This window comes from Paenibacillus sp. 32352, from assembly GCF_002042965.1.
GTDB classification, from domain to species: Bacteria; Bacillota; Bacilli; order Paenibacillales; family NBRC-103111; genus Paenibacillus_S; species Paenibacillus_S vulneris.
Genome location: NZ_MZNT01000015.1, coordinates 1 through 115,343 on the forward strand (window position 1 = coordinate 1; position 115,343 = coordinate 115,343).

The 115,343-nt window shown below is 46.0% G+C and carries 84 protein-coding genes, 11 tRNA genes, 1 riboswitch and 2 other annotated features; of the genes, 71 read left to right on the forward strand and 24 right to left on the reverse strand.

Translation table 11 applies throughout. The annotated features are described in order from the left end of the window. The 11 genes from B1728_RS28290 (at position 1) to B1728_RS28340 (ending at position 5,630) form a co-directional block, all read left to right on the forward strand. A tRNA-Gly gene (locus tag B1728_RS28290) sits at positions 1–75 on the forward strand. A 68-nt stretch (positions 76–143) separates the two neighbouring features. Then, positions 144–218: transfer RNA gene (locus B1728_RS28295), tRNA-Gly, on the forward strand. A gap of 5 nt (positions 219–223) precedes the next feature. Further along, positions 224–306, forward strand: a tRNA-Leu gene (locus tag B1728_RS28300). Positions 307–313: 7 nt separating this feature from the next. Next, a tRNA-Pro gene (locus tag B1728_RS28305) sits at positions 314–390 on the forward strand. Positions 391–411: 21 nt separating this feature from the next. After that, positions 412–485, forward strand: a tRNA-Gly gene (locus B1728_RS28310). Between the two features lie 7 nt (positions 486–492). Beyond that, positions 493–566 (forward strand) — tRNA-Arg (locus B1728_RS28315). A 672-nt stretch (positions 567–1,238) separates the two neighbouring features. After that, positions 1,239–2,231 carry a biotin synthase BioB gene (gene bioB, locus B1728_RS28320; RefSeq protein ID WP_079913794.1) on the forward strand — a complete coding sequence of 331 codons (993 nt, stop codon included), beginning with the start codon at positions 1,239–1,241 and terminating at the stop codon, positions 2,229–2,231. A 178-nt stretch (positions 2,232–2,409) separates the two neighbouring features. Further along, positions 2,410–3,165: a 2-dehydro-3-deoxy-D-gluconate 5-dehydrogenase KduD gene (gene kduD / locus B1728_RS28325; protein ID WP_079913795.1), complete on the forward strand. Its 756-nt coding sequence runs from the start codon at positions 2,410–2,412 to the stop codon at positions 3,163–3,165. Beyond that, complete coding sequence (locus B1728_RS28330; RefSeq protein WP_079913796.1) at positions 3,165–4,142, forward strand: sugar kinase; 978 nt, start codon at positions 3,165–3,167, stop codon at positions 4,140–4,142. The genes kduD and B1728_RS28330 overlap by 1 nt, the downstream gene beginning before the upstream one ends. A 95-nt stretch (positions 4,143–4,237) precedes the next feature. Further along, complete coding sequence (locus B1728_RS28335; RefSeq protein WP_079913797.1) at positions 4,238–4,903, forward strand: bifunctional 2-keto-4-hydroxyglutarate aldolase/2-keto-3-deoxy-6-phosphogluconate aldolase; 666 nt, start codon at positions 4,238–4,240, stop codon at positions 4,901–4,903. 247 nt (positions 4,904–5,150) lie between these two features. Next, complete coding sequence (locus B1728_RS28340) at positions 5,151–5,630, forward strand: hypothetical protein (protein ID WP_144028040.1); 480 nt, start codon at positions 5,151–5,153, stop codon at positions 5,628–5,630. 850 nt (positions 5,631–6,480) lie between these two features. Here the strand turns inward: B1728_RS28340 and B1728_RS28350 are convergent. The 4 genes from B1728_RS28350 to B1728_RS28365 form a co-directional block, all read right to left on the reverse strand. Then, entirely contained in the window at positions 6,481–11,019 is a 4,539-nt protein-coding gene (locus B1728_RS28350; protein WP_079913979.1) for a glutamate synthase-related protein, read from the reverse strand. Positions 11,020–11,749: 730 nt separating this feature from the next. Continuing rightward, positions 11,750–13,102: a glutamate-1-semialdehyde 2,1-aminomutase gene (locus B1728_RS28355; protein WP_079913800.1), complete on the reverse strand. Its 1,353-nt coding sequence runs from the start codon at positions 13,100–13,102 to the stop codon at positions 11,750–11,752. A gap of 49 nt (positions 13,103–13,151) precedes the next feature. Continuing rightward, positions 13,152–13,949: a PhzF family phenazine biosynthesis protein gene (locus B1728_RS28360; protein ID WP_079913801.1), complete on the reverse strand. Its 798-nt coding sequence runs from the start codon at positions 13,947–13,949 to the stop codon at positions 13,152–13,154. 327 nt (positions 13,950–14,276) lie between these two features. Next, the gene (locus B1728_RS28365) at positions 14,277–15,368 is read right to left on the reverse strand and encodes an LCP family protein (RefSeq protein ID WP_079913802.1); all 1,092 of its coding nucleotides are present in this window, start codon (positions 15,366–15,368) and stop codon (positions 14,277–14,279) included. Positions 15,369–15,807: 439 nt separating this feature from the next. Between B1728_RS28365 and B1728_RS28375 the strand changes: the two genes are divergently transcribed. Genes B1728_RS28375 through B1728_RS28385 form a run of 3 tightly spaced genes read left to right on the forward strand, consistent with a single transcriptional unit; the run spans position 15,808 to position 18,437 of the window. Beyond that, positions 15,808–16,860 carry an ABC transporter ATP-binding protein gene (locus B1728_RS28375; RefSeq protein ID WP_079913804.1) on the forward strand — a complete coding sequence of 351 codons (1,053 nt, stop codon included), beginning with the start codon at positions 15,808–15,810 and terminating at the stop codon, positions 16,858–16,860. Then, positions 16,853–17,647, forward strand: coding sequence for an ABC transporter permease (locus tag B1728_RS28380; RefSeq protein ID WP_079913805.1), 795 nt, complete (start codon positions 16,853–16,855; stop codon positions 17,645–17,647). Before B1728_RS28375 ends, B1728_RS28380 begins: the two co-directional genes overlap by 8 nt. Before the next feature lie 4 nt (positions 17,648–17,651). Beyond that, positions 17,652–18,437 (forward strand): ABC transporter permease, encoded by a 786-nt coding sequence (locus B1728_RS28385; protein WP_079913806.1) that lies wholly within the window; start codon positions 17,652–17,654, stop codon positions 18,435–18,437. Positions 18,438–18,551: 114 nt separating this feature from the next. On the opposite strand, the gene metG is transcribed toward B1728_RS28385, so the two are convergent. Then, a complete protein-coding gene (gene metG / locus B1728_RS28390; RefSeq protein ID WP_079913807.1) occupies positions 18,552–20,189 on the reverse strand; it encodes a methionine--tRNA ligase in 1,638 nt (545 codons plus the stop codon). A gap of 51 nt (positions 20,190–20,240) precedes the next feature. Further along, positions 20,241–20,531 (reverse strand) — a binding site (T-box leader). 231 nt (positions 20,532–20,762) lie between these two features. Here metG and B1728_RS28395 point away from each other — a divergent pair. From B1728_RS28395 to B1728_RS28490, 21 genes are all read left to right on the forward strand, one after another. Continuing rightward, positions 20,763–21,443: a hypothetical protein gene (locus B1728_RS28395; RefSeq protein ID WP_079913808.1), complete on the forward strand. Its 681-nt coding sequence runs from the start codon at positions 20,763–20,765 to the stop codon at positions 21,441–21,443. A gap of 152 nt (positions 21,444–21,595) precedes the next feature. Then, positions 21,596–22,891, forward strand: coding sequence for a serine hydrolase domain-containing protein (locus tag B1728_RS28400; protein WP_079913809.1), 1,296 nt, complete (start codon positions 21,596–21,598; stop codon positions 22,889–22,891). Between the two features lie 66 nt (positions 22,892–22,957). Then, entirely contained in the window at positions 22,958–23,428 is a 471-nt protein-coding gene (bcp, locus tag B1728_RS28405) for a thioredoxin-dependent thiol peroxidase (RefSeq protein ID WP_079913810.1), read from the forward strand. A 207-nt stretch (positions 23,429–23,635) separates the two neighbouring features. Beyond that, the gene (locus B1728_RS28410; RefSeq protein WP_079913811.1) at positions 23,636–24,967 is read left to right on the forward strand and encodes a polysaccharide deacetylase family protein; all 1,332 of its coding nucleotides are present in this window, start codon (positions 23,636–23,638) and stop codon (positions 24,965–24,967) included. Positions 24,968–25,054: 87 nt separating this feature from the next. Beyond that, positions 25,055–27,268, forward strand: coding sequence for a helix-turn-helix domain-containing protein (locus tag B1728_RS28415; RefSeq protein WP_179136244.1), 2,214 nt, complete (start codon positions 25,055–25,057; stop codon positions 27,266–27,268). Between the two features lie 239 nt (positions 27,269–27,507). Then, positions 27,508–28,464, forward strand: coding sequence for an ABC transporter permease (locus B1728_RS28420; RefSeq protein ID WP_079913813.1), 957 nt, complete (start codon positions 27,508–27,510; stop codon positions 28,462–28,464). A gap of 32 nt (positions 28,465–28,496) precedes the next feature. Next, positions 28,497–29,363 (forward strand): carbohydrate ABC transporter permease, encoded by an 867-nt coding sequence (locus B1728_RS28425; protein ID WP_079913814.1) that lies wholly within the window; start codon positions 28,497–28,499, stop codon positions 29,361–29,363. A 53-nt stretch (positions 29,364–29,416) separates the two neighbouring features. Next, positions 29,417–31,030 (forward strand): extracellular solute-binding protein, encoded by a 1,614-nt coding sequence (locus B1728_RS28430; RefSeq protein WP_079913815.1) that lies wholly within the window; start codon positions 29,417–29,419, stop codon positions 31,028–31,030. 78 nt (positions 31,031–31,108) lie between these two features. Further along, positions 31,109–32,419, forward strand: a complete 1,311-nt coding sequence (locus B1728_RS28435; protein WP_079913816.1) for an ABC transporter substrate-binding protein — start codon at positions 31,109–31,111, stop codon at positions 32,417–32,419. Positions 32,420–32,459: 40 nt separating this feature from the next. Further along, positions 32,460–34,841 carry a glycosyl hydrolase family 95 catalytic domain-containing protein gene (locus tag B1728_RS28440; RefSeq protein ID WP_256865548.1) on the forward strand — a complete coding sequence of 794 codons (2,382 nt, stop codon included), beginning with the start codon at positions 32,460–32,462 and terminating at the stop codon, positions 34,839–34,841. 146 nt (positions 34,842–34,987) lie between these two features. After that, positions 34,988–36,160 (forward strand): alpha/beta hydrolase family protein, encoded by a 1,173-nt coding sequence (locus B1728_RS28445; protein WP_079913817.1) that lies wholly within the window; start codon positions 34,988–34,990, stop codon positions 36,158–36,160. 306 nt (positions 36,161–36,466) lie between these two features. Beyond that, positions 36,467–37,444, forward strand: coding sequence for an AAA family ATPase (locus tag B1728_RS28450; RefSeq protein WP_079913818.1), 978 nt, complete (start codon positions 36,467–36,469; stop codon positions 37,442–37,444). 12 nt (positions 37,445–37,456) lie between these two features. After that, entirely contained in the window at positions 37,457–38,692 is a 1,236-nt protein-coding gene (locus tag B1728_RS28455; RefSeq protein ID WP_079913819.1) for a DUF58 domain-containing protein, read from the forward strand. Continuing rightward, the gene (locus tag B1728_RS28460; RefSeq protein WP_079913820.1) at positions 38,655–41,102 is read left to right on the forward strand and encodes a transglutaminase TgpA family protein; all 2,448 of its coding nucleotides are present in this window, start codon (positions 38,655–38,657) and stop codon (positions 41,100–41,102) included. Before B1728_RS28455 ends, B1728_RS28460 begins: the two co-directional genes overlap by 38 nt. 388 nt (positions 41,103–41,490) lie before the next feature. Continuing rightward, positions 41,491–43,029, forward strand: coding sequence for a glutamine-hydrolyzing GMP synthase (guaA, locus tag B1728_RS28465; RefSeq protein WP_079913821.1), 1,539 nt, complete (start codon positions 41,491–41,493; stop codon positions 43,027–43,029). A 208-nt stretch (positions 43,030–43,237) separates the two neighbouring features. After that, a complete protein-coding gene (locus B1728_RS28470) occupies positions 43,238–44,458 on the forward strand; it encodes a flagellin N-terminal helical domain-containing protein (protein ID WP_079913822.1) in 1,221 nt (406 codons plus the stop codon). A 190-nt stretch (positions 44,459–44,648) separates the two neighbouring features. Then, positions 44,649–44,749: riboswitch (purine riboswitch) on the forward strand. Positions 44,750–44,921: 172 nt separating this feature from the next. Then, positions 44,922–46,319 carry an NCS2 family permease gene (locus B1728_RS28475; protein ID WP_079913823.1) on the forward strand — a complete coding sequence of 466 codons (1,398 nt, stop codon included), beginning with the start codon at positions 44,922–44,924 and terminating at the stop codon, positions 46,317–46,319. A gap of 193 nt (positions 46,320–46,512) precedes the next feature. Then, positions 46,513–46,779, forward strand: a binding site (T-box leader). A 560-nt stretch (positions 46,780–47,339) separates the two neighbouring features. Next, positions 47,340–48,896 (forward strand): 2-isopropylmalate synthase, encoded by a 1,557-nt coding sequence (locus tag B1728_RS28480; protein WP_079913981.1) that lies wholly within the window; start codon positions 47,340–47,342, stop codon positions 48,894–48,896. A gap of 103 nt (positions 48,897–48,999) precedes the next feature. Continuing rightward, complete coding sequence (locus tag B1728_RS37280; RefSeq protein WP_306293557.1) at positions 49,000–49,317, forward strand: class I SAM-dependent methyltransferase; 318 nt, start codon at positions 49,000–49,002, stop codon at positions 49,315–49,317. Continuing rightward, on the forward strand, positions 49,298–49,819 hold the full coding sequence (locus B1728_RS37285; RefSeq protein ID WP_306293558.1) for a class I SAM-dependent methyltransferase: 522 nt from the start codon (positions 49,298–49,300) through the stop codon (positions 49,817–49,819). Before B1728_RS37280 ends, B1728_RS37285 begins: the two co-directional genes overlap by 20 nt. A gap of 413 nt (positions 49,820–50,232) precedes the next feature. Continuing rightward, entirely contained in the window at positions 50,233–52,797 is a 2,565-nt protein-coding gene (locus B1728_RS28490) for a hypothetical protein (protein WP_079913824.1), read from the forward strand. 22 nt (positions 52,798–52,819) lie between these two features. Here B1728_RS28490 and B1728_RS28495 read toward each other — a convergent pair whose 3' ends face one another. Beyond that, on the reverse strand, positions 52,820–54,766 hold the full coding sequence (locus tag B1728_RS28495) for an ABC transporter ATP-binding protein (protein WP_079913825.1): 1,947 nt from the start codon (positions 54,764–54,766) through the stop codon (positions 52,820–52,822). A 661-nt stretch (positions 54,767–55,427) separates the two neighbouring features. Between B1728_RS28495 and B1728_RS28500 the strand changes: the two genes are divergently transcribed. Next, positions 55,428–58,040 carry an Ig-like domain-containing protein gene (locus B1728_RS28500; RefSeq protein WP_079913826.1) on the forward strand — a complete coding sequence of 871 codons (2,613 nt, stop codon included), beginning with the start codon at positions 55,428–55,430 and terminating at the stop codon, positions 58,038–58,040. Positions 58,041–58,140: 100 nt separating this feature from the next. On the opposite strand, the gene B1728_RS28505 is transcribed toward B1728_RS28500, so the two are convergent. Both B1728_RS28505 and B1728_RS28510 read right to left on the reverse strand, forming a co-directional pair. Beyond that, entirely contained in the window at positions 58,141–58,599 is a 459-nt protein-coding gene (locus tag B1728_RS28505; protein ID WP_079913827.1) for a hypothetical protein, read from the reverse strand. A gap of 323 nt (positions 58,600–58,922) precedes the next feature. Further along, entirely contained in the window at positions 58,923–60,005 is a 1,083-nt protein-coding gene (locus B1728_RS28510; RefSeq protein WP_079913828.1) for a hypothetical protein, read from the reverse strand. Positions 60,006–60,272: 267 nt separating this feature from the next. On the opposite strand from B1728_RS28510, the gene B1728_RS28515 reads away from it, so the two are divergent. The 9 genes from B1728_RS28515 to groL all read left to right on the forward strand — a co-directional run bounded on the left by B1728_RS28515 (position 60,273) and on the right by groL (position 67,737). After that, positions 60,273–61,151: an endonuclease/exonuclease/phosphatase family protein gene (locus B1728_RS28515; protein WP_079913829.1), complete on the forward strand. Its 879-nt coding sequence runs from the start codon at positions 60,273–60,275 to the stop codon at positions 61,149–61,151. Positions 61,152–61,514: 363 nt separating this feature from the next. Continuing rightward, complete coding sequence (locus B1728_RS28520; protein WP_079913830.1) at positions 61,515–62,153, forward strand: 5-formyltetrahydrofolate cyclo-ligase; 639 nt, start codon at positions 61,515–61,517, stop codon at positions 62,151–62,153. Continuing rightward, on the forward strand, positions 62,150–62,644 hold the full coding sequence (moaC, locus tag B1728_RS28525; protein ID WP_079913831.1) for a cyclic pyranopterin monophosphate synthase MoaC: 495 nt from the start codon (positions 62,150–62,152) through the stop codon (positions 62,642–62,644). The genes B1728_RS28520 and moaC overlap by 4 nt, the downstream gene beginning before the upstream one ends. Before the next feature lie 41 nt (positions 62,645–62,685). Next, positions 62,686–63,186 (forward strand): molybdopterin adenylyltransferase, encoded by a 501-nt coding sequence (gene mog, locus B1728_RS28530; protein WP_079913832.1) that lies wholly within the window; start codon positions 62,686–62,688, stop codon positions 63,184–63,186. Continuing rightward, on the forward strand, positions 63,176–64,171 hold the full coding sequence (locus B1728_RS28535; RefSeq protein ID WP_079913833.1) for a molybdopterin-binding protein: 996 nt from the start codon (positions 63,176–63,178) through the stop codon (positions 64,169–64,171). Before mog ends, B1728_RS28535 begins: the two co-directional genes overlap by 11 nt. A gap of 42 nt (positions 64,172–64,213) precedes the next feature. Beyond that, positions 64,214–64,504, forward strand: coding sequence for a Sec-independent protein translocase subunit TatA/TatB (locus B1728_RS28540; RefSeq protein WP_079913834.1), 291 nt, complete (start codon positions 64,214–64,216; stop codon positions 64,502–64,504). Between the two features lie 35 nt (positions 64,505–64,539). Further along, positions 64,540–65,301: a twin-arginine translocase subunit TatC gene (tatC, locus tag B1728_RS28545; RefSeq protein WP_079913835.1), complete on the forward strand. Its 762-nt coding sequence runs from the start codon at positions 64,540–64,542 to the stop codon at positions 65,299–65,301. Positions 65,302–65,702: 401 nt separating this feature from the next. Next, a complete protein-coding gene (gene groES / locus B1728_RS28550) occupies positions 65,703–65,984 on the forward strand; it encodes a co-chaperone GroES (RefSeq protein ID WP_079913836.1) in 282 nt (93 codons plus the stop codon). 124 nt (positions 65,985–66,108) lie between these two features. Continuing rightward, positions 66,109–67,737: a chaperonin GroEL gene (gene groL / locus B1728_RS28555; RefSeq protein WP_079913837.1), complete on the forward strand. Its 1,629-nt coding sequence runs from the start codon at positions 66,109–66,111 to the stop codon at positions 67,735–67,737. Positions 67,738–67,924: 187 nt separating this feature from the next. On the opposite strand, the gene B1728_RS37020 is transcribed toward groL, so the two are convergent. From B1728_RS37020 to B1728_RS28590, 7 genes are all read right to left on the reverse strand, one after another. Next, on the reverse strand, positions 67,925–68,155 hold the full coding sequence (locus B1728_RS37020) for a tyrosine-type recombinase/integrase (protein WP_256865549.1): 231 nt from the start codon (positions 68,153–68,155) through the stop codon (positions 67,925–67,927). Between the two features lie 280 nt (positions 68,156–68,435). Further along, entirely contained in the window at positions 68,436–69,545 is a 1,110-nt protein-coding gene (locus B1728_RS28565; protein ID WP_179136246.1) for an acyltransferase family protein, read from the reverse strand. A gap of 744 nt (positions 69,546–70,289) precedes the next feature. After that, positions 70,290–71,972, reverse strand: coding sequence for an S-layer homology domain-containing protein (locus B1728_RS28570; protein WP_079913839.1), 1,683 nt, complete (start codon positions 71,970–71,972; stop codon positions 70,290–70,292). A 151-nt stretch (positions 71,973–72,123) separates the two neighbouring features. Then, the gene (locus B1728_RS28575) at positions 72,124–74,577 is read right to left on the reverse strand and encodes an O-antigen ligase family protein (RefSeq protein WP_179136247.1); all 2,454 of its coding nucleotides are present in this window, start codon (positions 74,575–74,577) and stop codon (positions 72,124–72,126) included. Next, complete coding sequence (locus B1728_RS28580) at positions 74,570–75,673, reverse strand: glycosyltransferase (protein ID WP_079913841.1); 1,104 nt, start codon at positions 75,671–75,673, stop codon at positions 74,570–74,572. The genes B1728_RS28575 and B1728_RS28580 overlap by 8 nt, the downstream gene beginning before the upstream one ends. Continuing rightward, entirely contained in the window at positions 75,651–76,838 is a 1,188-nt protein-coding gene (locus B1728_RS28585; protein WP_079913842.1) for a glycosyltransferase family 4 protein, read from the reverse strand. The genes B1728_RS28580 and B1728_RS28585 overlap by 23 nt, the downstream gene beginning before the upstream one ends. A gap of 2 nt (positions 76,839–76,840) precedes the next feature. Further along, the gene (locus B1728_RS28590) at positions 76,841–78,340 is read right to left on the reverse strand and encodes a sugar transferase (protein WP_079913843.1); all 1,500 of its coding nucleotides are present in this window, start codon (positions 78,338–78,340) and stop codon (positions 76,841–76,843) included. 257 nt (positions 78,341–78,597) lie between these two features. Here B1728_RS28590 and B1728_RS28595 point away from each other — a divergent pair, with 257 nt between their 5' ends. The 15 genes from B1728_RS28595 to B1728_RS28665 all read left to right on the forward strand — a co-directional run bounded on the left by B1728_RS28595 (position 78,598) and on the right by B1728_RS28665 (position 95,733). After that, positions 78,598–79,677 carry a mannose-1-phosphate guanylyltransferase gene (locus B1728_RS28595; RefSeq protein WP_079913844.1) on the forward strand — a complete coding sequence of 360 codons (1,080 nt, stop codon included), beginning with the start codon at positions 78,598–78,600 and terminating at the stop codon, positions 79,675–79,677. Between the two features lie 29 nt (positions 79,678–79,706). Continuing rightward, complete coding sequence (gene gmd / locus B1728_RS28600) at positions 79,707–80,678, forward strand: GDP-mannose 4,6-dehydratase (protein WP_079913845.1); 972 nt, start codon at positions 79,707–79,709, stop codon at positions 80,676–80,678. After that, positions 80,675–81,604, forward strand: a complete 930-nt coding sequence (locus tag B1728_RS28605; protein ID WP_079913846.1) for a GDP-mannose 4,6-dehydratase — start codon at positions 80,675–80,677, stop codon at positions 81,602–81,604. Before gmd ends, B1728_RS28605 begins: the two co-directional genes overlap by 4 nt. 2 nt (positions 81,605–81,606) lie before the next feature. After that, entirely contained in the window at positions 81,607–82,401 is a 795-nt protein-coding gene (locus B1728_RS28610; protein WP_144028041.1) for an ABC transporter permease, read from the forward strand. Continuing rightward, positions 82,401–83,642: an ABC transporter ATP-binding protein gene (locus B1728_RS28615; protein ID WP_079913847.1), complete on the forward strand. Its 1,242-nt coding sequence runs from the start codon at positions 82,401–82,403 to the stop codon at positions 83,640–83,642. Before B1728_RS28610 ends, B1728_RS28615 begins: the two co-directional genes overlap by 1 nt. Further along, a complete protein-coding gene (locus B1728_RS28620; RefSeq protein WP_079913848.1) occupies positions 83,624–85,198 on the forward strand; it encodes a methyltransferase domain-containing protein in 1,575 nt (524 codons plus the stop codon). Before B1728_RS28615 ends, B1728_RS28620 begins: the two co-directional genes overlap by 19 nt. A gap of 21 nt (positions 85,199–85,219) precedes the next feature. Further along, the gene (locus tag B1728_RS28625; RefSeq protein ID WP_144028042.1) at positions 85,220–86,326 is read left to right on the forward strand and encodes a glycosyltransferase; all 1,107 of its coding nucleotides are present in this window, start codon (positions 85,220–85,222) and stop codon (positions 86,324–86,326) included. Continuing rightward, entirely contained in the window at positions 86,323–87,366 is a 1,044-nt protein-coding gene (locus B1728_RS28630; RefSeq protein WP_079913850.1) for a glycosyltransferase family 4 protein, read from the forward strand. Before B1728_RS28625 ends, B1728_RS28630 begins: the two co-directional genes overlap by 4 nt. Then, positions 87,363–88,712: a glycosyltransferase family 4 protein gene (locus B1728_RS28635; protein ID WP_079913851.1), complete on the forward strand. Its 1,350-nt coding sequence runs from the start codon at positions 87,363–87,365 to the stop codon at positions 88,710–88,712. Before B1728_RS28630 ends, B1728_RS28635 begins: the two co-directional genes overlap by 4 nt. A 75-nt stretch (positions 88,713–88,787) precedes the next feature. Continuing rightward, positions 88,788–89,780, forward strand: a complete 993-nt coding sequence (locus B1728_RS28640; protein WP_079913852.1) for a glycosyltransferase family 2 protein — start codon at positions 88,788–88,790, stop codon at positions 89,778–89,780. Further along, on the forward strand, positions 89,740–90,150 hold the full coding sequence (locus tag B1728_RS37385; protein WP_079913853.1) for a GtrA family protein: 411 nt from the start codon (positions 89,740–89,742) through the stop codon (positions 90,148–90,150). Before B1728_RS28640 ends, B1728_RS37385 begins: the two co-directional genes overlap by 41 nt. A 134-nt stretch (positions 90,151–90,284) precedes the next feature. Then, entirely contained in the window at positions 90,285–91,760 is a 1,476-nt protein-coding gene (locus tag B1728_RS28650) for a hypothetical protein (protein WP_079913854.1), read from the forward strand. Positions 91,761–91,929: 169 nt separating this feature from the next. Continuing rightward, positions 91,930–94,191, forward strand: coding sequence for a DUF6311 domain-containing protein (locus tag B1728_RS28655; protein WP_079913855.1), 2,262 nt, complete (start codon positions 91,930–91,932; stop codon positions 94,189–94,191). 22 nt (positions 94,192–94,213) lie between these two features. Beyond that, positions 94,214–95,104, forward strand: coding sequence for a UTP--glucose-1-phosphate uridylyltransferase GalU (galU, locus tag B1728_RS28660; protein WP_079913856.1), 891 nt, complete (start codon positions 94,214–94,216; stop codon positions 95,102–95,104). 407 nt (positions 95,105–95,511) lie between these two features. Continuing rightward, on the forward strand, positions 95,512–95,733 hold the full coding sequence (locus B1728_RS28665) for a hypothetical protein (RefSeq protein ID WP_079913857.1): 222 nt from the start codon (positions 95,512–95,514) through the stop codon (positions 95,731–95,733). Positions 95,734–96,134: 401 nt separating this feature from the next. Here the strand turns inward: B1728_RS28665 and B1728_RS28670 are convergent, their stop codons facing one another. The 5 genes from B1728_RS28670 to B1728_RS28690 all read right to left on the reverse strand — a co-directional run bounded on the left by B1728_RS28670 (position 96,135) and on the right by B1728_RS28690 (position 103,585). Beyond that, entirely contained in the window at positions 96,135–97,424 is a 1,290-nt protein-coding gene (locus tag B1728_RS28670; protein ID WP_079913858.1) for a UDP-glucose dehydrogenase family protein, read from the reverse strand. Positions 97,425–97,639: 215 nt separating this feature from the next. Continuing rightward, entirely contained in the window at positions 97,640–98,644 is a 1,005-nt protein-coding gene (locus B1728_RS28675) for a glycosyltransferase family 2 protein (RefSeq protein ID WP_079913983.1), read from the reverse strand. A 5-nt stretch (positions 98,645–98,649) separates the two neighbouring features. Further along, complete coding sequence (locus B1728_RS28680) at positions 98,650–99,543, reverse strand: lysylphosphatidylglycerol synthase domain-containing protein (protein ID WP_079913859.1); 894 nt, start codon at positions 99,541–99,543, stop codon at positions 98,650–98,652. Further along, positions 99,533–100,693 (reverse strand): glycosyltransferase, encoded by a 1,161-nt coding sequence (locus tag B1728_RS28685; RefSeq protein WP_079913860.1) that lies wholly within the window; start codon positions 100,691–100,693, stop codon positions 99,533–99,535. The genes B1728_RS28680 and B1728_RS28685 overlap by 11 nt, the downstream gene beginning before the upstream one ends. Before the next feature lie 48 nt (positions 100,694–100,741). Beyond that, positions 100,742–103,585: a hypothetical protein gene (locus B1728_RS28690; protein ID WP_079913861.1), complete on the reverse strand. Its 2,844-nt coding sequence runs from the start codon at positions 103,583–103,585 to the stop codon at positions 100,742–100,744. 1,316 nt (positions 103,586–104,901) lie between these two features. On the opposite strand from B1728_RS28690, the gene B1728_RS28695 reads away from it, so the two are divergent. From B1728_RS28695 to B1728_RS28715, 5 genes are all read left to right on the forward strand, one after another. Further along, a complete protein-coding gene (locus tag B1728_RS28695; protein WP_079913862.1) occupies positions 104,902–106,371 on the forward strand; it encodes a LolA family protein in 1,470 nt (489 codons plus the stop codon). A 325-nt stretch (positions 106,372–106,696) separates the two neighbouring features. Next, the gene (gene alr, locus B1728_RS28700; RefSeq protein ID WP_079913863.1) at positions 106,697–107,884 is read left to right on the forward strand and encodes an alanine racemase; all 1,188 of its coding nucleotides are present in this window, start codon (positions 106,697–106,699) and stop codon (positions 107,882–107,884) included. A gap of 243 nt (positions 107,885–108,127) precedes the next feature. Then, positions 108,128–108,409: a CopG family ribbon-helix-helix protein gene (locus tag B1728_RS28705; protein WP_079913984.1), complete on the forward strand. Its 282-nt coding sequence runs from the start codon at positions 108,128–108,130 to the stop codon at positions 108,407–108,409. Positions 108,410–108,412: 3 nt separating this feature from the next. Continuing rightward, the gene (locus tag B1728_RS28710; protein WP_028553083.1) at positions 108,413–108,763 is read left to right on the forward strand and encodes a type II toxin-antitoxin system PemK/MazF family toxin; all 351 of its coding nucleotides are present in this window, start codon (positions 108,413–108,415) and stop codon (positions 108,761–108,763) included. A 237-nt stretch (positions 108,764–109,000) separates the two neighbouring features. Next, positions 109,001–111,223: a Tex family protein gene (locus tag B1728_RS28715; RefSeq protein WP_079913985.1), complete on the forward strand. Its 2,223-nt coding sequence runs from the start codon at positions 109,001–109,003 to the stop codon at positions 111,221–111,223. Between the two features lie 261 nt (positions 111,224–111,484). On the opposite strand, the gene cmpA is transcribed toward B1728_RS28715, so the two are convergent. Both cmpA and B1728_RS28720 read right to left on the reverse strand, forming a co-directional pair. Further along, on the reverse strand, positions 111,485–111,625 hold the full coding sequence (gene cmpA, locus B1728_RS35925; protein WP_144028043.1) for a cortex morphogenetic protein CmpA: 141 nt from the start codon (positions 111,623–111,625) through the stop codon (positions 111,485–111,487). Positions 111,626–111,711: 86 nt separating this feature from the next. Further along, a complete protein-coding gene (locus B1728_RS28720) occupies positions 111,712–112,071 on the reverse strand; it encodes a hydrolase/acyltransferase (protein WP_079913864.1) in 360 nt (119 codons plus the stop codon). 128 nt (positions 112,072–112,199) lie between these two features. Here B1728_RS28720 and B1728_RS28725 point away from each other — a divergent pair, with 128 nt between their 5' ends. The 3 genes from B1728_RS28725 to B1728_RS28735 all read left to right on the forward strand — a co-directional run bounded on the left by B1728_RS28725 (position 112,200) and on the right by B1728_RS28735 (position 112,862). Next, on the forward strand, positions 112,200–112,664 hold the full coding sequence (locus B1728_RS28725; RefSeq protein ID WP_079913865.1) for a SprT family protein: 465 nt from the start codon (positions 112,200–112,202) through the stop codon (positions 112,662–112,664). Positions 112,665–112,690: 26 nt separating this feature from the next. Continuing rightward, positions 112,691–112,766, forward strand: a tRNA-Asn gene (locus B1728_RS28730). A 7-nt stretch (positions 112,767–112,773) separates the two neighbouring features. Further along, a tRNA-Ser gene (locus B1728_RS28735) sits at positions 112,774–112,862 on the forward strand. 200 nt (positions 112,863–113,062) lie between these two features. Here B1728_RS28735 and B1728_RS28740 read toward each other — a convergent pair. After that, positions 113,063–113,734: a hypothetical protein gene (locus B1728_RS28740; protein WP_079913866.1), complete on the reverse strand. Its 672-nt coding sequence runs from the start codon at positions 113,732–113,734 to the stop codon at positions 113,063–113,065. Positions 113,735–113,773: 39 nt separating this feature from the next. Beyond that, on the reverse strand, positions 113,774–114,709 hold the full coding sequence (corA, locus tag B1728_RS28745; RefSeq protein ID WP_256865550.1) for a magnesium/cobalt transporter CorA: 936 nt from the start codon (positions 114,707–114,709) through the stop codon (positions 113,774–113,776). 146 nt (positions 114,710–114,855) lie between these two features. Here corA and B1728_RS28750 point away from each other — a divergent pair. The 3 genes from B1728_RS28750 to B1728_RS28760 all read left to right on the forward strand — a co-directional run bounded on the left by B1728_RS28750 (position 114,856) and on the right by B1728_RS28760 (position 115,154). After that, a tRNA-Glu gene (locus B1728_RS28750) sits at positions 114,856–114,930 on the forward strand. A gap of 42 nt (positions 114,931–114,972) precedes the next feature. Then, positions 114,973–115,045 (forward strand) — tRNA-Lys (locus tag B1728_RS28755). Positions 115,046–115,071: 26 nt separating this feature from the next. Beyond that, a tRNA-Leu gene (locus tag B1728_RS28760) sits at positions 115,072–115,154 on the forward strand. Positions 115,155–115,343 lie beyond the last annotated feature (189 nt).

Below are 115,343 nucleotides of genomic sequence, written 5' to 3' on the forward strand. Positions count from 1 at the left end.
GCGGAAGTGGCTCAGCGGTAGAGCATCGCCTTGCCAAGGCGAGGGTCGCGGGTTCGATTCCCGTCTTCCGCTCCAATCTCTCAAAAAACACTTGCTTTTTAGAAAACATTATCTTATAATTATTCTTGTTCTTTCTGAAATGTGCGGAAGTGGCTCAGCGGTAGAGCATCGCCTTGCCAAGGCGAGGGTCGCGGGTTCGATTCCCGTCTTCCGCTCCAGAAATGCCGGTATGGCGGAATTGGCAGACGCGCGCGACTCAAAATCGTGAGGGAAACCGTGGGGGTTCAAGTCCCTCTACCGGCACCATAATTAACGGGATGTAGCTCAGCTTGGTAGAGCACCTGGTTTGGGACCAGGGGGTCGCATGTTCGAATCGTGTCATCCCGACCATAATGTTTTCTATAGTATTGAGCGGGTGTAGTTCAATGGTAGAACTCCAGCCTTCCAAGCTGGTAGCGTGGGTTCGATTCCCATCACCCGCTCCATATTTATGTTCCAGTAGCTCAGCTGGATAGAGCAACGGCCTTCTAAGCCGTTGGTCGGGGGTTCGAATCCCTCCTGGGACGCTTCTTATAAAACCACAGCCATCCATCGCGGATGGTTTTTTATTTTGTTTGCAGCTCTTAATAAACCTCTAGCTTAACATTTAGCAGCCTTAAATTCTTTTCCTTTCATTTAGGGAGACGAGATTTAAGTGCTGTTTTTTTATATTGTATAGGTAATCTGGAGTTATGGGGCCGGATGCTGTTAAATCAAACGGGGAACATCATGAGGTTATGAATGATCTATAATCAGTTATAAACTTACCAGCCTATACAGGATCGGATAAGGTTTCGAAAGCCAGTATCCACCGACGCATTCAGCCTTCATTAGTGTATAGAATGGGGTAATATGGATAGTTTGGTTGGATGGTTTACAATCTGATAACCATTGTGACTTTTATGTACTGACTAAGAGGCGTTAAAGCGCTCATAAGGGTGAGTATAGTAAGCCAATATAAAGGGGTTATTCACCGCATTTAAAAGGACCTTCTAGGGTCCTCTCAGTAGGTTTAGAGCGATTCAGAACGGGGGCTTGAATAGAGCTTTTGGGGATTGGAGTATACTTACAAATTAATTGTAAACCTAAAATATAATAATATGGTTGACAATTTACCTGGACTATTTAAAAATAAATAGAGTATGAGGCAAACCGTATTGGACCTATATAAAAAAAGAATTCGATAAAAGGAGAACCCTATGAAAACAATACATACAGATTGGAACGAACTGGCGGAGAAAGCACTGAGGGGACAGCCGTTAACGATGGAGGAAGGACTGTCCGTGTTGGAGGCTGAAGATAAGGAACTACTGGCCATCATGAACAGCGCGTACAAAGTAAGACATCATCATTACGGAAACAAAGTAAAGCTGAACCTGATTATTAACGCGAAGAGCGGGCTATGTCCGGAGGACTGCGGGTACTGTTCGCAATCGATCGTATCGAAGGCGCCCATATCCAAGTACCCGCTGCTTGAAAAGGAAACGCTGATAGAAGGCGCACGCAAAGCGTTGGAGATGAAGGTTGGAACATACTGCATTGTAGCCAGCGGAAAGGGCCCGACAAGCAAAGAGCTGGATCAGGTCATCGAAGCTGTTCGTGAGATAAAAGCAGCGATGCCTTTGAAAATATGCGCATGTCTTGGGATTTTGGCGGAAGATCAGGCTGTACGGCTTAAGGAGGCAGGAGTAGACCGATACAATCATAATTTGAATACAAGCCGCCGCCACTTTCCCAGCATTACTACGACACATACCTATGAGGACCGGCAGGAGACGGTACAGAAGGCAAAAGCGGCAGGAATGTCGCCTTGCTCAGGGTGTATCATCGGGATGGGAGAGACGAACGAGGAGATCGTAGAAATGGCGTATGCATTACGTGAATTGGAGGCGGACTCGATTCCGGTGAACTTTTTGAATCCGATTCCCGGAACGCCGTTGGAGGGGCAGAAGGGGCTGAATCCTCGCCAATGCTTGAAGGTGCTGGCTCTGATGCGATTTATGAATCCATCCAAGGAGATTCGAATTGCTGGGGGGCGTGAGCTGAACCTCCGCTCATTGCAAGCACTCGGGTTGTATGCGGCGAATTCCGTATTTGTTGGAGATTACTTAACGACCGCTGGTCAGGAGACTTCAGAAGATCATCGAATGATTGAAGATCTTGGGTTTGAAATCGAGATATGCGCGTTGTAATTAGGGGTATCTTATTAGTGAACAAATTATTGCAAAATTGCCAATTATGAAAGAATGAGTCTGAAATTTTCATAGGCGCTATGGCACATTAGGGGTACTTCACTTATAATAAGAAGTGTGGACAACCCTAGGAACTGGGGTTTTGTTATTATATAAAACGTTTAAACGAGGTGTAGAGATGAATTTATTTGATTTGACCGGCAAAGTTGCTATTGTAACGGGTGGAGCCGTAGGTCTTGGTGGCGGAATCTCTTTGGGATTAGCGCAAGCGGGCGCCGATATCGTGATTGTTACAAGCAATGACCGCAATAGAGAGACTCAACAAAAAATCGAGGCTATGGGCCGCAAAGTACACACTATCGTTGCGAACCTGTCCGATGAAAAAGAATATCCGCGCGTTGTCAGCGAAGCGCTGAACGCATTCGGTAAAATCGATATTTTGGTTAATAATGCAGGGATTATTCGTCGTACTCCTGCTGCAGATCATTCCGCTCAAGATTGGCACGATGTGATTAACCTGAACCTGAATGCATCGTTCTTCTTGTGTCAATTGGTAGGCCGCGAGATGATCAAGCAAGGCTCCGGTAAAATCATTAACATCGCTTCCATGCTGAGCTTCCAAGGCGGTATCAACGTTCCTGGATATACAGCTTCCAAGCATGCGATCGCAGGTGTTACGAAAGCATTGGCAAACGAATGGGCAAGCAAAGGCGTTCAAGTAAACGCGATTGCACCTGGATATATGTCTACAGACAACACGGCTGCATTGCGTGCAGACGAAGAGCGCAGCTCGCAAATTTTGGTTCGTATTCCTGCTGGTCGTTGGGGCACTACAGAAGATTTGCAAGGTCCTGCTGTATTCCTGGCTTCCGCAGCTTCGGACTATATGAACGGTCACGTGCTTTGCGTTGACGGCGGATGGATGAACCGATAATGACGGCACAACAAGGATCTACTCAAATGTTTCAACCGGAGATCATTACCTTTGGGGAAACAATGGCGCTTATGATGCCTGCAGGTACCAAAGGAATTGAATATTCGTCGCAATTTCAAGGTCTGTTCGGCGGTGCGGAGAGCAATGTGGCTATCGGTGTCGCCCGTCTAGGTCATCGCGTAGGCTGGTTCAGCCGCCTGGGTAAAGATCCGTTCGGACGGATGATCCTGAAAAAAATCCGCGGCGAAGGCGTTGACGTTTCGCGTGTTGAGCTTACGACAGAGGCTCCTACAGGGCTGATGCTTCGCGAAGTCGTATCCGGTAAAACATCGGTGTACTACTACCGCAAAAACTCGGCAGCCAGCACACTGAAGCCGGAGCATCTGGACGAGGAATATATTAAACAGGCTAAATACCTGCATGTAACCGGCATTACACCGGCACTCAGCGAGTCCTGCCGCGAGGCGGCCAAAGAGGCTATGCGTCTTGCACGCAAGCACGGTGTGAAGGTATGCTTCGATCCGAACCTACGCCTCAAGCTATGGTCGATTGAAGAGGCACGCGGAGTACTGCTCGATATGGCGAAGGAAGCCGATTACTTCCTTCCGGGATTGGATGAGCTAAAGCTGCTGTATCAAACGGAGAGCTTTGACGAGATCATTCAACGTCTGGGAGAACTGGATGCGGTGAGCATCGTCAAAGGCGGAGACGACGAAACCTACGTGGTGGAGAAGGGCAGCATTACTGCTGTGCCTTACTTCAAGGCGGAGCAAGTCGTAGATACGGTGGGAGCCGGAGACGGCTTCTGCGCCGGATTTATCGTCGGTCTATTGAAGGGCTACAGCCATGTGGAAGCCGTTCGTCTCGGGAATTTGATCGGAAGCATGGTTGTACAAATGGAAGGCGACTGGGAAGGTATCCCGACTTGGGAGCAGGTTGAGGCTGTTCTGAATAACGTGAAGCACGTAGAGCGCTAAGAACAGAATCGATCCGGGCGTCCGGCTATATTGCAACAGCTTATTGTTTCATTGATCAGCTCCAAACTAGATGCTAAGGAACGGAGAAACCCAATATGAAAAAAATAAAGCTGCTTCAACAAATTACTACGGAAGGTGTCGTTGCCGTACTACGCGGCGAGACGCCGGAGGAAGTCGTAGAGATGGCCGAACAAGCCATCGAGGGCGGCATTAAGGTCATCGAAGTAACGATGACCGTGCCTTTCGCTCTGCAAGCGATTGAGACGCTTGCCAAAAAATATTCCAGCACGACGCAGGATCCGTCCAAATACGCGATCATCGGCGTAGGTACCGTGCTGGATCCGGAAACGGCACGCGCCGCGATCCTCAGCGGCTCCGAGTTCGTCGTAGGCCCTTCTTTGAATCCTGCGACGGTGACTCTGTGCAACCGGTACCGTGTGCCTGTTATGCCGGGCGTTATGACGGTTCACGAGATCCAGCAAGCTCTGGAGCTTGGCGTAGACATCGTGAAGCTGTTCCCGGGCAATTTGTACTCGCCTTCGACGATCAAGGCGATCAAAGGACCTATGCCGCAGGCTAACATCATGCCTACAGGCGGTGTATCTCTCAGCAATCTGGCTGATTGGATTAAAGCCGGTGCTGTAGCGGTAGGTATTGGTTCCGACTTGACCACGGAAGCGGTAAAAGAACGCAATTACAGCCTCGTAGCGAAAAAAGCGGCTCAATACATTGAGGCTTACCGCGCGGCTAAACAAGGCTAAATTATAAGATTCTTTCATTAAAAAGGAAGCTGTCTTCTCTGACAAGAGAAACCGGCTTCCTTTTTTTTGTAATAAGGTCCTAGGGGGAGAATTTTTTTAAAACTGCATTTTTCCGGTCCTATGTTGATCTATGTAGGATTAATATGCTGTTCGAAAAATTGATCTGCAACATAACCCGCACTTTCACCGTTATAATGGCATCAGGAAAAGAATTGAATAAATGTATTGAGGAAGGGGGATTCAAAAGATGAAGAAATGGGCAGGGCTATGCTTAGCGATAATACTATTATGGGGGATTGCCATACCTTCAGTCTCCGCACTATCCTGCGCGCCGCCTCGGCCTCCCAAGGAGGAGATGGACTATTCCGAGCTCGTGTTCAAAGGAAGGCTTTTGTCGGAAACAAAGGAGAAGCTAACATTTCAGGTGCTTGCCGTATGGAAGGGAGACCTCCATGAGACGGTGACATTAAATCAGAACCACTGGACCGAGTTTGAAGCAGGGGAGGAATATATCATTTTCGCAGGCAGAGATGAGGGGAAGCTGCGTCCGAAGCTGTGCGGCAATACCGGGTTAGCGAGCTCGTTCGATGAAACGACTCTGGGAGAAACGACAGTTGTTATTTCCAAGAGCAACGTTGGATTACAAATAGCCCTCGCTGTGATAGCGGGGGTGGCCGTTGTAGCTGGTGCAGGGATTATCTTTGTCAAGCATAGGGGCAGGCAATGAAATGCGATAGAATGGGAGGGAACAACCAATTATGAGTTGTTTAGAGAACCCCTTATTGAGCATCCGGCATGCATCCATTAAAATAGAAACCTTATTGACGGAATGCAAAAGATTTTTAAGATATTCAACAAGCAGGCTTCAGGATGTGTTTTCTATGGTGTCAGACTTCCCGCATGGGTGAGCTTTTCGTTAAGCATGTCGAAACAGCAAATGCGGTAGCTTATTTGCAGCAATCGGAGACGTTCCATTCGGAAGCAAAGCTTCCAGCTATTCCTAAGCCGCTTCATTCCTTTCCGACATTAAACAGATATGCCCACGTAAATGATTGGATAGAGAGGAGGTACCAGGTTCGCCTGATTCCCCAGGCATGGAGGGGCGGGATCACCAGGCTGCCGCAAAAGCTGCCATACTTGTTTGTGAGGAAAGTTATAATAGCGTTAGAAGCTTATACAAGGCTAGGAGGCAGGCCTGGCCTATCATGATTAGTAAATGCTCCGCTAATTAAGATATAGGCTCTAAACTCGTCAGTTACTCCGCGCACCTGCGATCCGCCAATGGATCGTCCTTATCTTCTTGGTCTCCTCCTGATTTCCGCACATAGCACACACTCTTTAATAATTAAAAAGCGACAGATTCGATCTATGACAAATAACCCTATAAAGCCATCCAAGCCGCTAACGCGGCGCTATAGGTGATAAAAGTGGGATATCAGAGAAACATCCGGGGTAATGGAGGGATGACTGCGAAGGTGATTTGGATAAATCGCGGGGGACCCGAAAGTTTAAGACATAAAAAAATCCCACCAGAACAAAGGTTCTGATGGGATCGTATGAGTCCTATGATCGCAGGATTACTCTGTAGCCACCGATTGGTCGGCTTGCAGGTTCACTGGAGCGATACGCACAAAGCTGGTTTCGAGATTAGCGAGAAGGTGATCGACTTTCGCGGCTGCTTCAGTTTGACCGGAAGCGGCAAGCTCTTGGCGGTAAGCGCCGAGCAGCTCGTTCAGATCCTTGATGCTTTGCGAACCGACTTTCTCGATTTTCACTTTCGCGCCTTTCGCGATACGGCGTTGAATAGCCGCTTCGTCCATACCCATTTCTGGGTTCAGGCGCTGATAGATGACACCGCCGGTCATCCCTGCACAAATCCATGGACCTGGGTCGCCAAGTACAACGGCACGACCATTGGTCATGTATTCGAAGGCGAAGCCTTTCAGGTTCGCGCGGCTTGCAAGTCCGCCCAGCTCATCTTCAAGCGGAGAAGTAATCTCGCCGCCGAATACGACGTCTGCACCGGAGAAGCGGATGCAGGCACGAGTATCTGCGTTGCCTTGGATCAGGAACAGACCTTTTTGAGCGCCGTAGCCGAACGATTTACCAACGGAACCGTTGATGAATTGACCATGGCTGCCTTGCGATTTCAGGATCGCTACTTTACCGCCGAACGACATTTTACCTACGCCGTCCTCAGCACCGCCGTGAACCGTAATGTCAACGCCGCGTGCGTTGAATGCACCCAAGCCGTTACCCGGTACGGAACCGTCAGTCAAAGTAAGCGATACTGGCGGCAATTGATCATAGCTGCCGTCAAAACGGTCTCTTACGCGATGGCTGGAGTAGCGGCTTCCGAGAATACGGGATTCCGCATCCACCTTGGACCATCTGCGGGAAATTGGAGCGTCGAAGGATAAGGAATCCGGGAAGAATTCTTGACCTTCAGCGCCTGCTGCAATACGGATATCGGAGGATACCGCTGCTGCAGCTTCCAGCTGAGCTTCATGCGCTGCTGCGAAGGAAAGCGGAGCCGGACGCAAAATGTCGGACAAATCGATTTTATCCAGGCAGCTGATTTGCTGCAGCAGGTCGGAACGGCCGACAAGCTCTTGGGCGCTGGAGAAGCCTAATTGAGCGACAATTTCGCGAATTTCTTGGCCCATTCCGCCGAACAGACGAACGAGCGAATCTACTGCTGTATCAAATACACGAGGTACGAAACGGCGAAGACCTTTTTCTTCCGCTTCCTCCATCGAGTCAATTTGTGTTGCAATACCTACGTGGCAAGTATCCAGGTGACAGCCGCGGCATGTTGTGCAGCCGATAGCCTGCATGGAGATACTGCCGAAGCCGCAGCGGTTTGCACCGAGCATCATCATTTTCACTACATCGGCACCGGATTTCAAGCCGCCGTCAGACCAGAGCTCGACTTTGTGACGCAAGCCGGCTTCGATCAAGGCTACGTGAGCCAATTTCGTACCGATTTCTGTAGGCAAGCCTACATGAGTCAAGGAGTGGATACGTGCAGCACCTGTACCGCCGTCGAAGCCGGAAAGGGTGATAACATCTGCGCCTGCTTTGGCAACGCCGACTGCAATTGTACCGATACCTGGTACGACAGGAACCTTGACGTTGATTTTCGCCTTACGGCCGCTTGCTTCTTTCAGCTCGGAAATGATTTGCGCCAAGTCCTCGATAGAGTAAATATCGTGGTTGTTGGATGGCGAGATCAAATCGGAACCGATGGTCGCATTACGTGCGGCAGCGATCTTCGCGGTAACCTTGGAGCCCGGCAGGTGACCGCCTTCGCCCGGCTTCGCGCCTTGACCGATTTTAATTTCAAGGAAAGCTACGGCGTTAGCCAGCTCTACGTTGATACCAAAACGACCGGATGCAACTTGGGCACCGCGTGTTCTTTTGTAACGGCCGAGCATATCTTTAATTTCTCCGCCCTCGCCGTTCATGGTTACCATGTTCAGACGCTCACCGGCTTCTGCATAAGCGCGGAACGCCGTTTCGTTCTGGGAACCGAACGACATGGAGGAGATCAGCATAGGCAAATCATGACCGCCGATACCGATGTCAACCTGAGATGGATCCAATGGCTTGCGGCCTTCCTTATGAGCCAGCTCATAGTTGAAGTCGGCAACGTGACGAATGGAGATCGGGTTGCGCTTCTCTTCTTCACGAAGCTTGTCGCGGTAGTCGGAATAAGGAGCTGTTCCGGCAGCTGCCTCTCCGAGCGCTTTCCACATCCGTTGGAAGAAGTGGAAGTTACGAGCCGCTTTGGCTTTAGGATTCATAAAGTCGTTGTAGCGGGCTTCCGCGTCTTTTTCCAGCTCGGCAAAGCCGGTACCGGCATTCTCGCTGCCCAGGTAGTTCACGATATCTAACACATCGGATACTTCCGGCTTCAAGCCGATCGACGAGAAGAAGCGGGTATAGCCGCGAAGCTCGTGAGTACCGATAGTGGAAATGACTTTTTCCAAGCCTTTAGTTAATGCAGTGTAGACTTTACGTGCTGCAGACGCGCCGTTCTTCACAGCGGAGGTTGCAAACAGCAGGTAAGGAGATACGATATCCACGCCCAAGCCGCATGCAACAGCAATATCATGCAGGTTGCGGATAGCAGCGGAGCGAAGCACAACGGTCGTATGACGGCGCAGGTTATCGCCGAACTGCAATTTTTCCGCGCGCAGAGCGATATCGACCTTGGATACGGACAGATGCGGATCCATGAACAAACGATCGTTCTGATGAGCAGCAGCGTCATCAAGAATCAGTAATACGGCACCGTTCTTAACAGCAGTTACGGCATCCGCAGCCAGCTGATCCAGCGCATCCTTCAGGGATGTGCCGCGAGCGAAGGTAAGAGATAAGGTCGCTACTGCCTGATCTCCTTGTGCCTTGAACATCGCACGAAGCTGCTCGAAGCTCGGTTGGCCAAGCTCAGCCAAGGAATCGATACCGTTGCTGCCTTCAAGTACAAGCGGCGTCAGCAATTCAACGCGAAGGCTTTGATCCGGCTGGCCGTACACGGTTGGACGAGGGCCAACCACAACGCGTGTGGAGAAGTGCTCCATCTCGCGGTCACGGTCAATGGCAGGGTTCGTTACGACTGCAACGCTTTCTTTAATGAAATCCGGAATGTTCTGACGCTCCCAGTTGATGCATGCATGCGGGCCGTCGTGACCAAGTGAACGGATCGGCTCCGCGCCGGTTTCGGACATGGTCTCGATCATCTGAATGCCTTCACGGTCCCAACCGAATGCGCTGTACAGAGCGTCGGTAACGACGGCATCCTCTTGAGAAGCAGCTTCTACCGCCGGCAGCGTATCCTTCAAATGCTTACGCATGCCCGTAAAGTCAATACGTTTGCTTGCGCGCTCGTATACCAAGGATTGAACGCCGGAGTAAGGAATCACTTGAACATGCTCGCCTGGTGTCAGAACGACACCGACTTTTTCGCCTGGAGCGATCGGTTTTGGATCAGCCACCATTTCATCTACCGTGATAACCCCTTGCTCGGAGGAGAAGTACAGCGATGTTTCGCTCTCTACCATCCATACTGGACGAAGGCCGAGCGCATCTACGCTGAAAATACATTCATTATCGTAACGGGATACGATACCGGCAGGGCCTTGAGCAAAGTGACCCCAGATTTGGCGATAGTAAACATACAAGTCTTGCAATTCAGGACGGAATTGCTTCATTTCATTAATAATAGGAGGGAATACGATTTCCATCGCCTCAAACAAGCTGATGCCGAAGCGGTGGATAAAGGTCTCGATCGTACGGTTCATGTCCTGGGAGTCGCTGCCGCTCTCAACAAGCTGCACGCCAACCATGTCTGCTTCGAGACGCATTTTTTTAACGGTATTGATTTCTCCGTTATGGCCGAGCAGAGAGAACGGTTGAACACGGAAAAAGCTGGATTGAGTGTTTGTGGAATAACGGTTGTGACCGATCGTAACCTGGGCCGCAAAAAGCGGGTCGCGGGTATCGTTATAATATTTAGGAAGAATGCTGGCAGCACCCATCACTTTATAAGCGGCGGTTACATTGCTCAGTGTAGCGACATGAACGTGGTAGCGTGCTTCAATAGCTACATGCAGCTCGAACAAATGATCCGCTACGACGACTTCCTGCTTGTCACACATTGCAGCGATTTGCCAGAAGGTCGGCTCGTCATTGCGGCCGTTTTCCCCAAGGACGCTGCTATCTACTTGATTTTCTTGTTCCAATATAATAGAAACGTTAAATTGGGCAAACAGCTCGCGAATACCTTTTTGCATGTCAGCCACGGAGATGTCCAGCTTGCGCGGAACAAAAATGTGGGCAACGGAAAAGCGGCCGTCGTAGGCAAGCTTGCCGTCAAGACCGGCGTCATTCAGCTTTTTCTCCCACAGAGCTCTAGGAATGTCGGTCAAAATACCGCAACCGTCTCCTTCGCCGTTAATAAATCCCGAACGATGTTCCATTTTGACAAGAGCTTCAATCGTCTTCCGAATGTTATCGCGGGATGGGAAACCGTCCTTTTCCACGATACAGATGATACCGCAGCTATCGTGCTCGGTACCTAGCAAATTCTGAAAACGGCCTTCATTGCGCATTACTTCATTCATTTTTGTGGTCAGCAGGCTGACCGTCACCTCCCAATAAAAGTATGCGAGTCCTAAATCGTCATCCAGCAAGGTTTGTTCATGTCACTGCGGCGATAAGAAAGCGGACAAACTCATCGATAAAAATACCGATGAATAAATATACATTATTCATGCATAACCACATTCTGCTACTGCTTACCGTAGGCGCTGCAAAGCGTTGATGTGCGAGGCTGCGAAAAAAATAAAGCTGCCTTCATCGACGAAATTAGCGCATATCGATACGGAAAACATGCCAAAAACCTTATAAAATAGCCGATTTTCTTACAAAATAAAGTATTAATAGAATATCACGAAATTGCTGGTTGCACAATAGAACAATCAATGGAATGATCGGATGAAAGCGCTATCTATTTTGCATAATTGGTGAATAAAGGCAAAAAAAGAGCGAAAACTGTCGAAATGCTAAAAACGAACGAATAATTAAGGAAGCGTATGTATAGTTCGGTTTTATCGCCAATATTTGTATCGTGGAAGCTTTCTTTACAAAAATTTTATTTTCTGAGCATGGTCAAGAGGAGGTACGCCATATCTAGGAAAAAAGGTTTTTATCAGCCTAATTAACGTTAGTTATTACCCGAACGATGCTTGAATATTTGAGAAAAAACGGGTCGGGTCAGATTAGTTTACAAAGAAGGACCGCTATTTTGGAAATAGGGGTCCTTCTCTCTCTAATGTTCTATTATAAGGTACGTTCGGCGGCCATTCTTGCAAAGGAATGTTCCGCGGCCCGGATCGTGTAGGCGATATCGTCTTCCGTATGGGCCGTGGTCATGAACCAAGCCTCATATTTGGATGGAGCGAGGCAAATGCCTTGCTCGAGCATCAGCCGGAAGAAGCGTGCGAACTGCTCGCCGTCCGTATCCTGCGCCTCATCGTAATTGGTAACCGGATGATCGCAGAAATGCGTGGACAGGGAGCCCCGGATGCGATTGATCGTCAGCGCGACGCCGTGCTTGCCGGCGGCTTCAGCCAGGCCGGCCTCCAGCATGGCGGCCAGCTTATCGAGCCGGTCGTAGACTCCCGGCTCCTGCAATGCCTGCAGGCATGCGATGCCTGCGGAGATCGACGCAGGGTTGCCTGCCATCGTCCCGGCTTGGTAAGCCGGGCCTAAAGGCGCTACCTGCGCCATGATGTCCTTACGGCCCCCGTAGGCTCCGATCGGCAGTCCCCCGCCGATGATTTTGCCCAGGGCCGTCAGGTCCGGCTCGATGGCTGCGAGGCTAGGGGCCTCCAGGCCATCGAACGTCTGCGCCGCGCCGTAATGGAAGCGGAACGCCGTGATGACCTCGTCATAGATGACGAGGGAACCGTTGTTCCTTGCCGCGGCGCACAGCCCCTCGAGGAAGCCTGGCTTCGGCATCACCATGCCGAAGTTGCCGACGATCGGCTCCACCATTACCGCGGCTACGTCGTCACCCCAGCGCTCAAGCGCTGCCTGGAGCGCTTCGAGGTCGTTAAACGGAACGGTAATGACCTCGTTGGCAATGCTCATGGGAATGCCGGCGCTGTCCGGAATGCCGAGAGTGGACGGACCGCTTCCTGCCGCCACAAGCACCAGGTCAGAGTGGCCATGGTAACAGCCGGCGAATTTGATAATCTTGTTGCGTCCCGTGTAAGCTCTGGCGACACGGATCGTCGTCATAACCGCTTCGGTACCGGAGTTCACGAAGCGGACCTTATCGAGCGATGGGATGGCAGCTTTGATCATACGGGCGAACTCGATCTCGAGCTCTGTCGGTGTTCCGTATAAGGTGCCGTTCTCTGCCGCGCGGCAGATAGCCGCTGTAACATGAGGATGGGCATGGCCTAGAATAATCGGACCGTACGCCGCAAGGTAATCAATGTAGCGATTGCCGTCCTCGTCCCAGAAGTAAGCTCCTTGCCCCCGCTTCATAAATACGGGGGCTCCGCCGCCGACGGCCTTGAAGGAGCGGGAGGGGCTGTTCACGCCGCCTACGATATGTTCCAGAGCTTCTTTATACAATGCTTCGGAACGCGGTTTTGCGTTCGTTGTCAGATGGGGGGATGTCATGAGTGATACTCCTTTTATGTTTGTTTCGGTCAAGGAAAGAAGCTCCAGCTTAATGAAGCAAAAGTCCTTTGACCATAATGACGGCCTGTCCCTGGATATGCACGCGGTTATCCGTGAGACGGAGCTTCAACACGCCGGTTCTTGCCGAGAGCTGAAGGGCCGTGAATTGTTTTTTATTCAGCTTTTCCTGCCAATAGGGAGCCAGTGCGCAGTGAGCCGATCCGGTAACCGGATCTTCATTAATGCCTAAGGAAGGGTAGAAGCAGCGGGAGACGAAATCATAGTCCGGATTATCGGAGCGGCACGTTACGATCAATCCTCGCGCAGGGATCTCCTTTAACAGCCGGAAATCCGGCTTAAGCTCGCGCAAGGCTTGTTCATGGTCCGCTTCGATCAACATATCCATCCGATTGCGGTAGACAGCCTGGGGTTTGAAACCGATCGCTTCCTCCAATTGGGGAGGGGCAGTGCAAGGAACGACCGGCTCTGCGGGAAAGTTCAGCTCGATTCCGCCATCCAGCCGTTTGGCAGTCAATAAGCCGCTCTTGGTATGGAAGCGAAGCTGCTCGATCCTGTAGGCTACTCCGCTCTCCCACAGCACTTTAGCGCTGGCCAGAGTCGCATGGCCGCATAGGTCGACCTCCTTTTCGGGGGTAAACCAACGCAGCTGGTAATTTCCGGAGCCTTCCATCGGACAGAGAAAGGCGGTCTCGGATAAGTTCATCTCAGCCGCGATCTTTTTAAGCCATGCATCGTCGGACGGGAATTCCTGAAGAATGCACACCGCTGCCGGATTTCCGGCAAAGGGGGTAGAGGTAAACGCATCGACTGTATAAATAGGAATCATTCCGAACATCTCCTTAAACCATGATGGGAGTTACTGACTGCCGAGAAATACCTATCTTTTCATTATAGATAGTTTCAAAGCCAATGAAAACCTCAGCCGGTTTTCATATTCGGGACAAATCGCGCATTTTGAAGGAACTCAGGGAGGAAATTGAACTTTTTCTATGCTATAGAGGGAGATAACGTCTATCGGCGCTCTTTCATAAAGGTATGATCGGCTAAAAAGGCTGCGGTACAATCAAATTGAAAGAGTTGGTGTTCATGCGGTAAAAAAAGGAACCGGAGGCAAGCCTCCAAAGTTCCTCTGTTTGTACCATGCTGTGATGGGCTACTTATGAATGGCTCCGCTGCCTGGGGTACTGGACAATACGGCCGATCCGCTGCCGGTTTTGCTGCCGTTCGAACCGCTGCCGCTTTTTCCGTTGGAGGCGGGCACCTTGTCTGAAGCGGAAGGATCGCGGCCTTCCAATAAGGCTTTGACATAAGCCTGCAGTTTATCCTTGTTGACGGACAGTACCTCGGCACCGCCCACGCGCTTTTCGATTAACAGCTCGGAGGGAGGGATTTGCTGGCTGTTCATGCCTTCGGCCTTTGCTTCGTATCCGAGGGATCCGAGCTTCAGCATATCGGTTGTCGTCAAGTTGGTCTCGATATAAGGATCAATGCTGTTCAAAATTTTGGGAAGCTTGAGCAGCGACGAGGTGGTCTGCATCTTTTGAACGACGGCTTGAATAAATTTGCGCTGCCGCTCCGTCCGGGAGAAATCGCTCATGGCATCGTGGCGGAACCGGACGTATTGCAGAGCGGTTTTGCCGTTCAGATGCTGCATTCCCTTTTTCAAGTTAATATCGTATTCATGGCCGTCCTCGGCATCGGAATATTTCATATCCTTTTCAACGTACAGATCAATTCCGTCAATAGCGTCCACCAGCGCAATGAAGCCTTTAAAATCGGTGTAAACATAGTATTGAATCGGGATTCCCATAAGATCGCTGACGGTTTTCATAGCCAGGTTAGGCCCGCCAAGCGCCAAAGCGGCGTTGATGCGGTCTTCGCCTTGACCGGGAATCTTCACATACGTATCTCTCAGAATAGAAAATAAGGAGGCCTTTTTCGTAACCGGATCGATGGAAGCGACCATCAGCGTATCCGATCGCGGAATTTCATTTTTTTTCAGACCGCGGGAATCTCCACCGAGCAGCAGAACGTTGACTCTCTGCTTGCCTTCCCATTTGGGCGGGGTATACGTCTCGGACACCTTAGTCGTGCTCTTCGCCGTAATTCCGCTAAAAAGCTTGTCATTGTCCGGCTTCGATTGAATGTTGTTGGCAAAATGTAAAAATGCGTATGTATAATATCCGACCCCTACGAAGAGCAGAAGCACTGTAGTGAGTAACGCCCATTTGATTTTCCTGGCCATCTGATCCTTCCTTTCCTTAAGTTGTCAGCCGCTTTTCCTTTGCATCGGGTTCGTGTATCATAACGTATAGGTTTTGACAATACAGCAGGAACATGCATGGAGGATACAGGAAAGCTTAGTGACGTCAAGATGTGTCGATCCAACGGGAAAAAAGTCCTGTTACTTTGTACTTACCACGCGAATCGCTATCATAAACGGATGAGACGAAATGATCGGAAAGACAGCGAAGCAACCGCAAAACGGCTTGCGACCAAGAGTACGGTTAAGCACCTGGACATTGATAGTAATGGATTCGCGAGACAGGTGATGTTTCCATTATAATTTGATCGGTTTCGTCATAGCAAGTTTCGTCACATTCAGACATGCTTTGCAGCACCTGTATTAAGATAAGGATACACACCCGAACACCATCACCGAATACGGTCATCAGGAGGAAAACATGCACGCGATAGAAGTAAACAATCTTCGAAAAGACTTTAAAGTCCAGAAAAGCCGCGAAGGTCTAAAAGGGGCGGTTCAGGACTTGTTCCGCAGGGAATACAGCCAGGTCCGAGCTGTAAAGGACATCAGCTTCTCTATTCCCCAGGGAGAAATTTGCGGTTATATAGGCGAGAACGGCGCCGGTAAATCGACAACGATCAAAATGCTGACAGGGATTCTGGTCCCGACAGCCGGGGATATCCGCGTGAACGGGTACATTCCGTACCAGGAACGGGAAAAGTTCGTGCGCGGCATCGGCGTCGTGTTCGGACAACGCAGCCAGCTGTGGTGGGATATCGGTGTCATTGAATCGTTCCAATTGTTAAAAAAGGTATACCGCGTCTCGGAGTCGGACTTCAAGCAGCGACTGGATGAGCTCGTTGAGCGTCTCCAGCTGTCGGAGCTGTTGGCCCGTCCGGTCCGCAAGCTCAGCCTGGGGCAGCGGATGCGCTGTGAGCTGGCGGCCTCGCTGCTGCATAATCCTAAGATTCTGTTTCTGGACGAACCGACGATCGGTCTCGATATTATGGTCAAGACGGAAATCCGCGAGTTTTTGAAGCAGATGAACCAGCGTTACGAAACGACGATTTTGTTGACGACGCATGATCTTCAGGATATTGAAGCGCTGTGCTCCCGAGTCATTATGCTCGATGACGGCAATATCATCTACGATGGCGGCCTGGAGGAGCTCAAGGCAACCTGGGGGAAAGGCAAGGAAGTCATCCTTCAGTTTACCGATCCGGTATCCCTCGAGCAGCTTGGCGAGCTGACCCGAGGGCTTGAGGTGGAATGGACGCTCGAGAGCAGCCGGAACGCCAAGGTATGGATTCCTCTGGAAAAAGCCAACGTGTCCGAGGTGCTGAGCCGTATTGTCGGTGTGATGAGTATTGATGACATCAAGATCGTAGAGACGAATACCGATGATATCGTGCGAGAAATTTATAAGTCCGGCTCGGCTGAAGCCAAGACCGTTCCAGCGGCGGCGGAGCAGGGAGTGAACGTTCATGCTTAATGCTTATCTGGATATGATCCGCATCCGTTTTTTAATGATGCTTGCTTATCGTGTTAACTATTACAGCGGTATTATCATTTATGCCCTAAATATTGGCGCCTATTATTTTCTGTGGAAGGCCATTTATGGAGCCAGCGAATCCTTAGGCGGCATGACCGTAGCCCAAATGACGACCTATGTGGCCGTATCCTGGATGGCCCGCGCGTTTTATTTCAACAATCTGGACCGGGAGATTGCCAATGAAATCAAGGACGGCAGCGTAGCTATCCAATTTATCCGCCCTTATAACTATATTATTGTAAAAATGATGCAGGGCTTGGGCGAAGGCGTATTTCGTTTGCTGTTGTTCTCCACGCCGGGGATGGTTATTGTTTCGTTCTTATTTCCGGTTAGTCTGCCTACGGATCCCGGAGTGTGGGGAATCTTCCTGCTCATGCTGTTTATGAGCTTTTTAATCAATTCGCAGATCAATATTATTACCGGACTGTTCGCGTTCTTTCTTGAAAATAATGAGGGCATGATGCGCATGAAGCGGGTTGCCGTCGATCTTTTCTCCGGGCTAGTCGTTCCGGTTTCGTTCTTCCCGGGGTGGGCGGAAGGGCTGTTGAAGCTGCTGCCTTTTCAAGCAATTACTTATTTGCCCGGAGCCGTGTTCACAGGCAAAGTAACCGGTAGTGCCGTATATGAAGTGCTGGGCGTACAGCTTTTGTGGTTTGTGCTGCTCATCGTGCCTCTGGTTATTTTATGGCGCGGGGCGCGGGCACGGCTGTTCGTGCAGGGAGGTTGAGACGATGTTTTATGCCGGCTTGCTTATCGACTACTTGAAAAATTACATGAAAACAAGAATGGAGTACCGCTCCGACTTCTGGATTGAAGTGCTGTCCGATCTGATGTTCAACGGGCTGAACTTGTTTTTTATCCTGGTTGTATTCCAGCATACTCAGCTCATCGGGGATTGGAATGAGCAGCAAATCTTGTTTATCTACGGTTACTTTATGGTGCCATACGGTATTTTTATAACCTTTTTTAATTTGTGGAACTTTAGTGAGCGATACATTGTGAAGGGGGAGATGGACCGCATCCTGACGCGGCCCGCCTATAACCTGGTTCAGCTGATGCTAGAGAATATGGACCCTTCCTCGCTGTTCAGCGCACTGACAGGCTTTCTCATTATGGTATATTCCTGGTCGCATCTGGGTCTGGGATTGGCTTGGTACGATCCGTTCGTCTTCGTGCTGCTGGTTGCCGGCTCGATCATGATCTACGGCGGCATCTATGTTTTCTTCACGTCGCTGTCGTTTTTCTCGGACTCCCCGACAGGCATATTGCCTTTATTGTGGAATATCCAGAACTATGGCCGCTATCCGATGACGATTTATAACAAGCTCATCGGCTTGCTGCTGACGTGGATTCTTCCATTCGGCTTCGTCGGCTTTTATCCTGCGGCGTATTTTCTGGACCGGGCCCATTGGGGGACCTTCGCGCTGCTCACGCCGGTTGTCGGAGCGGTGTTCCTGACGATCGCCCTGCTCATTTGGAACTATGGCGTCAAGCGGTACCGCGGCGCAGGTTCTTAAATCTCCACTAAAGAGGCTGATACGAAGCAACTTCTGAACTTAGGTTTTCAACCGCGGCATCCTGTAGAGGATGAGCGGTTACCGGTTCGGCTGAGCGTACGTTCAGCCTCTTTGTTATGCATCAGGAAGGCGGCCGCTCTGTAATCGCTCCATTTCCTCATCGATCCGGCTGGTCTCGATTCTTTCGAATAACGCCTCAGGCGATTGCAGCCGGGTACCGGATGGAGCCTCGAAATAGCTCCAGGAAGGCTCCTTGATGGCAAGGAACGAACGGATGCTGCTGCAGGAGAACGGCAGAAAGGGTGCAAGCAAGCTCGACAGGTTGGCGATGATCTGTACGCAGGTGTATAAGGTATTCACTCCGGCAGCGGGAGCTTCTATGACTTGAAGCCAGGGCCTCTGCTCATCGAAATATTTGTTGGCGCTGCGGACAAAGGCAAAGAGGTTCTCAAGCGCCGCTTTGCACTTCCCGGCCTCAAGCAGAGCTCCGGTTTGCGCATATAATGCCTCCAGCCGCACGCGAACCGTCTCATCCATTTGCCCATCAGGCACCTCTCCATGAAAGGATTTCATCAGGAACATGAGATTGCGATGGACGAAGTTGCCGAAAGCGCCCAGAAGCTCACCATTGTGGCTGTGAATGAAGGCGTTCCATGAAAAATCCGTATCACGCTGCTCCGGCCCATTCACCGTCAAGAAATACCGTAAGGAATCCGGATGGTACCGTTCGAGCATGTAGGGCAGCCAGACGGCCCAGTTGCGGCTCGTGGAGAACTTCCTGCCTTCCAGCGTTAAATATTCGCTCGATAGTATGCGGTCGGGAAGATGCAGAGGGCCTGCACCGAGCAGGATCGCAGGAAGAATCAAGGAATGGAAAGGGACGTTATCCTTCCCGTGCACATAATAAGCCGTCGCTTGCTCCGACCAGAACGGCTCCCAGTCCGAATTCGTCTCTGCCGCCCACTGCATGCTGGCTGACAAGTAGCCGCTGACGGCTTCGATCCATACATAAATTTTTTTACCCTCGAAGCCTTCGAGAGGAACATCGATCCCCCATGCCAAGTCGCGGGTCGCCGCGCGGTCGCGCAGACCTTCCTCCAAGTACCGCTTCGTCAGCTGAAAGGCGTTGTCTCGCCAGCCTGTGCTTTGTTCCACATAGGGTTGCAGCTGCTCCTGTAGCTTGGATAACGCGAGAAAATAATGATCCGTATGCTTTACGTCCGGTGACTGCTTACATAGCTTGCACTTCGGTTCGCGAAGCTCCAGCGGGTCAAGCAGGGCGGAGCAGGCATCGCATTGATCTCCCCTCGCCTGGCTTCCGCAGTGCGGACAAAGCCCTTCCACATAGCGGTCCGGCAAAAATTGCTCGCATCCCGGACAGTACGTTTGTTCTACCGCTTGCTTATACAGATACCCTCGCTCCAACAGCTTCAAGAACAGCTCTTGCACCACCTTGTGATGAAACGGATGGTCGGTCCGTGTGTAAAGGTCGTAGGAAAAACCAAGCTTTCGGAAGCACTCCGTGAACTCCTCGTGGAACCGGTCCGTTATGGTTGACGGCTCAACCCCTTCCTGGCCAGCCCGGATGGATATAGGTGTTCCATGACAGTCACTGCCCGACACGTAGAGCACTCTTTCTCCTTTTTGTCTGAAATAGCGGGCCAAAATATCTCCCGGCAGCAAGCTTGCCACTCTCCCCAAGTGCAAAGAACCGTTCGCATACGGCCAAGCGCCTCCAATAAAAATAGTCATGAATTTATCCCTCCCTAATAGTAGTTGAATAACAAAAAAACTCCCGTCCCCAAAAAGGACGAGAGCTATCTACTCACGTGTTACCACCTCAATTTATCCGCGCCTCACAGCAAGCGGACCTCTTCAGGTACGGCACCTTAACTTAAGGTGATTATACCCTAGCGCTTTAACGGGCGCCCCCGGTGCAGCCTACTTCCATCCAGCTTGAAGTTCAAGCGGAACGGATTTCGATGCACGGCTCAGAGACCATGTTCGTCGGATGCTTCTTTACTCCTTTTCAGCTGCCGGAGCTCTCTGTTCAAAGAAGGGAATCCCACTACTCTTTCTCTTCGCTGCCTTTGTCGTATTCCTTTGATGAACCATTATATCCAGAAATTCGCTTTTTATCAATGGGCTGTCGGATAAATTCATCTCATCTCGCAAGCCGTAATGGGAATTTTAAGCAAACTTTAAGCTGGCATTCATGTTGGCGTAAAAGTTAGTTCATAACTGGGCTCTATAATGATCCTTGTAAGAGAAAGTCAGCTTTCACAAATAAAGAGAAGCATTTCTACGGATAAGGTGGAGAGAACGATGAAATCCATGAAACAAAAAATGATGGCGGGAACGGTAGCCGCAGCTTTGCTTATTACCGGATTCGGCGGAATGATCACCCATCCGGCTTATGCCGACGATGACAGCGATTCCGATACGGTCATTACGGCTCCGGTTAATACCTCTGTGCCGCTGTCCAAGCGCGTCAATCTGGAGTTGAATCTCATCGTCGTTAAGGCGTCGGGGATTCTGGACATGGATTATGAAGACTTGAACGAGGCGCTCAAGGATGGCAAATCGCTGGCGAGTGTTGCGACAGAGCAAGGGAAAAGCCCTGAGGAATTAATAAGCAAGCTGAAGGAAGAGACGTCAGGCATTATTAACAATGCACTGGCAAGCAGCCAGATTACCCAGGAGGAAGCCGATTCACTGAACAAGAAGGCGGCTCAGCAGATTCAGAAAATTGTCAATGAAGCAGGCTACCAGGCCAAAGAGCATACGGAAAAAACGAAGCTGCCGGTAAAGCTGGGGAAATCCTTGAAGGCTGAGCAATTGGCCGAAGCACTGGGAATAACCAAGCAGGAGCTCAAAAAGGAGCTGAAGGACGGCAAAAGCCTTTCGGAGATTGCCTCCGGCAAGGGGATAACGGACGAACAGCTTATAGCCAAGCTGAAGGATGAACTGACTCCGTCTCTTCAAAGCCTTATTACAAAAAAATAACCATACAGCATCAGGCCGCTCGTGAAAAAATGGGGGGCCTATTGCCTTATTTGCCCGGAAAAAGGGCGGAAGCGCTGCTGCCACATAAAAGAGAGAATGGCTACAGATGCTACATTTAATCGGATTTATCCATAGGATTTGGAGGGGAATTCATGCTAAAAAGAAACAAGAAAAAAAATAAATCCCAGCAACAAGCCAAAGCAAAAGCGAAAGCCATGCAAGGTCATTCGGCTTCGAAATTTTTATTATCCAATATGCTTGCCGCAACTCCATCGTCGGGCAAAGGGAATGCTCCTTATGTAACGAAGGCTTCCAAGGAGAGCATTCCTTACTCACAGGAAGGAATTATTGAACATATACGCAAAGAGAAGCAGCTTGATTATTGGCCGACAGAAGAATGGAGATCGGCCGCGCCCGAAGAGCTGGGGCTCGATTCAGCCGCTCTTGCGCAGATGGTCGAAGAATTTAAGGACGAGCAGATTGACGGATTCGTTCTGGTTCGTAACGGCTATTTGGCGGCTGAGGGGTATAACCGTGACTGGGACGCAGATCAACGCCATCCGATGTTCTCGGTTACGAAAAGCGTTACATCCGCACTGATCGGTATGGCGGTAGATCAAGGTACATTAAGAGAGGACCAGACCTTACAGGAGCTGATTCCCGAAATGCCTCTCGATCCGTTGAAATCGAAAATTACTATCGGGCAGCTGCTCTCCATGACATCGGGTATTGACTGGGACAACAGGCAGGAGCGTTCTTCTTACGAAATGGACCATTCGCCGGACTGGGGCCGGTATATTCTGGAGCGGCCCATGGCGGCCAAACCGGGCACCATGTTCAGATACAGCAACGGGAATGCCCATCTGCTGTCCGTTCTTGCACAGAAATCGACCGGTATTCCGCTCAGCGTACTGGCCAAAATCAACTTATTTGATCCTATGGGCATTACGAACGTATCCTGGGGGCAGGATCCGCAGGGCAATCTTATAGGGGCCTGGGGACTCCATATGACCTGCAGGGATATGGCCAAATTCGGACTCATGTACCTGCATCATGGCAGATGGGAGAATTATCAGATTGTGAGTGGAGAATGGGTGGAAGCATCCGTCCTGCAGCAGGCGGCCGAAATGTATGATGACGGTACGGAGGGCGGCTTTGGATACTTATGGTGGCTGAAGGCTATCGTCGTTCCCGGGGAGACACCGGTTCATCACGACGTATTCTATGCGGCAGGCTCGGGCGGACAACGAATTTTCGTCGTCCCTGACATGGATATGATCATGGCTATTACAGCATCCAATCATGAGGATGATTTCATGCCGGAGCGAATGCTTATCCAAGCTATCGCCGCTGTCCGGTCCGACCAGCCGATAGAGTCGAACGATGCAGGCTTGGCTAAGCTGAAGGCCTCCTTACAAGCATTCAAGGAAACATCGTCTGTGCGCTGAGCGGTTTGTGAAAAATCCTTAATAGCGGTATACTCGACGTGACATACGCTACAAAGGAGAATACTTATGACATTGGAATGCGGACAGCAAGCGCCAGATTTTGAGCTGCCTTCCTCCAGCGGACAGCCTGTCAAGCTATCCGATTTTCGGGGAAAGCATGTATTGCTTTACTTTTATCCGAAGGATATGACGCCGACCTGCACCATGCAGGCTTGCGATTTGCGGGACCGTGCGGATTTGTTCGAGGAACAGAACACGGTGATTATAGGGATCAGTCCGGATCCGGTGAACCGGCATACCAAGTTCATTGAAAAGTACGGCCTGCCGTTCCTGCTGCTATCAGACGAGGATCACCGGGTTGCCGAGCTGTACGAGGTTTGGCAGCTGAAAACCTTATACGGCAAACAATATATGGGTGTGGAGCGGTCCACATTTATCATCGATAAAGACGGAATCTTGGTAAAGCAGTGGCGTAAAGTAAGAATCAAGCATCATGTCGAGGAAGCGCTGGAATTTATAAAGAATAACTTGTCATGATAGTTTCGGAGCGGTCTGGCGGCCTCTATGAGAATGTCCTTTTCTATGAAACATGAAACAAGCGTAACTCCTAAGAGCAGCTGCCTGTCCCGGGCAAGGCTGCTCTTTTTTTTACCACATAAATAACAAATTATTAAGGCATATGATGCAGAGGTCTCCCATATAGTCTAGTAAGTCAAATTAATAGATTATGCGGAGGGAACCACCATGTTCAACTCGTTGCGAGCTTTTTTTATTCGCGGAGCCGGCTTTCTGCTGGCCATCATGCTGCTTAGTTCTCTAGTGTTAATTCCGGTTCCCGAAGCATCAGCTTATGCGGCGGATAGCGATGAAGGAAGCTTAGGCGCCCACGCTCTGTATAATGAACTCAAGTCCGGCAAAATGGTATGGAAGGATAAAGAATACGTATCGCCGGAGCAGCCCACGGTTTATTTGACTTTTGATGACGGACCTAGCCCCTTGACGGGCAAAGTATTGGACATTCTGAAGAAAGAAGATGTGAAGGCCACCTTCTTCGTGTTGGGAGGCGAGGCAAAGTCGCATCCGGATTTGGTCCGCAGAGCCTTGGAGGAAGGGCATGCCATTGGCAATCATACATACAATCATGTATATAAAGAGCTGTATTCCGGGGTTGAGAACTTCTGGAAGCAAATTCAGCGGACTGAGGATATATTGAACGAGCAGGTCGGCATAAGGCCGAGGCTGGTAAGGGCGCCGGGAGGCACCTACAGCAATTTTGACGCGTTTTACTTTTATTATTTGGACCAGGCGGGGTATGAAATATATGACTGGAACATCGATAGCGGGGATTCGGCTAGACCGGGTGTTTCGGCCAGCGAAATTGTGCAGACGGTTAAGAAAGGGCCGTTCAAGAATGAGGTCATTCTATTGATGCATGACGGTACCGGGCATGAGCAGACCGTCAAGGCGCTGCCGGACATTATCAGGCTGTTTAAGGATAAAGGCTATGCTTTTGCATCGTTAACTCCCCAGGTACCGCCCATACATTTCCCGATCGGCAAGCTGAAATGGAACCGCAGCACCTCCGAATCGACGCATCAAACGCTTGCGGCTGAAGCTGCGGAGCATCTGGCCGCTATTGAGGAGCGTCATGAAAGCGCGGACCCGGGTCCGGAACCAATCCCGTTGGAAATCGCGTTGGGCGATAATATCCTGCATCTGGATCCAGAACAGTACCAATGGACCGACGGGCACTACCAGGTACCGCTTCGTCTGCTCATTGAGGGTATGGGCGGCGAGATCGGATGGCAGCAGCAGAACAGAACGGCGACTGTGCGGTACGGGATGTACGCGGCGGAATATGATTTTTCCCGGCACGAGCTGCGGTTGAAGGCAGGAGGCAAGGAGACGACCTACCATTTACCCGTGATGAAATTGGTGAACGGATCGGTCTATGTGCCTTTGCGTGAGACCATGGAGATGCTTGGCAATCAGATTGTGTCCTTTGATGAAGAGGACGCTCTGCGGCATGTGAAGGTAAAATTAAACGGAGGCTTTATGACTAGGCTCGGGTTTTAGCATCGAAAATTTTCACTGGGAACCATCGTACCGGCGAGGATATGGGTTATAATGGGGCAAGACAAAAGTCTTCGTTCGGGGGTCCGCATGAAAAGAAACTGGTTCAAACGATTGCTGCTATCTTATTTGCCCATTTTTTTCTTTGTCGCCTTGGCGCTGATCCTTCTTTCCGCCCTTTCAGCGAGTGAGCTGACCAAAAAAGAAACGGTCCGGGCGAATCAAGTGTTCGCGGATCACGTTATGCAAATGATCGATCATACAATGCGAACCATGGATCAGCAGATCATTAAAGAAATTCAGACCAATGATAAAATCAATCAGTTTTATGCCCAATATTACACCGGCAATGCTGCTATGACGCTCTATGACGTCTCGAGCAAATTAAGAGAATTAATAGCCAGCACCCCCATGATCGATTCGATCTATCTGGTACGTCAATCCGATTATACGGTACTGAGCAATACTTTGATGGCCCCTGTAGAGGAGTTCGGAGACCGGGATTTTATAAGGAACGCACTGCAGCAGGGGGGCTCCTTCAAATGGACGGATGCAAGGGCTTACAAGGAGTTCGACGACCAGATCCGAGCCACTCAGGTCGTTACGCTGGTGAAGAACGTGCCGCTGCTTGGAGGCAAACAGGGCATTATTGTGGTGAACGTCCAGACTTCGGCCATCCAAGGCCTGATCAAGGATATGACGGAATCGAACGTGAACTTTATCCGTCTCACGGATCGTCATGGACAGCCGATCTTGGACAGCAAATCCGGAGGGAAGGTATTATCGGAGGTCACGTCCGATTACACGGGCTGGCGCATTCAAAGCGGGCTGTTGAACGAGAATCCGCCTTTGTTTATCGTTTCCTATTCCTCGTTCTGGCTGGCATTGAATTTGCTGCTGATCCTGATAGGGATGGTCTGGATTGTTTATGTCACAAGGCGGAACTATCAGCCGATTGAAGCGATAGTAGCCAGGATCGATTCCTACGCGGCACAGCGGAGCACCGCCTTGGCTGGTTTGTCCGGGCAGGATGAGTTCCGGTTTATCGAAACGGCGCTGGACGACCTGGTGGAGAGAACCATGACGTTTCAAAAGCAGCTTGAGGAGGATATGGTATTCCGTAAACGCAATTTCTTCAAGGAAATGGCGGCAGGGGAGCGGCTCGTCAGCCAGGAGCAGTTCGAAGCGGAGATGAGGCTGTACGGACTGCAGGAGGATTTTGGTCTCGTAGTCATGGCCGTCATGGAGATCGATAAATATGCGGAATTTTGCAGCCTATACAATCCAAGGGACCAATATTTGCTGAAGTTTGCCTTGAGCAGCGTTGTGACGGAAATTGCGCAGAACGAGGGGATACGGGTCTGGATGGAATGGACCTCGAATGCGCGGCTCGGCATGATGGTACATCTGACTCCCGAAGCGGGAGCCCCGGAGCGGGCCGCTCAAATGCTCGATAAGGTCAGACTGTGGGTGAACCAGCATTTCGCCTTTACGGTTACGGTAGGGATCGGAAATCTTGTCGAAGTCATAGATGAAGTGCCTGGCTCCCATGAAGAAGCGTTGGAGGCTTTGCAGTATAAATCGCCGCTTGGAGGAAACCGGATTATTAAGTATCGCGAGGTGGCGGACAAATCGCAAGGAGAAGTCTATAAGCATCTGCATCTGATGCGGTCCATGGGCCAAAAGTTCAGGCTTGGCGATAAGGAATGGAAGCAGGAGCTTGAGCAGCTCTTCCGCGAGCTGATAGAAGGATTGTTTACCCGGGATGACGTTGTCGCTATCCTGCATTATTTGATCTACCACCTGCAGCGCGAAATGATGGAGCTTCCTGCGGAGCTGCATGAAATATGGACGAAGGAGACGCTGCCCAAGCTCCAGGAGGCACTGGAACGGTTGGATACGATTCAGGAGTTGGAGCATGAATTTATGCTCATCCTGGGGAGCGCCTTCGATTGGATGGATAATCAAAGGTCGATGCGGGCGCATCACCCGTCTTTGCTGAAGGTCAAGGAGTATCTTAACGAGCATTATGCCAACCCTGATTTGTCATTGACCTACTTAAGCGGCGAATTTGAATTAAACCCCAAATATTTGAGCCAAATGTTCAAGGAAGAGTTCGGCGTGAATTTCCTCGATTACTTGGGAAACGTCCGTATTCAACAGGCCAAGAGGCTGCTACTGGAGAGTGGGGATTCCGTCCAGGACATCGGGGTTCAAGTCGGCTATCCCAACGTGAGATCCTTTATGCGGGTGTTTAAGAAGCTGACCGGCGTTACGCCGGGCGAATACCGTAAACGAGAGTAACGGCGTGAGATCCGCTTTAGGCGCTTCCCTAGGAAGCGTCTTTTGCTGCTGGCGGCCGTGGACTTTAAGTGTTGAACGGAAAAATGTCCGTTGCCAGAAAACTGACCATAGCCCCGAAACAGGGGAGGGATAGGAAAACGGTGACCTTGGCGGAATACTGTCCATTGCCAGCCAACAGCACTTTCAGCTACATTGGGTTCACAACATCTTTCGTACAACTTTAAAGACGAGGTGGGTCAATGAGTCAACAGCTGGACGCCATAACGATACCTTCCGACAGGAGACATTCTCTCTTCCTGCGGAGAAGAAGAAGGCTGAAGCAGAACCTTCCGCTGCTGATCATGTTTATTCCGGTTATCGCTTTTTATGTGATTTTCAAATATGCCCCGATGGCAGGAATTATCGTTGCCTTTAAAAGCTACAATTTTGCGGACGGAATATTCGGCAGCCCCTGGGTCGGATTGAAAAACTTCCACGTCCTGTTCAGCAATCCGAATTCGCTGCTCATTATACGCAACACCCTGATGCTGAGCTTGATGAGCCTGCTCCTGGGATTTCCGTTCCCTATCATGCTGGCCATCATGCTGCATGAGGTTAGAAGGATCTGGTTTAAGAAGACGGTGCAGACGCTTGTTTTTTTGCCGCATTTCTTGTCCTGGGTTATTGTCGGCGGCATGGTCGTCACGATATTTTCCCAGGAATCCGGCATCTTGAACCATTGGCTCCGGCAGTGGACAGGCAGCGCGTTTCCGTTCTTGTACAATGAAGCGTCGTGGATGTTCATTTTCGTCGGGTCCGGCATATGGAAGGAAGCGGGCTTCAGTGCCATCGTCTATTTGGCTGCGCTCTCTTCAATTGATACCAGTCTGTACGAGGCGGCCAGTATAGACGGGGCCGGCAAATGGAAGCAGATGCGTCATATTACCATGCCTGGTATTGCGCCTACTATAGTCCTGATGCTCATTCTATCCATGGGCAAGGTCATGGAGGTCGGCTTCGACCAGGTGTATACCCTCCAAAATTCCGTTGTATCCAACGTATCGGAGGTTATCAGCACCTACATCTACACGATAGGTCTGCAAAAGGGGCAGTTCAGTCTGACAAGCGCGATGGGCTTGTTCGAATCCGTCGTAGGCTTTATTCTGATCGTTACGGCCAATGCGATAGCCCGCAAATTCAACAGGGGCATCTGGTAGCGGCGGAAACGTTATTTGGTCGGGAGGTAACCATGAGAACATCGGGAGAAAAGCTTTATCATGGAATAACCGGGATCGTATTGTTCATAGCGGCGGTCAGCTGTCTGCTTCCGATGCTGCATGTGCTGGCGGTTTCGCTTAGCAGTCCTCATGCCGTCACTTCCGGCATCGTTACTTTGTGGCCCCGGGGATGGACATTGGAATCGTACACCCTATTATTCCGGGGCTCCAAAATCATCCATGCATTAAAGAACAGTATCACGATCACGGCAGTCGGTGTCGTGCTCAGTATGGTATTCACGATTATGGCCGCCTATCCGCTATCCCGCAGTTACTTTTATTGCCGCCGTTTTTTTACTATGGCAGCTATCTTCACGATGCTGTTCAGCGGGGGCTTAATTCCGACTTATCTGCTTCTGAAGCAGCTCGGACTCATTAACACGTATGGCGCCTTATGGCTTCCGGGCTTGATCAGCACGTTTAATATGCTGGTGATGCGCACATATTTTGACGGAATTCCCGATGAGCTGGACGATGCTGCGCGTATCGACGGATGCGGGGAATGGAGGTATTTGCTGCAGGTCGTGCTGCCATTATCGCTGCCGGTTATCGCAACGCTGTCCGTATTTTACGCCGTAGGCTACTGGAATGCGTTCTTCTCCCTGCTGATTTATATTCATCAGACCGATAAGTACAATTTGACGGTGCTGGTCCAGCAGATGATCCAGAGCCAGTCGTTATTGCAGGAGCTGAATGCCAGCGACATGCAGGCTTCGATGACGCCCGAGGGAATCAAGACCGCCGGGATCGTGGTCATGGTCATTCCGATGCTCGCGGTGTACCCCTTTTTGCAAAAGTATTTTATGAAAGGCGTGTTGATCGGAGCCGTCAAGGGATAAGGGGTACGCTATGGGGAACAGGAAGTCACCGTACATTATTGGAGGAGCATGAAATGAAAAGAAACCGATATGCCAAATGGTTAAACGCCGGGGTGGCGGCTGTATTGACTTCGGCGGTGGCGCTTGCCGGCTGCTCCGGCACCAAGGACTCTCAATCGCAAGGCGCTGACGGAAAAAAGCCCGAAATCTCCGCAACGGTCTACGACCGGGGGCTTGTGCCCCAGGAAGAAGGGACCATCGAGAAAAACCGCTGGACGGAGTGGATCAACAGCAACGGACCGGTTAACGTGAAATTTATGGCGATTCCCCGCAATGATGCGACGGCCAAGCTGACTACGCTGTTCGCTTCCGGAAGCGCGCCTGATCTTATCTTTGACTATTCCAATGTGCTTCGCGGGCAGCTCTATGCGCAAAAGCAGATCAAGCCCGTCGACGATTTGATTCATCAATACAGCACGACCTACAAGCAGCTGCTGGAGAAATATCCGATCCTTAAGACGGTCGCCACTATGCCAGACGGCAAAATGTACGGGTTCGGCATCATCAACGGCCTGCAGACGAACCATGCGCTGTATATCCGGGCCGATTGGCTGAAGAAGCTGAATCTGGAGCCGCCGCAGACGACGGAAGACCTGTACAAAGTCTTGAAAGCATTTACAGAGCAAGACCCTGACGGCAATAACAAGAAGGACACCTACGGCACCTCACTAGCTTATATTACGAATCAAATCATCAATGCGATGTTCCAAAATGTCAAATGGGTCGTCGAGGACGGCAAGCTGATCCATGACTGGGAGCGCTCCAAGGCGGCCACGGCGTTCAAGAAGCGCCTGTATGACGAGGGGCTGGTGGATAAGGACTACCTGACGGATAAAAGCGGCCAAAAGGCACAGCAGGACTGGGTCAACGGGAGGATCGGCATGTGGGGAGGCCAGACGACCGGGGCTGCTTGGCTGCAAATTTATGAGTCATTGAAGAAAAACAATCCGTCCGCCGAGGTGATCGTTATTCCGCTCCCCAAGAGCCCTTACGGCCAGTTCAGTCCAACGATTCAAAACCCGGTGCAGATCACGGCAGTGATTAACAGCGAAGCGAAGCATCCGGAAGCGATTATGAAATACATCGACTTCATCTCCTCGGAGACGATCGGGAAAACCTTGAAATACGGTATGGAAGGCACCCACTATACGCAGGGGAATAACGGCTGCCCGGTCTTCGTCGACAAGGAGAAGGAAAAGCAGCTATCCTATGCGGGCGACTTCCGGATGCTGTTTTCCCCCGCTCTGGAGGGCAAATGCGGCAAGTATGAGGAGACCTTGAATCAGGATAACCCTCGGGAAAAAGAGTTCTACAGCATGATGAAAAAAGCGAATGAGTACTACTTGAACCCGGAGAGGCCGATAGCGGACATCTCGCACGGAGAGCATATGCCGACGCCGCCGGACGATATTCAGTTAATCGATACCAGCATCAAAAAGCAGATCGACGACATCTGGATCAAAGCTATCGTCAGCGGGACTTCCTATACGCCGGAGCAGGCATTGGCCGATGCCAGGAGCTTGTGGGACAAAGCGGGCGGCAAGCAGGTCGACGACTGGTACGCCAAATGGTACAGCGAGAATAAAGACAAGGCGCTGCTGCGGGACCAACTATATCAATTCAAGTAGAGAGGATGATGAGAGAGGAGTCTGCCAGGAGGGGGCCCCTCTTCTTCATAAATACTTTAATTCAAAGGGGACCGATGTATGAAAAAAGCGAAAAAATCGTTCATCTTGGCGTCAGCATTCGTGCTGCTAGCTTCTCTTGTTCAAGGCTGCTCCGAAAAAACGGATGGAAAGAAGGAAGACGGAGCGGCGTCAGCGAAAATAAATACGGATCCGGTGACGCTTACCTTTTATGGGAATATGTCGGAGGAGCTGTTCCAGAAGCTGGTCGTAGCGCCGGTCAAATTAAAGTATCCGCATATCGATATGACGCTTGTTCCGATGACCAAAAAAATCGATGAATTGATGGCTTCGGGAGAGGTGCCCGATATATTGGGGGATAACATCTCGGCGATCGGGAAGTACCAGACTCTTGGTCTTTTGGAAGATTTGACCCCATATGTGAAAACGTTTAACTTGGATTTGGCCAAGATAGATCCGGTCGTCATGGATACGGTCCGTAAAAATTCGGGCGACGGTAAGCTGTATGCGCTTCCGATATCCGGCAACGTGGTCACGATGTATTACAACAAGGATATTTTCGATCGCTTCGGCGTGCCTTACCCTACGGACGGCATGACATGGGATCAGGTCTACGAGCTTGCCAAAAAAGTAACGAGAACCGACGGCGGCGTGGCGTATCGGGGCTACGATTTCCAGGATCTGTTCCAGGTTCAATACAATCAGCTGTCGATACCGGTCATTGACGAAAAAACGAATAAGGCTATTGTGAACAATGCCGAATGGAAGAAGCTGTTCGAAAACTGGGCCCGGTTCTATACGATTACCGGCAACGAAGTGGACATGACGACGTATGGAAAAGGCTTGAACTTGTTTTCCAAAGACAAGACACTGGCGATGTATTCCACCAGTTCATTCTTCTCCTCAATGCCCGAGGCCGTTAAAAACGGGTTGAACTACGACGTGGTCAGCCTGCCGAGCTTCCCGGAGGCGCCGAATACCGGCGTTCAAGTAGAGGGGGGCGCCCGTATGATCACTACGACCTCCAAGCATAAGGATCAGGCATTTTTGGCTCTCAGCGCAATGCTGACCGAGGATGCGCAGCGGCTCATTGCCAGAAATGGCAACAGCTCCATTCTCGCCAATTCGGACATCAATAAGGACTTCGGACTGGACATTGAAGTATTGAAGGGGAAAAACCGCGAAGCGTTTATCAAGAATAAAAACGCAAAGCCGTTCCCGTCCATCACCAAATATGATGCGGCGGCATTTTCGATCATGCGCTCGCAGTTTAAGAAGGTGGCAACGGGCCAAGCCGATGTGAATACAGCGCTGCGGGAAGCCGAGGAACTGATCAACAAATCGATTGCAGATCAGATGAAGCAGCAATAGCAATAGCTTTATTGAAATAGAGACTGAAGGGATGATGGAGATGAAGCCGCAAGAAGCTGTGAAAAATAAACTGATATTGAACTACCCTTCCTCGTGGTGGGGGGCCAAATGGCGCGAGGCGCTTCCCTCCGGTAACGGGAAGCTCGGTGCTGCGGTTTATGGCAGCGTATATGAGGAGACCGTTCTGCTTACCCACGAGGAGCTGTGGCGCGGCAGCCAGACACCGGAGCTTCCGGACGTAAGCGATAAGCTGTCGGAAGTAAGAAGACTGATGCTGGGCGGCGATGCCCCCAAGGCGAACCGGATTCTGGCGGATGCCCTGGAGGAGCGGGGCTACAAGCCTAAGATGGCTTGGCCGCTTCCGCTTGCCGATCTTAAGGTCATCATGCCTTCACCGCACGGGTTTAAAGCCTATCAACGCGAATTGAACATGGAGACAGGGGAAGTGACAGTAACCTGGCGTGACGGTGAAACCCGGTACTATCGTTCGTTGTTCGTCTCCCGTCCCGACGATGTCATCGTATATGAGATTCGTGCGGAGGGTCCGGATAAAGTTCAGGCCGAGTTCCGGCTGGAGCTTCACGACCCGAAGGATATTCGCAAGTCGGTGACACTGCCGGAGAAAGTGGAGCAGAAGACGGATGGACAATATTTATTCTATGCCGCTGAAAATGACGACCGAACCGACTTCGGCGCAGTGGCCAGGGTAATCCCGCAAGGGGGTACTTTAGAGTCCGGGGCGGATAGACTGCATGTAAGCGGAGCGGACAGCGTCCTTGTTATTCTGCAATTGTTCGTCAAGGGCGAGCGCGCAGCCGAATGGCCGCTGGCCCAGAGAGCCTTAGCCGAAATGAAGCCGAGCTACTTAAGCTTGCTGCAGCCTCACGCAGAGGAGCACGGCCGTCTTTTCCGCGCGGTGAGTCTTGATCTTGGCGCCGGCAGCCACGCTCGCTCCAATGAAGAGCTGCTGCTGGACGCTTACAAGGGAGAGGCGTCGCTTGAAATGACGGAGAAGATGTGGGCGTACGGACGCTATCTGCTCATCTCGAGCTCCCGCGACGGGGGCCAGCCATGCCATCTGTATGGGCTATGGTGTGGTGAATACGAGGGCATGTGGGCATTTAACATGTCTAACGAAAACATCCAAATGATCTATTGGCAGGCATTATCGGGGAATATGCCGGAACTCTTGCTGGCCATGTTCGATTATTTCGACCGGCTGCTGGACGACTTCCGCACGAACGCGAAGCGGCTGTACGGCTGCCGGGGAATTTACATACCTGCTCCGACAGCGCCGGACACAGGACTGCTGAAGCATAAGGCGCCGCACATTATTCATTGGACCGGAGCGGCCGGATGGATTGCGCAGCATTATTACGATTATTACTTGTATACGGGCGACCTGCAGTTTCTGCGGGAGCGTGCGCTGCCGTTCCTTAGGGAAACGGCGCTGTTCTACGAGGATTTCTTCTTCGAGGATGAAGAAGGGTATTATGTAAGCTGTCCTTCGAATTCACCGGAGAATTTCCCTGGGAACTACTCGCAAGGACCGGGGAAAAAGCCGCTGACCGAGACAGCGATCAACAGCACGATGGATTTTGCCATTGCCAAGGAAGTGCTTACCCACCTGATCGAAGGCGCAGAAGAGGCCGGAGTCTATTCCGAGGAAATCGGCAAATGGAAAACGATGCTCGGCAAGATTCGACCTTACCGGATAAATGAGGACGGAGCGGTAAGCGAATGGATGCATCCGGATTTCCATGATAATTACCATCATCGCCACCAGTCCCATATTTATCCCGTATTCCCGGGGACGGAAGTGTCCAGGGACCGGGATCCCGAGCTGTTCGAAGCGTTCGTCACCGCCGCCAAAAAACGGCTGGTCATCGGGCTGAAGGAGCAGACGGGCTGGTCGCTGGCCCATATGTCCAACCATTATGCCCGGATGGGGGAAGGCGATTTGGCGCTGGAGTGTCTGGATCTTCTGAGCCGTACGTGCGTCATTAACAATTTCTACACATTCCATAACGACTGGCGCAAAATGGGCATCGGCGTCGATGCGGATTGGGCTCCGTTCCAGATCGACGCCAATATGGGATGGAGCGCGGCGGTTCAGGAGATGCTGCTGTTCTCCTTGAACGGCACGATCCGTGTGCTGCCGGCGCTGCCGTCCAAGTGGAGGAAAGGCCATGCCGGTCCGCTGCTTGCCCGCGGAGCCGTTGAGGTTTCCATCGCTTGGGATCAGGATGCGGGCACGGTTCAGCTGGAGCTTTGCTCCAGAAACCGAAGCCAGACGGTAGACCTTGAGCTTCCGCGGCCTGTCGCGGACGTTCAGGGCCTCCATGTCGATGGAAGCCGAATTCGGGGTGTAGCGCTGGAAGCGGGAGTTCCCGTTCGGCTTGTATTAAACTATGTAAACTAGGAAAAAGGGGGGTGCAAAGTGCGCCCCTCCTTTTTAGTTACGTTAGTTTAATACAAATTTACATTAGGATTGGCAATGTCCCTCCTCTTGAACAGCGTGCTATAATCTCTGTAATTCGAAGCCAAGTGCATGAGGAGGAGAACCGTTTGTCCAGCCAATCTATAACTCCATTAGAGCATCCCTGGAACCTTGCCAGGCTGATGCAGGCTCCTGAGGCCATTCCCGTCCCGGAGCTGAACGTGGGGGATATCCAAGCGATTTATTTTGAAAGTGAGCCTTACCGGGGGAAGCCGACTCGTGTATTCGCTTATTATGGAGTCCCTGCAGAGGCCTCTGATACCAAAGTACCGGCCATCGTACTGGTCCATGGAGGCGGAGGGACGGCCTTTCTGGAATGGATCAAGCTCTGGACGGACCGGGGATATGCGGCCATCGCAATGGACTTGGAGGGGCATCTGCCTCTAGCCAAGGATAGTGAGGGCAAACGCCCTTCGCACGATTGGAGCGGACCCTCCCGCCAGGGGGAATTCGGAGATTACGCTCTTCCCGTCGGGGAGCAGTGGATGTACCATGCCGTTGCTGCCGTTATAAAGTCGCATTCATTCCTGCGCTCGCTGGCTGAAGTGGATTCCGGCAGAGTAGGGATTCACGGAATATCCTGGGGAGGCATTGTCACAAGTATAGTATCCGGAGTGGATCACCGTTTTGCCTTTTCCATTCCCGTATACGGATGCGGTTATTTATATGAGGCGTCAAACCGATATGGCGAAGCCTTCGCCAGAATGCCCGAAACGTATGCGGAGCAAATCAAACGATGGTGGGACCCGTCAACCTACTTGCCGCATAGTACGATGCCTATGCTGTGGGTGAACGGGGACGCAGATGCGCATTTTCCGCTGCATTTGACCAGCAAATCATATGAAGTATCCCGAAGCCGCCGCAGCGAATCGCTGCTCAGCATTCAATTCGGATTAGGCCATTCTCATGCCAAAGGATGGAGTCCCAAGGAGATCTATGCCTTTGCAGATCAGATTGTCAGAGGTGGGCAGCCGCTTGCTCAATTGACTGAGCTCGTGGAGAGCAACGGGCAAGCTGTGGCTCGTTACATGGCTGGAGGATCGCTGAAAACAGCGGAGCTGCGTTATACACTGGATACATCGGACTGGTTCCACATGAATTGGGAGGTGGCCGAGGCCGCCGTTGACCCCTTGCAGCGCGAGATTAGAGCCGATATTCCCGTGGGGACCCGGGCTTATTTTATTCTCGTTACGGATGATCGGGATTATACCGTTTGTTCTTCCATACAGCATCTCGGGTAGAACGAACCAAGGTAGAGGAGAAGAGATTTATAGGATGAAAGATTTATAGTATGAAGTAGCAGGGGGGTGCTGTTAAAAAGCACTCCCTTATTTGGCGTGCATTCAAGAACGGCTGGGGGACTACTCTTATAAAAAAGTTGAACTGGCAGCATGCAATCTATCACACTTGGGTTATGCAGATCATGGATGTCCGGTTCGAAGGCGGGTCAAACAAGGCTTGTCCGTTTATAGCAGAGTCTAAATGCCTTGTAGATTGGAAATAATAGATTCAATAGAAACCAATCTATTGAAGGAGGCAGGTTCATTATGCAGGTGCATTCATCTTTCTTTGATCCGCCGCAGGCCATGCTCGAACGAGTGATCTATCAAATGGAGAAAGTAATTATTGGAAAGCGGGATGTCATAGAAAAGCTGCTGGTCGCTCTGTTGTGCGGAGGGCATGTTCTGCTGGAGGATGTGCCGGGTGTCGGCAAGACGATGCTGGTCCGCGCTTTATCCCGGACGATAGACTGCAGCTTCCAGCGCATTCAATGCACACCGGATCTGCTGCCGTCGGATCTGACGGGAAGCAGCATCTTTAATCAGCAAACGTCGCAGTTTGAATTCCGCCCCGGTCCCTTGATGGCGAATCTCGTTTTGGCCGATGAGCTGAACCGGGCGACACCGCGTACGCAGTCGGCGCTTCTAGAAGCCATGGAGGAGAACAAAATTACGGTGGACGGCGCAACGTACCCTTTGCCGGAGCCTTTCTTTTTGCTGGCTACGCAAAATCCTATCGATTTTGCCGGGACCTTCCTGCTGCCGGAAGCCCAGCTCGACCGTTTTTTGATGAAATTAAGTCTGGGGTACCCTGACGCGGCCGAGGAAGTGGAGCTGCTTAACCGGGTGGAGGAGCGGCATCCCATCAGTCAGCTTCGTCCGCTGATGCTGCCGGAGGAATTCGCTTCTTTGCAAAAGGAAGCGGCAAGGGTCCATGTGGATGATACGGTAAAGCACTATATCGTCCAGCTGGCTGCTGCGACGAGGAGACATCCGGACATTGCGCTTGGGGCAAGCCCGAGAGCGTCGATTGCTCTGATGCGGGCAGCCCAGGGACGGGCATTTTTGTCCGGAAGAAGCTTTGTCATTCCCGATGACGTGAAGCAGATGCTGCTTCCAGTCATTGCCCATCGCCTGATGCTGACCGCAGAGGCTTCATTGGCGGACAAACAGGGCGAACCGATTCTGGAATCTATCGCCGCGGCGACACCGATTCCGGCACGGCGCTATGCCCCGGCACAGTAAGGAGGAGCAGCGATGCGCAATGTGTTGATGATGTTGTTCTTGTTCCTAAGCTGGGGGGCGTCCTGGTATTGGGCGAATGCCCTGGGAGGGCGTTCGGCATGGATATGCTTTTACGGCTTAAGCTTCCTGCTGCTGTACATCGGCGCCGGAGCCGTGGGCTTGATGCGTCCGGTTCGTGTAGAACGAACGAAGGAGCCGATTCGCTGCTGGAGCGGGGAGGCGTTGGAGCTGAAGCTGCGCTTGAGATACGGCGCCATGGTTATGCCGCTCGGCTGGCTGCTGGTGGAGGAGCGCTGGATGAATACCGGTACCGGTGAAATGATCGTCGTTCGCGATACGGTGCGTTTGCAGCTGAACGGCACCGGGGAAGCGGTGCTGCGGCTGCCCGGTATGCCGCGAGGCTTATACCGGCTGGAGGAGTCCGGCGTCGGGATCATCGACGCCTTCGGGCTGCTGCGTATCCGGCGCCGCAGCATCCAAACCGGCCAGCACCGCATCCTGGTGCTGCCAAGGCCGCTGCAGCTGCAGACGGCCGCTATAGGGGCGGGAGAGGAGCTCCCGCCCGCGGGGCCGCAGCCTCGGCTGCAGCGGCAGGCCGCGTCCACGCTGGCGTACGGGACGCGGCCCTATGCGCCAGGGGATCCGCTGAACCGGATCCACTGGCGCTCGACCGCGCGCGCAGGAGCTCTGCGCGCGAAGGAAACCGAGCAGCCTGGCAGTGACCGGCTGCTCATCTGCCTCGACGCGGCCAAGGGCGTGCCGAACGCTGCGGCGTTCGGGACGGCGGTTGAGGCCGCGGCAGGGCTCGCCCAGCGTGCGCTGCAGCTGGGCATGGGCGTGCGCCTTGCCGCCACGGACCGGCAAGGGCGGTCCATCGAAGCGCGCGGCCGCGAGCGCTTCGCGGAGCTGCTCGAGCTGCTTGCGCAGCTGCCGTGCGACGGCGATAGCCCCCTGGCGCCCGCTGTACAGCGCGAGGCGCTGCACGGCGGACGCGGGGCTGACATCGCCGTCATCACGGCGCAGCCGGATGAGCAGCTGCTGCGGGTCCTGTTCCGGCTGCGGGAGCGCGCCGTTCACATGGTGTACGTTCACGGCGGGGACGTATCTCCCGACGCCGTGAAAGAGTGGCGGCGGCAGGCGGAAGCCGCCGGCTGCCGGTTCACGGCGGTCAGCGCAGCGAATCGGCGCGCCGCCGGGGGAGGTGAGGGCTATGGCTCCGAAGCCAAGCATGCCGCAGCCGGCGCTTAACGATGCGGCTGAGCCGGACCAACCCTGGGCGCTGCGCATAGGCTACGCGCTGCTTCTGTTCTGGCTGATCCGCGCCTGGCTCGTACCGCTGCAGCAGCTGTCCGAATTCACGGAGGTTTACCGGATCGCGCCATTCTTAATTGCCTTTGCTTTTTTCCTTGCTATAGATACGCTTCGTATGCCGGGACCGGCTGCCTGGGGAATCAGGGCGGCGATCATTCTGGCGGCAACCTCGGTGCTTCATAGCGGCCAATGGCTGCCGGGAGCCGGATGGTGGGTATCCTGGCTGCATGATTTGAGTAACGACGCGGTTCACGCAGTCCGGGGGCAGCTGGCCTACATCTCGCCGACGACACGCACGATGCTGTTTTTAACGGGATGGGCCTTCTTCATTTGGGTGCTGCAGTCCTTTGTGGCGGACCGCCAGCAGCTGCTCTGGTTCATTTTGATGACGCTGATTTATCTTGTGGCGCTGCAGCTGATTTTTGACACGGATATGTCAACCGGGCTGATCAGTGCTGCCGGGGCTGGATTGCTGCTCCAGGGATGGCTTCAAGCGGAGCGCTGGACCCGCTGGCGGATCGGGACTCATGGCGTGAGCGTACATAACGACGGTTTGTCTTCGCCACATCCGGACCGGTCGGTCCTGTGGACTCCTATTGCGGCAAGCTGCGTGCTGACGGCACTTTTCATGCTGGGAGCATGGGCCGGTGCGCTTCAGCATCCGGTTCAGGGGAAGCCTATCGATTGGTCGGGTCCGATTGCCTCATGGCAGGAGCGGCTTCATTTTCTTGAGGGGAAAGGTACGGACAACCGGCCGGCCTCCGCTGCCAGAACAGGCTACAGCTCGGATGATTCCCGTCTCGGGTATCCGTTAACCCAGGATGATACCGTCGTCTTCTTGGCCACAACGCCAAAGCTGACCTATTGGAGAGGCGATTCCAAGTCAACTTATACCGGCAAAGGATGGTATGCATCGGATTCCGATCCGGTCCAAGCTGGAGTTACCTCTCTGCCCAAGGAAAGCGGGGGTGAACCATCGGAAGTAAAAACGGCAGCTCTCCCGGAAGAATCGGTTCGACCGGCCATCACTCAGCAAATTGTTCTCAAACAGCGGTTTACTCAGTTGTTTTTGGGCGGTGAATTGACCCGAATCGATTCGCTCATATCCCAGAATGGGGATAGTATTTCTCCGGATTGGGTGTGGAGAGATCGATGGTCCGGCCGGTATTTCTTGCCTGCGTTGGCAGACCCGTTATCGTCTTACACCGTTCAGGTAGTGCCCTGGAATTCCCAAGGGCAGGGGCAGCCCGTTGAGGAGGATGCCCCGGGAGCTGAAGCGGATGCCGCTTATCTGCAGCTGCCCGACAAGCTTCCGTCGCGGATCACCGATTTAGCCTACAGCATCACGAAGGACAGTCCGACACCGTATGCCAAAGCTCAAGCAATAGAACAGTATTTAAGGAACCACTATACCTACAGCATGGAGCAGTCGCGGCCGCCGGGTGAGGGGCAGGATTTCGTCGATCAATTTTTGTTCGAGCAGCAAATGGGCTATTGCGATCATTTCTCTACCGCGATGGCGGTCATGCTGCGCTCGGTCGGCGTTCCTGCCCGATGGGTCAAGGGATTTTCTCCCGGACAGGTCCTTTCCACGGAAACGAACGGTGCGGACGGAGCTCTTATGTACCATGTGGAGGTTCGCAATAAAAACGCGCATTCCTGGGTTGAGGTTTATGTCCCTTCCGCGGGGTGGTTGCCTTTTGACCCTACCCCCGGATACGGTGGGGCTGCCTCGGCGGATAGTAACGCCCGGACGGCTTCTGCAGCAGCGGCATCATCCCCTGACAAGGGGTCGGACGCCTCCTTATGGCAGCAGGTTTTGGGCCTTGCTCCTTCTTTAACCCAGCTTATGCACACCGGACGGAGCCTCTTGGAGGCTTTGTCCACCCTGATTCATGATGTGCCCGAACTTATCCGCCATGCATGGCTGGGGATGCAGCCTTGGCTGCCGCTATCCATGTGGATAACGGCAGGCTGCTTAGCAGCGCTTCTTATCCGCCTGTGGATGAGGAGTAAGGCAAAAGCCTCCGCCTATCCGAAGGAAGGACAGGAAGCCGGACTCTCGCTCTTATCCAGGGCCGCAAGGCTGCACGGCGTTCGTGCTTATGCCGTTCAACGTGCTTCCGACCGTCTCTGGAGGAAGCTGCAGCGGCGATGGGGCCGTGCCGAACCGTCACAAACGCTGCGGGAATACGCGTTGACCCGTTCCTACAGCAACGATACCCAGCGGGAGATGCTCCTTCGGTTTATCCGGCTGCAGGAGCGGATTCGATACCATGCGGGTGCATCCTCGGTAACCCGACACCAGCTTCATGAAGCATGGCAAAATATACGCAAAAGCTTGTGAGCCTTTAACGCAAAGGCCGCAGGCTTTTTTGCCGTTTAAATAGTACAGCTTCGTGAGACTTCATGATGATCGTCATTTATCTTTAAAACAATGGGAAATACTAGCTATGAAGCGCTTTATTCTTTGCCTAATTATGCATTTTCGATGGAGGCATTGCCCTTTCTGTAATGGAAGCTTATAATAATGTCTATTGATTTAGAGCAGAGCTTCAAGTCTTGATGGTGAAACAAAAAGGCGGGAGCTTGCGTGTGAATCTGGTTTTGCGCCCGCGAAGGCTTACTAATGGAAGTTTTTTAACAACACAGCAACGCTTACGAAGAAAGTTTTTTTCAAAAACTCAGCAACGCTTACGAAGAAAGTTTTTTTCAAAAACTCTAAGGAGGAAATTATGGACAAGCCGAATGAAATTATTGTTGTGCTCGATTTTGGAGGACAGTACAACCAGCTGATCGCCCGCCGGATTCGGGATTTGGGAGTTTACAGCGAGCTTTTGCCTTACAACACGCCAGCGGAGAAGCTGAAGCAGCTTCAACCCAAAGGTATCGTGTTCTCCGGAGGACCGGCCAGCGTATACGGCGAGGACTCCCCGCTGGTAGACCCTGCGGTTTATGACTTGGGCGTGCCTATTCTCGGCATTTGCTACGGCATGCAGCTGATGGCCCATCAACTGCAAGGGAAAGTGGAAAGAGCCTCGAAGCGCGAGTACGGAAAAGCCGAGGTCGATTTTGCCGACCACTGCAGACTGGTTCATAACCTGGACAAGAAGCAAACCGTGTGGATGAGCCATAGCGATTTGGTAGTAGAGCCTCCTGCCGGGTTTATCATCGATGCCAGCACGGAGCATGCTCCTGTAGCGGCTATGAGCCATCCGGACAAACGGATGTTCGCGGTTCAATTCCATCCGGAAGTGCGCCACTCGGTGTACGGCAACGACATGATCCAAAACTTCCTATACAACGTGTGTGAATGCGCAGGCCAATGGAGCATGGAAAGCTTTATCGAAGATACGGTCCGCGATATCCGCAACCAGGTGGGCGACAAGAAGGTCCTTTGCGCGCTGAGCGGCGGCGTGGATTCCTCTGTTGTGGCGATGCTGGTTCATAAAGCGATCGGTGATCAATTGACATGTATGTTCATCGACCATGGTTTGCTGCGCAAAGGGGAAGCGGAAGGCGTTATGGACACCTTTGTCGGCAAATTCGACATGAAAGTGGTCAAAATCGACGCTCGCGAACGTTTTATGAGCAAACTAGCCGGCGTAGACGATCCGGAACAAAAACGTAAAATCATCGGCAACGAGTTCATCCGCGTGTTTGAGGAAGAATCGACACAATTCGACGATTTTGCTTTCCTTGCTCAAGGTACTTTGTATACTGACATTGTCGAGAGCGGAACTGCAACAGCTCATACGATCAAGTCTCACCATAACGTAGGCGGGCTGCCTGAGGATATGAAGTTTGAATTGGTAGAGCCTTTGAAAGCTTTGTTTAAGGACGAAGTGCGCAAAGTAGGTCTGGAGTGCGGCCTTCCGGAGGCTATCGTATGGCGTCAGCCTTTCCCAGGCCCGGGTCTTGCAATCCGTGTATTGGGCGAAGTAACCGAAGAGAAGCTGGAGATTGTTCGTGAATCCGATGCGATCTTGCGCGACGAGATTGCCAAAGCCGGTCTGGACCGCGAAATTTGGCAGTATTTCACGGCTTTGCCGAACATGAAGAGCGTAGGCGTCATGGGCGATGCCCGTACGTACTCCTACACCGTAGGTATTCGTGCAGTAACCTCCATCGACGGCATGACCGCCGACTGGGCTCGTATTCCTTGGGACATTCTGGAGAAAATCTCCGTTCGTATTGTCAACGAAGTGGATAACGTTAACCGCGTCGTATACGATATTACGTCCAAGCCGCCTGCAACGATCGAGTGGGAATAGAACTAAACGAATGAAAAAATGACTCTCTTTTATCTGCGATATATAGCAGATAGAAGGGAGTTTTTTATTACCGTTACGCTAACGCTATTGAATATCCGTTTTGGCATAGTGCAAGGGGGTAGCTAGAAATTTTACGATATGTCTAAAGAACTATTCTAAATTATCCGATAGAGAAGTTAAGCAACATTTTCCCTAGAGAGGTAATAAAATGTATATCAGAACAAATATTCAAGCCATAAATGCTAAAAATAAATTACGAATCAATACTGATAAAAAATCAAAGTCTATGGAAAAAATCTCATCAGGACTAAAAATAAATCGAGCCGCTGATAATGCAGCTGGGCTGACAGTTAGCGAAAAGATGAGAGGACAGATAAGGGGATTAAATCAAGCATCTAGAAATATACAAGATGGAATTTCTCTTATCCAAACGGCGGAAGGCGCAATGCAAGAGGTTCATTCCATGCTGCAGCGGATGAATGAACTGGCAATACAAGCGGCAAATGGAACATATAATGATAGCGACAGGGCAAACATTCAAAAAGAAGTTGAGCAATTAAAGATCGAAATCGATAATATCGCAGAAAGTACAAGCTTTAACGGAATATATTTGTTGAATGGCAACACGTCAGTTATCGGCTCTGCTAAATCAATCGATAATCCTCCAAACAATAAGCTTGTGACTATAACATCACCAATTGGAAAAGATGTCTCAGAAATTTTAAGAAATTTGGTTACTTCCTTTAACGAAGCAAAAAACGGTAGAACTGGTGATGCGGATTCAAAAAGAGTTGCAGAAAAATTCACCATGTCTGTTTCAAACGATTTATTATACATTACCTGCACCAGTGGTGATGGATTTGCCTTAAGTGGGGGAAGTCCAAATTTATTCTTTGAGGGAAGCAGCGGAAATAGCTACGTATATAAGTTCTCAGAATATATTAATGAGAATGATTTTATAGTTCTCGGAGATATCGGGGGCACATACGGTGGAGATACGTTAAAGTTTTCCTTTAAGGCAGCTCAAAGTGATCAAAGCGGCTTAAATTTGCAAATAGGCACTAATGCCAGCGATTTTCTAACGCTTGATATGCCTAGAGTAGCGGCTTCAAATATAGGAGTTTCAGATATCGATGTTTCGACTGTGACAGGAGCAACTGGAGCTATTGACTCCATAATCAATGCAATCGATACAGTTTCATCAGAGCGTGCAAAACAAGGTTCTTATCAAAATCGCCTCGAACATACAATGAACAACGTAACGAATTATTCAGTGAACCTTTCCAAAGCAGAATCTAGGATAAGAGATACAGACTTAGCAAAGGAAATGATGGAATATACCAAAAGTCAAATTCTTGCGGAAGCGGGACAAACAATGCTGGCTCAAGCTAATGTATTACCACAGAATGTATTGAGATTACTAGGATAGAAATGATTAAGAGTCTCTCCATATGAAAGAGGAGAGTCTCTTTTTTCATAAAGAAGCCATTCAAATTTGGTTAAAACGATTTCACTTAGAGGAGTTCGAGCAAAATAAACGAACGAGAATAAAAAAACTTTCGTTAATGTTCGGAAAAATCCATTGACAAGTTTCGTCATGAATTTTAGAATAAATGATGAATATTAGGGAATAACTGTTTCGTATAATCCCGGGAATTGGCCTGGGAGTCTCTACGAGATCACCGTAAATGATCTGGCTACGAGCAAACAAAGCGAAGGCGCACGGTGCTCCCCTGAAATGACACAAGAGGGCTTAAAAGCAAGCCTTTTTCTGTGGTTTCTGGGGGCATTGACAAGCCCTGATCCCGCTTTGCTTGTGAATCCGGCCGTTTGATCATCGATCAAAGCCGGATTTTTTCGTTGTTCCAAAAACCATTGGAGGGATTTGGGGAATGGATCGATTGTTTAAGCTGAGGGAAAACGGTACCAACGTCCGCACGGAAATTATGGCGGGTCTGACCACGTTCATGACGATGGCGTACATTTTGGCCGTAAATCCGAACATTCTCAGTAACTTTGGCTCGGGCGCTACCGGTATGGACTGGACTGCCGTATTTTTGGCAACGGCCATTGCCGCGGGCGTAATGACTATCGCGATGGGACTTTTCGTTAACTTCCCGGTCGCTTTGGCTCCAGGTATGGGATTGAACGCTTATTTCGCTACGGTGATTTTGGCTTCGCAGGGTACATTCACGTACCAAATGGGATTAGCGGCCGTATTTATTTCCGGTTTGATTTTTATCTTGTTAACGGTAACGAAGGTTCGTCAATTGCTGCTGGTCGCTGTGCCTGATAGCTTGAAGCACGCGATTACAGTGGGCATCGGGTTGTTTATTACGATTGTCGGCTTGAAAAACAGCGGGATGATGACGATCGCAGTAGAAACGAGCAACGATGTGAAGGCTCATCAATATACGGATCTGCTTTCGTTCGAATCGATTATTCACATGGGCAGCTTGAAGGATCCGAATGTGGTTCTTTGTATCGTCGGGATTTTGTTGATTTCCATCCTGATGGTGCTTCGTGTCCGCGGAGCGATTTTGTTCGGTATATTGCTGACCACGGTTGTCGGATTGCTCATGGGTCAAGTCAACCTAGGTACTTTGACAGATGCGAAAACGACGTGGGTTCCTGATTTGTCCAAGCTGGCTCTTGGCCATTTTGACTTCCAGGGCGTTCTGAATACAGGGATTATTTCGGTCATTGCGACCTTTACCTTTGTCGAATTGTTTGATACCTTCGGCACGCTGGTAGGTACGGCGAACCGTGCAGGGTTCATGAAAAATAAAGAAGAAGGCAACAAAAAAGTAGGGAAGGCCATGATGGTTGACGCGTTTGCGGTCAGCGGCGGCGCATTGGTGGGTACAAGCACCGTGACGGCATTCGTCGAAAGCTCTGCAGGTGTGGCACAGGGCGGACGTACGGGCCTGACTGCTGTAACTACAGGCGTATGCTTCCTGCTTGCTCTCTTCCTGGCTCCAATTGCGGCTCTGATTCCGGGCTCCGCTACGGCGGCGGCTTTGATCATTGTCGGCGTGCTGATGATGCAATCGGTTAAAGAGATCGATTTTCAAGATTTTGTTGTCGCGATTCCAGCGTTTTTCACGATCGCTTTCATTCCGTTCACTTACAACATCGCCAACGGAATTTCATTCGGCGTTGTGACGTACGTGATTCTGGCAACCTTCTCCCGTTTGGGCGGAAACAACACGCACAAGGTTCACTGGCTGATGTGGGTTCTTGCTATTTTGATCGTGCTGCGTTATGTATTTTTCGGCAGCGAAGGATAATGCTTCGGGTGGTAAATGCTTCGGTTTTCCTATTTGGGAAGACCGGGGCTTTTTTTAAATCCAGGTCCTTTTGCAAAAGATATGAATCAGCTTTAAATCCGACCCTATTTTGTAAAATTATATTGCTGGAAAAAGAATTCCAAACCATGCATTGACTTTTCAAAAAGCGCATACTATAATTGCAAACAATATCAAAAACGCTGGGAACGGGAGCAGTAGTCGGCCGAACTGTCAAGAGAGCTGCGGGATGGTGCAACGCAGTCAGTGGAGCCTGCGAAACTCGCCCGGGAGCGGTGGAACTGAAACGATGTAGCGCTGCATCGGCAAGTAAGTTTCAACGGATGCCTCCGTGATCAGGCGTGCTTAGGGTTTCATGCCGTAAGCACACGAGGTGGGTTTAGGCTGTGCAGCCGAACCAACAAGAGTGGTACCGCGATAGATAAGGTCTGTCGTCTCTTTTACAGGAGATGGCAGGCCTTTTTTGGTTTTAAACCAACACGGTTCATACAAACGAAGGAACGACAAATAGATATCCAGAAAACGCTAGGAACGGGAGTAGTAAGGCAATCCGAATGATCAGAGAGCTGCGGGGTGGTGCGACGCAGTCGACGGATGCATGAAGCTCGCCCGGGAGCGGCGGGACTGAAATCCGGCCAATCGCTGGAAACTAGGTTTCGACGGAGTAGCCCCACGTGAACGGGGAACGCGATAAGGCAGGTTATCAATAAGCTTATGCTTATCAGACCAGCCCTTTATGGCGAACAAGTGGACGCCTTTCCGGACGGAGAGGGTCAACGAGAGTGGTACCGCGGCGGCCGAAGGCCTGTCGTCTCTTCTGTAGAGGCGGCAGGTCTTTTATTTTTCACCGGTAGTCCCTGTAAGCTGTCTCAAAGCTCGCGTTACTTTGGGGGAATGGTTCCACAGTCCGAAATGAGCAGTTTTTAAAACCTAGAGGAGGCGTTACCAATGACAAACCATAATGCAAACCATAATGATAACCAAGAGGCACATGCAGGCCAAATGAAGAGGATCCATCTATTTGACACGACCTTGAGAGATGGAGAGCAGGCACCCGGGGCGTCGTTGAATCCGGAGCAAAAGATCGTGATCGCCAAGCAGCTTGCCCAATTGGGAGTCGATATTATCGAGCCGGGCTTCCCGATTTCAAGCCCTGGAGACTTCATGGCGGTTCAGCGGATTTCCCGGGAGGTTCAAGGCGTAGAAATTTGCGGATTCGCCAGGTCAGTTAAGGAGGATATCGATGCTGCGGTCCGCGCTACAGAAGCGGCAGAGCGCAGGAGATTGCACTTGTTCTTGTCGTCCTCGAATATTCATTTGGATTTTCAATTGCGTAAATCCAGAGAGCAGGTGATTCAAATCGCTCGCTCCATGGTGGCGTATGCGAAGCGGTTTGTGGATCGCATAGAATTCTCACCTATGGATGCGACGAGAACCGAAGACGAATTTTTATTCGAAATAATCGAAGCGGTGATTGCGGAAGGAGCCACGATCATTAATATTCCGGACACGGTAGGCTACGCTCTTCCAGAAGAATACGGCGCCCTGTTCACCCGGGTTATGAAGAACGTTCGCGGCAGCAGCCAGGTGGAATTCAGTGCCCACTGCCATAACGATCTGGGGCTTGCTGTAGCTAATAGTCTGGCTGCGATTCGCGCGGGAGTCACCCAAGTGGAGGTCACCGTGAACGGCGTAGGCGAACGTGCCGGCAACTGTTCTTTGGAAGAGCTGGCGATGGCGATTGAAACGCGCAAAGAAGCGCTGGGAGCGGAGACCGGCATCCGGACGGAGCATATTTATTCCGTATCTCAGAAGGTAAGCCGCGCCATGAGCTTTCCGATCGCCTTCAATAAGCCGGTTGTAGGACGCAATGCTTTCCAGCATGAAGCGGGCATTCATCAGGACGGCTTGCTGAAAAACCGCAATACGTATGAAATTATGGACCCTGACCGGCTGGGTATTCCGCGGAGCATGATCATACTGGGCAAGCATTCAGGACGTCATGCGATCAAGCATCGTGTAAGCCAATTCGGGGTGGAGCTGACGGATGACCAAATGGAAGTCCTGTACACCCGTTTTAAAGAGCTGGCGGATCAGCAAAAGGTCGTTCAAGATCATCAGCTGATGGGGCTGGTTGGCAGTACGGTGAATGCGGTACTGGAGCCGTATACCTTGGTTCATGCCCAAGTGCTTACCGGAACGACGGGCCACCGGATGGCCTCCTGCACGATTACTAATAACGCTACAGGCGAGCAACGGATCTGTTCGGGAACAGGAGAAGCTCCTGTTGAAGCCTTGGTGGCGGGGATGAGGCAAGTGCTGCCGATCCAAGTCGAATTTGACGATTTGGAGCTGTATTCCTTGTCCTCCGGAGAGGAAGCGAGCGGAGAAGCGATCGTAACGGTAAAGGCGGGCGGAAAAAGCTACAGAGGCGTCTCGGAGCATCGCGATGTGCTGATGGCTGTAGCCCAGGCCTTCATGGCGGCATGCAATCAGGCGATTCGTGAGCAAGGGGTGTTCAGTGAGGCGACAGAGGGAGTATCTGCCGCAGGCCATTAAGCAGCCTCAGTTAACCGATAAGTGGAGCACCTAATGTATTTTTTTTGCATCCAGACTCTCCAAAGGAAGCTTTCCCTCACCAAGTCCGGAAAAGGAGTGAGACATGATGAATCGTGTCGTTCAGTATTATGAGTCATTTGATGAGTGGGGCCGTTTGGACCGCGAGCCGATTGAATTTTGGATCAACTGGCATTTCATACGGAGGTATCTTCCCCAGGAAGGGCACGTATTAGATAATGGAGCCGGTCCCGGCAAATATGCGATGAAGCTGGCGGAGGCCGGTTACCGGGTTACGCTAACGGATTTAACGGTCAAACTGGTCGAAGCGGCCAGGATGAAGGCGGCGGAGTCAGGCCTCGCCGAACGGTTCGAAGGCCTTCTATACAGCCAATGCGGTATCGTTGCACCAACTGAAGGATAGCAGCTTCGACGCCTCCCTCATGCTTGGACCGTTATACCATTTGCAGCAGGAGCAGGACCGGATAGCCGCCGTGAAGGAGCTGTACCGGGTAACCAAGCCTGGCGGGATCATTTTTGTCGCCTTCATGCCTAGGGTGAGGCATTTGCTGACCTCCCTGATGGCGCCTCAGCACTGGAAGCCTAATGATACGGCGGATAACCTCATTCGATTTATGGAGCAAGGCACGTTCGATCATCAGGATGGAAAGCGGTTTACCGGGGCGTACTATTATCCGATTGAGGATATCCAGCCCTTTATGGAGACACATGGCTTCGAGACGATAAAAATGATCGGTTCCTCCAATATAGCTTCCTTGCTTCAACCGGAGCAGTGGGATTATTGGCGAAGCAGAGGCGAAGAGGAATTCTCGAAAGTGCTGGATTTGATAAAGCAGACCGCGGAAAATCCCTACATATTGGGGGTTTCACCGCACCTGCTCTATATCGGAAAACGACGGGAGTAGACAACTGAAACTATAAAGCTGAATAGAGTACATCTACAGGCTGTGGATAATAGTTATCCACAGCCTCTGTGTATAATGTGCATAAGTTTGTAAAGGTGCGGTAAATCAACGTTCATTATACCCAAAGGAAAGGAATGAACGTGGATAAACTATGAACAGCCAACTTGTGGATAATGTGGATATCCTTGTGGATACCACAGGAAAACGTTGGTTTTCTAGGGAAAAATGATTTCTGTTGTTGTGAATAAGCTTGTGGATAGGTTGAATTGCGAGCGGAAATATGCACAGTCTGGATAGAAAGGAGGAAATTGGGGGAATGTACTTGGATAAGCAGGATAACGTCTGGGGACTGTTGTTGCCCTCAGCAAGGCTGATGGCTGCGGAGACTATTCATGGAAAAAGGAGATTGCTGCATGAATCCACAGTGGATAACTCGTATCATTCTTGCTTTGAGCATGTGCCTGTTACCGTTCGGACAAGCTGCCGCCGGGGCAGAACCTTCGTTGTCCTTATCTCAAGCGTACCCTTCATCCGATCAGGCAGTTCATAAAAAAGTATGGATTCTTTCTGTCCCTGGTCTTTCATTCGTGGAGCTTTCGCCTGCCTGGAATGGGGCTCTGCCTTCTTTGATGCGTCTCCATAAAGGGGCTCATTGGGGCTCGCTGAACATTCGGACTCCGGGAAAAGGACTGGAGGATGTGTATTTGTCGATAGGTGCGGGTCATTTCGCCGAAGGAGGGCCGGGGGTGCAGGGCTTGCAGCGCAGCGAGCTGATATATGGCCAGGAGGCAGCCCAATGGATTCAGCGGCTTACCGGCCGTCCATCCGAAAGTGCTATCCTCGTGAAGGATGCCGAAGTCATGCGCAGAATGAATGCAACGAATTATTATCGGGCTGCTCCGGGAACACTCGGGCAGAAGCTGGAAGCGGCAGGCGTACAAGTAAGTGTATGGGGCAACGCGGATCGTGCAAGACCGGCAGGAGGATGGAACGCCGACTCGAATCGTACGCTTCGCCGGTACGCCCCGCTAATGCTGATGAATGACATGAATGAAGTAGCCCATGGGGATGTCAGCGGCGGTCAGCTGAATGACCCCTACTGGCCTGCAGGGCTGCGGACCGATACCCGATGGATGCTGGATAGATGGCGCGAGCAGCCTGCATCATCCGTTACCTTAATGGAAATAGGGGACCTTGCAAGGCTGTACGATGAGAAAGGAGCCTATTCCAGGGCGGCGTTTGAACGAATGAAGCTGGCGGTTTTATCGGAGCTGGACCGCTTTGTTGGCGAAGCTGTTCGAATGATAAATCAAGCACCGGCATCCGAGCACAACGAGCTGTGGCTGTTTAGTCCGCAAGTCAATGCGGATGCGGTGAGAGCCAAAGCCTACTTGGCTCCGTTATTGATGTATGCTCCGTCGGTCCAAGCGGAAGAAGCCCTGCTGACTTCGGCTACCACACGCCGATCGGGGATCGTTTCCTTGATTGATCTGGCTCCCACGCTACTGGAGAGATTCGGAATCGAAAAGCCCGAAGCGATGCTGGGGCTGCCGATACATTCCGAACGGAAGGAGGAGGCGCTTCCGGCGCTGTTTCAGCAGGTACGCAGCATGCAGAGTGTTTACGCCTTAAGGCCTCCGCTCTTATATGGCCTCGCTATATATGAGATCGCCGTGATGCTAGCCGTACTGGCCGCGGTCATGTTCGGGAGCAGATTGATGGGGAGAAGATCTGTGGTGGTGTGCATCGGCTTGCTGTTTTCACTGCTGCTGGCGCCTGCCGGGTTATTATCTATGGGATGGCTGCCAAGCGAGCTTCCTGTTTTCAGCACTATACTGGCATTGGGCTCTGTACTTGCCATCAGCGTGTGCTGCGCGTATTATGCCGCTTCCAAGCCGGGGAGGACCGTGGTCTGCCTGGCAGGGATAGGCATCGTGGTCACGCTGCTGCTGCTGTACGACGGCATGCACGGGGCTAAGGCGATGCAGAGGTCGGTCCTTGGTTATGATCCGATGATCGGTGCCCGGTATTACGGGATGGGCAACGAGTGTATGGGGGTGCTGCTTGGGGCTTCCCTGCTTGGACTTACCGCCATGCAGCAATCGTTGCGGTTAGGAAAACGCCGCTCCGCCAGAACGGGGAAGGGAGGCATGGACTCTGCCGCCCCGCCGGCGGCTTCGTCCGGGGCCTTGCCGACGGATGCCTACGCCGCCGCGCTGCTGCACGGCCCGGCCGCCGAGCCCGCCGCCGTGACGGCCTGGCGCCTGCCGCCGGCAGGCCGGCTCGCGCCGCTGCTTCGCGCCGGCAGCGGGTTGGCCGCACGCGCGGCTGCAGCCCCGGGCGCGCTGCGCGGCAGCCGCCTTGCGGCCCGCGCCGGTGCCGCGTGGCGCACCTGGCCGGCAGCGGCCGTCGGCGCCGCCGTCGCCGGCTACCTCGCGGCGCCGACGCTCGGCACCAACGCCGGCGGAGCGCTGTCCGCGGCGGTGGCCTTCGGCGCGCTCGGCGCGCGCCTGGCCGGCGGGCGCCGCTGGGTGCGCGCGGTGCCCGCCCTTGCGCTGCTGCTGGCGGCAGCGCTCGCCGGCCTGTGGCTGCTGAACGCCAGCGCAGCCATGGTCGGCTCAGCCGATAAGCAGAGCCATATCGGCCGCGCCTTTCACACGCTGCTCCAGGGACGCTTCGATCTGATCGGCGTCATCATCATGCGCAAGCTGGAGATGAATTGGCATCTGATCGGCGTCTCCGCCTGGAGCAAGGTGCTGCTCACCAGCCTGATCGTCATGGCGGTGCTCGTGCTTCGGCCGCGCGGGCTGTTCCGCCGCTGGCAAAGGCGCTACCCGTACATCATGTACGGGTGCGCGGCCAATGTCATCGGCGCCATTGCGGCGCTGCTGCTCAATGATTCCGGCATCGTCGCCGCGGCAACGATGATTGTCTACAGCAGCATTCCATTGCTGCTCCTAAAACTAGAGGGCGTCTGAATACACAGACGCCCTCGTTCTATTATTCCGCCAATTGCTCCCACTGCTCGTAGCAGTCGGCCAATTCGGCTTTTTTCTGTTCGATCGTTTCGTTTTTTTGCTGCACAAGCACATAGTCGTTGTACACTTCCGGCAGCGCCAGCTCCTCCTCAAGCTGAGCCAGCTCTTCCTCCAGCTTGGCGATCGTTTGCTCGAGCTGCTCCAGCTTGCGCTGCTTGGTGCGTTCCTCACGCTTGGCCGCTTTGTTGGCTTCGTAGCTGTTATCCGGAGCGGCTGGGGCAGAAGATGACTTGCTGCCGGCGCCTTTTTGCTTGGCTGCTTCCGCCGCCTGCCGCTGCTGTTCCATTTCGGCAAGCTCCTGCTTTTTCTCCACATAATCATCGTAGTTGCCCAAATACGTGGTGACGCCGTCGCTTTTCAGCTCCAGCATGGATTCGGCCATTTTATTCAGGAAATACCGGTCATGGGAGATGAAAAGCAGTGTGCCCTCATAATCGATAAGAGCCGATTCGAGCACTTCCTTGCTGAACAAATCCAAATGGTTGGTCGGCTCGTCAAGGATCAGCACATTGGCTTTTTGCAGCATCAGCTTGGCCAATGAGACGCGGGCCTTTTCGCCTCCGCTTAATGCAGCGATTTTTTTGAAGACGTCCTCCCCGCTGAACAGAAAGCTGCCGAGCACGGTCCGTATCCGGGCCTCCTCCAAATTCGGAAACTCGTTCCACACTTCATCGAGAACGGTGTTGTTAGGATTTAGGCCCTTTTGCTCCTGATCATAGTAGCCGATACGCACATTGGTTCCCCAGCGAATCTCTCCCTGATCCTGCTGCCGGGAACCGATCAGCGTCTTCAGCAGCGTCGATTTGCCGATACCGTTCGGTCCGATCAATGCGGCCGTGTCTCCGCGGCGAAGCTGGAACGATACATTATGCAGCAGCGGCTTGCGTCCGTCATAGGAGATGGACACGTCGCCGACTTGAAGAACCTCTTTGCCTGACGGCTGCTCCACCTCGAAGGCGAAGCTGGCACGCTTCAAATCGCCTAGCGGCTTGTCCAGCCGTTCCATTTTTTCGAGCGCTTTGCGGCGGCTTTGCGCCCGTTTGGTAGTGGAGGCGCGAACAATATTGCGCTGAACGAACTCCTCCATCTTCGAGATTTCTTCCTGCTGCTTCTCGAACTGCTTCATCTGGATTTCATACTCGGCCTGCTTCGTCTCTACGTACCGGGTATAATTGCCCGTGTATCGCTTGGACGTCGTACGCTCGATTTCGTAGATGGCATTAACGAGAGCGTCGAGAAAATAGCGGTCATGGGATACGACCAGAATCGCTCCGGAATAAGAGCGCAGATACCCTTCCAGCCAGGTGAGAGTAGGGATGTCCAAATGGTTCGTAGGCTCGTCGAGCAGCAGCAGATCAGGCGCCTGCAGCAGCATTTTCGCCAGGGCAAGCCTTGTTTTCTGTCCTCCGCTTAAGGTGTGGATTGGTGTCTCGGGAGCAAAATCCCCGAAGCCCATTCCGTGCAAAATACCGCGAATGCGCGCCTCCGCCTCATATCCGCCCTGCTCCTTAAACCATTCCGATAAGGCTGCGTACCGTTTCATCGTTTCTTCCGTCTGCTTGTCGCTGGCCAATACGTCCGGATCCGCCATCATCATTTCGAGCTTGCGAAGCTCCTGCTCCGCTTCCTCCAAATGGGCAAACACGCTCTTCATTTCATCCCATATCGAACGGTCCGATACGAGCCCGCTGTTTTGCTTCAGATATCCGATTTTCGTTTCCTTAGCCTTGAAAATATCTCCTGAATCATACGACATTTCTCCCGCAATAATTTGCAGCAGCGTCGATTTGCCCGCGCCGTTCACGCCGACCAGCCCGATCCGTTCCCTGGCCTCGATTTGCAGCGATATATTGGAAAGCACGGTATTAATCCCGTAGCTTTTGGTAATGCCCGATACTTGCAGCAGCATGATTAGCCTCCTATTGGTTGTGCGCTCCTTCGCGCCCGACGTGCTTACAATCGGATAAAACTGGTTTATCTTACGTAAGCTCCGGTTATAGTCTCATCACCTTAGTGTAACATGTTCCCGGCAAATTTTCAGCCCGCCCCGTAAGAAAGCATCTGATAGAGCCTATTCTATCGATTTTTATAGAATAACAGGCTTTGATCTCCCAAATCAGGTCAATTATACACAGGTTTATGCACAAATTAACAATCCTCAAGCAAAGTCTGTGTATAGATTCAGTTATACCTATCAACATATCCACAGGCCGGTTTATCCACATGAGGAGGCAAAGGACCTCAAACGTTCAGTATTCTTTCAGGTAAAAAAACTAAAGTTTTTGATGCTTTTTGTCGATAAACTAGATGTACTGTACCGATAAGGTATATTCGTCCGCCCGGGTCAGGTACGATGTCCCTGCATAGTGCTTAGATGGCGTTGTATGCCGGAGGAGAAGACTATCACCTAAAAGGAGGACTGCGGTGCAAGAACGAATGACGGCGCAAGCTTAAGTCATAGTCGATATCGATAGCGTATCGGCTTTTTGAACAGCAAGAGTCACTTGAAGCAGGATTCTATTACCGTAGGATGCTGTCCAATAAAAGTACATAGAGTAGGAGATGAAACAATGCGTTTGCGGGCAACAAGACTTTGTATTCTGTTCCTTATTTTAAGTCTCGTGTCGAGCAGCTTCGGCGTGATGAGCGCTATGGCGGCTACCCAGGAAATATCCAACCTCGTCTTGAATAAAAACGAGCTTCAATTGGAAGTAGGAGAAACCGCGTCGTTGACGGCTACCGCCGTGTATGTGAACGGAGCTACCGAGAACGTGACGATCAAGGCCGATTGGACCTCTAACCCGGCTCCGGAAGCCAAGGGCGTCGCATCCGTCTATGCGGGCGTTGTAACCGCCAAGGCGGAAGGTACGACGACGGTGACGGCCAGCTACATGGATAAAACCGTCATTGTCAATGTTACGGTTATCAAGCATGTGCGTTCCCTCGTGAAGGATAAGCAGAAGATTGAAATGCGCAAAAACGGCGAGGAGCAAATCAACCTGACTGCTTATTATGATGACGGCAAGAAGGAGGATGTTACCTCCAAGGCAGAGTGGAGCGTAGATAAAGATGACGTGGCCACTGTAGTCGACGGTAAAGTGACGGGGCAAAACTCCGGTACGGCTATCGTGACCGCCAAATACAATAATCAAACCGTATCCATCCCGGTCAGCGTAGAAATCGCAAAAAGGGTCGATCCTAGTAAATCGCAAATCTCCCTGTTATTGAACAAATCGGAACCGGTCATCTTGTACGCGACTTATCCGGACGGCAGCAGCAAGGTCGATGTAACGAACCTGGCGGAGTGGGAATCCGATAATCCTGCGGTTGCGGACGTGCTTAAAGGGGAAATTACTGCCTACGGTCCTGGTCAAGCGACCATTACAGGAACCTATGGAACGAAATCGGCTACGATTAAAGTCGATGTAGATAACGCAGTGAAGCTGGATCTGGGTACCGAGAATGTCTATATGAAGAAAAACGGTACGGAGCAATTGACGCTGACGGCCTCTTACGCGGATGGAGATCCGGAAAACATTACGGACCGCGCAGAGTGGACTTCCAGCAATGACGCTGTAGTCAGTGTTGTAAAGGGGAAATTGTTCGCTAATGCTATCGGTGAAGTGACGATTACGGCCAAATACGGCAACAAAACCGTTTCTACGGTGGTGGATGTAGAAGTGCCGAGACGACTGGAAGCCGAGCAGGATACGATGTTCCTCAACACCGGGAAGGAAGAAACCATCGTTCTCTGGGCTACTTATTTGGATAACACCAAAGAAGACGTCGCCAAGCAAGCGAAATGGTCTGTAGATAATGAAGCCATCGTGAAAGTAAACGAAGGCAAAGTCACCGCTTATAAAGCCGGAGAAGCAACGATTACGGCAACCTACGCTGAGAAAAGCGTAACGATTAAGGTGTCTGTCGATATTCCGAATGTGATTAAGCCGGTTAAGAAAAGCGTAAGCTTCCAGGTCGGTGGCTACGAAAAGGTGACCTTGAACGCTATTTATAATGATGGTAAGACTGTAGATATTACAGAACAAGCGGAATGGTCGACCAGCGCTCCCGAGATCGCTGAGGTCCGCAAAGGCGTTATTACCGGCGTAGGAACCGGTGCAGCGACGGTGACGGCCAAATACGGTACCAGAACCGCCACGGTTCAAGTCTCCGTCGGTGTCCTGAAAAGCTTGACGGCAACCGGAGACACGAATGTGACCCTGAAAAAAGGCGACAAAAAGGAACTGAACCTGACGGCAACCTATACAGACGGCACAACGCCGGATAATCTTAAAAAAGACGCCGTATGGACAACCTCCAATGCGAAGGTAGTTACGGTAGAAGAGGGTATCGTTACGGCTGTAGGCTCCGGTGAGGCTACCGTAACGGCATCGTTCGAGAGCAAGGCGGTTACGTTCAACATTCAAGTCGATATGGCGGACAAGCTGACTGCCAAGCCGTCATTCATTAATTTTGATTTGGGTGAGACCAAAACCATTACCTTAAGCGCTACGGATTCCAACGGAAATGCAGTAGATGTAACCTCCCAGGCGGAATGGGCATCCAACAATCAGCAGGTTGCAACCGTAGAGAACGGTGTGGTAACTCCGGTTTCGAGAGGGAAAGCGACGATTACGGCTAAATACGGCGGCAAGTCGGTATCCATCGCGGTGGAAATCGGTGTCGTTCAGGCGCTGGAAGTGGACAAACGCTACGTGTCTACGAAGAGCGGTTCCTCCGTACAGATCGTCTTGACGGCGACGCTTTCGGATGACAGCAAGAAGGACGTATCCGATGTTGCTCAATGGAAGTCCAACAATTATAAAATCGCGGATGTCAACGGTGGCTTGATCACCGGCGTGTCTGCGGGCAGTGCCACTATTTCGGCATCGTTCGGCGGCAAGAGCGTGGCTATTCCTGTTGAGATTGACAAGCTGAAATACTTGAAGACCGACGTGGTTACGGTCGAGCTCAGAGCGGGCTCCACTGCAGAGGTTAAAGCAACGGCAACCTTCGAGGATCTGGCGGAAGAGGATGTTACGATTCCGGCACTGTGGACATCTTCCAATATTCGCGTTGCGGATGTAAAGGACGGCATCATTAAAGCAACAGGCAAAGGGAAGGCGACTATTACTGTTGCTTATGCCAAAAAGAAAACGACAGTGTACGTCATCGTTAATTAATTCGCAAATAGCACTCATACGTAATGCAAAAGGATCCGCGCAGGCGGATCCTTTTGTATGTACAACAGCCTTTCGTTATGGTTTCAGAAAAAAGCCTACGTTACTTGGTCTTGGATTGGAGCAGTTCTACGAGCTGCTGACCGATCTCTTTACCTCCGCCTGGACCGCCGTTTCTAGGCTGCTTGTCTTTATTGTCCTGCCCGTTGACTGCAGCATCCGATTTTTGCTGTTCTCTTTGCTGACGGGCTTCCTCCATTTGCTTCTTCTGATCCTCGGTGAGGGCTTGCTTTTGCTTGGTATCGCTGCTGCTGCCATTCGAATTACCTTGCCTCATAGGCGTGCGAGCAGCCGCGTCATCGATGAATTTCTTTTGCTCTGCGGTCAGCTTCTCAAGCAGCTTGTTCTGATTGTCGGTGCTCATTTCCCCCTTGGTAATGCTTTCCTGCACGACAGGAAGCATTTGAGCCGCCTGATCCTTCGTGATGGCGAGTCCCTCTTGCTTATCCATTTGAACCAACGAGGAGAAGGTCATCATCATTTGGCGTTGGCTTTGGTTCATTGCCGGCCGCTGCTGCTTATCTTGGGAGGCTTGATTCGCATCCTGCTTTTGTTCCTGCTGGGCTGGATTGGTGCTTCAACCGGCGGCATTCGCCGTGTTGTTGGCCTGCCCGTTTGAAGCGGTGCCGCACCCGCTCAAAATCACCGCAAGCAGCGCGCAAGTCCCTAGAACGTGTTTGTATTTCACATCATTTCTTCCTTTCGCCTTTATAATCCGAATCAGTTTGTTTTTCCGGCACAGTAAGGAGAGCCGCCTCCAATAGGCAGCTCTCGCTATATGAAAGTTATAGAAGGAAAATGCTGCTCCTCCTCACAGGATCGCTATTATTGGGAGACCTCTGCAGAAGAAGTGGTCGTTGCCGGGCTCTTTTTCTCCCTAGGCTGCTTCCCTTTGCTTTCGACAAATTGCTTAATCGAATCTGTCATGTTGTCTTTAATTTGGGTTACGAGCTGGTCTTCTGTGATGCCCTTGGATTGGGCGATCTCAACCAGGGAGCTGCCCGCCTGCAGCTGCTTGGTCAGCTCTTCTTTGGTGATTCCGAGGATTTTGGCCAATGTGTCATAATTGCCGAAGGCTCCGCCAAAATGCTCAGGTCTGTTGAACCCGCCGCCCATAGGACCTTGCTTTTGAGTATTTTCAATGACTTTCTTCAAGCGATCGGACAGACCGGATTTTTGCTTGTCGGCTTGCTCTTGAGTCAGCTTCCCGGAAGTCACAGCTGCATCGATTGAGGTCGTTTCGGCTGCCACCAATTTTTGCAGGAAATCGTCCTCGCTTAAGCCCGCTTTATCCTGAGCGATTTGCACCCAAGTTTTGCCCTGCTTTAATTCGTCCTGGATAACGCTTTGCTCAACTCCCAGAATAGTGGCCGCTTGCTGCAGGATATTGCCGCCGCGTCCCAGCCCTTTGTCATCTTGAGGCCCTTTACCGAAGCCAGTATTCGTAATTTCTTTGGTCAAGCGATCGGTAAGATTCGTCTTTTGCTTGTCGGCTTGTTCTTGGGTCAGCTTGCCGGAGGTGACGGCTGCGTCGATAGCGGTTGTTTCAGCAGCGACCAGCTTTTGCAGGAAATCGTCCTGGCTTAAACCGGCTTTGTCTTGAGCGATTTGAGCCAGAGTCTTGCCTTGCTTCAGCTCATCCATAATGACGCTTTGCTCGACACCCAGCACGGTTGCCGCTTCCTTCAGCACACTGCCGCCGCCGAAACCTCGACGATCGCCGCGTCCTTCCATTCCTTTTTTGAAGAAGCCTGATTTATCTTGTTTAACAGTGGAATCGGAGTTATTTTGAACGGCCGAGCTTGTATCCTGTGCGTTAGCTTGAGTAAGTACTGTGGTCAATCCGCCGCCAAGCAGGAATCCCGCTGCGATTGTGCCTGTAAGTATTTTTTTGCCGATTTGCTTCATACGTTTCTCCACCTTTATGAATGATTTTCCTTACACTTTGAAGTATAGGTCTTATTTATGAAAAACCTATGAAGCTTAGCTTAACCTCTCATTAATGTTAGCTGAAAGTGCGCTGAAAGAAATTTTCCATCCGTTTCCGTGTATACAAACTCAAAACCGGTATCGTATGCTCGAGCAGTAGGGTTAAAGTAGGGCCTATAAGTAGAAGTGCCGCAGCCGGGCAGAAGAATTCGCTTTGGCTTGTCTATAGAAATCGGGGTGAATATCATGCAGCTGCAGACCAACCTACAGCGGAGTACAGGAAGGAACCGTTTCAACGTAACTCTTCTAATGGTATGCTTAACCTTTGCCATAGCCTCCAGCCTGATGACGGGTGCCCTAGCTGCCCCAAAAGCCGCCGGAAGCCGTACATGGGTTCCATTTACGAATAAGCTTACTGTTATGACATTTAATATTCGCCATGCTAAAGGTTTAGATGGTCAAGTTCGTCTGCAGCCGGTTCGTGACGCCATTCAGATGGGGAATCCCGACCTTGTTGCGCTTCAGGAGGTTGACCGTTTCCAGGAGCGGAGCGGTTTTCAGGACCAAGCACAGGCGTTGGCCCGTTCATTGAAGATGACCTCGATCTATGCTCCGGCCATTCGGCAGGGCATCTCCCAATATGGGATTGCACTATTGAGCCGTTACCCGTTGAAGAATCCTCACAGCTATCCGCTTTCCGGCCAGAAGGAGCCGCGCGTTGTCTTAACGTCTGAAATCGAGCTCCAAGGAGAGCACAGCTCTGAACCGGGGCATGAAAAACAGATAGTGACCGTGGTGACCACGCATCTTGGGGTTTCCCCGGCCGATAGGGAGCAGCAGGTGCCCGAGCTGGTTCGGATTGTGAAGAAGATCCGAACTCCCATCCTCTTCATGGGCGACTTGAATATGTCCGATGACGATCCTCTTATGAAGGAACTGAATGCTTTGCTTCGCCAGGCTCCGCTGCCTCCTTCCCAGCCGACAGTGCTGCATGGAGGACAAATTGATCATATATTCACCAGCTTTCATGGAGTAACCGGTTCGCCTGCTTGGACTGAACCTACGAGGGCGTCCGATCATGTGCCTGTTATGCAGCAGGTTGTCTTCAATGATTCCCTGAAATGAAAGCCATGTTTACCTCCCGATACGCATATGCTTTAGATGAAATCCATTAAGGCGTTCAGGAGGGTGTGCAGAGGGGGCCATTCCTTTTATGCCAATGAAAATTTTAAAGGAAATGCTTCCGTAAACAAGCATAATGCGGATTATTTTCAACATGCTAAAGAAGAGGTTCATTCTGTGGACGTCCCTGCCGAGAGATTAGACCTGCATTAGCCCTTAAATGGACAAAAATGAAAAAGAAAAGCGAGGAAACGGTTCTCTTGCTTTTTTTTAATGGATAATTGTTGTAAACTGAATGAAAACGATGTTTTTTCAGCAGAAGGCAATTTCCTCACGTTTCCGACCCCATCAAAGAGAGGCCGTTACATGAATATCAAAGAATGGAAAGTAGAGCTTCGACGCCATGCGGAAGCAGAGCGAAATGCATTGTCTCCTTCGGAGCACAGCATCAAGTCGAAGCGGATTAGTGAAGCGTTGGTTCGCCGAATCGGCGAGATTATGGATTCCAGTGTCAGGCCGGGTCATCGGCCCACTTTATTTACGTATGTACCTGTTAAATCCGAGGTGGATGTGACGCCGGTAATGGAGGCCTGCTGGGCCAAACAATACCGTGTGCTTGTCCCCAAAGTGCAGCAGGAGCCCAAGCAGCTGAAGCTGTTCGAGATCTCGTCCTATGACGATTTGGAGAAGGGGTCCTGGAACATTCCCGAGCCGGTGTCAAGTGCGCCCAGGTTCCATGACGTGAAACAGATCGATGTGATTCTGGTTCCCGGTCTTGCTTTTGATTTGCAATTCGGAAGGCTGGGCTACGGCGGCGGCTTCTACGATCGCTTTATGCAGCAGTATGTACGCTCCGGATGGAGCATGCCGTACATTATTGCGGGTGCCTTTGAATTGCAAATGATTAAGGAGGTTCCGATGGGCTTGTTCGACTTCCGGCTGGACGAGCTGATTACGGAGGAACGAACGCTCCGCGCCTCCGCAACGGGAGGGGTGAAGCGATGAGTGAATCTAATCCGTTGACTCATTTTAATGAGCAGGGAAGAGCGCGAATGGTCGACATCTCCGATAAACAGGAGACAAGCCGCACTGCAACGGCAAGGACGAGCGTCACGATGAAGCCTTCTACGCTGACTTTGATCAAGGAAGGACGCATCGGTAAGGGGGACGTGCTTGCCGTGGCGCAGGTCGCGGCCATCATGGCCGCCAAGAAAACGTCGGACTGGATACCGATGTGCCACCCGTTATCCTTAACGGGGATCGACGTCCGGTTTAGCGACAACGACGATAACTGTCTCTATATCGAAGCGACCGTTAAGACGAAAGGGCTGACCGGAGTGGAGATGGAAGCGTTGACTGCCGTCTCGGCCGCCGCTTTGACCGTCTATGATATGTGTAAGGCCGCGGAGAAGGATATGGTGATAGGTCCGACCCTGCTGGTCAACAAGACCGGCGGCAAAAACGGAGATTTTTATAGAAACGATACCGACAGGTAATCACTTTACGGTACAATAAGCCCATGGAGAGGAGTAAGCTTATGCGTTGGAAAGTGGCGATTTTAACCGCAAGCGACCGAGGATCCCGGGGAGAGCGTGAAGATACGAGCGCCCAAGTCATTCGGGAGCTGATCGAAGAGGAAATTAACGGGGAAATTATTGAATACCGTGTAGTGCCGGACGAAAAGGACGAAATCATGGCCGCACTGATCGAAATGACCGATTATTTCAAGGTTGATCTTATCTTGACCACAGGCGGAACGGGCTTGGCCCCCAGGGATGTAACACCGGAAGCGACATTGGAAGTGATTGATCGCCAAGCTCCGGGATTTGCCGAGGCGATGCGAATGATCTCGATGCAAAAGACGCCTAGAGCGATGCTCTCGCGGGCGGTATCCGGGATTCGCGGAAGAACGCTGATCATTAATCTTCCAGGCAGCCCCAAGGGCGTATCGGAAAATTTGGCCGCCATCATGGATCAGCTGCCCCATGCTCTGGGTATCCTGACCGGCCGCGAAGGAGATCATGGCTATGAAGCCTGACAGCATGCTTCGTGAGGTTAGGGTAGGGGATGCCGTCGGGATGATGCTGGCGCATGATTTGACGCAGATTCTGCCCGGCGAGTTCAAGGGCCGTCTGTTCAAGAAGGGCCACGTAATCCAGGAAAGCGATATCCCGGCCCTCTTGAATATCGGCAAGGAGCACATTTATGCCATGTCATTGGAGCAAGGCTGGCTTCATGAGGATGAAGCGGCCAAGCGAATGGCCAAGGCAGCGGCGGGATGCAATGTCGTGCTGACGGAGCCCCATGAAGGGAAGGTCACGCTGAAGTCCTCTATTCATGGGTTAGCCAAGGTACACAAGCCGCTGGTCGATGCGGTGAATAGCCTGGAGCAGATTGTGATGTCCACGATCAAGACGAATAAGGTCGTACAACCGGGACAGGCGTTGGTCGGCACGCGGGTGATTCCTCTTATTATAGAAGAGGACAAAATCATAGAAGTAGAGAAGCGGGCGAGCCAGCCGTTGGTTGAGGTCAAGCCGTTTCGACCGCTCCGTGTAGGCTTGATTACTACAGGAAGTGAAGTATTTAAGGGACGGATTCAGGATAAATTCGGTCCTATTGTCAGGGAAAAAGTAGCGGCGCTCGGCTCCGAAGTGGTGGAGCAAAGGCTGGCACCGGATGATAGCGACACGATTGCCGGCGAAATCCGTTATTTTTTGGAAGAGCAAAAGGTCGATCTGATCCTTGTGACTGGCGGGATGTCCGTAGATCCGGATGACCGGACTCCGGGTGCCATTAAGCAGGCGGGAGCCCGCATAGTAAGCTATGGGACACCGATGCTTCCCGGCTCCATGCTGTTGATTGGCTACTTGGGCGAGACGGCTATTATGGGCCTTCCCGGCTGCGTGATGCATGATCCGTACACCTCGTTCGATGTTCTGCTGCCGCGTATTTGTGCGGGTGAGAACATTACGCGTGAAGATGTCGTTGAAATGGGGTACGGAGGGTTATACGGATGTTAGCTTGTTGTTTGGTCAAGATTAGAGCATGATGAAGGAGGTCCTATGAGTATTTCTCACATACTGCTTATCGCTATCGTGGCGCTGGTGTTATTCGGCCCCAAAAAGCTGCCCGAGCTCGGCAGAGCGTTAGGCAAGACGATCCGGGAATTTAAAAGCACCGCCAATGATTTGATGAGCGGATTGAACGATAGCGAACCGCAGCCACAGCCGCAGCCTCAGCGCAAAGATGTCACACCGTCCGGAACGAATCCGAGCGGCAGTCAGCAAGCAGCAACAGGCGGAACGAGCCAGCAGGAACGACCGGCCGCAGATTCGCGCAGGCTGCCGGATTAATCACTATTCACTTCACACAGCAGGTTGGTGAACAAATGAAAGAGAACGATGAAGGGATGACGCTGGTCGAGCATCTCAGTGAGCTTCGCAAACGGATTATGTGGGTGCTGCTCGTGCTCATTATCGGAATGGTCATAGGCATTATCGTAGCTCAGCCGCTTATTATGTATTTGAAGAGCGTCTCGCCTGCCAAAAACATTCCATGGCACGTGTTCTCGCCTTGGGATTCTATCCGTATGTACATGAGCTTCGCTTTGGTAACAGGACTTATTCTGACGATTCCCGTCGCTTTATATCATATTTGGGCTTTTCTTAAACCGGGTCTGCGGGAAGAAGAGCAAAAGGCTTCACTGAAATTTGTTCCGTTTGCCTTTTTACTCTTTTTGATCGGACTGGCCTTTGCCTATTTTGTCGTATTTAAAATGGCGTTTATGTTTACATCGGGCATTTCGGAAAGATTGGGGCTCGAGGAAACCTACGGCGCTGCCCAATATTTTTCGTTTATGTTCAATATCTTGGTTCCGATCTCACTCTTGTTCGAGCTGCCGATTGTCATAATGTTTCTGACCCAGCTGCGTATCTTAAACCCTAAGAGGCTGCATAAAATTCGCCGTTACGCTTATTTGATTCTCGTCATTATCGCTGCGATGATTACGCCTCCGGATATGCTGTCGGCTGTCATCGTATCCGTTCCTATGATTATTTTGTATGAATGCAGCGTACTGCTGTCCGGCGTAGTATACCGCAAGCAGCTCCTTAAGGATCAAGCCTGGGAGGAAGAATACGGCGCCAAATAAGTCTGCTTCTGTCAGTCACCGATTGGCCGAGGGCAGGCTTTTTTTCATCGTCAGAAGACTGGCCAGTTATTTCATTGGGGTTTCTGAATGTCGATGCTTCTCGTACATGCAGAAATTTGTTCCTGGGTGACGGGACCGATTTGTGCCGTTTCCTGCCAGGCAGTGCCTTGCAGCGATCCGGAGAAACTAGTCTATGGAAGTTTTGTGCTATTATTCGACATCGTATATTTTGAATTTGGATGGATACAATGAATGGGGTGTGAAAGTTCCGTAAAATGCATAAAACCACTTGCAAAATTCACACAAACTGATTATCATAATAAGTGTTGTTAGCACTTAGCATATTCGAGTGCTAACGGGATATATGAAAACAACCATAATCTAAAGGAGGCTATTTTCTCATGATCAAACCGTTGGGTGATCGCGTAGTCATTGAAGCCATTGCTAAGGAGGAAACCACAGCAAGCGGTATCGTGCTGCCAGACACAGCAAAAGAGAAACCGCAAGAAGGCAAAGTCGTAGCAGTTGGCAGCGGCGCTCTTAAAGACGGAGTGCGCGTACCGCTTGAGGTTAAAGAAGGCGACCGCATCATTTTCTCCAAATACGCAGGCACTGAAGTGAAATTTGATGGCCGCGAGCTTTTGATTATGCGTGAAAGCGACATTCTGGCCGTACTTGCTTAATTGAGGGGCCTTTACTTAAGTTAGCCTATAAGCTGCTGCTTTATGAGCGAGCGAGCTTTTTACTTACGATGCAAATAATGGTACGACTTTAAATACAAACTTATTTTTCGGGAGGGTATCACTCATGGCAAAAGAAATTAAATTCAGTGAAGACGCTCGTCGCGCGATGCTGCGTGGTGTAGACGCTTTGGCGAATGCCGTAAAAGTTACTTTGGGTCCTAAAGGCCGCAACGTGGTTCTGGAGAAAAAATTCGGCAGCCCGTTAATCACTAACGATGGCGTTACCATTGCTAAAGAAATCGAACTCGAAGATGCATTCGAGAACATGGGTGCTCAACTCGTTAAAGAAGTAGCAACCAAAACTAACGATGTAGCCGGTGACGGTACTACAACAGCTACGGTTCTTGCACAAGCGATGATTCGCGAAGGCTTGAAAAACGTAACAGCTGGTGCTAACCCAATGGTGATCCGTAAAGGGATCGACAAAGCGGTGAAAGCGGCTGTAGAAGAGCTGAAGAACATCTCCAAAACCATCGAAGGCAAACAATCTATCGCACAAGTAGCTGCTATCTCTGCTGCTGACGATGAAGTAGGCCAACTGATCGCTGAAGCTATGGAAAAAGTGGGCAAAGACGGCGTTATTACCGTTGAAGAGTCCAAAGGCTTCGCTACTGAGCTTGAAGTAGTAGAAGGTATGCAATTTGACCGTGGCTACATTTCTCCGTATATGATCACGGATACGGACAAAATGGAAGCTATTCTGGATAACCCATACATCTTGATCACAGACAAAAAAATCTCCAACATTCAAGAGATCTTGCCTGTGCTTGAAAAAATCGTACAACAAGGCAAACCGCTTCTGATCATCGCTGAAGATGTAGAAGGCGAAGCTTTGGCAACCCTGATCATGAACAGACTTCGTGGAACGTTCACTTGCGTAGCGGTTAAAGCTCCTGGCTTCGGCGACCGTCGTAAAGCTATGCTGCAAGACATCGCTGCATTGACTGGCGCACAAGTGATCACGGAAGAGCTTGGTTTGGAACTGAAATCCACTCGTCCTGAGCAATTGGGTACAGCTCGTCAAATCCGCGTAACGAAAGAAAACACAATCATCGTAGACGGCGCAGGCGACAAAAAAGACATCGGCGCTCGTATCTCCCAAATCCGTACGCAATTGGAAGAAACCACTTCCGACTTCGACAAAGAGAAGCTGCAAGAGCGTCTGGCTAAATTGGCTGGCGGCGTAGCCGTTATCAAAGTTGGTGCTGCTACTGAGACTGAGCTGAAAGAGCGCAAGCTTCGCATCGAAGATGCTCTGAACGCTACTCGTGCAGCAGTTGAAGAAGGTATCGTTTCTGGCGGTGGTACAGCCCTCGTGAACGTATACAATGCAGTTGCAGCAGTACAATCCTCCGGCGACGAGCAAACAGGCGTAAACATCGTTCTGCGCGCTCTGGAAGAGCCTGTACGCACGATCGCAGCTAACGCTGGTCAAGAAGGCTCCGTTATCGTTGAGCGCCTGAAAAAAGAAGCCGTAGGCATCGGCTACAACGCTGCTACCGGCGAATGGGTTAACATGTTCGAATCCGGTATCGTTGACCCTGCAAAAGTTACCCGTTCCGCACTGCAAAACGCAGCTTCCGTTGCAGCAATGTTCTTGACAACCGAAGCGGTTATTGCAGACAAACCAGAAAAAGACAAACCAGCTATGCCTGACATGGGCGGCATGGGTGGAATGGGCGGCATGATGTAATCCATCAGCCCGAAAAACCTGATATTACTTATGTTTTTACGGGCCTCCTTGTGAGGCCCGTTTATAAAATCACAAAAAAAATCACAGTCTTTGTAAAAGCTAACGCTCCAAGGATGTCACCAAAGTGTATTTTTATCTTTTGGCAGGCATCCTTTTTTCATTTTTTCGGTGACGTGAGTATAAATATTCATTGTTGTATCAGATCGTCATGGCCCACTCTTCGCATTATGGTCGTCAGATCGACACTTGCCCCAGCAAGCATACTGATATGCGTATGGCGAAAAATATGTGGCGTCGTATGTTTCTTGATGGATGTTTTCCTTAGAATGCGGCTCATTCTATTTATGATTGTCTTAGGGATATATGGGTATCCATTGTCACGGCAAAAAACCAATTGCTTGTCGTGATAATCGATCATTTTTTTTCGATGAACCTGATGGTTTCTTGTTGGAGCACAGTCCGCATGGATTCAACATAAATCCATAAATCCCCCAGCAGTTAAAACGGCTCTCTTGGAGCTGATGAAAAAGTACAGGTGATGATTAATGACAAAAGGCTTTGAATTGTAGTAAGGCCCGGGAGTCTCGGGTTTATCTTTGTTTGCACGGGGTCTCTGATTCAATAGTATTGTTCATGTGTCTTACTCTCTTCTAATTTCTGTGTCACAAGTAGTATTCAAAATGCTGCGCAAACAAAGTTTAAGTTGCCTGTTCAATACTTTTTTGTGTTTTTGTTGGATACAGAATTAATTTTCTCATTGGAGTTTCAACATAAGCGAAAAATAGAGCAGATCCCCCAAGAGCTAAAGTAAAAGCGATGAGTCCCGTTATATTCTTATCTAATTTTAAAAGAATTATAGCCTTAATTAACAATTCATGAATGATATAGAAAGCGAATGACCATTCTCCAAATCTAATCATCCATTTTGAGCTAAGGAATGTATTAATTGAGCTGCCTTCAGGAAGTTTTGCAATGATCATAAGCAATAGTGCAAAAAATGGCCCGAATAAAAGTGTAAAGTTCTCGCCTCTTAACGGAGATAATCTGATTAAAAGCCAAAGCCCGGCACTGATTAACAGGATCACTAGAATAACGAGGTTATAACGTTTTGATTCTTGCCTACTTGTGGACATCCACATTTTAGCTGAAATCATTCCAAGGATAAACTCGGTAATTCGAGTTATAGGAAAAAAATAGAGGAACCATTTGATCCTAGTTTCATCTAATCCGGGCGATAAAAAATTTAAGTAGTCTTTGCCGTATAGTGCAAATAAAGGCACTGTTGACAGTAAGAACAATGATATGATCATAAATACAGTTATTAATGCGAAGTTAGATCTTAGGTACTTTATCAGCAAGAAGCATAAAAAAGGGAACATTAAGTAGAAGAAAAATTCATTGCTTAAGCTCCAAGAGTCAGCGTTAAAATCGTTTGTTGTACGTTGTATAAATGAATGCAGCAACGTAACATTCAAAATAGCCGACTCCATAGTAAGAATGCGATTCATGGACAAAAGAAGTGGGATTGATAAAAAGAAACCAAGCAAATGCATCGGCCACACCCTGGCGATCCGTGCGTGCATGAATTGTAAATACGTTTTTAAAGTGAGGGATGAGAATTTTTTTTCATAATTAACCATAAGAACAAATCCACTGAGGCAGAAAAAAAGACTCACACCAACGAAACCCCAGGCAAAATAATTAGTTTTGGTGTAATAGCCCCAGTGAAATAAAAATACTACGAATGCCGCGATCCCACGTAAGCCTGTTAGGGCATCTATTCTTGTGTTTTGAATATCTTTATTCACAATAAATTACTCCTTCTTTGTTAGAACTAAACAATTTATTATATAAATTTCCGTAGAGATGATCAAGAATTTTTTACTGCTATATTACTCCGATCATATCGGGGCTATTTTAATGCTCGAAATGGGGTATGTACATGCCAACAAAATCATACTAAGAAATCTTTCTGTAGTCATGGCTGGAGCGACAGGTGTTTTTGGAACAGAAAAAAAGAAAACGGTCAATAGTGAGGCAATGTTTTGGGCGGAATTCGGAGAAAGGCATTGTTCCATTTGTAGTGCTACTGGCCGTCCAACTCGATCAAGGTAACCAAGCCCAGGCATTCCGGAGGCTTACGTATGGATTGATATCTGTGCATAGAAAGGCATCGATGGAAATTAACAGTTGGAATCAGGTATGGCCTACTTAACGGTTTATAACATAAATTTGAATTCTACCGTGTGTTCAAACGGGCTTCGTAACGGGGAGAAGAAGACTATGGAAGCTGTATAGACTACAAGATAAACAAGCATTGAAATGATCCCATGAAGCTCAATGCATGGATCATTAAGTTATTATACAGGGCCTTTATTGCTTGTACGGTTACATGCAATTGTTTGACCTCGGTTACCGTTCCCCTTTAAGTTATCCGAGTGTTGGAGATGAATGTGAGTTTGCTAACTTATCCTAAAGCGAAGGGACAAACCGAAAACTCTACATAAAAAAAGACCCGATACCGAAGTATCGAGTCTTCCTTCATAAACCTATTAGTTAATGAAGTTCGCAACGCTCAAGAAACGTTTCAGCATAGTAGCCGATTGTGCGCGAGTAGCTTGGCTGTCGGAACCGATAGTATCATCAGTCATACCGTTGATCAAACCAGCATTGATCGCAGCAGCGATTTCTTTTTGAGCCCATACGATTTTGTTGGAATCTTTGTATTTGCTCAGTACGGATTCTGGATCCGAAACACTCGTAGCGATGTCAGCATAGTTCATTGCACGGATAACCATAGCTGCCAATTCTTCACGAGTGATTTGAGCATCTGGACGGAAAGTTTTATCCTCGTAGCCATCGATGATGCCAGCTTTAGCTGCAGTAGCTACAGTGCTTGCATACCAAGCATCGGATTTCACGTCAGTAAAGTAGTTGGATGCAGTTACGGTGGACAGTCCCAAAGAACGAACTACCAATGCTGCGAATTCAGCACGAGTGATGTTACGGTCTGGTTGGAATGCTGTATCAGTCACACCGTCAACAACCAATTTGTTAGCAAGAAGCTCTACATCAGCTTTAGACCAGTGGGAAGCCACATCGGCAAAGCTTTTCTTGGATTCAACTACAGTGTAGATGCTGCTGCCGTTACGTTTCAAAGTAGCTGTTGTTTCACCATCTGCAGTTGCAAAAGTGGAAGGAACGAAGCTTACTTTTTTCGTTGTTTCGTTGTAAAGAACACCAGTTACAAATTTGGAATCAACAGATTTGGAAACTTTGATGGAGCGAGATACATAGGTTTTACCGAAGTCAACCGCTGCAGTCTTGCTACCGTTATCCACTGCTACCACGTTAAAGTCAACTGCGTCAGCTACTTGAGTAGCACCCAGTGCTGTTGCAGCAGCTTTCACAGCGTCTGCAGTTTCGCCAGTTACTTTAGCGATAGATACTTTAATTTTCATATCTTTTACTTCTACGCCAAGCGTTTTAGCAAGATCGTCCAAATTAAGTACGGAAAGAGGAAGAGTCAAAGAACCATTACTGTTAACAATAACGATGGTTTTACCAGCTTTTACTGCATCAACCAATGCGGAAGCAGGAATAAGGGCAAGATCACCGGAAAGGTTCAAAGTAACTGTGTTGTTGTTTGCCAAAGCATTGGTCAGTGTGTTCGCATCAACAGAACCGTCGCTGCTTACGGAGATAGTGCTACCAGTGCTGATACCACCGCCACCGCCGCCACCGCTGCCACGGCTACTACCACCGCCATTACCAGGGGTTGTAGAAGTGTTATTTACATAAACATAATCACTTACGGATACGGTATCACCATGATAAACTGTAGTACTTACAGCCAATGATCCGTAACCGTTAATGCTGGAAATACCTTGGATATCGTAGAACCAGCCTTTACCTTCTTGGTACACATTATTATATACAGCCTTAGTAGTAGTCAGAAACTTGCCATCAGGGCTATATACGTTTACGTATACTGCGTCACCAACTTTGGAATCTAGTTCAACGTCGGAATACACGCTGCCGGTTACAGAACCGTTCCTATAAGTCAAATTTGAAAATCCAGTGGCGGCGAAAGCCAGCACAGGAACCATCATTGCGATAACAAGCATTAATGATAGCAATGCAGATGTTTTCTTTACGAAAGTGCGATTTAACACCAGATTTCTCCTCCTATTTCTTTCTCTGTTTGATCCTTTGTGAAGATTATTGTTCGCCATTATCGTCATTCACCTCCTTTCTCGACGGAAGTTATATAACAAGGCTAGGCCTAGTTAAACAATTTTAAAAAACATAAACCCCATTCTAACATCTATCGACTAGAAATGGTAGCATTTTGCTCAAAAAAACAAACTCCCAAATAATAGAACGTTATTTAACGGAAAAAGTTGCGTTTAACAGCGTGTTAATTTCATCCTTTTCTTTCGGATCCTTGGCAATCAGCTTATTATATAAGGTTTGATCGTTTTTATTTTGTTTCTGAAGAGATGCTAAGTACCATCTAGCCATCTCAACATCAACCGGATCATTGAATTGATCATTCAACTGGAACTTCAAAAAAGATTCTGCCGACGCATACTTTCCATGCATAAATTCAATCTGTCCCAAAGTAAAAGCCATATTTTTGGTTAAGCCAAAAGAACGTCCTTGCTGTTGACCTTTAGGGAGGAGCTCTAATTCTTTAGACTTGTTTACCATAGTATTGTAAGTTTCCATGGCCTGGCTCCAGTATTTTTCAGCCAAAGCTTTGTCCGATTGAGATCTTGTCCCTAAGTCGTAGTTCATCAAAATGTTTTTCTCATAAAGTGTAATGTCCCAAGGGAAGTTGTTAATTTCATTGTTCACGAGCTCTAGAGCTTTTGGCAGCTGGTCTTTAATGGCCAAGGTGTAAATTTCCTTGTCAATAAGAGCTCTATTATGTGGTTCCTTCGCCCGGGTCTTTTGGATCATATCGGTAGCCTGATTAAAGAGATTTTCATCTTTGGTTTGATTATAAGCTTGAAGTAAAAGGTCAATCTTATAGGATGCATAGTCTGGGTGGTTTGGATGCTGCTTTAATGCATTATCCAACGGAATGAAAACCTCATTAATAGTTTTACTGGACTGAGCCAATGATAGAGCTGATTGAAAATTACTGTTGGCACTTAACATCTTGGTCGAGCTAAAGAACATAAAGATGGATAAGACCACAAGCACAGAAGGATAAATCCATTTGTATTTATTGAAAGCGAGCCATTTTTCGGACAAGGCTGGTTGTTCAGAACCCGAAATCATCCCCCCTAAGGAAAGGAATAGAAGGGCTCCCAAATAAACATAACTCAAGTCGAAGTCGATCATACTATGAACAAGTAACGAAATTGTGACAATAAAGAAAACATGACGGTTCGAGTTTTCCTGCGAGCTTGTCGTATTCTTAATATATTGTCGAATATATAAATAATATATATAAACGAGGAAGGCAAGCAGTACTAGGACACCAACGATTCCGGTTTCAACCAAATACTGTATGAAGAAGTTATGGGCTTGTCTGCTCACGTAAGGATTGTTCTGGTACTTCTCATACAGAGCTGCCCATGCTCCGCCACCGGCACCGGTAACAGGGTAATCTTTAAATAACTTTACCGAGTCCTTATAAAAGGTTCCTCTTTCAAGAACACTATGCTGTTCCAAGTTAATGGTTTCAATACGATGCTTGATGTAGTCTGGGAATAGATTAATAGCTCCTGTATTACCAAACACAACGAAAATACCCAAAAGGCCAATAATTAATGCAGCAGCAGGTAAGAGGATATTGGCAAACCGCATTTTCAATCTATTATTGAAGAAGCCCTCTACCTTTGGATACAGAAAATGTTGAAGCAGCCAGCAAATGATAGCGCATCCTGCGGAAGCACCGATCAGGATCCATAATCCTGTTGCCGCGGTGGAGAGATCTTGATGCAAATGGAACTGTTCTCCGACCAATGTTATCTTGTTTAATATGATAAGGGAGATCACAGCGGCTACAACGAAATGAATAAATATAAATATTTGTTTTGCTATTTTCAAAAAAGGAAGAATCAACAGCAAAACAACGGGGAGTATGACCAAACCACCCCTAGATAATGACAGTAATAATGACAAAATCATAGGAACTAGCATAAAACTATGAATGGCAATCGTAACGGGTTTGCGATTGGAAACTATTAAGTATGAACCTGCCAAAAGTAAAGCTATGAGAAATGCGGCGAAAGAGTTGGCATATTGAAATGTAGACGTAAGGCGCAGCTCGTTACTGGCCATCATAACAGCGTCTTTATACTCCAAAGTAGGAAGATTGACGAACCAATTAATGAGTTTAGCAGCAAATTCCTTGTAGCCAAGCCAATTGATCATACCGAACCAAACGACGACATATCCTGAGAACATAATACAGAAGGTTAGAATACGATTACCAAGGGAGCTCCTGCATAAATATATTCCAAGTATAAAAAATACAGCGTAAAGCATCTCAATATACACCATGTTGGTGGAATAATAATGGGATGCTTCATTGATTTTGGCTAATAAGAATGTGATAGGCAGCAGCCAGACAACGATGCTTAGAATATCACCGTGGTCCTTGAATCTCCAATGATAAAATAAAAAGAGCGAGGTAATAAACAGGATGATAAAGCCCCATACAAATGCGCTGTACAAGGGTCTTTCAAAATCATACGTATTACCGTTAAATAACCCTTTTTGGAAAGGGGCCCAGAACATAAAAAGTACAATAAATGTGGTAAGAAGCCAAAATAATATAGATGTGTTCCCTTCCCGTTCAAGCTGGTTCTTTTTCTTATACATGAGAGTGCTCCTTTTGCTGTAAGGCTCTTGTAATAAAACTTCTGATTTCTTCTTTGAAGCGTATTTCATTAAACTGATTTGCATGATCACGTATGGCATGTTTATTGAAGGAGATGGAATTAAACCGATTGATAGCTTGAACTAAACTATCGGCCGTAGGTTCATGAAAGAAAATGCCTGTTTTCCCATCGACTACAGTTTCAAGAGCACCACCTTTTCCAAAAGCAATGACCGGTTTGCCGTTGGCTTGAGCTTCTAAAGGAGTAATTCCAAAGTCTTCTTCACCCGCCAATATAAAGGCTTTGCAGTTAGAGTAATATTTGGATATCACTTCGTCTGACTGGTATCCCATAAGTTGAACGGTTGGACCCGCCATTTTTTTTAGTCTCGTTCGATCATACCCGTCCCCAATAATAACCAAGGGTAATTTTAGCAGGTTAAATGCTTCTATTACAAGATCGATGCGTTTATAGGGAATGAGTCTGGATACGATCAAAAAATAATCCCCGCTCTCTCCCGCGAAATCAAAGCGCTCAAAAGAGACCGGGGGGTGTATAACATGACTTTCACGGTTGTAATATTTTTTTATCCTTTTGGAAACATTGTTGGAGTTGGCAATGTAATGATCCACGCGCTGTGAATTGATGGCATCCCAATTTCTAATTTTATGAAGAATAAAAGGTAATACCTTCTTATAAACAGGATTATTGATTTCTGCCAAGTATTGGTGATACAAATCCCATACATACCTCATGGGTGTATGGCAGTAGCATATATGCAATTGAGAGGGTGTAGTAATAACTCCTTTGGCAAACGCACTGGAGGAACTTAAAATGACATCATACTCACGTAAATCAAAACCTTCAACAGCATGAGGCAAGAGGCCTAGCATTTTTTTATAATGCTTTCTTGAGAAAGGAACATTTTGAATAAAAGAATTGGTGATATTTGCTTCAGCAAATCGAGCGGGCATCTTGGATAAATCCGATATAATCGTGTAGACCGGAGCCTCAGGAAACATATCCATGAAGCATTCTAATACCCTTTCGGCTCCGCCATATTGATTTAGATAGTCATGGACAAGTGCGATTTTCATTCGTAAGTGCCTCCTTTCGCATTCCTTTATTTAAAACTTTGTAATAAATATTTTTTGTCTCAATGGCTGTTTTTTCCCAAGTAAACTTAGAAGCTTGATGCAGGGCTAACTGCGAATAGTGTTTCCGCAGATTTTCATTAGAAATCATTTTATGGATAGTTTCTGCCCATGTAGGGTAATCGTCTGGTTGGATTAAAAATCCGGATTCTTCAATAATTTCGGGTATTGATGAAATATCGGATCCAATAACTGGAGTACCACATTGCATTGCTTCTAGTAGCGGGAGACCAAATCCTTCGTAGATGGAAGGTAGTACAAAAACAGTAGCGGCACTGTAGATAGCGGGAAGATCAGCATCATCAATGAAACCGGTGAAAGTAATATCTTCCTCCAAATTATTTTGTTGTACCCAATCAAAAATAGGATTATACTTCCAACCTTTTGCACCCACAATGACGAGTTTCTCGGAATAATTATAATTTTGTTTTAAAATTAAATAAGATTTCAGTAATCCTAACAAATTTTTCCTGGGCTCTAAGGTACCTACAAATAAAATGAATCTCTCCGGGAGATTGTATTTATTAAGTACTGGTTTGACATCGGCTATTGGGATGAAATGCTCATCTGCGGCCAGATGAACAACATCAATTTTATCATCAGGTATATCTAACAACTTAATGATGTCCTGCTTTGTTTGTAAAGAATCCGCAATAATATGATCGCATTTTTTTGCACTTTCGGGAACCCATTTACTGTGGTGGTTAAGTATACGCTCACTTGTAGAATCAGGATATCTCATGTATGCCAGGTCGTGAATCGTAATAATCGTCTTACCTTTTCGTACAGGTGTATAAGTGAAATTAGTTCCATGAAAAATGTCAGCTGTGTCTTGAGACACCATATCATAGGGGATTCTGTAAAAAAAATTTGGTTTGAACAGTCTTCTTAATACTTTATAAGGATACACATTGTTTGTTAAATGAATATGAAAATCACGCTTTAAAGATAAAACGTGATCTTCACGAATAGATTTTGCAATTCGGTTAAAAGCTAAATATACATCCAAGTCTTCACTATAGGATAACTGCTTGGAAAGACACTCAACGTATCTTGCTATACCCGATCGCGGCCCAAGCAGCGGCTGACCATCCAAATAAACATTCAAGATTAATAAGCTCCTTCTCCTTTTAAAACGACAGGAATGGTTTTAAGTAAAATTTTAATATCGAATGCAATACTCCAATTCTCAATGTAATACACGTCTAAATTCATCCATTGTTGAAAAGAAAGATCACTTCGTCCGCTTACCTGCCAAAGTCCTGTTATTCCAGGCAGAACTTCAAGTCTTCTCCATTCCCAATCCCCATAGCGTTCAACCTCGTTCGGTAGCGGAGGTCTTGGTCCAACAAGACTCATATCGCCTTTGAGGACGTTAAAGAGCTGAGGTAGTTCGTCGATGGAATATTTCCTAATAAATCGTCCCACATTCGTAATTCGGGGATCATCCTTCATTTTAAAAGCTATTCCATCCATTTCATTTTTTTCTTGAAGTTTTTTTAACATCGCATCCGCATCTGTAACCATAGAACGGAATTTTAACATATTAAATTGCTTTCCGTTTTTGCCAATTCGTTGCTGCTTGTATATAATACTTCCTCTGGAATCTATCTTTATTGCAAACGCGGTAATAATAAATATTGGAGAAATAATTAAAATTAATAATAAAGATGCAACAATGTCAATAAGTCTTTTAACAGCAAGCCCTACGCCTCTCATTGGAGTTTTAACCAATGTTACGACAGGCAATGTATTAATGTTTCCTATTTGGACCGTACTCATCACAAGATTATAAAGGTCCGGAACAATTTTTATTTGAATATCTAATTTCCGTAAGTCAGTTATTATCTTGTTTACAATCTCACGTTCTGAGGGAATGGTTACAATAATTTCTTCAACAAGGTGTTCTTTAAGTATTTCGCTTAATTTAGATATTGGACCCAAAAACCTATAGTCATCAATATCTTTATATTCATTATCGTCAACAAAACCAACTATGTTATAGCCTAAATAGCGGTAATTAATTAATTCGTCCATGAGTGATTTGCCGACCTTACCGGCACCGACAATTACAACATTTTTACTGACAACGCCTTTTTGAGCAAGTTGAATATAAATAATTCTTTTTATGCTTCTAACAAGACAAGAGGAAATAATGGCTGTTAACCAATAGCTTACAATAACCAACCGCGAGAAATCAGTATACTTTAATATAAAGCTTACACCGATCGTTATTAGAATTGAAAAGGAAAATGCTTTAATTACTTTATAAAGCTCATCGCCCAAACCAGAACTGGATCTAAAATGAAACAACCTATATCTGTACATAAAAATAGAATATGTTATCGAAGATATTATAAAGAACATAACATAGTTAATAAATCTGGGGGAATCCATATTCCAAAATGAAAGATCTCTGTCGAACTCTTGAGCGATACGAAATTCATATAAAAAGAAAAACACGAGACTAATTAAAAACATTTCAATTACTATGAATAATGTTGCAAGGAAAGTAGAGTAGTTTTTTTTAATTTCAAGTTTTTTATTTATTTCGATTGTCGGAATTAATTGTTCTTTGTTATTTTTTGATGTTACATATGAGTAATTCAAGTTTGAAAACCTCCGATAATTCGACTCTTAATATGATTTTATTCTGAATGGACTAAATAATGCAACTAAACATATTGGCAATTTAATGGGAGAATAATGGAGAAACCTTCGGTCGATATATATTTATAGCTATATTATAATAAATGATTTGGTTTTAGAAACAAATTATTCCAGAAAAGATTGCTTTGCAGTAATTTATTAAGCTATAATATTGTGAGTTAATTTATCGTTTTATGTCGATATCAGGAGGGGAAGACATGACCATTACTGCAGTGATTATGGCAGGTGGCAAGGGTGAACGATTTTGGCCTAAAAGTAGAACGAATTTGCCAAAACAATTCTTAAATATATCTGGAAATAAATCGATGATACAGCAGACTATATCTAGATTAGAAAAATTGATAGATATCTCACGAATATTTATAGTAACCAACGAACTTTATGCAGAATTAATCCATGCACAATTGCCAACCCTCCCAATGGAAAATATTATTATAGAGCCTATTGGAAGAAACACAGCTCCATGCGTAGGAATTGCTTCTCTTATCATTGAAGAAAAATACCCCGATAGTACGATGGTAGTTCTACCATCTGACCATATCATAGAAAACGAAGAAGGATTTATTAAAATTCTTCGTACTGCTGTAGAGGTAGCACAGGACAATAAGAATCTGGTGACTTTAGGTATTAAACCTACTTATCCCGAGACAGGCTATGGGTATATTGAAAGCACTAAGCAAATGAAAATAATTAACGAACTGGAAGTTCATAAAGTAAATAAGTTTGTTGAGAAACCAGACTTAGAAACAGCTCAAGAATATCTTGATTCAGGTAATTTTTTCTGGAATAGTGGAATTTTTGTTTGGAAGACAGCTTCTATAAGGGAATATATTAAGGAGCTAATGCCTGATATGCATGATGTTTTGGAAACATTAAAATCTGCATTTGAAGCAAATAGAGATAGAAATGAATTGATTCGAAAGGAATTCTATAAAATGCCAGATCAATCAATTGACTATGGCATAATGGAAAAAGTTGATAATATTTATGTTATCCCTTGCGTTTTTGGTTGGGATGACGTAGGTAGTTGGACGGCTCTAGACCGAATAAATGATCATGATGAGAACGGTAATGTTATTAAAGGGAATATTCTAAATTTGGATACCAAAAGATGTATTATTGAAAGTAACGGTAAGCTAATAGCTACTCTAGGTATAGAAGATCTCATTATAGTTGATACAGAAGATGTAACTTTAATTTGTACTAAAGAAAAGGCACAGGAAGTCAAGATATTGTTAAAAGAACTTCGGACTCAAAAGCTAGATCATTATTTATAAATAAAATAAAATTAAGGAGTTAATAATAAATGACAAAATCTGCACTAATTACTGGCGTTACAGGTCAAGATGGATCATACTTAGCTGAACTATTACTTTCTAAGGGTTATAAGGTATACGGTCTCCGCAGAAGAACTAGTATGCCAATTGTGGAAAATATAGAACATATTAAGAATGAAATAGAATTTATCGATGGTGATCTTTTAGATCAAGGCTCCTTGATTCAGGCTCTTAGAATTTCTAATGCAGATGAAGTCTATAATCTCGCTGCACAATCGTTTGTTGGGACTTCGTGGGAGCAGCCTGTACTGACAGGTCAAGTTACTGGTGTTGGTGTTACAAATATGTTGGAAGCTGTTAGGCTTACGAAGCCAGAAGCACGTTTTTACCAAGCATCTAGTAGCGAAATGTTTGGTAAGGTAGTAGAAACGCCCCAAAGGGAAACAACACCTTTCTACCCTAGAAGTCCTTACGGAGTTGCAAAAGTATATGGGCATTGGATTACAGTAAATTATCGTGAAAGTTTTAATATGTTTGCTTGTTCAGGAATTCTTTTCAACCATGAATCTCCTCGCCGCGGCGTTGAGTTTGTTACAAGAAAGGTAACTGATGCAGTTGCCCGAATAAAACTCGGTATGCAAAAAGAACTTAGAATGGGTAACCTGGATGCCAAAAGAGATTGGGGCTTTGCCGGAGATTATGTAAAGGCTATGTACTTAATGCTACAACAGGAAACGCCCGATGATTATGTTATTTCTACGGGCGAGACACACACTGTACAAGAATTAGTAGAAATTGCTTTCGGTCATGTTGGTTTGAAATGGGAGGATTACGTAATAATTGATCCAAAATTTGTTCGCCCGGCAGAAGTAGATTTGCTTTTGGGAGATTGTTCAAAAGCTAAGAAAAAACTAGGTTGGGAGCTCGAAGTGGGGTTTGAACAGCTGATTACAATGATGGTTGAAAGTGATTTGAACAGGTTAAAGGGACAATTTAAATGACACGTATACTAATCACAGGTGCCAATGGTTTTGTTGGCACCTACATGGTTAAATTGTTAAGAGGATTAGAATATGAAGTTTTAACTACGGTAACCTCAAACCCTAAAGAAGATAATCAATTTCATCTTGATCTTGCAAGCAAAGAAAGTGTATACGAATTAATTCAAAAAACTAAACCGACGCATTTGATACATCTTGCTGGACAGAGTTCTGTGAAGAAATCATGGGCTCAAAAAACGGAAACATTCAATATTAATTTAATAGGAACTATGCATTTACTTGAAGCTATCCTGAAATATTCACCTGATTGCAGGGTTTTATCAGTCGGTTCATCCGAAGAATATGGGAATATCAAAGAAATGAATGGTATTAACGAGAATAGCATTACAAATCCAATGAGTCCTTATGGAATCAGTAAATTATCTTCGGGTTTATTGTGTTTGCAATATGCAAAGGCTTATTCTTTAAATGTTGTCCATACAAGAACGTTTAATCACATAGGACCGGGCCAAAGTCAGGATTTTGTTACACAAGATTTTGCCCAACAAATCGTCGAAATTGAATCGGGAATAAAGGAACCAACTATTTTTGTTGGTAATCTAGAAGCAGTAAGAGACTTTACTGATGTTCGGGATATAGTTAAAGCTTATGAAATGTTATTATTTTGTCAAGCTTCAGGTGAAATCTTTAATGTTTGTTCTGGTACAGGGGTCAAAATATCCCAAATTTTGGATACACTTATAAGTCTATCCGAAGTAGATATAGATGTTGTACAGGACATTGAGAAACTCCGACCATCAGATGTCCCGGTCCAAATTGGCGATAATAGTAAAATTAGTGCTCTGACTGGTTGGGAGCCTGAAAAAAATATTGAAGAATCGCTTTATGATATTTTACAAGATCGTCGTTATAAGCAATTGATATAGAGGTGATTCTTATCTTACGCGCATTATGGCACTATAAAGGATTTATATTCGGTCTTGTCAAAAGGGATTTTCAATCAAGATATATGAATTCGATCTTTGGTTCGATATGGGCAATATTACATCCGATTGCCCTTATTTTTGTTTATACAGTAATATTCTCACAGGTTATGGGCGCCAAACTACCAAATTCTAGTGATACCTTAGCTTACAGTATTTATTTATGTGCAGGGCTACTGCCATGGCAGCTCTTTCAGGAGACTGTACTAAGAATGCAAAATGTCTTTATTGATCAAAGTGGTATTATGAAAAAGGTTAGTTTCCCTAGAACGTCTTTACCAGTTTATATTATGATTTCATCCTTGATAAACTTTTTTATAGTGTATGGGATTTTTCTCATCTATTTATTGATTGTTGGCAAGTTCCCTGGAGTCATTATGTTGAATATGATTCCTTTGTTAATAATTCAGCAACTGTTAGCATTGGGACTTGGAATTATCCTTGCTACATTAAATGTATTTTTTAGAGATATAGGACACTCATTTTCAATTGTAATGCAATTTTGGAGTTGGTTAACACCCATCGTGTATACAATTGAGATAGTTCCTAATAAATTTAGAGATTATTTTGATTGGAATATCCTATTGCCGATATTTAACGGTTATCATGCTATTATAACTAATCAAAATTGGAATGATTGGAACTCCCTATGGGGGGTAGCGAGTATTAGTCTAATTTTGATCGTTGTTGGTTATTTTACTTTTAAAAAGTTAGATACAGAAATGGTGGATGAGTTATAGTGACTATTATAAATGCCCTTAATTTGGGGAAGAGATATAAACGTTACTCAACTAACCTCTCCAGATTTATTGAATGGACAACTGGTGTAAAAAGACATGAAGAAAAATGGGTACTAAGAGGTATTTCGTTCAAAATGAATAAGGGTGAGTCTCTTGGTATTATTGGACATAACGGTGCAGGTAAAAGTACTTTATTGAAAATTCTTACTGGCACTACAAAACCTACCGAGGGGACTCTTGAAATAAACGGAAGGGTGTCTGCTTTACTTGAACTAGGATTAGGTTTTCATCCTGATTTTACTGGTATCCAAAATATATATATGCTGGGACAATTAATGGGATTAAATAATCATGAAATAACCAAACTAATTCCAGAAATCATTGATTTTGCGGAGATTGGTGATTATATATATCAGCCCTTAAGAACTTATTCAAGTGGCATGGGAGTTCGACTGGCGTTTGCAACAGTTACATCAGTGAGACCTGATATTTTAATAGTAGATGAAGCACTGTCTGTAGGCGATACGTATTTTCAACATAAATGTTTTAATAGAATAAAGGAATTTCGTGAGAAAGGTACCTCACTTCTTTTTGTATCCCATGATCCAATAGCAGTTAAAAATTTATGTGACAGAGCCATATTACTAGATAATGGTATATTAATAAAAGATGGTTTTCCAGACGAAGTATTGGATTATTATAATGCTATTATAGCGAAAAGAGAAGCAGATGCTAAAATAACAGAAAGCATCGGTTTGAACAATAAAAAGATTATTAGATCTGGAAACAAAGATGTACAAATAGAAGAGGTATCCTTAGTTTCGAATGGTTTAGTAACCAATGCACTCCAGGTAGCTGATAGTTTAGATATCAGAATTACAATGAAAGCAAATAAAGAAATAATAAGCCCTACTGTAGGATTTGTTATAAAAGATCGTTTGGGTAATGAAGTATATGGGACCAATACATTTCATTTAGACTATAAATTAGAGAAATTTGAGAAGGATAATTCTTATACAATTACCTTTTCACAAAAATTAAACATTGGAATTGGAACTTATAGTGTTACCGTGGCTGTCCATGATAGTTATCATCATCTGGATAAAAATTATGATTGGCTGGAGCAAGCTGCGACGTTTCAAATAATCTCTGGTCAAGAAGCTCCATTTGTTGGTGTGGCTTTTTTAGAATCATCTGTTCATTTAGAAAAGGAGACTACATCATGCCAGAACAATCAATGAATATAGATAAAATAATGAATAGGATTAAATCAACGTTAGAGTTAGCAAAAAAGAACAGAAAAACCCTATCAAAATATGATGTTCCTATGAGTCAGAGTTATGAATTAAATTACGTTAAATTATCTAGTGAAATTGACCAAAATAACAGAGGTTGGAACGTGTCTCCAGAATACGTATTGACATCTCATCGTCCTGTACTTGGCAAACTAATAGTCTTTGGAAAAAAAATAATAAGAAAATTATTAAGGTGGTATATTAACCCTGCCTTTGAAAAGCAAAGTAATTTCAACGGTAGCGTAACCAGGTCATTTAATAATATTAATCCTATATTGTCAGATTTAATCAAAGATATTGAGTTTTTGAAGGGAAAGAACAGCAAAATAGATGATTTAGAGACTGAATTAACAAAAGTAATAAATAATAGTATTTCAGATCAAAATAATGATCAAATATCCAATTTTTTTATAGACTTGGAGCAAGTATTAAATAAACAAAATAAATTGGAAGAAGATTTTAAATCTATAGAGAACATAATTAGTTCTCAAAAACTAATAGAACAAAAATTACAAGAAGTAGAAGATAAGCTAGCTTCTATTGAAGAAGTACTTGTTAAGCAACAAAATATAGCTGATGGAATAACTGAAATTAATAACAGAGTAAATCAAATATCTTCTGGTTATTTGCATAACGACACTTTCATTGAATTCAAAAATAAAATTTATAATGATGTTCGGATTATAAACGAAAAAATTGAAAAAACGGATGATTTAATATTACTTATAAATTCTCGTATTAAGAAGAATACGACCAAAATAGTAAAGAAAGACTCTCCTGAAGCAATAAATGAGACAAAAGAAGTAAACAACGTTAAACAGCTAGAAAATAATCTAGAATTAGATTATTTCTTATTTGAACAGAAATTTAGGGGATCAAGAAGTGTAATTATGGAGAGACAAAGGGACTACCTCCCTTTATTCGCAAACAGGAAAGAAGTACTTGATATTGGTTGCGGTAGAGGTGAATTTATAGAATTACTGCACAAGGAGTATGGTGTTAACGTCAAGGGAATAGATATTAATAACGATATGATAGATTATTGTAAAGAACGTGGATTTAATGTAGAGCTCATTGATGCTATAGATTATCTAGAAAAGCTTAATGATAATTCATTAGATGGTATTTTTATGGCCCAAGTGATTGAACATTTAACTTCGGAACAAGCAATGAGTCTAATAAATTCAGTTTATCGAGTGTTAAAGCCAGGTGGGCTTTTTGTAGTAGAAACCATAAATGTACAGAGTGTCTTCGCTATGTCAAACTGGTTCTATATGGATCCTACACATATTAAACCTGTTCACCCTGTTACTTTAAAATTTATTTTCCAGGGATCAGGGTATAGCCAAGTGGATATTAAATATCTGTCACCAGTACCGGATAAGGGGGTTCCTCATCTTCAAATAGACGGTGTTGACTTAAGTCATTTTAACGAATCGTTAAATGATCTTAACGGACTGATCTATGGATACCAAGATTATGCAATTTGTGCCTATAAGTAAGTAATAAGAGGTGTTGTTTCTGTGGAGATTATATTGATGCATCAGACTTTTCTCGATGGCGATGCAATTGGTCATGATATTCAAGGTATGTATGACGTTTGCAAAAAGAAAAATATTAATGTTTTCGTTTTTTGTGAGAATAACTATGCTGATATTAAATATCAAACCATTGATCTGAACGAGTTAAAAAAGAAAATTAAGATTAAGAGTAACATTGTTATTTATCATCACAGTATATATTGGGAATTAGGGGAAAAGATATTACATGAGGTTAATTGTAAGGTAATTATTAGATATCACAATATTACACCACCTCATTTTTTCAAAGGCTATAGCAAGAGGTATTTTGAAACTACAAATGCAGGTAGATTGCAAACTAAACGCTTGTCTAATGAGTCTCGTTTTTTTTGGTTATCAGATTCTAACTATAATAACTCAGAGGTACTTGAACTTGGAGTTAAATCGTCATTAACAGAAGTGGTTGCACCTTTTCATAAAATCGAACATATGGATCAAGTGGAAGTCAATACAGAATTATTGAACTCGCTTATTAAGAATTCAATTATAAATGTATTATTTATTGGTAGGGTAGCTACTAATAAAGGGCACAAAAGAATTTGTCAAGTAGCAAAAGCGTACAAAGAATTATTCGGTGACAATTTTATTTTTTGGATAGTTGGAGGTTTTGACAACGAGATTTCAAAATACAATGAGGAAATACAAAACTATATACATCAATGGGGGCTTCAAGACAACGTAATCTTTACTCAGAAAATTCCCATTGAAACACTGAAGTCATACATCTTGGGGTCCGATTTATTTCTTTGTTTAAGTGAGCATGAAGGTTTTTGTGTCCCTCTTATAGAATGTCAGTACCATAAGCTACCTGTTGTGGCTTGCCAAAGTACTGCAATTGGTGAAACTCTTGGCAAGGAACAAATGCTTTTTGCGACCTTTGATGAAGATATGATAGCAAGCGCAATTCATGAAGTGGCAACTAATAAGGATGTTTCAAACTATATTATTGAAAAAGGTCAAGAAAATTATTATACCAGATTTACAAATGACATTTTAGAACGGAAATTTTCGGATTTTATTGAACGAGTTTCAGGAGGAATGGTGTCTTGAAGATTGCAATAGCTAGTGTACAAGTTCCTTTTATACGCGGCGGAGCAGAATATCATGCCGAGAATTTAAAGATTGAATTACAAAAAAGAGGATACGAAGCAGACATCACTACTATTCCCTTTAAATGGTATCCTGCCAAAGCGATTGTAGATTCCATTATGGCAGTACGTCTTTTGGATTTAACAGAAGTGAATGGAAAAGTTATTGACCGTCTAATAGCGCTCAAATTTCCAATGTATTGTGTAAAGCATCCAAATAAAGTTTCTTGGGTGTTACACCAACATAGACAAGCATATGAGCTATGGGGAACAGAATTTGGTGATCTAGAGAAGATGGAGAATGGGCTTGAGGTTAGAGATATTATTAGAAATGCAGATAATACTTTTTTAAGGGAAAGTAGACATGTTTTTGCTAATTCTAAAACTGTAGCAAACCGATTATTGAAATTTAATGATATTGATGCGACTCCACTCTATCATCCCCCTACAGATTATGAAAAATTAAAATGTGATTCTTTTGGTGACTATGTTTTTTACCCTAGTAGATTAAATGAGATTAAGAGACAGCACTTAATAATAGAAGCAATGAAGTATACTAAATCCAATGTTAAGTTATTGCTGGCAGGAACGGGTGAAGAGGAATACACCAATATGCTAAAAAAAATAATTGAAAAAAATAATTTGCATTCAAAAGTTAAGCTGTTGGGAAGGATATCAGAAGAGGAAAAAATCCAATATTATTCTAATGCCTGTGTGGTTTACAATGGTCCATTTGAAGAAGATTATGGATATGTTACTCTTGAAGGATTCTATTCCAGAAAACCGGTTATAACCCAGAAGGATTCTGGAGGCCCCTTAGAGTTTGTAAAAGATGATATCAACGGGTACGTATTAGAAAACAACCCTGAAATGATTGCAGAGAAAGTAGATTTTCTTTATTTAAATAAAGAAAAAGCTAAGGAGTTCGGGCAGAATGGTTATGATCTTATGAAAAGCTTGAAAATTAATTGGGATCATGTTATTGAGAGGTTATTGAAATGAGAATAGCTTACTTTAGTCCATTTCCACCCCAAAAAAGCGGAATTTCTGACTACTCCGAGTATTTAATAGAAGCTTTAAGCTCCTATGCTGAAGTTGATTTATGGGTAGAAGGCTTCAACTTGTCAAACGATAAAATAAAAAACAAATATAAAATTTATGATTATGTAAATCATCCAGAGTATTTAACTCATTTAAATAAATATGATGAAATTGTATATAACATTGGTAATAACCCATACTATCATTCTCATATTTATGATGTTTTTCTAAAATATAATGGAGTCGTAATTTTACATGAGTATGTTTTATATTACTTAATTACAGGCTATTATTTAGATTTACTTCATAATTCGGATCTCTATTTGGATGAAATGAAAATGAATCATGGAGATCCAGGATATGTAGAAGGGTTAAAGATTTTGCGTGGAAGCCTGCCTCCTTTACAGTATAAATTTCCGGAAAAGTTTCCTCTAAATAAAAGACTAATTGATCATGCACAGGGAGTAATTGTCCATTCGGAATATGCAAGACAAGAAGTAATTAGAATTAATCCAAATGCAAGTTGTCATGTTATACCCCAAATTGGTCCAAATCCAGACAATATAGACGTTAGCTATCATAGAAGACAAGAATTAATGAGGAAGTATAACCTGTCTGAGAAAGATAAAGTTATAGCTTCATTTGGCTATGTCTCTCCATCAAAAAGAATTCATCAAGTAATAGAGGCCCTTTCCAAGCTTAAAAACAACAATTATAAATACTTATTAGTAGGTGAAGGGGATTATGTTAAGGACCTTGTAAAAAAGTATAAATTACAAGATAAGGTTATCTTCACTGGATTTACAACTATTGAAGAATTTGACGAGCTAATAGCCTTATCCGATATTGTAGTTAATTTGAGATACCCCTACATGGGTGAAACCTCAGCAAGTCTAATTCGTGCTTTGTTACTTGGAAAGATATCTTTAGTTTCTGATATAGGTTGGTTCCGAGAGTTACCAAATGAGTGTGTTATTAAGATACCTTTGGATGAAAATGAGGTTTCTAATATTAGGTTTCATTTGGAACGATTGCTTGATAATGAAGAGTTATATATAAATTATACTAAACAAATATTGCAGTACTCGGAAACTGAACTTAATCCACAAAAAATAGCTAAAAGTATTATCAATGTTTTAAAGAATATAAAAACCCTAAAATCTAAAGATAGTTTTTTTAATAAAATATGTGATGAAACGGCATACTCTCTCGATAATTTAGGGTTGGATAGCAATAGTTTTTACATTAAGAACGTTTCAGAAGTTATAGAATCTATTTTAAATATAGAAGGTAAAAATAAAGTTTAGATTAGTGCTTAATATTTTTTAGGCGTTATTAAGTTACACTGTTTTAAAAAAACTATCAAAGGGAAGTGAAGCATTATGCAAACACCTCTCATTTCTATTATCGTTCCAATGTATAATGAGGGCTCTAATGTAGACATATTCTATGAGAGAATGAAGAAAGTATTGGACCAAATCGGCTATCCATATGAAATTGTCTGTATTAATGATGGTAGCAGAGATGATACATTATTAAGACTTAAAAATTTAAATTTTAAAGATCCTAGAGTAAAATTAATTGATTTGTCTAGAAACTTTGGTAAAGAAATTGCTATGTCTGCAGGGTTAGATCTATGTACTGGAGACCTAGTAATACCAATTGATGCGGATTTACAGGATCCCCCAGAACTGATAGCTGCATTAATTGAAAAATGGAAAGAAGGTTACGATGTCGTTTACGCCACACGTTTAAAACGTGAAGGGGAAACGGTTATGAAGAAAGCAACAGCTCATATGTTTTATCGATTAATAAAGAAAATGACACCGATTGATATTCCTGCGGATACAGGGGATTTTCGTCTGATGACAAGACCTGTTGTAGATGCATTAAAAGAATTGAGAGAGCACCATCGTTTTATGAAAGGTTTATTTAGTTGGGTAGGTTTTAAACAAACGAGTGTACCGTATTTAAGAGAACCCAGGTACTCCGGAAAAAGTAGTTTTAATTTTTTGAAATTATTTAATTTTGCTATCGAAGGAATAACTTCATTTACATTCGTACCATTACAAATAGCTACCTATATCGGGATTGGCGTTTCTTTTTTTTCATTTCTATATGCTATTTATATGTTCACAAACACACTTTTATATGGTAACCCTGTACCCGGCTATCCATCACTGATAGTAACAATTCTTTTTCTGGGTGGAGTTCAATTGATGACCCTAGGTATTATTGGAGAATATATTGGGAGAATTTATAATGAAACCAAAAATAGACCACTGTACTTGACAAGGGAAAAAATAGGGTTTACACCGATGGAGAGAAAAGATAATGGTCAAATGGATAAAGCAAAATTTCCATCAGTTATTTAGGTTTGGATTGGTAGGGATTGTATCAACTTGTTGTCATGTGGGACTTCTCGCCCTTTTAGTTGAAAAACTACGTATACAGACTACTTTCGCATCTGCCGCAGGTTTTATTTTGGCAGTTCTAGTTTCATTTATCTTTAACTCTGTCTGGACTTTTAAAGACAATAGTACTAAAAAGAACGTAAATATTAATTTGTTTTGGAAATACTCTGTTGTATGTATTGTGGGCTTATGTATAAATACATTCATATTTTTTATTTGTAATGATATCTTTCGGATTTGGTATGTTGCTTCACAAATAATTGTTGTTTTTTTTGTTACACCATCCAATTTTTTATTGAATAAGTATTGGACCTATAAAAAGATTAATTAAAGTAAAGCAAACTGTAAATTTATTAAAAAAACTCATTATAGTATTAGTTAGAAGGCAACTAAAACATCAGATATTTCATTGCTAGGTCAATAAAAAATGTAAGTTATTAAAAAAAGTAGGGTTGGTGTCGAAATTTGGGGTTTAGTGAAAAATTTTCAAAAAAAGTACCCAGAGGTATTTTAACAATAATCGCAATAATGATTCTCTTCAGTGTTCATTATGGCTTAGCAATGAAATTCCCAATAAATTCCGATAGTGCAAATGTGATAAATATGGCGGCTGAAATATATCATGGTAATGTTTTATTAAGTGGTTGGCAGGTTGGTCCTGAGCCGTTTTATACCTCAGACGTAATTTTCTATCTCATTCCTATGTTAATAACAGGATTTCATTATAAACTTGGTTATATCGTAACCGCGATAATGTATACGACTGTAGTAATCATGATTTTTTTACTAGGGAAAGAAAAGTCTTACGCTCGGTTTATTGTACTAGGTTTCGTTTCAATTCCATGCGTATTCTTGGCTCGGATGTCTCTAATCCCAGGCATCCATACGGGTTCAATGATGCTTGTTCTTATATCGCTATGGTTTCTATTTAAGAAAAACAGCATTTGGTTATATGGTCTATTTCTTTATTTGGCATCATTTGGTGACCCATTTGTTATTTATTATTTCGTTCTTCCAATGCTGATAACTGCTGCTTTATTGTTAATTAAGTCAAATAAAAGAGAGTATGTAAAGTGGTTAGCTGCCACGTTGACTCCAGTTATATTATCGAAGTTTACATTAAAAATTTTCGAACTTTCAGGGGGATTTACACAAATTGAAACATCTAAAGTAAATTTTGTTTCGTTCTCAGATTTAGGGAAAACCTTTATAATCACGATTCAAGGTTTACTGGAAATGTATAATGCTAATTTTTTTGGAAAAGAAGTGTTTTCTTTTGAAACACTTATTATTCTATTTCATTTTCTACTTTTCATAAGTATATTAATTGTTTTTATTAAAGCTTGTATAAACTTTACTAAACTTGAAGATTTATCTCAGTTTCTTGTAATTGCATGTTTAATCAATCTAGCTGAGTACATTTTCAGCAATCAGTCTTTCGATTTAGGAACGACGCGATATTTATTCCCCTTCTTTGTGTTTAGTGCTATCTTAGTATCGAGGTATCTAAGTATTGATTATTATATACGTAACAAATTGTTATATTATATGGTTATGGTTCTATTGCTAGTTTCGTTCGTATCACCGTTGAACTTTAAATACAACAGCAACACAGAGTTAGAAAGCTTTCTTATTTCTAAAGGATTAGTCAATGGATATGCCCCGTACTGGTATGCATCATCTCTAACTATATCAACTAAAGAACAAGTAAGAGTAAGTCCGGTTATGGTCAAAGATAATAAGATAAAGCCCTATTTAATGTATGCCAATAAATATTCTTATATAAAGGGTGGACAGTTTGTCTTATTTCCTAGCGATACTAACAATGACGGAGTGAATTTGTCCGTAGCCGAAAATACATTTGGGAAGCCGGATGAAGTTCATCAAATTGCAAACAACACCATATTGATTTGGAATAAAAAAATCATTTTAGATCTTTAAAAGAATGATAATAAGATTGATTTAATGAAGAGAAAGGTGTGCAGTAGATTGTTAGTTCTGGTGCATTCTATTTTTGCTTATATGGTAGTATGGTTGGAAGTGTAGCATGAACACTATTTCTTGATCAAAATTTTTTTTGTAACGAAGAATTTGAAGGGCAGTTGAATTCATGAAAATAAACAAAAATGGAATTCTTATTGGTATGGTCTTTAGTGTTATAATTTTTGGTTTACTACTAAAATATCAGTTACTCTCACTTAGTGTAGTATGTGCTTTAATTTTCGCCTTCTTTGTTCTGGAAAAACAGCAAAAACAATCAATACAACCAAATAAAACTATATTAGGAGTATGGATTAGTGGAATATTAGGCCTGTTATTCGCTGTGACTATTCTGGGGACAAAAATATTAAATCCTAAGTATATAGACTGGTTAATAGCAAAAGGTGGGGACTCTTCACAGCATTTTTTGGGATGGTACTTTTTCGAAAAAGAAAATTGGCATTTACCGTTTGGGGTTATTGAATCATTAAATACACCAGTAGGAACAACGATCACTTATATGGATTCAATACCTTTATTGGGGTTTTTATTTAAATTAATAAACTTTATTTTGCCAGAGCCATTTCAATATCTTGGTTGGTGGATATTATTATGTTTTATTTTGCAAGGCGTTTTTGGCTATTTATTGATAAGCCGGATTACGCCAAGTCTTTCACTACAAATTATAGGTTCTATGTTTTTTATCTTAAGCCCTATCATGTTAATAAGAACTGGTGGTCATGAAGCCTTAGCGGGGCATTGGATTATATTAGCCGCTTTATACGTGGCACTACATGAAATATTCAAACAACGATTATGGCTACTTCTTTTAACAATCAGTTTATTAGTCCATCCATATTTGTTTTTTATGGTATACCTCATTTATGTTGTAAAACTATTTCTTCTTCTTGTCTGTAAAGTTTATACATGGAGAATGGGATTTATATATTTTGTTGGCTCTATGGCTGTAGTATTGATAATTTTATGGTCAATAGGCTATTTCTACATTGGTAGTATTGGTGCACTAGGTGAACTAGGTTACTATTCAATGAATATTAATTCGATAGTCAATCCTCAAGGGTGGTCCAACGGATTTATAGCGAATAGACCAAATGCAACGAATGGACAATATGAAGGTTTCAATTATTTAGGTCTTGGTGTGCTAGGACTGGTGTTGCTATCCATTGTAATTTTATTGAAAAATATAGTGATAATAAAAGCATGGAAAAGGTTTATTCCTGTTTTTGTAATATGTATTGTTTGCACTATATTTGCTATAAGTAACGTTGCTACTTTCGATCAATTCACATTATTCAGCATTCATTTACCTGGAATTATTGCAAAAGTATTTAGTATCATAAGAGTATCAGGAAGATTTTTTTGGCCTGTTTACTACTGTATTATTTTCTTTTCTTTATTTATTGTTATAAAAAAAGTAAAGTTTAACTACCTTCCTTTATTACTTATAGTTGCATTGGTAATTCAATTTATTGATCTATCTGGTAAATATACCGAGTATCATCAATCATTTACAAAAGAAATACGATGGGAGAGTTTATTAAAATCTGAAGTTTGGAGTGAAATTGGCCAACAGTATAAACATGTTGTATTTATTCCCGCAGAGGGGAAATATGATAACTCATATCTATCTTTTGCGATGTTTGCTGCGAAAAATCACATGTCTATAAATATAGCATATGTAGCTAGAGATAATATCGAAAAGAGAGAGAGCTATAAAAAAAACCTATTATATGAATTTAATAGTGGGAAATGGGATAAGCAGACAGTTTATATAGTTAACGAATCACAATCTAATACAGTTGTAAATCATATAATGACTCAAAAAGATGATATCTATTTTAAATTAGATGGTTATAATGTATTATTGCCGGATGGTTATTCTAAAATATTAAATTCTAAAAATAAAGAGTATGCATTACAAAATAAAATCAATTATCCAATGTATAATTATGGAGATATTATAAAATTTGGAGAAAATCAAAATTTTTTGAAGTATTTAGGGGCGGGTTGGGGTACTATTGATAAGGATGGAGCATGGATTGAAGCTGAAACTGGTGAATTATTTGCAAAGGTAGAAAAGCCAAAGAGCAATTTAGTTTTAAAATTAACCAACTTAAGATATTTGTCTACGCAGCAACATAATAAACAGGATGTTTCAGTTTTTATAAATGGTTATCTAGTTGAAGACGTAGCGATAAATTATCAGGGTTATGAATCAAATATTATCATACCGAAAGAAATAATATCCGATGAATTATTTAGTATTAAATTTATACTACATGATGTTAAGACCCCTAAAGAGTTGGGAATTAATGGGGACACAAGAAAACTAGGTCTATGGATTGATTCTATCAGTATTACACAACAATAATTGTTTATGGAGGATTAACTAAATGAAAATAAAAAAGGCAATTATTCCTGCTGCCGGTCTGGGAACACGATTTTTACCAGCAACTAAAGCAATGCCTAAAGAAATGCTACCTATAGTTGATAAACCTACAATTCAATATATAGTTGAAGAAGCAGTGATGTCAGGTATTGAAGATATTATTATAGTAACAGGAAAAGGAAAAAGATCCATTGAGGATCATTTCGATAACTATTTTGAACTTGAAGAGAATCTTAGGGCTAAGGGGAAATTGGAACTACTAAGTGAGGTTCAGAAATCTTCTCAAATGGCGGACATTCACTATATTAGACAAAAAGAACCAAAAGGCCTCGGACATGCTGTTTGGTGCGCAAGAAAATTTATTGGAAACGAGCCGTTTGCGATTTTGTTAGGTGATGATATCGTACAGGCCTCTACACCGTGTCTTTTGCAGATGATGAATATTTTTGAAAATTATAATGCCTCGGTTGTCGGGGTTCAACCAGTTCCAACTAATGAAGTTTCAAGATACGGAATAATTGATGCTAGTTTAATAAAAAATCGTTTGTTCCAGATAAAACATTTAATTGAAAAGCCTGCAATAGATAAAGCACCTTCAAATATGGCTGTCCTGGGGAGGTACATACTAACCCCTGCTATATTTGATATCCTTGAAAATCAAGAAGTAGGGACTGGAAATGAAATTCAACTTACTGATGCTATATCAAAGCTGACCACTATGGAAAATGTTTTCGCATACCAATTTGAGGGAAAGCGATATGACGTTGGTGAGAAATTAGGTTTTATAAAAACATCTATCGAATTTGCACTTGCTAGAACCGATCTAAAGAATGATCTTTATATTTATCTGGAATCATTGTTAAAAGATCTCCATCATGCAGCTAATGCTAATTAATAGAGATTTGTAATTTATCACAGAGTTTAAGAGAACTATTAATAAGATCGCTCCCTAATTGTTAGCGATTAAATACCTGTCAATATTAGAAAATAAAAGACAAGTAGACGTAGGGATGTTTGCAGTAGAAGCGAAACAGGAGTGTATGTTTAATCAACAAAGGGGCTTTCTTTACCTGTTAAAATTACGGAACCCAATATTGCCGATCGCATGAAGGCAACCACTCGCGATATATATTCATGCTGAATTTCCAAGGACGGATTGTCGTGATTGCGATCGGATGATGTGGGGAATGTACCTTGAGCGCCTGATAAGCATCTGCACTATTTACCCTTTATTTCAATGCATACATTATTCAGTTGATCAAAGAATGCCGATAATGTCGTCAGCTGCTTAGGTGCGTGAACATGGTACAAGATCGTAGAATCCTGCTACATGAAAACGCCATCGCGGCGAAAGTTTTATTTTACGTGGCTAAAAGCACCCTCAGTGGAACAGCAGCCAAACGGGGTCATAACAAAGATCCCGAGCAGAAGAATGTGATCCTTATAACTAAGGGAAGGGACTACAATACCTGGGTGAAGTACAAGAAGCAATTTGAAGACGCTGATGTAAGCAAAAAAATGTGACAGAGGTCTTATGGACATGTCCTGGTTTTTATAAAAGGAGTGGAATAGAACTTCCCGAAGGCTACCTGCAAGAATCTACCACTAACTGGATTCGACGTTGTCACCTAGCTTCAATGTATGATGTCGCAAAATGCTACAGAAGCATTACAATGCGTTTCAGCGTTATAAATCCAAGCTTAAGAATGCTCTATTTTAAGGGCGTAAATTGCCTGTTCCAAGCTGCAAAGAGAAAAGCCCAGGGCACTGGCTCCCAAGAAGAATATCATTGGAACGGCGTAAGTTCTAGCAGGTACAAAGAATTTTTCCTTGGAATGAGAAAGGAATTGGCCAACAGCAGAGCCACGCATTGCTCGCAACTGAACCAATTCCCGTATCTATAGCTAAAGAGCCACATATCTAGATTAACTTCGACCAATTCCCTCATATACAAAACCACTACTTTTCAAGACCATAGGATTTAATACATTTCTAGCATCTATGACCACTTTTTTATTGACCAGTTCAGCTATCCTGCCCCAGTCAAGCTCTAAGAATTGCGGCCATTCTGTCATTAATACTATTGCATCAACATCTTTTATGGCCTTGTATACATCATCATACAAAGTAATATCAGAAACATATTCATAAGCTGCTTCCATAACAATAGGATCATATGCCTTGATCTGAATACCGTTTTCTTGTAACTGACGAATTACTGAAATCGAAGGCGCTTCTCTCATATCATCCGTATTTGGTTTGAACGCAAGCCCTAGAATTCCAACACTCCCCGTTTTGCCCTGCAAATGTCTCAATATCTTATGGACAAGTATTTTCCTTTGAGAAGTATTTATTTCTTCAACTTCTCTTAAAAGACTGAACTCATAGCCTTCTACTCTCGCCGCTGCAATTAATGCTTTCACATCTTTGGGAAAGCATGAACCACCATATCCAACTCCAGCATTCAGAAAATGGGGGCCAATTCGCTTATCAAGTCCCATACCCCTAGAAACCATCGTAATATCAGCATCTAATTTTTCACATAAGACTGATAGTGCATTTATAAAGGAAATCTTGGTAGCGAGAAATGCATTCGAAGCATATTTGATCATTTCCGAAGTTTTGAGATCAGTTTCGATTATCGGACAATTGAAATTATTATATAGATTTTTAATAGTATTCAGGCCATGCTGATCTTTTGATCCAATAATAATTCTATCAGGATTCATAATATCATTTACGGAGGAACCTTCTCTTAAAAATTCTGGGTTGGAAACAACACTATAGTTGAAATCTGCCCCTCTATTAGATCTGATGATTGAATCTATTTCATCACAAGTTCCTACAGGAACAGTACTTTTGACTACAATTATTGCATTATTTTTTAGATATGGAGCAATTTCGCTAACTGCGGCATAGACATATTTTAAATCCGCTTCTCCTGTCTCAGACATTGGTGTCCCTACAGCAATGAAAATAATTTCAGCATTACTAACAGACTCTGTAATTTCTTTAGTAAAAAATAGTTTATTTGCACGCATGTTTTTCTTTAGAAGATCTTCTAATCCAGGCTCATAGAAAGGAATATCTCCATTTTGAAGTCGTTCAATTTTACTATTATCCTTATCGATACATGTAACGATATGGCCTAATTCAGAAAGGCAGCAACCTGTCGTCAGTCCAACAAAACCTGTTCCTATTATAGCGACTTTCATTTTGAAACTCCTTTGTTTACTTTGTATTAGTTTAGGTTACTAGCATCTTAAAGTGAATAGTAAACATTTCGCTTTTGATCATTTGAAGAAGAGTACTTATCAAATTGACGAATAACAAGCAAAGCGGAACCACATTTGCTGATTTCCGCAACTTCCAGTCACGTTATTGATTAACTGTCGAGAATATTATTAACTTCTGATCACGATGAGAAATTTTATGAGATTTGTTTATTTATCTTAGCTTTGACTGCTTGTTGGTATTCATCATTGGGTTGTTTTCCCTCTTGAATCTCTATTCTTCTAACACGGTATAAAGTTTCCTCTAGTAATTTTCTATTATTCGAGATTAAATCAGCAACAAGACCAAGCACTCCTAATTGAAAACCTATTGTGATCATGGCTGAAGCTAAAATAAGGGACTGTATGTGCCCGTTGCCATAACCTTGGAGATAAAAAAATAGAAATCTGATGCCAACACCAAGCCCCAAAATAAATAGAATGAGACCGCTTGTAATAAACACTTTCATAGGACGATACATCGTATATATACGAATGATAGTTAACGCAGAACGTTTCATGTAGTTGAATATATTTTTAAATAACCTTGACTCTCTTAATTTTCCGTTGGTCCCGATTTCAACATGGCCTACAGCAATCTTCTTATGACCTGCCTGAATAATAGTTTCTAGAGTATATGTGAATTCTGAGACTACATTAATCCGAAGCGCGGCATCGCGTGAGTAAGCCCTGAACCCGCTAGTTGTATCTGGTACATCGGTTTGAGATACGATTCGTACAACCTTACTTCCGAATTTTTGGAAAAACTTTTTAACTGGAGAAAAATGAGCGATTGTATCTGTTTTTCGATCGCCTATGACGACTTCAGACTTCTTCTCCAAAATAGGTTTAATTAATTTTGGGATATCGCTTCCTTTGTATTGATTGTCTGCATCCGTATTAACAATAATATCGGCGCCAAGTCTTAAACAAGCATCCATACCGGCTTTAAAAGCTTCTGCTAATCCACGGTTACGCGGAAACTTTACAATATGATTGACTCCCATTTTTTTTGCAACTTCAATGGTCCTATCAGTACTTCCATCATCAATAATCAATAATTCAATTTCATCGATTCCATTTATCGATTTAGGAAGATCATTAATTGTTATAGCTAATGTATCTTCTTCATTTAGGCAAGGAATTTGTATAATTAATTTCATTTTAATCACTCCACTTTCTCTTTTTTTAATACGATACTTAACCATCCAAAGATAAATAAAATAGTTAATATCAGCAAAGATACAATATTTTGAACTGCAGTTACCAAAGCTGATTGTTCTGATGAGTATCCTAATCTACTTAAACCAACCATCCATCCAATTTCTTGAGTACCTACATTAATTCCATTAATGGGAATATAATTGCCAATAAATGCATAGTTAACGACGTAAATAATATTACTCATCGAGATTTGAACGAGATCGTTACTAACGAAGTAAGCAAAAAAATAAAGGTTGACATAGATTAAAAGTGAAATGATCTGTAGTACAACAATTTTATTCAGAGTAATTCTGGGTATATCCCCCAAATATTTTTTAATTAAACGAAGTATATATACATTATCGTTTTTTTTGGTTCGGAGAAAAAGTAAGATGATATAAGATGATGAAATAATAAATATTAAGAAAAAAAACAAGGAAAAGTACAGATGTTTTTTGTAATACTGAGTAAAAACCAATAAGTATACTATAGAAAGGGCATCCAACAATCTCATCAGAAATAGTGTAGAAGTTCCCACAGAGGTTGCAACCTTATAGTGTTTCTTAAGTAAGACAACATAAGAAATTTCGCCGCTTTTAAATGGAAGAATTCTGAGTAAAAATTGATATATCATCATAAATGGCATTAATCTCAAAGTATTTAAGTTTTCGAGTACTAACGATAGTCTATAGGCTCTCAAAATGAATTGAACCACATAAATTATGATGCCAATTAATATAGTGGATATACTAATTTTTCTAAAGGCTATCATAATGTCATCTATATTTATTAATTTTATACAAAGTACTAATACTATGATCGTAATGATAACAGAGAAGAGTACTTTTTTATTTATCATTTTGTTGTCCCTTCTTGGTGTTCACGTCTTGCAAAATTTGATGGCATAATTCGTCCCAACTAAATTTAGTTTTGAAATATTCTATATTTTCTGACATAGCTCTTTCTCGCGAATTTTCATAAAAATCAACTATAGATTCATAAATGGAATCACTACTTTTGCTTGGTACAGTGTAGCCAGTTTCCCCATTCAGTACAACCTCAGGAAGACCACCTACATCTGTCACAAGAACTGGTTTATTGTAGCTGTATGCAAGTTGAACAACAGCACTTTGTGTTGCGGTAGTATAAGGAAGAACAGCTATATCCGCGGCGCAGAAATATTGATGAATTTGTTCAGTTGGAACATAATGATCTATAATTGTTACATAATTATGAAGTGAGTATTCAGAGATAACTTTAAGGTATTCCTCCTTAGAACCTTTCATGAATTCCCCGACAATGAGTAAATGAATATCAGAAAATTTTTTGACTAAAGGCACCATGCTTCTTAATAAATACACTAATCCTTTATAGGGTCTTACAAATCCAAAGAATAAAAGTACCTTTTTATTGCGCAGGCCTAATAAATGCTGCGAACTATCCTTGGATACTTGCTTGGGATTTATTTCATTAAATGATGGCATAAGAGCCTTTTTAACTATCGCACCAGGGATAATTTTTTTTAAATTGTATCGATCTTCTGAGGAATGGACCAAGAACAGATCACCAAGTTTCAGTGTTTTACTAGTAATCCATTGTTTGATCCGGCTCGTCTCATGTTCGATAACGTTGTGACATAAGAACATAATCCTAGCATTCGTTTTCCTTCTAGTTAATGTACAAAGTACAATATACAATGGAGCGAAGAAAGTCACCCACCAAGGGACAATGATAAGTTCTGGTTGGTACTGACTTATGTGTTTCACAGCTTGAAACCAAGTTAAAGGGTTGATAGAGTCTAAGATTCGAAGAATATTGGGCTCATAAAGACCAATATTCTCCTTCTCTTCGTCACTTTTTCCAGGATACAAAAACTTAGGGTATTGTCTTCTAAACCCAATAAATTGAACTTGATGGCTATTTTTCAACAAAGCTCTATATAATAAAGTATTATAGTGTGATATTCCTCCACGATACGGATAGGATGGGCCTATCAAAGTAATCCTCATAAAAATCCCCTTGATTTTGTGAATTATATGTTTATCGTCATAAAACGATCAACTATTTATATGAACATTTATTTTTATAGGCATCTCACCAAAATCATAAAACCATCCTACACCTTCTTGAACTAATCCGATCCATACTTCATAATCTCCAGGTGGGAGCGGTTTACCGTCATAGCCTATAGGAGAAAGCTCAATTTTAGTTTGTATATTGTCATTCGGAAAAAGTGAAGATGGCAAATGTACTCGGCCCTCTGATAGCCTGTGACTCATGTCATTTTTATCAAACCATATTTGACCAATATTTACAGAATGAATATTAGTCCCTAAATAGCTGAAACTAGGAAGAAAATGGGCACCATTATTAGCCAAATTAATAGAAATACTTTTTGAATCAACTGGATTTATAGACAAATTATTAGAATCCTCAAGTTGAATATTCGTTTTGACATTATTAAGGGCAAAATTGGGTGTGATAGAGCTATCGATGATACGAACCATTTTAACTGCTACTCCTAAATCTCTAGTGTCATTTGTCCCCTCGATCACTTGTGCCGGATTCCATACGTTACTTTGAATTTCGAGCACGATTTTATTATCAGATGACTTTATATCATGAAGAGATAGTATTTTCTCAGTAGGACCGTTGATTATACCTGAAAATAGATTTTGACTATTTGCTGTAATCTTAATATCCTGAGGTTGTGGCCCTATATTGTTGATGGAGATTTGTACACTTGACGATTGATAGTCTGGTTCCACTGGGATTACTAGTACACCTTTCCCGTTAGTCCATCTAAACGGAACACCTAAGGAATCAACTTCTGTGTTATAGAAACCGGATTCTTCTACACCTATTACGGGGTAAGCGCCTAATATAGAATTTTGTTGTTTATCTAAATTACTTAATTTGTATAATCCTAAATGATACTGATTTTCAACCATCTCACTCGGTAGCTTATTCGGCACTTGCTCAAGATTACTAAAACGCAAATCAAAATCCTCTACCTTCTCACGTCCATAACCAAAAACTCCGATGTTGTCTAGCAGAAAAACATTCGTATCTTTTTGTTTGTTTATTTCATTTAGCAACTTTTTATAGCTAGATTCTCTTAGATGATTTAATTGAATTATTTTTTTATCAAAAGCCATGAATAGGGGAGTGTTAATAGTATCATCAGCATTAGAAATGACAATGGAGTTATCTGGTATCTTATTAGCTATGGTTGCAACCTGATTCCAGGAATTGTTATTTTCTTTTACTGATATTAGTGCTTTGTCTTGTTGAAACACATAGATGAACAAACTTAAACTAATTATGATGAGAAGAAACTTTCGCCGATTGTTAGAGAAAAGCGACGTGAAGTTGTAAAGCCCGTAAAAAGCCAAAAAAGTAATACCTGGAATTATAATTGGAATGAACCTTCGTATAGCCCAATACTGATCGGGTGATATTTGAGGATCGTATAAATATAAAGCAGAAAACCCTCCGATAAGGACGATCAGTGGGATAAGGCCCCACTCTTTTTTAAACATAATACGGTATAAAGCAGCTAATAAGCCACCGACCGCCGCATAAAAAATAGGAATTGATAGATACAAGCATATATTGATGATAGAGTTTTCACGGTAATTTCGAGTCCCATCTAAGAACGATCCCGGCCAATCATACGTAGAAAAGGGGCCAATGTGAGGCCTGATCAAATGAGCATATATGATCGCAATAAGACTTAAGCACAGTAAACCGTAGTATAAATATTTTGAACTCGATACTTTTATTTTCAGTTTTGATATAATAAATAAAATAATCAGTAAAAAAATTGATAGCAGACCTATTTTTAAAAGTTGATCAGATAAACCTAAAAAATATGGCTTGCTAAAATAGTAATAATAAGGAACTGAAAGTAAGATAAAAACTGCATTAATAATATGCAATTTATTCCACACTGCTTTTTCTGATGGCGAAATTTCTTTTTTAAGTAAATTAAAGATAATATGAGAAAATATTAGCATAGGGAAAAAAAGATAAACATCGATTCTTACTAAATAGGTCACTCCCCAAAGAAACCCGCTTAAATATGCAAACACACCGTTCTTATTCTGTAACGAAATAATTAATGATAAGGCTGCTCCTAAGACAAAGACTTGAGTAAGTGTTTCCGATAAAGTCATCCTCGAAATCCATAGTTGACTCAAATTAAATCCCAAAAACAACGTCGCCATAATCGCATATGGTTTTTCCATAAATATTTGTGTAATGTATCGAAGCATGATAAGCGAGAAAAACAAAAATAGAGTATTAACTCTAAAAAGACCTTCGATTCCAAAAGTAGAGTAACCATGTGCCAACCACGTTGAATATAAGTGAGAGAATTGTATGGTCATATGTTCCGGTGTAACGTAAAGTCCTGATAAAAAAAAGTCATAAAAATCTTCAGCATTAAGCAGAGGATAATTAGGATCAATTCCACCATGATTTGCTATATAGATTCCGGTATTTGCGTAGACGCCTTGGTCTCTTCCACCTAAAACGTTCTCATTAGGATAAATAATGCTAAATACAATCAGCACTAAAAGGCCTATGACGAAAATGGATTCCGATATATCAATGTTTAATTTAAATTTCTTAGACCGTAACCCTTTACCAATAAAATACAGTCCTATTAATGAGATTAACCAACCTAGATATCCAAATACTTCGCTATTGTAAATTCCTAATAGTACAGAACCAATAAGAAATAATGACCATATGGCTATTCCACAAACCATCATCAAAAATAAATGTGATAGGTCTGTTTTCGTTTCCTTTTGTACTTTGTTCTGTAGAAACAATTCAATCAGATACCCTAAAAACGGTATCGATACCCATAAACCAAGTTGTGCTAAGTTAACCATTGATTCCTCCTGCTGATCCAATTCTAGTTCTATAACCGAATCCATTAATTGATAACTAACTTTTACAACTACAAATTAACCTAAACTTCTTGCGACCTTAAAAGTCACGGCAAATATTTTCTTGCTGTTACAGAAAAACACCCTCTTTGCTTGGTATCATGGAAGTGTCAAGCAACCATGCAAACAAAGAAAGGTGTGTAACCCAATGGTACACTATCGGTCCCTACCTGACCTTCTACAGCCAATGTATTATTCATAGATATGGCCCAAAACAATTTGCAAAAGTAACAAAAAAACAAGCTGTATTATGTCAACCTCAATATGGCTGACTGATTTACCTTTCTTTTCGACTTCGGATTTAAATATAACATATATAAAAAAGTCCATAGATTTGTTGTCTTAAACTTACACTTGATGCAAATGTTCATTTCAGTTTTATATATGTTATCAGAAAATTATTAAGAAATGATTACTATTAAATGAATGTTCGCTGAAAATTCAGGATCTAAAATTATTTATCGGACCTCCCAACGTTATTTGTTAATGGTAATTTCCCCCTATTACAATATTGATTCTAGTAATTTGAGGTGATAAAAAATATCATCATTAGGTTTACTAACATTTACTTACTGCATATGGTAGAAATATCCGCATAAGTGCCTCATTTACTGACAAAACAAAGGAATTTAAAGTTTACCCGAAACACATTATTAATGTAAAGAGTAACTTATTTCATTTATCCTATCACTTTATTGAAGATAAGGAAATAAAGTACTTCATGATAGTCTCAGGACCTCAACAAAATTATGATTCGTCGTTACTAATTTCCTAGAAACATTTCTACCCATGTAATGATAGGTAACTTTGGAACCGTAAAACACATACCCGCATCTAGGAGCAGAGATATCAGTATGTTTGGGTCTGTCTTTTCATTAGGAGAAATAAATTGTTTGGGAGCTAACGGATAGGGATTTCTTGAGTAGTCTGTTCAGAGAATATCTCATCTACCTTTTTTTTCTTCTTATTAGATGCTTAAGCTGACTTGTGATGTACTGTCAGCACAATAGAAGGTTGTTTGATGAGCGGCCAGTTCATTCATAAATCACTTCATGAAGAACGATTTATTGGAGAACGATCCTTCTAGACTAAATATTTTCCGAAATGGCTCCTTTGAGGAAGAATCCCATTATTTCCTATAACCAACCGGTTATAGGAGTTTTTATTTCCTCCCCCAACCTTGTCTGCATAATTGTCCAAGTCCCCACATAGACATGTTATCAGTTGAAATTAACTTAGTGTGGTGGAGGGGATTCAAGATGCGGCGATTCACGTGGGTGATTGCCTTAGTGTTGAGCTTGAGCCTGGTTTTGGCGGGCTGCGGCAAGAAGGATTCGGGATCAGTGGTGAAGGATTTGGATTCGGTCATGAATAAGCTGCAGAGCTATCAAGGCAGCGGGCGGATGGTGCTGCACACGGGGCAGGAGCCGCAGGAGTATCAAGTGGAAGTATGGTACCAGAACCCTCATTACTACCGGATCTCGCTGACGAATGCCAAGAAGGACATTACTCAGATTGTACTGCGTAACGATGACGGGGTGTTTGTGCTGACACCTCACTTGAACAAGAGCTTCCGGTTCCAGAGCGATTGGCCGGAAAATCAAGGACAAGTCTATTTGTACCAATCTCTTATTCAAAGCATTCTGATGGACAATGAGCGTCATTTTACAACGGATCAAAATGCGTATGTGTTCGATGTTTTGGCGAATTACCAGAACGGATCGCTTGCGCGGCAGAAGATTTGGCTGGACAAAAAGAATTACGCGCCGCAGCACGTGGAAGTATCCGACGCGAATGCCAATGTGATGATGATTGTGGATTTCAATCAATTTGAATTCGGTAAGAAGTTTGATAAGGATTCCTTCGACATGCAGCGGAATATGACAAGCTGGAACATCATGTCCTTACCGACATCCGGACAGCCAGGCACTCATGATGCCGGAACGATAGACGGCAAGGCGGACAGCAAGGGAGCAGCCACCGATAAAGCTGCAGGCGCTACTAGCGGAGCGACCAGCAGCAGTGGTACATCCACAAACAGCGGCAGCGCTGCCAATGGCACAACTGGAGCTAAAGCTGGATCCGCCGCAGGCACCAACGGAGCTTCCAATGACGCAGCGAAGGGAACAATAGCCGGAACGTCTAGCAGCGGCAATGCTGGCACCACAGCACCGGCAGACAAAGCGACGTCTGGTGCAGCTAGCGGTACGGCAACCAAGGGGGCTGCTAATGGCACAGGTGCAGCTAATCCGACGAACGGGACGACCAACCCGCCAAGCGGTTCCAGCAGCGCTGCCAGCAGTACAGGAGCCAACGGAGCGGCCACGGGTGCCGCAGCAGGTACTACGGGAACAGCAGCCGGAACGAAAGGCGATACATCCAAACAAGGTCTGTCGTTTGGCGTTATCGAGCCGCATTATGTGCCTAACGGCGTGAAGAAGCAGGATGTCAAGATGATCAAGCTGGGCGATGAAGATGCGGTGATGCTGCGCTACTCCGGCAAGTACAACTATACGCTTGTGGAGTCCCGCCCTGAGACGCAAACCGTAACCTCGCTTCCGGGCAACATTGTTGATTTGGGCTTCACCCTGGCTGTTGTTATCGGGGACGAGAAGAAGACGATGACATGGACCTATGAAGGTGTAGAATTCCGGCTGTCGACGGCGGATCTTCATCAGACAGAGATGATTAAAGTTGCTCAAGCCGTCCAGGATGAGATGGGCAAGTAAGCATAAGGCAAGTAATTAATGGTCGCCTATCCTGAACCTTCCAACCCTTTGCTCTAGATTCAGATTGAAGCGGCAACAAGGCCGGAGATAAAGCGTACATTTCTTCCAATATTTTAGGTAAAAACGCGAGAAAAAGGCGTTTTGGCGCAATCTTTTTACCAAAAACTAACGATTTCCTGATAAGTGGATGTTCAAGATTTTGTTCATTGACACCTGTTGTAGATCGGATTACCATAGGTTTATTGAATGACACATGGAAAACGACAAGGGGGAAGTTCCCTGCTTAAGGGAGCTTCCCTTGATTTTCGCAGAAGAAGGTGGACTTATGGATTCGTTTTACCGGCCTACACGGGTAGAGATTTCCTTGGACGCATTGCGACACAATTTGTTAGGGTTTCGTCGAGTGCTGCCTGCCCAGGTGAAGATGATGGCCGTGGTCAAAGCGGATGCTTACGGGCACGGAGCGGTGGAGGTCAGCCGGGAGGCGCTGAAGTGCGGCGTCGAATATATTGCGGTGGCTTTTTTGGATGAAGGCTTGGAGCTTCGGCAGGCTGGGATTACAGCACCGATCCTGGTATTGGGGTATACGCCTCCGGAAGGCTTGGAGATGGCTTGGGAGTACGATATTACCGTCAATATGTACAGCCAGGAGCTGCTGGACGCATTTGAACAGCTGCAGCTGAGAGAGAAGCCGCTGAAAATCCATGTCAAGATCGATTCCGGCATGAACCGGTTAGGGCTTACAACGGAATCCGAAGCGATTTCGTTCATCGAACGGGCGCTTGCGATACCGGGGCTTTATGTCGAGGGGCTGTTCACTCACTACGCTTGTGCCGATGAAGAGGACAAAACGTATACGCTGGAGCAATACCGGCGTTTTGAAAGGATTGTAACCTACTTTGCGGAGAAGGGTGCGGAGTTTCCTTATGTCCATGCCGGCAATAGCGCGGCAGCGATTGATTCTCCTGAACTAACCTATAACATGGTGCGTCTTGGCATCAGCATGTACGGCTTGTATCCATCGGATGAAGTGAACCATCAGGTCATTGAGCTGGAGCCCGTGATGAGCATCAAAACGGGGGTCGTCATGGTCAAAACGCTTCCGGCCAACTCGGGGATCAGCTACGGGACGATTTATCGGACTCAAGGCGAGGAGACGATTGCTACGCTTCCGATCGGGTATGCGGACGGGTTCTCCCGAATGCTGACCGGCAAAGCGCAGGCGCTGGTGAAAGGGGAACGGAAGCCGATCGTCGGACGGATCTGTATGGACCAGTGCATGATGAATGTGACGGGGATTGACGATGTCCACAATGGCGAAGAGGTTGTTATCCTTGGCAGACAAGGGGAAGAGAAGATTACCGCGGAAGAGCATGCCGATTGGCTCGGTACGGTCAATTACGAGATTACTTGCATGATTTCTCACCGCGTACCGCGCGTATATATCCGTGACGGAGAAGTCGTATCCACGGTGAACCCGTTGATGCGTCAGGGCTGGAACGCCCGGTTATAGCAGCTCGATGTGAACATTTTCCAATCATTTTCATAGAAGCTCAGTAGAGGAATTTCGGGTTTGGCCGCGAATATGTATAATACATACTTCTGTGGATTCTTATGACTTGGAACTCTATGGTGTGGGAACAAGAGAGGTATAACATATTTGCTATACCTCTGGCATATACTCATCTTGTATAATTTTGCTGTATATTCGCCATAATGGTAATACTGTTTGTATGTTTTTGGGGGTGCATGCTTGGTGTCCAATGCGCAGAACACTAAACGAATCATGATCAGCTTACCGGACTATTTGCTGCAGGAAGTAGACGGTATTGTGGAAAAGGAAAACTCGAATCGCAGCGAATTTATTCGTCAGGCGATGAAGCTGTATTTGGTGGAACGGAAGAAACGTCACCTGAGGGAATCCATGCAGCGCGGATATATGGAAATGGCGAAAATCAACTTACACATGGCTTCGGAGGCATTTCAAGCGGAGGAAGAAGCGGATAGCACTCTTGACCGTTTAGTTAGCGGGGTGTAACTATTGATTGTCAAACGAGGCGATGTTTTTTTCGCAGATCTATCACCTGTCGTTGGTTCCGAGCAGGGCGGTATTCGTCCGGTGCTCATCATTCAGAATGACATTGGGAATCGCTTCAGTCCTACGGTCATCGTAGCAGCGATTACAGCTCAGATTCAAAAGGCTAAGCTGCCTACACATGTTGAGATCGATGCGGAATCTCACGGCTTTGACAGAGATTCTGTCATTTTGCTGGAGCAAATTCGCACGATTGATAAGCAGCGTCTGACAGATAAAATTACTCACCTTGACGAAGAGACGATGCGTAAAGTGGACGATGCATTGCAGGTAAGCGTGGGACTGATTGAGTTTTAACGCATTCATGGGATTGAAGCGAGGGACCGCGTGGGGGATCCCTCGTTTTTTATTGTCTGTATGCTTTTGACCATCGTGAACAAGAGTTGCTGCTGTGCTCTCGATAAGCATGGCAGTCTGCAAATTGGCCCCATAGAGGGGTCAGCATGCAGCTAAAACAAGGGCTCGGGGGCTGTGCCGGAACTAGATAGCCCTTAGTAGTGGGAATAGACGGAGGAGGACAAGGAGTACATGTCGATGTCGAAGGATGAAGTGCTGCAGCTAGAGGACAACAAAGCGGGGACCGAGCTTAATGAAGAGATGAAGGCGGCCATTCAGGAGCGCATTTTGAAGCAAATTGCGGGTGAGCTGGGGTTAGCCGCAGCCAAGGTTCGTATTACGGTTGGCTTGCTCGATGAAGGCAATACGATTCCTTTTATTGCTCGCTACCGTAAAGAGATGACAGGGGAGCTCGATGAGAACCAGCTTCGGGACATCGAAGAGCGACTGACGTATTTGCGCAATCTGGAGTCACGCAAGCTGGAGGTCATCCGGCTTATTGCCGAGCAGGACAAGCTGACGGACGAGCTGAAGCAATCGATCGAAGCATCCGTCAAGCTGCAGGAGCTGGAGGATTTGTACCGTCCTTACCGTCAGAAGCGGAAAACCCGGGCAAGCGTAGCGAAGGAAAAAGGCCTGGAGCCGCTGGCAGCATGGATTCTGTCCCAGCCGCGGCAGGGAGATCTCCAAGCGGAAGCGGGCAAGTATGTCAGCGAAGAGAAGGGCGTTAAGACAGCGGACGAGGCTGTGCAGGGGGCGATGGATATCCTGGCGGAGCAGCTTGCCGACGATGCCAAAATCCGCGCGTGGATACGCCAATATACATATGACCAAGGGATTGTAAGAACCGAGGCGAAGGATGCCGAGCAGGAATCCGTCTATGAAATGTATTACAGCTACCAGGAGCCGGTCCGCAAGCTGCCTCCGCATCGTATTCTGGCCATTAACCGCGGGGAGCGGGAGGATGTGCTTAAGGTGTCGCTGGAGGTCCAAACAGACCGCATCCACGATTATATCGGCCGCCGGACGATCAAGGGTCCTTCCGTCGTGAAGGATACGCTCCAGGCGGTTATTGAGGACGCGTACAAGCGGCTATTGGCGCCGTCTATCGAGCGCGAGGTTCGCAACGAGATGACGGAGAAGGCTGAGGAGAAGGCCATCCAGGTGTTCGCCGAAAACTTGCGCAATTTGCTGCTGCAAGCCCCTGTGAAGGGGAAGGTGGTGCTGGGAGTCGATCCGGCCTACCGGACAGGCTGCAAGCTTGCTGTAGTGGACGAGACGGGGAAGATGCTGGAGATTGCCGTGACCTATCCGACCCCGCCAAACAATAAAGTAGCCGAGGCTAAGGCCAAGTTCCGCAAGCTGATCGAGACTTACGGAGTTGAGCTCATTGTTATTGGTAACGGTACGGCATCGCGCGAGACGGAGCAGTTCGTAGCCGAGCTGATCAGTGAGATCAAGGAGCGCCGCTTGCAGTATTTGATCGTCAATGAAGCGGGTGCGAGCGTCTACTCGGCTTCCAAGCTGGCGCAGACCGAATTCCCGGATCTTGATGTTGCGGAACGCAGCGCTATCTCTATCGCCAGACGTCTGCAGGATCCATTGGCCGAGCTGGTCAAAATCGAACCCAAGGCGATCGGTGTCGGTCAATACCAGCATGATGTGACGCAAAAAAGATTGGACGAGAGCTTGACGTTCGTCGTTGAATCCGCCGTTAACCATGTCGGGGTGGATGTGAATACGGCTTCGCCTTCTTTGCTTTCTTATGTATCGGGGATCAACAGCACGTTAGCCAAAAATATCGTGAAGTACCGCGAGGATAACGGCAAGTTCGTGAGCCGCTCACAGCTGCAAAAGGTACCGCGCTTGGGAGCGAAGGCCTTCGAGCAGTGCGCCGGCTTCCTCCGTATCAGCGACGGGAAAAATCCGCTGGATAACACGCCGATTCATCCGGAGTCTTACGAGGTCGTGGACAAGCTGTTCGCTGAGCTGAAGCTGAAGCTGTCCCAGCTGGGCTCCCAGGAGCTCAAGGACATGCTCCAGCAGGTGGAGCCTGCGGAGCTGGCTGTTAAGCTGGGTGTCGGAGTGCCTACGCTGCGCGACATTTTGGACAGCCTCCAGCGCCCGGGACGCGACCCGCGGGACGAGCTGCCAGCCCCGATCTTCCGTACGGATGTGCTGCAGATCGAGGATTTGGCGCCGGGCATGGAGCTTCAGGGTACGGTGCGCAACGTTATTGACTTCGGTGCTTTTGTCGATATCGGCATCAAAAATGACGGTCTCGTCCATATTTCCCAAATGAGTGATTCTTATGTGAAGCATCCGATGGATGTGGTGTCTGTCGGAGACACGGTAACTGTATGGGTGTTGAGTGTGGATTTGAAAAAGGGCCGCGTTAGCCTGACCATGAAAAAGCCTTAATGGTAATGTGAAGCCTCCATCGGTAGGGGAGAGCGTGCCCGAGGACAACCCTTTCGAAAGTTTCGGGCTCTGCATCTCCTTTCCAGGGCTTCATAATGCCCAGCAAAAAGGTGAGATTTCCTCTACGATCAATTTGAAGGGAATACGCTAAACTGGATAGGCCTTAAAGTCAGCAGAAGCCTTATGGGCTGTATAAAAATAGAGCATAGCCGGAGATACATCTCCTTGCTATGCTCTATTTTTTGGTGAACACTCGCTTTATTAAAGTTGTGAAGATGAGGATTCCTCCGAATCGCTCCTTCGCGTTCGGTAGAAAAACCAGCAATCGTTCAACAACCGGATTTGTCTTAAATTCTTGTTATAGTATGCCCGCATTAATTGATTGCAAAGCCATTGCGGCATATGAATCAGCCCCTTCCCGCCCTTCCGTTATGCGCCTTCGTTCTTATGGTATAGCATATGGCTGGGTGGGCTGATAGGTGCAGGTCCTAATCGGCGAGTTCTTCTTCGTCCTCGTACCACTGTTCCAGCTGAGCCTGCAGTGCGCGAATTTCGGTCAGCAGGGAAATCAGCGGGTAGGCTTGCTCATTGATGGAGGAGAAGGCTTTCTCCAGCTGGTTAATGTAGTCCAGACCGTGATGCAGCTTGTATTCGGGATTCACGATATCCAAGCCGTCGCATTCGGCAATAACCTTAGGAAGGGAAGGCACATTGGATGCGGTCAGCTTTTCTAATTCTTTATGGAGACGTAAATTTAATGCCGTTAATTGGTACATGTGGGAAGCGGGCAGCTCGACAAATTCGATGGCTGTGCCCAGCTGCAGAACGGCGTATTTCATTTTGGACATGAATAAGGACTCCTCTCGTGCTTTTGCTGCTCTAACTATCCGATGGATAAACTATCTACTTGACAGTGTAGCCTATGATGCGGTTACAATTCAAGTGAGAATAGCGAAAGAAACGTGGGTGGACAAGTGTGAATGACCAGCAGCTGCAGGAGTGGGTGGAGCAAATTTCTTTGGAATCGTTCGGCCGTCCGTTTCTGCATCAAGCGCGATTCAACCGCAGGCTGACTTCGACGGGAGGCCGCTATTTTATAAAGTCCCATGATATTGAGATCAGCTCGCATCAGCTGGAGCAATTCGGGAAGGAAGACGTCGAGAAAATCATCAAGCATGAGCTATGTCATTATCATCTGCATTTGCTGAATAGGGGATACCAGCACCGGGATGCGGACTTTAAGGCGCTGCTGAAGCAGGTAGGCGGAACCCGGTTCTGCAGATCGCTGCCCACGGCCAAACGGCGTGAGCCGTACCGGTACAAGCTGGTTTGCACGGCTTGCAAGATGGAGTATCTGCGCAAAAGAAAGCTGGATCCGCGCAAATATGCGTGTGGAAAATGCAGGGGAAAATTGAAATTGCATACGCTTGACTTCAAATAAAATTCATGATAAATTTAAAAATGTATTCCCTGATAGCTCAGTTGGTAGAGCACTCGACTGTTAATCGAGTTGTCACAGGTTCGAGTCCTGTTCGGGGAGCCATAGCTTTGGAGAGATACCCAAGTGGCTATAAGGGGACCCTCTGCTAAGGGGTTAGACTGCGTAAGCGGTGCGAGGGTTCGAATCCCTCTCTCTCCGTAAATGAAAGAACCGTCCGTGAGGGCGGTTCTTTCTTGTTTTCTATACCATGTACATGACCAGCCCTTGCCGGGTAGGGAAGGCTGCAAAAGCATCCTTCCCGCCCTCCACCCCCAATGGAGAAGACCGCGCATGATTGTAAAACCATAGCTCCAAAACCCACCCTGTAGGCCGCACGCGTATTGAAAAAAGAACGGCTATCAGTCCTGAAGATCCCGCTTATACGACAAGTAAACGAGTATGGCCAGAGATACCACTATGATCAGCAGCAGAATGTAGATGGATTCATGATAATTCATAATCCAGTACACGGAGACAAAGATGGTTAGAATGCCAATCGTATTGACGACGGCTTTTATTTTTTTGAACCCCGATAACTGACGGGTATAGTACAAATTATGCGGCGGCCTCATGATGAAGGAAAAGCCGTAATGACAATAGTACAGAAGATAGGCCGTCAAAAATGCAGCAAGCTCGCCGGATACCTGGATGATGAAGGTTCCCCAGTTAGCGGACTGCTGCCCGTCATCAACGGTCACGATTCCCGATCGCAGCAAGCCGAAATAGACAAGCAGCACGATACCGTTAAAGCCGAGATACGCGATGGCAGAGACGTCAATGGCATGGACAAGACTGACTTTAACCAGAAATCTCAATAAAAGGACACATAAAACAAACTGGATGGCCAGATCATAGCTTGGGATATCCAGCACCATCCGGTTCAAATAAGAAACGATCGATAATACTAGCCCGATGATTGTCAATTGGGGCCAATATTCCCAGAAGGGCCACCGGAACGTTTTGAACATGAGCGCGAGAGTGGCTATAACGTCCAGAAAACCCAGCAGGATGAAAAAAAATGTCTGCAACACTATCACCTGTTTCCTGGATGTTGAGTAATCCTGTATTCCTTAAATCCATCGTTTCCACTTAAAAACGAGCCACAAGAGCAGGCTGACCCCAATCATGACTCCCCAGACATAGGCGTAGCCCCAATCCCAGCTTAGCTCGGGGATATTTTTGAAATTCATGCCGTACACCCCCGCGATGAAGGTCAGCGGCAGAAAGATGGAGCTGACGATCGTCAGCGTCTTGATGATTTGGTTCATCCGGTCCGATTTCATATTCACTTGAAGCTCAAGCAGAGCCGTAAACGATTCCTTGAACATGTCCAGGGAATCCAGCACCCGTGAGATATGGTCGCATATATCGACGAAATAAGCGTCGGTTTCCTGACGGGTATAAGGAAACGTCTGGTGGCTGATCGATCCCACGATGGCTCTTTCCTCCAGAGCGATACGCCGAAACAGGTGCATCGCCCGTTTTAGATGAAACACCTCATGAGACACCTTGAGATAAGGATTCTCGAATATTTTGCGCTCCAGCTCGTCCATTTGATCCTCGATCCGATTCGTGATTTCGGTATATTCATCTACGCACAGATCGAGCAAACGGTGCAGAATATCTCCTGGATGATCAGCGAGCTCTTTCACTGCTAATAATTGCTGCCGCAGCAGTTCGAACAGTTTAAGCTGCTTTTTGCATATGGTCACGATATAATTAGCGCCTATGACAATGCCGATCTCCACAGGAGCCAATCGTTTATCGGTAATAGCGAAAAAAGTAAGAAAGATATGGTCCTTATACCGGTCCATCTTGGGCCGTTGATTCAGCTTGATGGCATCCTCCACGGCGAGAGGGTGGCAGTGGAACATCTCTGCAAGTACGCGCTTGACTTCGGCGGGCTCCGGCTTGGACAAATGAATCCAGACGGTCTCATGCGGAGTTAAGGGCCGGATGGCTTCCTCCGACACATGATCCGTACCCGGACAGCGTACGATCATCATTTTTACGTTCACCTCGTTGTACAAAGCATATCATACAATTCTTTTGAAGACGAAAATATTATTTTAAGAAAAGGCTTGTCAATTTTGAGACATTCAGATATAATAACTTTTGTCGTCAAAAAGGCAACCAAGAACATGCATAACGAGGCCCGTTGGTCAAGGGGTTAAGACACCTCCCTTTCACGGAGGTAACAGGGGTTCGAATCCCCTACGGGTCACCATTCTTTTCGAAGGTTATCGAATTGAATAGCATGCCTTGATTAGAGCCATTAGCTCAGTTGGTAGAGCACCTGACTTTTAATCAGGGTGTCGAAGGTTCGAGTCCTTCATGGCTCATGTTTTATCCCTCATAGTATTAACTTGCGGTTGTGGTGGAATGGCAGACACGCCATCTTGAGGGGGTGGTGGGCGTACGCTCGTGGAGGTTCGAGTCCTCTCAACCGCATTATCATCCGAACGATACAATCCCTTGGAAACAAGGGATTTTTTTAATGCATACAATTGATTTCATCTCGGGGCTTCCGCAATGTACCTGAATCAGCTTTGTAACCAAGGCCCGACTTTGTGGGGTTCTTTCCCCGCATATGAACAACCAGACCTATTTTATTTGCGGATAGGAGTGATTCATATTCGA

Coding starts and splice junctions, on each gene's coding strand:
- bioB (WP_079913794.1), top strand. CDS start 1,239: ATGAAAACAATACATACAGATTGGAACGAACTGGCGGAGAAAGCACTG.
- kduD (WP_079913795.1), top strand. CDS start 2,410: ATGAATTTATTTGATTTGACCGGCAAAGTTGCTATTGTAACGGGTGGA.
- B1728_RS28330 (WP_079913796.1), top strand. CDS start 3,165: ATGACGGCACAACAAGGATCTACTCAAATGTTTCAACCGGAGATCATT.
- B1728_RS28335 (WP_079913797.1), top strand. CDS start 4,238: ATGAAAAAAATAAAGCTGCTTCAACAAATTACTACGGAAGGTGTCGTT.
- B1728_RS28340 (WP_144028040.1), top strand. CDS start 5,151: ATGAAGAAATGGGCAGGGCTATGCTTAGCGATAATACTATTATGGGGG.
- B1728_RS28350 (WP_079913979.1), bottom strand. CDS start 11,019: ATGCGCAATGAAGGCCGTTTTCAGAATTTGCTAGGTACCGAGCACGAT.
- B1728_RS28355 (WP_079913800.1), bottom strand. CDS start 13,102: ATGACATCCCCCCATCTGACAACGAACGCAAAACCGCGTTCCGAAGCA.
- B1728_RS28360 (WP_079913801.1), bottom strand. CDS start 13,949: ATGATTCCTATTTATACAGTCGATGCGTTTACCTCTACCCCCTTTGCC.
- B1728_RS28365 (WP_079913802.1), bottom strand. CDS start 15,368: ATGGCCAGGAAAATCAAATGGGCGTTACTCACTACAGTGCTTCTGCTC.
- B1728_RS28375 (WP_079913804.1), top strand. CDS start 15,808: ATGCACGCGATAGAAGTAAACAATCTTCGAAAAGACTTTAAAGTCCAG.
- B1728_RS28380 (WP_079913805.1), top strand. CDS start 16,853: ATGCTTAATGCTTATCTGGATATGATCCGCATCCGTTTTTTAATGATG.
- B1728_RS28385 (WP_079913806.1), top strand. CDS start 17,652: ATGTTTTATGCCGGCTTGCTTATCGACTACTTGAAAAATTACATGAAA.
- metG (WP_079913807.1), bottom strand. CDS start 20,189: ATGACTATTTTTATTGGAGGCGCTTGGCCGTATGCGAACGGTTCTTTG.
- B1728_RS28395 (WP_079913808.1), top strand. CDS start 20,763: ATGAAATCCATGAAACAAAAAATGATGGCGGGAACGGTAGCCGCAGCT.
- B1728_RS28400 (WP_079913809.1), top strand. CDS start 21,596: ATGCTAAAAAGAAACAAGAAAAAAAATAAATCCCAGCAACAAGCCAAA.
- bcp (WP_079913810.1), top strand. CDS start 22,958: ATGACATTGGAATGCGGACAGCAAGCGCCAGATTTTGAGCTGCCTTCC.
- B1728_RS28410 (WP_079913811.1), top strand. CDS start 23,636: ATGTTCAACTCGTTGCGAGCTTTTTTTATTCGCGGAGCCGGCTTTCTG.
- B1728_RS28415 (WP_179136244.1), top strand. CDS start 25,055: ATGAAAAGAAACTGGTTCAAACGATTGCTGCTATCTTATTTGCCCATT.
- B1728_RS28420 (WP_079913813.1), top strand. CDS start 27,508: ATGAGTCAACAGCTGGACGCCATAACGATACCTTCCGACAGGAGACAT.
- B1728_RS28425 (WP_079913814.1), top strand. CDS start 28,497: ATGAGAACATCGGGAGAAAAGCTTTATCATGGAATAACCGGGATCGTA.
- B1728_RS28430 (WP_079913815.1), top strand. CDS start 29,417: ATGAAAAGAAACCGATATGCCAAATGGTTAAACGCCGGGGTGGCGGCT.
- B1728_RS28435 (WP_079913816.1), top strand. CDS start 31,109: ATGAAAAAAGCGAAAAAATCGTTCATCTTGGCGTCAGCATTCGTGCTG.
- B1728_RS28440 (WP_256865548.1), top strand. CDS start 32,460: ATGAAGCCGCAAGAAGCTGTGAAAAATAAACTGATATTGAACTACCCT.
- B1728_RS28450 (WP_079913818.1), top strand. CDS start 36,467: ATGCAGGTGCATTCATCTTTCTTTGATCCGCCGCAGGCCATGCTCGAA.
- B1728_RS28455 (WP_079913819.1), top strand. CDS start 37,457: ATGCGCAATGTGTTGATGATGTTGTTCTTGTTCCTAAGCTGGGGGGCG.
- B1728_RS28460 (WP_079913820.1), top strand. CDS start 38,655: ATGGCTCCGAAGCCAAGCATGCCGCAGCCGGCGCTTAACGATGCGGCT.
- guaA (WP_079913821.1), top strand. CDS start 41,491: ATGGACAAGCCGAATGAAATTATTGTTGTGCTCGATTTTGGAGGACAG.
- B1728_RS28470 (WP_079913822.1), top strand. CDS start 43,238: ATGTATATCAGAACAAATATTCAAGCCATAAATGCTAAAAATAAATTA.
- B1728_RS28475 (WP_079913823.1), top strand. CDS start 44,922: ATGGATCGATTGTTTAAGCTGAGGGAAAACGGTACCAACGTCCGCACG.
- B1728_RS28480 (WP_079913981.1), top strand. CDS start 47,340: ATGAAGAGGATCCATCTATTTGACACGACCTTGAGAGATGGAGAGCAG.
- B1728_RS37280 (WP_306293557.1), top strand. CDS start 49,000: ATGATGAATCGTGTCGTTCAGTATTATGAGTCATTTGATGAGTGGGGC.
- B1728_RS28490 (WP_079913824.1), top strand. CDS start 50,233: ATGAATCCACAGTGGATAACTCGTATCATTCTTGCTTTGAGCATGTGC.
- B1728_RS28495 (WP_079913825.1), bottom strand. CDS start 54,766: ATGCTGCTGCAAGTATCGGGCATTACCAAAAGCTACGGGATTAATACC.
- B1728_RS28500 (WP_079913826.1), top strand. CDS start 55,428: ATGCGTTTGCGGGCAACAAGACTTTGTATTCTGTTCCTTATTTTAAGT.
- B1728_RS28505 (WP_079913827.1), bottom strand. CDS start 58,599: ATGAACCAAAGCCAACGCCAAATGATGATGACCTTCTCCTCGTTGGTT.
- B1728_RS28510 (WP_079913828.1), bottom strand. CDS start 60,005: ATGAAGCAAATCGGCAAAAAAATACTTACAGGCACAATCGCAGCGGGA.
- B1728_RS28515 (WP_079913829.1), top strand. CDS start 60,273: ATGCAGCTGCAGACCAACCTACAGCGGAGTACAGGAAGGAACCGTTTC.
- B1728_RS28520 (WP_079913830.1), top strand. CDS start 61,515: ATGAATATCAAAGAATGGAAAGTAGAGCTTCGACGCCATGCGGAAGCA.
- moaC (WP_079913831.1), top strand. CDS start 62,150: ATGAGTGAATCTAATCCGTTGACTCATTTTAATGAGCAGGGAAGAGCG.
- mog (WP_079913832.1), top strand. CDS start 62,686: ATGCGTTGGAAAGTGGCGATTTTAACCGCAAGCGACCGAGGATCCCGG.
- B1728_RS28535 (WP_079913833.1), top strand. CDS start 63,176: ATGAAGCCTGACAGCATGCTTCGTGAGGTTAGGGTAGGGGATGCCGTC.
- B1728_RS28540 (WP_079913834.1), top strand. CDS start 64,214: ATGAGTATTTCTCACATACTGCTTATCGCTATCGTGGCGCTGGTGTTA.
- tatC (WP_079913835.1), top strand. CDS start 64,540: ATGAAAGAGAACGATGAAGGGATGACGCTGGTCGAGCATCTCAGTGAG.
- groES (WP_079913836.1), top strand. CDS start 65,703: ATGATCAAACCGTTGGGTGATCGCGTAGTCATTGAAGCCATTGCTAAG.
- groL (WP_079913837.1), top strand. CDS start 66,109: ATGGCAAAAGAAATTAAATTCAGTGAAGACGCTCGTCGCGCGATGCTG.
- B1728_RS37020 (WP_256865549.1), bottom strand. CDS start 68,155: ATGATCGATTATCACGACAAGCAATTGGTTTTTTGCCGTGACAATGGA.
- B1728_RS28570 (WP_079913839.1), bottom strand. CDS start 71,972: ATGGCGAACAATAATCTTCACAAAGGATCAAACAGAGAAAGAAATAGG.
- B1728_RS28575 (WP_179136247.1), bottom strand. CDS start 74,577: ATGTATAAGAAAAAGAACCAGCTTGAACGGGAAGGGAACACATCTATA.
- B1728_RS28580 (WP_079913841.1), bottom strand. CDS start 75,673: ATGAAAATCGCACTTGTCCATGACTATCTAAATCAATATGGCGGAGCC.
- B1728_RS28595 (WP_079913844.1), top strand. CDS start 78,598: ATGACCATTACTGCAGTGATTATGGCAGGTGGCAAGGGTGAACGATTT.
- gmd (WP_079913845.1), top strand. CDS start 79,707: ATGACAAAATCTGCACTAATTACTGGCGTTACAGGTCAAGATGGATCA.
- B1728_RS28605 (WP_079913846.1), top strand. CDS start 80,675: ATGACACGTATACTAATCACAGGTGCCAATGGTTTTGTTGGCACCTAC.
- B1728_RS28620 (WP_079913848.1), top strand. CDS start 83,624: ATGCCAGAACAATCAATGAATATAGATAAAATAATGAATAGGATTAAA.
- B1728_RS28635 (WP_079913851.1), top strand. CDS start 87,363: ATGAGAATAGCTTACTTTAGTCCATTTCCACCCCAAAAAAGCGGAATT.
- B1728_RS28640 (WP_079913852.1), top strand. CDS start 88,788: ATGCAAACACCTCTCATTTCTATTATCGTTCCAATGTATAATGAGGGC.
- B1728_RS37385 (WP_079913853.1), top strand. CDS start 89,740: ATGGTCAAATGGATAAAGCAAAATTTCCATCAGTTATTTAGGTTTGGA.
- B1728_RS28655 (WP_079913855.1), top strand. CDS start 91,930: ATGAAAATAAACAAAAATGGAATTCTTATTGGTATGGTCTTTAGTGTT.
- galU (WP_079913856.1), top strand. CDS start 94,214: ATGAAAATAAAAAAGGCAATTATTCCTGCTGCCGGTCTGGGAACACGA.
- B1728_RS28665 (WP_079913857.1), top strand. CDS start 95,512: ATGGTACAAGATCGTAGAATCCTGCTACATGAAAACGCCATCGCGGCG.
- B1728_RS28670 (WP_079913858.1), bottom strand. CDS start 97,424: ATGAAAGTCGCTATAATAGGAACAGGTTTTGTTGGACTGACGACAGGT.
- B1728_RS28675 (WP_079913983.1), bottom strand. CDS start 98,644: ATGAAATTAATTATACAAATTCCTTGCCTAAATGAAGAAGATACATTA.
- B1728_RS28680 (WP_079913859.1), bottom strand. CDS start 99,543: ATGATAAATAAAAAAGTACTCTTCTCTGTTATCATTACGATCATAGTA.
- B1728_RS28685 (WP_079913860.1), bottom strand. CDS start 100,693: ATGAGGATTACTTTGATAGGCCCATCCTATCCGTATCGTGGAGGAATA.
- B1728_RS28690 (WP_079913861.1), bottom strand. CDS start 103,585: ATGGTTAACTTAGCACAACTTGGTTTATGGGTATCGATACCGTTTTTA.
- B1728_RS28695 (WP_079913862.1), top strand. CDS start 104,902: ATGCGGCGATTCACGTGGGTGATTGCCTTAGTGTTGAGCTTGAGCCTG.
- alr (WP_079913863.1), top strand. CDS start 106,697: ATGGATTCGTTTTACCGGCCTACACGGGTAGAGATTTCCTTGGACGCA.
- B1728_RS28715 (WP_079913985.1), top strand. CDS start 109,001: ATGTCGAAGGATGAAGTGCTGCAGCTAGAGGACAACAAAGCGGGGACC.
- cmpA (WP_144028043.1), bottom strand. CDS start 111,625: ATGCCGCAATGGCTTTGCAATCAATTAATGCGGGCATACTATAACAAG.
- B1728_RS28720 (WP_079913864.1), bottom strand. CDS start 112,071: ATGTCCAAAATGAAATACGCCGTTCTGCAGCTGGGCACAGCCATCGAA.
- corA (WP_256865550.1), bottom strand. CDS start 114,709: ATGATGATCGTACGCTGTCCGGGTACGGATCATGTGTCGGAGGAAGCC.